69 protein-coding genes and 2 tRNA genes are annotated in these 83,113 nt (G+C 69.6%); 26 read left to right on the top strand and 45 right to left on the bottom strand.

Translation table 11 applies throughout. The features are described from left to right. Positions 1 to 54: 54 nt before the first annotated feature. Together ABD172_RS04775 and ABD172_RS04770 are read right to left on the bottom strand one after the other, a co-directional pair. Positions 55 to 789, bottom strand: coding sequence for an alpha/beta hydrolase (locus ABD172_RS04775; protein ID WP_344307424.1), 735 nt, complete (start codon positions 787 to 789; stop codon positions 55 to 57). A 48-nt stretch (positions 790 to 837) separates the two neighbouring features. After that, complete coding sequence (locus tag ABD172_RS04770) at positions 838 to 1,140, bottom strand: hypothetical protein (RefSeq protein WP_344307422.1); 303 nt, start codon at positions 1,138 to 1,140, stop codon at positions 838 to 840. A 30-nt stretch (positions 1,141 to 1,170) separates the two neighbouring features. Here ABD172_RS04770 and nucS point away from each other — a divergent pair, with 30 nt between their 5' ends. The 4 genes from nucS (at position 1,171) to ABD172_RS04750 (ending at position 3,994) form a co-directional block, all read left to right on the top strand. Further along, complete coding sequence (nucS, locus tag ABD172_RS04765; RefSeq protein WP_344307420.1) at positions 1,171 to 1,866, top strand: endonuclease NucS; 696 nt, start codon at positions 1,171 to 1,173, stop codon at positions 1,864 to 1,866. Between the two features lie 65 nt (positions 1,867 to 1,931). Further along, positions 1,932 to 2,429, top strand: coding sequence for a carboxymuconolactone decarboxylase family protein (locus ABD172_RS04760; protein WP_344307418.1), 498 nt, complete (start codon positions 1,932 to 1,934; stop codon positions 2,427 to 2,429). Further along, complete coding sequence (locus ABD172_RS04755) at positions 2,426 to 3,457, top strand: pirin family protein (RefSeq protein WP_344307416.1); 1,032 nt, start codon at positions 2,426 to 2,428, stop codon at positions 3,455 to 3,457. Before ABD172_RS04760 ends, ABD172_RS04755 begins: the two co-directional genes overlap by 4 nt. Before the next feature lie 126 nt (positions 3,458 to 3,583). Further along, a complete protein-coding gene (locus ABD172_RS04750) occupies positions 3,584 to 3,994 on the top strand; it encodes a GNAT family N-acetyltransferase (protein WP_344307415.1) in 411 nt (136 codons plus the stop codon). An 87-nt stretch (positions 3,995 to 4,081) separates the two neighbouring features. Here ABD172_RS04750 and murA read toward each other — a convergent pair whose 3' ends face one another. The 24 genes from murA to ABD172_RS04630 all read right to left on the bottom strand — a co-directional run bounded on the left by murA (position 4,082) and on the right by ABD172_RS04630 (position 29,643). Next, a complete protein-coding gene (murA, locus tag ABD172_RS04745; RefSeq protein WP_344307414.1) occupies positions 4,082 to 5,386 on the bottom strand; it encodes a UDP-N-acetylglucosamine 1-carboxyvinyltransferase in 1,305 nt (434 codons plus the stop codon). Continuing rightward, positions 5,386 to 5,775 (bottom strand): DUF2550 domain-containing protein, encoded by a 390-nt coding sequence (locus ABD172_RS04740; RefSeq protein ID WP_344307561.1) that lies wholly within the window; start codon positions 5,773 to 5,775, stop codon positions 5,386 to 5,388. Before ABD172_RS04740 ends, murA begins: the two co-directional genes overlap by 1 nt. Before the next feature lie 100 nt (positions 5,776 to 5,875). Continuing rightward, complete coding sequence (locus ABD172_RS04735; protein WP_344307412.1) at positions 5,876 to 6,133, bottom strand: F0F1 ATP synthase subunit epsilon; 258 nt, start codon at positions 6,131 to 6,133, stop codon at positions 5,876 to 5,878. Between the two features lie 5 nt (positions 6,134 to 6,138). Next, a complete protein-coding gene (atpD, locus tag ABD172_RS04730) occupies positions 6,139 to 7,593 on the bottom strand; it encodes a F0F1 ATP synthase subunit beta (protein WP_344307411.1) in 1,455 nt (484 codons plus the stop codon). Between the two features lie 35 nt (positions 7,594 to 7,628). Beyond that, on the bottom strand, positions 7,629 to 8,573 hold the full coding sequence (locus ABD172_RS04725; RefSeq protein WP_344307410.1) for a F0F1 ATP synthase subunit gamma: 945 nt from the start codon (positions 8,571 to 8,573) through the stop codon (positions 7,629 to 7,631). Positions 8,574 to 8,613: 40 nt separating this feature from the next. Beyond that, positions 8,614 to 10,245 (bottom strand): F0F1 ATP synthase subunit alpha, encoded by a 1,632-nt coding sequence (gene atpA, locus ABD172_RS04720; protein WP_344307409.1) that lies wholly within the window; start codon positions 10,243 to 10,245, stop codon positions 8,614 to 8,616. Positions 10,246 to 10,339: 94 nt separating this feature from the next. Beyond that, complete coding sequence (locus ABD172_RS04715) at positions 10,340 to 11,146, bottom strand: F0F1 ATP synthase subunit delta (protein WP_344307408.1); 807 nt, start codon at positions 11,144 to 11,146, stop codon at positions 10,340 to 10,342. Beyond that, positions 11,146 to 11,700: a F0F1 ATP synthase subunit B gene (locus ABD172_RS04710; protein ID WP_344307407.1), complete on the bottom strand. Its 555-nt coding sequence runs from the start codon at positions 11,698 to 11,700 to the stop codon at positions 11,146 to 11,148. Before ABD172_RS04710 ends, ABD172_RS04715 begins: the two co-directional genes overlap by 1 nt. A gap of 18 nt (positions 11,701 to 11,718) precedes the next feature. After that, positions 11,719 to 11,949 (bottom strand): ATP synthase F0 subunit C, encoded by a 231-nt coding sequence (atpE, locus tag ABD172_RS04705; RefSeq protein WP_344307406.1) that lies wholly within the window; start codon positions 11,947 to 11,949, stop codon positions 11,719 to 11,721. Positions 11,950 to 12,054: 105 nt separating this feature from the next. Further along, positions 12,055 to 12,846 carry a F0F1 ATP synthase subunit A gene (gene atpB, locus ABD172_RS04700; RefSeq protein WP_344307405.1) on the bottom strand — a complete coding sequence of 264 codons (792 nt, stop codon included), beginning with the start codon at positions 12,844 to 12,846 and terminating at the stop codon, positions 12,055 to 12,057. A 351-nt stretch (positions 12,847 to 13,197) separates the two neighbouring features. After that, the gene (locus tag ABD172_RS04695; RefSeq protein WP_344307404.1) at positions 13,198 to 13,617 is read right to left on the bottom strand and encodes a Cg1360 family ATP-synthase-associated protein; all 420 of its coding nucleotides are present in this window, start codon (positions 13,615 to 13,617) and stop codon (positions 13,198 to 13,200) included. Beyond that, positions 13,614 to 14,801: an MraY family glycosyltransferase gene (locus ABD172_RS04690; RefSeq protein WP_344307402.1), complete on the bottom strand. Its 1,188-nt coding sequence runs from the start codon at positions 14,799 to 14,801 to the stop codon at positions 13,614 to 13,616. The genes ABD172_RS04695 and ABD172_RS04690 overlap by 4 nt, the downstream gene beginning before the upstream one ends. Continuing rightward, on the bottom strand, positions 14,802 to 15,554 hold the full coding sequence (locus ABD172_RS04685; RefSeq protein WP_344307400.1) for an L-threonylcarbamoyladenylate synthase: 753 nt from the start codon (positions 15,552 to 15,554) through the stop codon (positions 14,802 to 14,804). Positions 15,555 to 15,591: 37 nt separating this feature from the next. Next, positions 15,592 to 16,560 (bottom strand): peptide chain release factor N(5)-glutamine methyltransferase, encoded by a 969-nt coding sequence (gene prmC / locus ABD172_RS04680; RefSeq protein WP_344307398.1) that lies wholly within the window; start codon positions 16,558 to 16,560, stop codon positions 15,592 to 15,594. Further along, entirely contained in the window at positions 16,557 to 17,648 is a 1,092-nt protein-coding gene (gene prfA, locus ABD172_RS04675; RefSeq protein WP_344307396.1) for a peptide chain release factor 1, read from the bottom strand. Before prfA ends, prmC begins: the two co-directional genes overlap by 4 nt. Continuing rightward, positions 17,648 to 19,582: a transcription termination factor Rho gene (rho, locus tag ABD172_RS04670; protein WP_425546655.1), complete on the bottom strand. Its 1,935-nt coding sequence runs from the start codon at positions 19,580 to 19,582 to the stop codon at positions 17,648 to 17,650. Before rho ends, prfA begins: the two co-directional genes overlap by 1 nt. Before the next feature lie 416 nt (positions 19,583 to 19,998). Further along, a complete protein-coding gene (gene thrB, locus ABD172_RS04665; protein WP_344307392.1) occupies positions 19,999 to 20,973 on the bottom strand; it encodes a homoserine kinase in 975 nt (324 codons plus the stop codon). Then, positions 20,970 to 22,055, bottom strand: a complete 1,086-nt coding sequence (gene thrC / locus ABD172_RS04660) for a threonine synthase (RefSeq protein ID WP_344307390.1) — start codon at positions 22,053 to 22,055, stop codon at positions 20,970 to 20,972. Before thrC ends, thrB begins: the two co-directional genes overlap by 4 nt. A gap of 63 nt (positions 22,056 to 22,118) precedes the next feature. Next, positions 22,119 to 23,441 carry a homoserine dehydrogenase gene (locus ABD172_RS04655; protein ID WP_344307388.1) on the bottom strand — a complete coding sequence of 441 codons (1,323 nt, stop codon included), beginning with the start codon at positions 23,439 to 23,441 and terminating at the stop codon, positions 22,119 to 22,121. Between the two features lie 42 nt (positions 23,442 to 23,483). Further along, on the bottom strand, positions 23,484 to 24,929 hold the full coding sequence (gene lysA / locus ABD172_RS04650) for a diaminopimelate decarboxylase (RefSeq protein WP_344307386.1): 1,446 nt from the start codon (positions 24,927 to 24,929) through the stop codon (positions 23,484 to 23,486). After that, positions 24,929 to 26,533 carry an arginine--tRNA ligase gene (gene argS / locus ABD172_RS04645; protein ID WP_425546654.1) on the bottom strand — a complete coding sequence of 535 codons (1,605 nt, stop codon included), beginning with the start codon at positions 26,531 to 26,533 and terminating at the stop codon, positions 24,929 to 24,931. The genes lysA and argS overlap by 1 nt, the downstream gene beginning before the upstream one ends. A 249-nt stretch (positions 26,534 to 26,782) precedes the next feature. Further along, positions 26,783 to 28,027 (bottom strand): MFS transporter, encoded by a 1,245-nt coding sequence (locus tag ABD172_RS04640; RefSeq protein WP_344307384.1) that lies wholly within the window; start codon positions 28,025 to 28,027, stop codon positions 26,783 to 26,785. Positions 28,028 to 28,111: 84 nt separating this feature from the next. Further along, complete coding sequence (locus ABD172_RS04635) at positions 28,112 to 28,741, bottom strand: alpha-ketoglutarate-dependent dioxygenase AlkB family protein (protein WP_344307382.1); 630 nt, start codon at positions 28,739 to 28,741, stop codon at positions 28,112 to 28,114. A 137-nt stretch (positions 28,742 to 28,878) separates the two neighbouring features. Beyond that, a complete protein-coding gene (locus ABD172_RS04630) occupies positions 28,879 to 29,643 on the bottom strand; it encodes a DUF4352 domain-containing protein (RefSeq protein ID WP_344307380.1) in 765 nt (254 codons plus the stop codon). Between the two features lie 226 nt (positions 29,644 to 29,869). Between ABD172_RS04630 and ABD172_RS04625 the strand changes: the two genes are divergently transcribed. Beyond that, positions 29,870 to 31,204 (top strand): sensor histidine kinase, encoded by a 1,335-nt coding sequence (locus ABD172_RS04625; protein WP_344307379.1) that lies wholly within the window; start codon positions 29,870 to 29,872, stop codon positions 31,202 to 31,204. A 60-nt stretch (positions 31,205 to 31,264) separates the two neighbouring features. Beyond that, a complete protein-coding gene (locus tag ABD172_RS04620; protein ID WP_344307377.1) occupies positions 31,265 to 32,044 on the top strand; it encodes a response regulator transcription factor in 780 nt (259 codons plus the stop codon). 609 nt (positions 32,045 to 32,653) lie between these two features. Here the strand turns inward: ABD172_RS04620 and ABD172_RS04615 are convergent. The 5 genes from ABD172_RS04615 to ABD172_RS04595 form a co-directional block, all read right to left on the bottom strand. Next, positions 32,654 to 32,726: transfer RNA gene (locus ABD172_RS04615), tRNA-Arg, on the bottom strand. A gap of 76 nt (positions 32,727 to 32,802) precedes the next feature. After that, positions 32,803 to 33,795, bottom strand: a complete 993-nt coding sequence (locus tag ABD172_RS04610) for a M15 family metallopeptidase (protein WP_344307375.1) — start codon at positions 33,793 to 33,795, stop codon at positions 32,803 to 32,805. A 373-nt stretch (positions 33,796 to 34,168) separates the two neighbouring features. Next, a complete protein-coding gene (locus ABD172_RS04605) occupies positions 34,169 to 35,218 on the bottom strand; it encodes a hemolysin family protein (RefSeq protein WP_344307373.1) in 1,050 nt (349 codons plus the stop codon). Further along, on the bottom strand, positions 35,215 to 36,597 hold the full coding sequence (locus ABD172_RS04600; protein WP_344307372.1) for a hemolysin family protein: 1,383 nt from the start codon (positions 36,595 to 36,597) through the stop codon (positions 35,215 to 35,217). The genes ABD172_RS04605 and ABD172_RS04600 overlap by 4 nt, the downstream gene beginning before the upstream one ends. Before the next feature lie 180 nt (positions 36,598 to 36,777). Beyond that, positions 36,778 to 38,235 carry a GuaB1 family IMP dehydrogenase-related protein gene (locus tag ABD172_RS04595; protein WP_344307370.1) on the bottom strand — a complete coding sequence of 486 codons (1,458 nt, stop codon included), beginning with the start codon at positions 38,233 to 38,235 and terminating at the stop codon, positions 36,778 to 36,780. A gap of 238 nt (positions 38,236 to 38,473) precedes the next feature. On the opposite strand from ABD172_RS04595, the gene ABD172_RS04590 reads away from it, so the two are divergent. From ABD172_RS04590 to ABD172_RS15305, 3 genes are all read left to right on the top strand, one after another. Then, entirely contained in the window at positions 38,474 to 42,112 is a 3,639-nt protein-coding gene (locus ABD172_RS04590) for a multifunctional oxoglutarate decarboxylase/oxoglutarate dehydrogenase thiamine pyrophosphate-binding subunit/dihydrolipoyllysine-residue succinyltransferase subunit (protein ID WP_425546653.1), read from the top strand. Then, entirely contained in the window at positions 42,109 to 42,735 is a 627-nt protein-coding gene (locus ABD172_RS04585; protein ID WP_344307366.1) for a GDSL-type esterase/lipase family protein, read from the top strand. The genes ABD172_RS04590 and ABD172_RS04585 overlap by 4 nt, the downstream gene beginning before the upstream one ends. A 170-nt stretch (positions 42,736 to 42,905) precedes the next feature. Next, positions 42,906 to 42,980 carry a 50S ribosomal protein bL37 gene (locus ABD172_RS15305; protein WP_104061284.1) on the top strand — a complete coding sequence of 25 codons (75 nt, stop codon included), beginning with the start codon at positions 42,906 to 42,908 and terminating at the stop codon, positions 42,978 to 42,980. 132 nt (positions 42,981 to 43,112) lie between these two features. On the opposite strand, the gene rsrA is transcribed toward ABD172_RS15305, so the two are convergent. Next, complete coding sequence (gene rsrA, locus ABD172_RS04580; protein ID WP_344307364.1) at positions 43,113 to 43,418, bottom strand: mycothiol system anti-sigma-R factor; 306 nt, start codon at positions 43,416 to 43,418, stop codon at positions 43,113 to 43,115. Continuing rightward, on the bottom strand, positions 43,415 to 44,194 hold the full coding sequence (locus tag ABD172_RS04575) for a sigma-70 family RNA polymerase sigma factor (RefSeq protein ID WP_344307362.1): 780 nt from the start codon (positions 44,192 to 44,194) through the stop codon (positions 43,415 to 43,417). Before ABD172_RS04575 ends, rsrA begins: the two co-directional genes overlap by 4 nt. 282 nt (positions 44,195 to 44,476) lie before the next feature. Here ABD172_RS04575 and ABD172_RS04570 point away from each other — a divergent pair, with 282 nt between their 5' ends. From ABD172_RS04570 to ABD172_RS04550, 5 genes are all read left to right on the top strand, one after another. After that, positions 44,477 to 44,980, top strand: coding sequence for a DoxX family protein (locus tag ABD172_RS04570; RefSeq protein WP_344307360.1), 504 nt, complete (start codon positions 44,477 to 44,479; stop codon positions 44,978 to 44,980). Then, entirely contained in the window at positions 44,980 to 46,332 is a 1,353-nt protein-coding gene (gene aroA, locus ABD172_RS04565) for a 3-phosphoshikimate 1-carboxyvinyltransferase (protein ID WP_344307359.1), read from the top strand. The genes ABD172_RS04570 and aroA overlap by 1 nt, the downstream gene beginning before the upstream one ends. Then, complete coding sequence (rsgA, locus tag ABD172_RS04560) at positions 46,329 to 47,381, top strand: ribosome small subunit-dependent GTPase A (RefSeq protein WP_344307357.1); 1,053 nt, start codon at positions 46,329 to 46,331, stop codon at positions 47,379 to 47,381. Before aroA ends, rsgA begins: the two co-directional genes overlap by 4 nt. A gap of 123 nt (positions 47,382 to 47,504) precedes the next feature. Beyond that, complete coding sequence (locus ABD172_RS04555; RefSeq protein WP_344307355.1) at positions 47,505 to 48,416, top strand: inositol monophosphatase family protein; 912 nt, start codon at positions 47,505 to 47,507, stop codon at positions 48,414 to 48,416. Continuing rightward, on the top strand, positions 48,417 to 49,772 hold the full coding sequence (locus ABD172_RS04550) for an aminotransferase class I/II-fold pyridoxal phosphate-dependent enzyme (protein WP_344307353.1): 1,356 nt from the start codon (positions 48,417 to 48,419) through the stop codon (positions 49,770 to 49,772). Positions 49,773 to 49,926: 154 nt separating this feature from the next. Here ABD172_RS04550 and ABD172_RS04545 read toward each other — a convergent pair whose 3' ends face one another. From ABD172_RS04545 to ABD172_RS04530, 4 genes are all read right to left on the bottom strand, one after another. Further along, positions 49,927 to 50,478, bottom strand: a complete 552-nt coding sequence (locus ABD172_RS04545) for a YceI family protein (RefSeq protein WP_344307351.1) — start codon at positions 50,476 to 50,478, stop codon at positions 49,927 to 49,929. Between the two features lie 1,582 nt (positions 50,479 to 52,060). Next, a tRNA-Met gene (locus ABD172_RS04540) sits at positions 52,061 to 52,134 on the bottom strand. A 286-nt stretch (positions 52,135 to 52,420) separates the two neighbouring features. After that, positions 52,421 to 55,417: a UPF0182 family membrane protein gene (locus tag ABD172_RS04535; RefSeq protein ID WP_425546651.1), complete on the bottom strand. Its 2,997-nt coding sequence runs from the start codon at positions 55,415 to 55,417 to the stop codon at positions 52,421 to 52,423. 64 nt (positions 55,418 to 55,481) lie between these two features. Then, positions 55,482 to 56,627, bottom strand: coding sequence for a YlbL family protein (locus ABD172_RS04530; RefSeq protein WP_344307349.1), 1,146 nt, complete (start codon positions 56,625 to 56,627; stop codon positions 55,482 to 55,484). A gap of 187 nt (positions 56,628 to 56,814) precedes the next feature. Between ABD172_RS04530 and ABD172_RS04525 the strand changes: the two genes are divergently transcribed. Further along, complete coding sequence (locus ABD172_RS04525; RefSeq protein ID WP_344307347.1) at positions 56,815 to 58,293, top strand: zinc-dependent metalloprotease; 1,479 nt, start codon at positions 56,815 to 56,817, stop codon at positions 58,291 to 58,293. Next, on the top strand, positions 58,290 to 58,730 hold the full coding sequence (locus ABD172_RS04520; RefSeq protein ID WP_344307345.1) for an NUDIX domain-containing protein: 441 nt from the start codon (positions 58,290 to 58,292) through the stop codon (positions 58,728 to 58,730). Before ABD172_RS04525 ends, ABD172_RS04520 begins: the two co-directional genes overlap by 4 nt. Here the strand turns inward: ABD172_RS04520 and ABD172_RS04515 are convergent. Further along, complete coding sequence (locus ABD172_RS04515) at positions 58,654 to 59,226, bottom strand: M48 metallopeptidase family protein (protein WP_344307343.1); 573 nt, start codon at positions 59,224 to 59,226, stop codon at positions 58,654 to 58,656. The genes ABD172_RS04520 and ABD172_RS04515 overlap by 77 nt on opposite strands. A 586-nt stretch (positions 59,227 to 59,812) precedes the next feature. On the opposite strand from ABD172_RS04515, the gene ABD172_RS04510 reads away from it, so the two are divergent. After that, positions 59,813 to 60,712 carry a hypothetical protein gene (locus ABD172_RS04510; protein ID WP_344307341.1) on the top strand — a complete coding sequence of 300 codons (900 nt, stop codon included), beginning with the start codon at positions 59,813 to 59,815 and terminating at the stop codon, positions 60,710 to 60,712. Positions 60,713 to 60,746: 34 nt separating this feature from the next. Here the strand turns inward: ABD172_RS04510 and ABD172_RS04505 are convergent, their stop codons facing one another. Both ABD172_RS04505 and nudC read right to left on the bottom strand, forming a co-directional pair. Continuing rightward, positions 60,747 to 62,903 (bottom strand): ATP-dependent DNA helicase UvrD2, encoded by a 2,157-nt coding sequence (locus tag ABD172_RS04505; RefSeq protein ID WP_344307340.1) that lies wholly within the window; start codon positions 62,901 to 62,903, stop codon positions 60,747 to 60,749. Next, positions 62,900 to 63,886, bottom strand: a complete 987-nt coding sequence (gene nudC, locus ABD172_RS04500) for an NAD(+) diphosphatase (RefSeq protein ID WP_344307338.1) — start codon at positions 63,884 to 63,886, stop codon at positions 62,900 to 62,902. The genes ABD172_RS04505 and nudC overlap by 4 nt, the downstream gene beginning before the upstream one ends. A gap of 90 nt (positions 63,887 to 63,976) precedes the next feature. Here nudC and ABD172_RS04495 point away from each other — a divergent pair, with 90 nt between their 5' ends. After that, positions 63,977 to 65,191 carry a phosphotransferase gene (locus ABD172_RS04495; protein WP_344307337.1) on the top strand — a complete coding sequence of 405 codons (1,215 nt, stop codon included), beginning with the start codon at positions 63,977 to 63,979 and terminating at the stop codon, positions 65,189 to 65,191. Between the two features lie 49 nt (positions 65,192 to 65,240). Here ABD172_RS04495 and ABD172_RS04490 read toward each other — a convergent pair whose 3' ends face one another. Next, positions 65,241 to 68,801, bottom strand: a complete 3,561-nt coding sequence (locus tag ABD172_RS04490) for an ATP-dependent helicase (RefSeq protein WP_344307335.1) — start codon at positions 68,799 to 68,801, stop codon at positions 65,241 to 65,243. Beyond that, positions 68,798 to 72,130: a PD-(D/E)XK nuclease family protein gene (locus tag ABD172_RS04485; protein WP_344307334.1), complete on the bottom strand. Its 3,333-nt coding sequence runs from the start codon at positions 72,128 to 72,130 to the stop codon at positions 68,798 to 68,800. Before ABD172_RS04485 ends, ABD172_RS04490 begins: the two co-directional genes overlap by 4 nt. A 172-nt stretch (positions 72,131 to 72,302) precedes the next feature. Between ABD172_RS04485 and ABD172_RS04480 the strand changes: the two genes are divergently transcribed. Then, positions 72,303 to 72,950, top strand: coding sequence for a TetR/AcrR family transcriptional regulator (locus ABD172_RS04480; RefSeq protein WP_344307332.1), 648 nt, complete (start codon positions 72,303 to 72,305; stop codon positions 72,948 to 72,950). A gap of 64 nt (positions 72,951 to 73,014) precedes the next feature. Next, the gene (locus tag ABD172_RS04475) at positions 73,015 to 73,242 is read left to right on the top strand and encodes a DUF3107 domain-containing protein (RefSeq protein WP_344307330.1); all 228 of its coding nucleotides are present in this window, start codon (positions 73,015 to 73,017) and stop codon (positions 73,240 to 73,242) included. Between the two features lie 112 nt (positions 73,243 to 73,354). Here the strand turns inward: ABD172_RS04475 and ABD172_RS04470 are convergent, their stop codons facing one another. Beyond that, positions 73,355 to 73,954, bottom strand: a complete 600-nt coding sequence (locus tag ABD172_RS04470) for a ferritin-like fold-containing protein (RefSeq protein WP_344307329.1) — start codon at positions 73,952 to 73,954, stop codon at positions 73,355 to 73,357. Positions 73,955 to 74,080: 126 nt separating this feature from the next. On the opposite strand from ABD172_RS04470, the gene ABD172_RS04465 reads away from it, so the two are divergent. After that, complete coding sequence (locus tag ABD172_RS04465) at positions 74,081 to 75,637, top strand: DEAD/DEAH box helicase (RefSeq protein WP_344307327.1); 1,557 nt, start codon at positions 74,081 to 74,083, stop codon at positions 75,635 to 75,637. Between the two features lie 101 nt (positions 75,638 to 75,738). Here the strand turns inward: ABD172_RS04465 and ABD172_RS04460 are convergent, their stop codons facing one another. After that, complete coding sequence (locus ABD172_RS04460) at positions 75,739 to 76,587, bottom strand: PHP domain-containing protein (protein ID WP_344307325.1); 849 nt, start codon at positions 76,585 to 76,587, stop codon at positions 75,739 to 75,741. 33 nt (positions 76,588 to 76,620) lie between these two features. Here ABD172_RS04460 and ABD172_RS04455 point away from each other — a divergent pair, with 33 nt between their 5' ends. After that, on the top strand, positions 76,621 to 78,177 hold the full coding sequence (locus ABD172_RS04455) for an aminopeptidase P family protein (RefSeq protein WP_344307324.1): 1,557 nt from the start codon (positions 76,621 to 76,623) through the stop codon (positions 78,175 to 78,177). Then, the gene (locus tag ABD172_RS04450; RefSeq protein ID WP_344307322.1) at positions 78,174 to 79,274 is read left to right on the top strand and encodes a P1 family peptidase; all 1,101 of its coding nucleotides are present in this window, start codon (positions 78,174 to 78,176) and stop codon (positions 79,272 to 79,274) included. Before ABD172_RS04455 ends, ABD172_RS04450 begins: the two co-directional genes overlap by 4 nt. A gap of 77 nt (positions 79,275 to 79,351) precedes the next feature. Here the strand turns inward: ABD172_RS04450 and ABD172_RS04445 are convergent, their stop codons facing one another. Beyond that, entirely contained in the window at positions 79,352 to 79,828 is a 477-nt protein-coding gene (locus ABD172_RS04445) for a YflT domain-containing protein (RefSeq protein ID WP_344307320.1), read from the bottom strand. 85 nt (positions 79,829 to 79,913) lie between these two features. On the opposite strand from ABD172_RS04445, the gene ABD172_RS04440 reads away from it, so the two are divergent. The 3 genes from ABD172_RS04440 to ABD172_RS04430 form a co-directional block, all read left to right on the top strand. Further along, positions 79,914 to 81,200: a magnesium transporter MgtE N-terminal domain-containing protein gene (locus tag ABD172_RS04440; protein ID WP_344307555.1), complete on the top strand. Its 1,287-nt coding sequence runs from the start codon at positions 79,914 to 79,916 to the stop codon at positions 81,198 to 81,200. After that, positions 81,190 to 81,987, top strand: a complete 798-nt coding sequence (locus ABD172_RS04435) for a DUF1003 domain-containing protein (protein WP_344307318.1) — start codon at positions 81,190 to 81,192, stop codon at positions 81,985 to 81,987. The genes ABD172_RS04440 and ABD172_RS04435 overlap by 11 nt, the downstream gene beginning before the upstream one ends. Positions 81,988 to 82,040: 53 nt before the next feature. Further along, positions 82,041 to 83,113: Mrp/NBP35 family ATP-binding protein (locus ABD172_RS04430; protein WP_344307317.1), on the top strand; the 1,073-nt coding region annotated here is incomplete at its 3' end.

Here is an 83,113-nt window from a genome sequence, read left to right as displayed (position 1 = left end):
CCCTGCGTTCCGGGGCGCTCGCGGGTGAAGACGGCCCGCTCCCGCGGGCGGGTCTCAGCCCTCGACGAGCGTCTCGTCCACCTCGGTCGGCAGTGGGGTCTCCACGTCCGGGGCCACACGTGCGACGATCCGGTCGAGGACGGTGCGGACGTACTTCTCACCGACCCACAGGTGCTTGGCCCCCTCGACGGGGACGAGCTCGGCCTGCGGGATGCGGGAGAACCGCTCACGCGCCTCGGCCGGGCGGAGGAAGTCGTCGAACTCCGGGACGAGGACGAGGAGGGGCTTGCCGAACGCGGCCCACGCCTCGAGATCCGCATCCGTCGCCCGATGCAGCGGCGGGGAGAGGAGGATCGCTCCCTCGATCGAGGGGTCGGTCCCGTACTTGAGGATGAGTTCGGTGCCGAAGGACCACCCGACGAGCCAGCGGTTCGGCAGCTCGTGGAACTCCGCGTACTCGATCGCCGCGTGGACGTCGCGCTCCTCGCCCACACCCTCCTCGAAGGAACCCTCGGAGGTCCCTCGCGGTGAACTCGTACCGCGGGTGTTGAACCGGAGGACTGCGAGGTCGGCGAGCGCCGGCAGTCGGTGCGCGGCCTTCTTGTACACATGGGAGTCCATGAACCCTCCGGCCGTCGGCAGGGGGTGGAAGGTGACGAGCGTGGCACGCGGGGCCACGCCCCCGGCCGGCCGTGCGAGTTCCCCGACGAGCGTGTGGTCGTCGGACGTGTGGAGTTCGATGTCCTCGCGGTCGGCGACGAGGACGGTGTTCGCGGTGATCTCGGGCATGGTGCCCAGCCTAGGGGAACCGCACCGCGGGGCCGGGTGCGAGGAACGTCACCGGCGGTGCCGGGACCGCCAGCAGGCCGCGTGCCAGTGCCGCCGTCCGTCGAGACCGACCCCGATCCCGAACTCCTCGTCGGACCGCCAGGCGACGACGTGGGCGGTCGACGCGGGCAGCACCTGATTGCAGCCGGGGCAGATGTACGACTTGCCCGAGGAGTTGCCCCGAACACTCTGCACGATCCAGCGGCCGTCGGGTTCGTCGTGAGTGCGCCGCAGACCGTTGAGCGAGAAGCTGAGTTCCCGCGTGTCACGGGCCCATTTGTTCGATCGGCGCGAGGACGAGGAGCGTGGCATGGCGCCGATTCTCTCACGTAAGGTGGGCGGGTGCGTCTGGTGATAGCGAAGTGCAGTGTCGATTATGCGGGCCGGCTGACGGCCCATCTCCCCCTGGCCACCCGGGTCCTCATGCTCAAGGCCGACGGGAGCGTCCTCGTCCACTCGGACGGCGGTTCGTACAAGCCGCTCAACTGGATGAGCCCGCCCTGCACGATGAAGGTCGCTTCTCCGGACGATGCGCAGCGCGCCGCCGGCGTCACCGAGGTCTGGACCGTCGAACAGACGAAGACCGATGATCGCCTCGTCATCTCCATCGCCGAGGTGCTCGCGGAGTCCTCCTACGACCTCGGGGTCGATCCCGGCCTCGTCAAGGACGGTGTCGAGTCGCACCTGCAGGAACTCCTCGCCGAACACATCGAGACCCTCGGTGACGGGTACTCGACCGTGCGGCGGGAGTACATGACCGCGATCGGCCCGGTGGACATCCTCGCCCGCGATTCCACCGGAACCGCCGTCGCCGTCGAGATCAAGCGGCGCGGTGACATCGACGGCGTCGAACAGCTCACCCGGTACCTCGAGCTCATGAACCGTGACCCGCTCCTCGCCCCCGTGACCGGGGTGTTCGCCGCCCAGGAGATCAAACCGCAGGCCCGCACGCTCGCGGAGGACCGTGGCATCCGGTGCGTCGTCCTCGACTACGACGCCCTGCGCGGCATGGACGATCCGGAGACCCGCCTGTTCTGAACGGCGTACCGAGCTGCTTCACGGTGGAGCGGTCCACCGGCGGATTCCGCCGCTAGGATCGCCGCATGACCGCCTCCCCCTCCCTCGGCGCCCTCCCCTTTCTCGACAAGGCCGAACCCGACGTGTGGAAGGCCCTCGCGGCGACCGCCGAGGCCGCTGCCTCAGCAGGAGAGGCCGCCGGACTCGAACGATCGACGATCGAACTCATGAACAGCCGGATCTCCCAGATCAACGGCTGCGCGTACTGCCTCGACCTCCATACCCGACGGGCACTCCGGGCCGGGGTCACCGAACAACAACTGCACCAGCTCGCGACCTGGCATGATTCCCCGGTGTTCGACGAGATCGACCGGGTCGCCCTCGAACTCGGCGAGGTCGTCACGCGGCTCCCCGAGAACCCCACCCGCCGCGACGCCCTCGATTCCGCCCGCGCACACCTCGGCGACGAGGCCTTCGTCGCCCTCGAATGGGCGGCGGTTCTCATGAACGCGTACAACCGCATCTCGATCCTCTCGGAACACCCCGTCCGGCTCCGCCCCGAACCCCGAAGGAGTGCACGATGACGAATGTCGAAGCCCGCCCCGAGGAACTCGTGTGCGAAACGACCGCCTGCGCCGAGGCGATCGACATCATCACCCCGCGTGACGTCCCGCTCGGCGGTCCCCGGGCGATGACCGTGCGCCGTACACTCCCCCAGCGCAAACGGTCCTTCATCGGCCCGTGGTGCTTCGTCGACCACTTCGGCCCCGACGACGTCGCAATCTCCGGAGGCATGCAGGTCGCCCGGCACCCGCACACGGGCCTCGCGACCGTCACCCTTCTCTTCGAGGGCACCATCGAACACATCGACTCGACGGGATTCTCGAACGTCGTGAAGCCCGGCGAGGTCAACCTCATGATCGCCGCCTCGGGCGTGAGCCATTCGGAGTACTCGAGCGCGACGACCGTTCTCCTCCACGGGGTGCAGCTCTGGTACGCCCTCCCGGACGCCCTCCGGAACGGGATGCCGCAGTCGCAGCACTTCGTCGCCGAACCCGTGGCCGTACCCGGGGGCACGGTCCTCACGTATCTCGGTGAGTTCGCCGGACGGGCCGCCGACATCGACACCCGGGTCCCGGCTCTCGCCGCCGAGGTCCGCATCCACACGGGTCAGGAGATCGTCCTCGACCTCGATCCGACCTATGAGCACGGTGTGCTGCTCGACTCCGGCGACCTCGAGGTCGAGGCGAACGGAGTGCGGATCCCCGTCGGACGCGATGAGCTCGCGTACCTCCCGGTCGGCCCCACACAACTCCGCCTCCGCGCCGGTTCCGACGGACCCGTCCGCGCCGTCGTCATCGGCGGCGCACCCTTCGGCGAACCGATCGTCATGTGGTGGAACTTCATCGGCCGCACGCACGAGGAGATCGTCGCGTACCGGGAGGCGTGGATGGCGGAGATCGGACGGGAGAGCGTCCCCGAACTCCCCGACCCCGGCGAGACCTACGCCGACGGCACCGCGTTCCCCCGGTTCGGCACGTTCCCCGCGGACACCCCGGCACCGTTGCCGGCCCCGGTCCTCCCGAACGTCCGGATCCGGCCCCGCGGCTGACGCCTCGGCGCCCCGCTCCCCCGCCGAGGAGCCCCTGCCGGCGGGAACCGCCCCACCCGACGAGACCGACACTGCGCACCGACCACATGCGGTCGGTGGAACCCCACCGGACCCAGGAGGCCCACCATGACCGACACCGCCGCCGGACAGTCACCGCGGAACGAGAACGCACAGGCCCCGACCTCGCTCGGGGACGGCCCGATCGACCCCGCGCGGATCACCGTCACCGACAACGCGGACGAGAGCCGTTTCGACATCACGGTCGGCGACACGCACGTCGGATTCTCGATGTACCTGCCGACGGAGAGCGCGCAGGGCGTCCCGCAGCGCATCCTCTACCACACCGTGGTCTTCGAGCAGTTCGGCGGCCACGGACTCGCGGCCCCTCTCACCGAGCAGGCGATCGCACAGAGCGTCGCGGCCGGCTATCGCGTCGTCGCGATGTGCCCCTACGTGAAGAAGTGGGTGACGAAGCACCACGAGTTCGACGACCGCCTCGACCCGGTCACGCCCGCCCACCTCGCTCTCTTCGGCTGAACGGGGGCCACGGCCCCGGACACGACAACACCCCCACCGCGTATCGCGAGCCGCGAACGTCGGTGGAGGTGTCGCCGAAGAGGTTGATCACACGGACATGAGTGAGAGCGGGTCGGGCCGTTCGACGCGGGCGACGTCGGCCCCGAGCGCGCGAAGCTTCTCCTCGAAGTACTCGTACCCCCGGTCGATGTGGTCGACACCCGAGATCTCCGTGGTCCCGTGGGCCCGCAGCGCCGCGATCGCGAGACCGGCGCCCGCGCGGATGTCCGAGGCCTCGACCTCGGCACCGGACAACGCCTCGACTCCCGTGATGAGGGCGTGGTTGCCGTCCACGGACACATGGGCACCGAGCCGCGAGAGTTCGTTGACGAACCGCCACCGCGCCTCGAAGAGATTCTCGGTGAGCAGACCGACCCCGTCCGCGACCGCGTCGAGCGCGATGACGAAGGGTTGCAGGTCGGTGGGGAATCCGGGGAACGGCAGAGTGGAGACCCGAACGCTCTCGGGGCGCCTGGGTCCGAAGACGCGGAAAGCTCCCCCGGGGTTCGCGGTCGAGACGTCCTCGACGTAGGCACCCGCGGCGCGCAGTTTGTCGATGACGTTCGGCAACAGTTCGGTGGACACACCCTGGACGACGACGTCGCCCCCGGTGATCACCGCGGCGAACGCCCAGGTGCCCCCGACGATGCGGTCACCGACGCAGCGGTGCTCGACGGGACGGAGCGATTCGACACCGTCGATGGTGAGGGTGGAGGTCCCGATCCCGGAGATCCGCGCACCCATCTCGACGAGCATCGTGCAGATGTCGACGATCTCGGGTTCCTTGGCGACGTTGTCGATGACGGTCCGGCCCCGCGCGAGTGTCGCCGCCATGACGAGGTTCTCGGTCGCACCGACGGACGGGAACTTGAGGTGGATATCGGTACCGGTGAGGCCGTCCGGCGCATCGAGGACGAAGTATCCGTGATCGATGTGCGCTCTGGCGCCGAGGGCTTCGAGCCCGGCCTGGTGGAGATCGAGACCCCGGGAACCGATCGCGTCACCACCGGGCAGTGCGACGTTCGCCGCGTGCATCCGGCCGGCGAGCGGGCCGAGGACGGAGATGGAGGCGCGCATGGCGCGGACGAGTTCGTAATCGGCCTTCACACCGACGACCTCGGGGACGTCGATCGCGACGATGCCGGCCTCGGTGTCGTACTCGATCCCACAGCCGAGGCGCCGGAGCAGTTCGCTCATGATCGAGACGTCGAGGATGGCGGGGACGTTCGTGATGACGGAGCGGCCCGGGGCCAACAACGTCGCCGCCATGAGTTTGAGAACACTGTTCTTGGCACCACGGACCTCGACCTCGCCCTCGAGGCGAACGGGTCCGCGGACGGAGAGAACCTGCATCAGGTGAATCGTCCCATCGTGAAGTTGGATCCGGGTGGGGCGGATTCGAGCCACGACGAGAGCGCCGAGAGCGCTTCCGAGTCGAGGGCCAACCGGATCTCGTCCGGCGAACCGCCGTACACACCGTACCGACACGTGATGACGTGCGCATCCGGGAGAACCGAGTACTGCTCGGCCTCGTCGGGCAGGTCACGCGCGGTGATCTCCAGATCCGAGCGGGGAAGGGAGAGGGAGGGCTTCCGTGTGAGGCTGAACACGGGGTACCACTCGAGATGGGTCACGGTGAAGACACCGACGCCCAAACGCCAGCGTGGGCGACGGGATTCGTCGCCCACGCGGACAGAACAGTCGAACGCGCCCGACAGCCTGGCCAGTCCCCTCCGTCGCACCGTGAACAGCACGACAAAGAGAACGGCCAGCCCTACCAACGAGAGCAGAAGGATCAGCAGGGTCGACGGGTTCACGTGGACTTCGGCTCAGCTCGATCGCTCAGAGAAGGGAGGCCTTGTCGGCGACCACGGTGACGCGATCGTTCTCCACGGAGAGGAACCCACCCTCGGCCGCAGCCGTGATGTGGTCACCCTCCGCCGTGACGATGCGCACCTGCCCCCCGGCCACGAGAGCCAGTACGGGCTCGTGGCCGGGGAGGATGCCGATCTCGCCCTCGGTCGTCTTCGCGACCACACGCTTGGCCTCACCGGACCAGACGGCCTGGTCGGTGGAAACCACGGTGACATTGAGGGACATGGAGATCAGTTCTCCTTCTGGAGCTCGGCGTAGTTGCGCAGCACATCGTCGATCGGGCCGACGTTGAAGAACGCCTGCTCCGGGATGTGGTCGAACTCGCCGTCGCAGATGCCCTTGAAGCCCTCGATGGTGTCCTTGATCGGCACCGTCGAACCCTCGACACCGGTGAACTGCACAGCGGTGTAGGTGTTCTGCGAGAGGAACTGCTCGAGGCGACGTGCGCGGTGCACCGTGAGCTTGTCCTCCTCGGAGAGCTCGTCGACACCGAGGATCGCGATGATGTCCTGGAGTTCCTTGTTCTTCTGCAGGATCGCCTTGACGCGGTTGGCCACCTCGTAGTGCTCGGCACCCACGTAGAGCGGGTCGAGGATGCGGGAGGTCGACGCGAGCGGGTCGATCGCCGGGTAGAGACCACGCGAAGCGATCTCACGGCTGAGCTCGGTCGTCGCGTCGAGGTGCGCGAAGGTGGTCGCCGGCGCCGGGTCGGTGTAGTCGTCGGCCGGCACGTAGATCGCCTGCATCGAGGTGATCGAGTGACCACGGGTCGAGGTGATGCGCTCCTGGAGCACACCCATCTCGTCCGCCAGCGTGGGCTGGTAACCCACGGCCGAGGGCATACGACCGAGGAGGGTCGAGACCTCGGAGCCCGCCTGCGTGAAGCGGAAGATGTTGTCGATGAAGAGGAGCACGTCCTGCTTCTGGACATCACGGAAGTACTCGGCCATGGTGAGGCCGGTCAGGGCGATGCGCAGACGCGTGCCCGGCGGCTCGTCCATCTGGCCGAACACGAGTGCGGTCTTGTCGAGCACGCCCGACTCGTCCATCTCCATGATGAGGTCGTTGCCCTCACGGGTACGCTCACCGACACCCGCGAACACGGACACACCACCGTGGTCCTGGGCGACACGGGTGATCATCTCCTGGATGAGGACGGTCTTGCCGACGCCCGCACCACCGAAGAGACCGATCTTTCCACCCTGCACGTACGGGGTGAGGAGGTCGATCGACTTGATGCCCGTCTCGAACATCTGGGTCTTCGACTCGAGCTTGTCGAAAGTCGGTGCCTCGCGGTGGATGGACCAACGATCGGTGATCTCGTAGGGCTCGTCGATCATCGAGTCGTTGAGCACGTCACCGGTGACGTTGAAGACCTTGCCCTTGGTGACGTCGCCGACCGGAACGGTGATCGGCGAGCCGGTGTCGGTGACCTCCTGGCCACGGACGAGACCGTCCGTCGGCTGCAGCGAGATCGCCCGGACGATGCCGTTGCCGAGCTGGAGCTCGACCTCGAGCGTGATCTTGCGCGTGCCCTCGGAGAGGGTCACGTGCGTGACGAGTGCGTTGTAAATGCTGGGCACGGAGTCGAGCGGGAACTCGACGTCCACGACGGGTCCGATGACGCGGGTGATCCGGCCAACGGTCCCCTGTGCCTGGGGGGTTTCCGTAACTGTGGCAGTCATGGTCTACTTTCTCTTCTGCTCTCGTGGATGGCCGGTCAGTCGCCGGCGCCGGATGCTGCAAGTGCATCGGCGCCGCCCACGATCTCGGTGATTTCCTGAGTGATCTCCGCCTGGCGAGCGGTGTTCGCCAGTCGCGTGTACTTCGTGACGAGTTCGTCCGCGTTGTCCACGGCGGTGCTCATCGCCTGCTGACGCGCGGCCTGCTCGGAAGCATTGGCGTTGAGCAGGGCGGCGAGGACACGCGAGGTGATGTACTTCGGGAGCAGCGCGTCGAGGACTTCCTCGGCACTCGGCTCGAATTCGTACAGCGGGAACACGTGATCGGCGTCCGGGCCCGCGGGCACCGGCGAGGTGAGCGCGTCCTGCCCGGCCTCCTCCGCCTCGACGACCTCGAGGGGGAGGAGACGGCGGTACTCCGGCTCACGGGAGATCGCCGACTTGTAACGCGTGTACACGAGGAAGATCTCGTCGACCCCGCCCTCGGCAACGTCCGCGTGGAACGCCTCGAGGATCGTGTCGGAGATCTCGCGTGCGTGATCGCCCGTGGGGCTCTCCGAGAAACCGGTCCAGGCCTGCGCGATCGCACGTTCGCGGAAGTTGTAGTACGTCTCCGCCTTCGAGCCGACGACGTACGTCGCAACGTCCTTGCCCTCGTCGTGCAGAAGGGTCGAGAGCTCCTCGGCCTTCTTGATGAGGTTGGATGCGTAGGCGCCTGCGAAACCACGGTCCGGACCGATGACCACGATCGCGGCCCGCTTGATCTCCGCGGGTTCCGTGGTCAGGGTGTGGTCGATGTTGGACTGCGTGGCGACCGCGGACACCGCCCGGGTGATGGCGTCGGCGTAGGGGCCGGCTGCCGTCACCCGTGCGATGGCCTTCTGGATCCGGGATGCCGCGATGAGCTCCATCGCCTTGAAGATCTTCCTCAAGGACTTCGTGGAGTTGATCTTCGCCTTGAAGACCCTCTGCTGGGCTCCCATCAGTTCTTCCTTTCGCTAGCGATCGTCGTGCCGGGGAAGCTCAGCGCTTGCCCTTGACGATCTGCTCCTGCTGGACGTCGGACCCGTCCGCCGCGTCGAACTCCTCGGTGCCGGCGTGGATGCCGCCACCGGAGGTCTGGAACTCGGCGGAGAAGGCCTCGACAGCAGAAGTGAGTTCCGCGATGGTCGCGTCCTCGAGCTTCTGGGAGGAACGGATGGCGTCGAAGACCGAGGTCTTGCGCTCGAGGTAACCGTGGAACTCGGACTCCCAGCGGAGGACGTCGGCAACCGGAACGGTGTCGAGGTATCCGTTGGAACCGGCCCACACGGAGACGGTCTGCTTCTCGAACGGCATCGGGTCGAACTGCCCCTGGCGGAGGAGTTCGGTGAGGCGCGCGCCGCGATCGAGCTGACGCTTGGTCGCCGCGTCGAGGTCGGACGCGAACATCGCGAAGGCCTCGAGCGAGCGGTACTGCGCCAGGTTGATCTTGAGCGTGCCGGAGACACCCTTGAGAGCCTTGGTCTGCGCGGCACCACCGACGCGGGACACGGAGATACCCACGTCGACGGCCGGGCGCTGACCGGAGTTGAAGAGATCGGACTGGAGGAAGATCTGACCGTCGGTGATCGAGATGACGTTCGTCGGGATGAACGCACCCACGTCGTTCGCCTTGGTCTCGATGATCGGCAGACCGGTCATCGAACCGCCACCGAGCTCGTCCGAGAGCTTGGCGCAGCGCTCGAGCAGGCGGGAGTGGAGGTAGAAGACGTCGCCCGGGTAGGCCTCACGGCCCGGCGGACGGCGGAGGAGCAGGGAGATCGCACGGTAGGCCTCGGCCTGCTTGGTGAGATCGTCGAACACGACGAGGACGTGCTTGCCCTCGTACATCCAGTGCTGACCGATGGCGGAACCCGCGTAGGGGGCGAGGTACTTGAAGCCCGCCGGGTCGGACGCCGGGGAGGCGACGATCGTCGTGTACTCCATGGCGCCGGCCTCTTCGAGGGAGCGCTTCACGGAGGCGATCGTCGAGCCCTTCTGACCACACGCGACGTAGATGCAGCGCACCTGCTTCGTCGGGTCGCCGGACTCCCAGTTCGCCTTCTGGTTGATGATCGTGTCGAGCGCGATCGCGGTCTTGCCGGTCTTGCGGTCGCCGATGATGAGCTGACGCTGGCCGCGACCGATCGGGATCATCGCGTCGATCGCCTTGAGGCCGGTCTGCAGCGGCTCGCGGACCTCCTTGCGGTCCATGACGCCGGCTGCCTGGAGCTCGAGCTCACGACGACCGACGGACTCGATCTCGCCGAGGCCGTCGATGGGCGCGCCGAGCGGGTCCACGACCCGGCCGAGGAATCCGTCGCCGACCGGGATCGAGAGGACCTCGCCGGTGCGGTAGACGTTCTGCTCCTCGGCGATGCCCTCGAAGTTGCCGAGGACGACGACGCCGATCTCGCGCTCGTCGAGGTTCTGGGCGAGGCCCAGGGTTCCGTCCTCGAACTTGAGGAGTTCGTTCGCCATCACTCCGGGCAGACCGGAGACGGTGGCGATGCCGTCACCGGCGGTGACGACCTTGCCCACCTCCGTCTTCGCTCCGGCCTCGGGGTGGTACGACTCGACGAACTTCCCCAGGGCGTCCCGGATCTCCTCCGGGCGAATTGTCAGTTCCGCCATCTGGTTTCCCTGCTTCCTTCAGTGTTTCTCGAGAGCGACCCGGGGGTGGGCGGACCGCTTCATGACGTGTGTATCGGCCGTTGTGGGCGAGCGATCAGCTCGCCAGGCGGCGGCGGACATCCGTGAGACGATCGGCGATCGCCGAGTTCATCACCTCGTCGCCGACCTGGACCCGCACGCCGCCGACCACGGTCGGATCGACGTGCACGTTGAGCACCAGCTCACGTCCGTAGCTCGCAGACAGCGCCGCGGCGAGACGGTCGTGCTGGGCCGGGGCCAGGGGCTTGGCCACGGTGACCTCCGCGACCGAACGACGCTGCCGCGCCGCGAGGACCTCGGAGTAGTTGTCCAGAGCCTCCGAGACGCGCAGCCCACGGGGGTGGGAAACGACCTGGGAGACGAGGGTCACGGTGTGCGAGGAGACCTTGCCGCCGAGCAGGTCCGCGACCAGGGCGCGCTTCGCCTCGGCCGGAGCCGGCGAGCCGAGGGCCCAGCCGAGCTCGTGGTCGGACTCGGTGAGACGGGAGAACCGGAAGAGCTCTTCCTCGACCTCCCCGAGGCGACCGGCCGCCTGCGCACTCGCGGCGACGGCGGTGACGCCGGCCACCTCGAGTGCGGTGACGAGATCCTGCGCCCGGGCCCAGCGGCTCGCAGCCGCCGAGAGAGCGATCTCGAGCACCCGGGCGTCCACCTTGCCGGAGAACAGATCCGAGACGAGGGCCTGCTTGCGCGACTGCTCGATCGCGGCGTCCGCGAGGACCTTGCGCAGCTGAGCGTTCTCGGCGAGGACCGAGACGATCGACAGCAGTCCCTCGGCCACCGCATCGGCGCCGCCGGCGTCGATGGCCGAGTTGACCTGCTGCAGGGTGTTGCTCAGCGAGTTCCTGCTCGACTGCAGCATCAGGACTCCTTCACCGTTGCCGGGGTCTGTGCCTCGAGATCAGCGATGAAACGATCGACGACGTTCGCCGCACGGGTGTCGTCGGAGAGGGACTCCCCGACGATCCGCGACGCGAGATCCGTGGCGAGGCCACCGACCTCACCGCGCAGCTGGAGCAGCGCGGCCTGGCGTTCGGCTTCGATCTGGGCCTTCGCAGTGGTGAGGATACGATCGGCCTCGTCCTGCGCCTGGACCTTCATCTCCGCGATGATCTGAGCGCCCTCCTCCTGGGCCTCCGCACGCAGACGAGCTGCCTCGGCACGACCATCGGCGAGCTGCTTCTGGTACTCGGCGAGAGCCTTGTCGGCCTCCGCCTGCACCTGCTCGGCCTTCTCGATTCCGCCCTCGATGGCCTGCGAACGTTCGTCCACGACCTTCTTGAACTTCGGCAGGATGACCACCCAGAAAGCGATCAGGATGATAGCGAAGCAGACCGCCGACCAGATGATGTCGTACGCCGCGGGCAGGAGCGGGTTGTGCGTCTCCCCTGCGGCGAGCAATGTAATCGGGGTCATAAAGGAGCTCTTTTCCTATCAGACGAAGATGAAGTGGGCGGCAATTCCGAGGAATGCCAGGAGCTCGACGAACGCAATACCGAGGAACATGGTGGTACGGAGCTGACCGGCGACCTCGGGCTGGCGTGCCATGCCCTCGACGGTCTTGCCCACGAGGATGCCGATACCGATGCCCGGGCCGATGGCCGAGAGGCCGTATCCGACGGTGGAGATGTTGCCGGAGACTTCGGCGAGAATGGTGGTGTCCATGGTTTCCTTCCGATGACGGTGGCGGCCGGTGGGCCGCCCGTTCCTATCCGTTGGGGCAGGTTGGTTGGTGCGTGGCGGGCGACCGGGGCCGCCCGCCTCCCGAACTCAGTGGTCGTGCGACACGCTGAGCTGGATGTACGAAGCGGTCAGCAGGGCGAAGACGTACGCCTGCAGCACTGCGACCAGGATCTCGAACAGAGTGAAGACGAAGCCGCCGATGAGGGTCAGCCCGCCGAAGAGGGTGAGGATTCCGCCGGCTTCGAAGAAGAAGAACTGCGTGGCTGCGAAGCACAGCACGAGCAGCAGGTGCCCGACGATCATGTTGAAGGTCAGTCGCAGCGTGAGGCTGAACGGACGCGCGATGAACGTCGAGATGAACTCGATGGGCGTCACGATGATGTACATCGCGGCGGGCACTCCGGCCGGGAAGAGCTGGCTCTTGAGGTACTGACCGCCACCCTGCGCCTTGATGCCGGCGTAGATCATGACGAACCAGACCACGAGCGCCATCACGAGCGGCATGCCGATGTTCGCGTTCGACGAGATGTTGAGGAACGGAATGATGCCGGTGATGTTGAGCGCGAAGACGCCGAAGAAGATCGACGCGATGAGCGGGAGGAAGCGGTCGCCGTCCTTCTCACCCAGCATGTCGTGCGCGATGCCCTTGCGGACGAAGTCCAGTGCCATCTCGGCGAGGGACTGCCCCTTGCCCGGCACGAGCTTCGGATTGCGGAGCAGGATCGCGAAGAGCGCGACGAGCACGATCGTCACGGCGATACGGATCAGCATGATCCGGTTGAGTTCGAAGGGAGTACCTGCGAACAGCACGGCCGTGGGATAGAACTCTTCGAGTCCCGGGGCGTGGAAACCGCCTTCGGATTCCGCTGCAAGGAGCATTGTCGGGGACAAGGCAGCTGACGTGAACAGGGCTCACTCCTGACGGCTCGACGGGGTGCGACCGGCCGGGGCCGGTGCACCACCGTTGACGAATACATTTTCATCCCGGACCGGACGGTGGGTGGGGGCTCCGTTGCGGGCACCGATCACCGATCGATCAGGGGAAACTCAGGTTCTCACAGCACGGAAGGAGCGAAACCGTCCCTCGACACACGGCGGCCCGGGCCCGATCCCTCGGGTCCGTAAGGCCTGTATGCACACATGCGCGTGTTCCCGGGTGTCACTCTACCAAGCGTAGAGAACCTGACAAAACCACCAGCTGACTTTCAGGTGGTTTCAAGGGAAACTGCGCTACTTCCCCGGTTCGACCAACGGCAGTCGTGCTTTCTGGACGGTGAGGACGTCGACGACGAGCGAGGCGAACGCCGCGACCGCAAGGGTGAGGAAGAGCACGACCGGATCGAAGAAGTCCCGTCCGCGGAGCGCGGCCGTCACCGCGATGAGGCCGGCGACCTTGACGAGGAAGCCGCCGAGCACGGTACCCGCGAGCACGGTCGGCGTGGAGTCGGCGGTGAAGAACATGAGCACCGCGGTGATCGCGAAGAACACGAAGGCCATCGCCGCTCCGATGAGTGCGCCCCAGACGCCCGGCATTCCGGACACGAACGCGCCGATCCCGCCGGCGACGACCGCGATCACGAGGGTGATCACGAGTCCTCGCAGCACGGTCTGTCGCATGATCGTCCGGACGGTGTCCTGTTTCGGGGTCATTCGGCCTCCTGGGGCGCTGTCCGCGGGGTCGCGGGGGTCGGAGCGCCGGTCGCGGCGCCGGTCGGGTCCTCCACCGGACGATCGGCACGGGTACCGACCACCTTCCGGGCGAAGGGGAAGAACGTGAGCGTGAGAGTCGCGAGGAGCGCGACGACGATGACGGGGACCGCGACCCGCGGCTCGAGGACGAGGAACGACACCGAGCCGAAGGCGAAGATCGCGGTCCACAGGTACATGATGAGGACCGCCCGCTTCTGCGAATGACCGAGCCGCAGCATGCGGTGGTGGAGGTGCTTCGCGTCCGCACTGAACGGGGACTTGCCCGCGAGGAGACGCCGGATCACCGCGAGGAAGAGGTCGATGAGCGGGAGCGCCATCACCGCGATCGGGAGGATCACCGGCATGTACGTCGCGAGGACCCGTTCGCTCCCGAGCAGCGCGGGGTCGACCTGGCCGGTGACCCGGATGGTCGACGCCGCGAGCAGCAGCCCGATGAGCATCGAACCGGAGTCACCCATGAAGATCCGTGCCGGGTTGAAGTTGTGCGGCAGGAAACCGAGGCACGCCCCGACGAGCACCGCGATGATGAGCGAGGCGAGGTTCGCATAGCTGTCCGGCGAGGTGTCCCGGGCGAGGAGATAGCTGTAGGCGAAGAACGCCACTCCCCCGATCGTCACGACCCCGGCCGCGAGCCCGTCGAGCCCGTCGACGAAGTTCACCGCGTTGATGGTGACGAGCACGACGAACACCGTGAGGACGATCGACATCCGGGGTGACCCGATGATGACGGTCTCGAACGGGATCGACAGGAGCGCGACGCCGTTGAGTGCCATGAAACCGGCGGCGAGGGCCTGTCCGGCGAGTTTCGGCAGCCAGTGGAGATCCCAGATGTCGTCGACGACCCCGAGCAGGCACAGCACGGTCGCGGCACCGGCGACCCCGATGATCGGGGCGGGGTCGAGGAAGAGCTCGGCGAGGAACGGGGTCTGGGAGGCGAAGAGAAGACCGACGATGACGCCGGCGAACATCGCGACCCCGCCGAGGCGCGGTGTGGGCACCGAGTGGACGTCGCGTTCGCGCAGCGGGGAGAAGATGAGGCCGCGTTCGGCGATCCGGCGCACCATCGGGGTGACGAGGTACGCGACGATCGCCGTGATGACGACGATGAAGAGATAGGCGCGCACTCAGTCGGCCTTGTCGCGCGCTTCCGCGGCCGTCCCGTCGGGGTCCGCCGGCGCAGCCTCCGAGGTGGCCGGTTCCGCGGCCGTCGACGAACCGGCTGCTGCGGGCGCCCCGAAATCCAACAGGTCCGGCACGATCTCCGCGAGCTCGGCGTGGGAGATCGGACCCCGGCGGACGATGCGCGGCGGGACCGCACTCATGTCGACGATGGTGGAGGAGCCGACCCCGGGGACCTGCCCGGCATCGAGGTAGATCTCGACGGAATCACCCAGCATCGCCTCGGCCTCGGCCGCGGTGGTGGCAGCGGGGACACCGTGCGTGTTCGCACTCGAGACGGCGAGCGGGCCGGTCTTCGCGAGCAGCTCGAGCACGTGCTTCTCGCCGGGCATGCGCAACGCCACGGTCCCGTGGGTCTCCCCCAGGTCCCAGTCGAGCGACGGCTGCGCCGGCAGGATGACGGTGAGCGGCCCCGGCCAGAACTTCGCGAGGAGGGAGAAGACCGTCTGGTCACGGACCTCGGCGAGCGCCGGAACGACCTCGGGGCGGGCGACGAGGACCGGAGGCGGGAAGTCCCGACCACGTCCCTTGGCCGCGAGGAGGGCGTTCACACCCTTCTGCGAGAACGCGTCCGCCGCGATGCCGTACACCGTGTCCGTCGGGACGACGAGCAGTCCGTCCTCCCGGATCACCCGGGTGCACTCGGCGAGAACCAGGTCCCGGACCTCGTCGTTGCGGACGTCGAATGTGCGCGGCATCGATCTCCTCTTCCTCGGCTGGGGTTACCGCCGGATCTCACCCGCGGTCGGGAGCGGGCGGGGTGTCCGGGGACGTGTCCTCCGGAGTGGCGGCGGTCGTGAATCGGTCCCTGCCAGTGTAGTCCCGGTGCGTGCGCGCGTCCGCGTAGCCGAGGGCCGCGAGGGTGCTCCGCAGCGCGTCACCCTGGGTCTCGTCGTGCTCCATGACGAACAGGCCGCCGGGCACGAGGAGACTCCGGACGGTCCGGGCGAGGGCCCGCGGGAAGTCGGTTCCGTCGTCCCCTCCCCCGTACAGCGCGAGAGCCGGATCGTACCCGGTGACCTCGGGGATCTGCGGTTGGAGGCTGCGGGGGACGTACGGCGGGTTGCTCACGACGACGTCGTAGGGCTGCCCGTCCCACCACGTCCCCGGGTCGAGGGCGTCGCCGTCGAGCACGGTGAGGCGGGAACCGCGCCGGGTGACCTCCGCGGCGTACCCGGCCGCGTTCCGGCGGGTGTACACGAGTGCCTCGGGCGAGAGCTCGACGGCGGTGACGTCCGCCCGCCACTCGGTGGCGAGGGCGATCGCGAGAGCGCCGGAACCGGAGCACAGGTCGAGGGCCCGAGGCGCCTCGGCGGCGTCCGTACCGGGCGCGGGCACCCGGCCCGGCCGGGCCCGCAGCACGGCATCGACGAGGAGCTCGGTCTCCGGGCGAGGGACGAAGACCCCCGGTCCGACGGCGAGCTCGAGGTACCGGAAGTACGCCGTGCCCGTGATGTGCTGGAGCGGCTCGCGCCGTGCACGTCGCCTCACGGCCGCCTCGAACGCCTCCACGACCTCGGGCGGGACCTCGGCGTCGTCGAGGCGCCGCCGGGCGGTCCGGCGCGCGTCCCCGTCGGCCCACAGGTGGGCGAGGAGCAGCACCGCGTCGTTCTCCGGGGAATCGACCCCGGCCGTGGTGAGGATCCCGGTGGCCCGGGCGAGCACGGCCCGGGTTCCGGTGCCGCGGCCCGTGTCCCGGCTCATGCGAGCTCGTCGAGGCGGGTGGCGCGATCGGCCGCCCGGCAGGACTCGACGACGGGATCGAGGTCGCCCGCGAGCACCTGGTCGAGGTTGTACGCCTTGTAGCCCGTCCGGTGGTCGGTGATCCGGTTCTCCGGGAAGTTGTACGTGCGGATGCGTTCCGACCGGTCGACCGTGCGGACCTGGGAACGGCGGGACTCGCTCGCGGCCGCGGCCTCCTCCTCGGCACGTTTCGCCAGGATCCGTGCACGGAGCATCCGCAGGGCGGCCTCCTTGTTCTGCAGCTGCGACTTCTCGTTCTGGCAGCTCGCGACGATCCCGGTGGGAAGGTGGGTGATGCGGACCGCGGAGTCCGTCGTATTCACGGACTGCCCGCCCGGACCGGAGGACCGGAAGACGTCGATCCGGAGGTCGGAGTCCGAGATCTCGATCTCCTCCGGTTCGTCGACCTCGGGAAATGCGAGCACTCCCGCCGCCGAGGTGTGGATCCGCCCCTGCGACTCCGTCACCGGTACGCGCTGTACCCGGTGGACGCCGCCCTCGAACCGGGTCCACCCGTAGACACCGCCCTCGCGGGACTTCACCGCGAGAGTGACGGCCTTGTACCCGCCGAGGTCGGAGTGCGTGGCATCGAGGACCTGGGTCGACCAGCCGCGGGACTGTGCCCACCGCTCGTACATGCGGAGGAGATCCCCGGCGAAGAGCGCGGATTCCTCTCCGCCCTCCCCCGCCTTGATCTCGAGGATCGCGTCACGGGCGTCGTCGGGATCACGCGGGACGAGGAGTTCGCGCAACTGCGCGACGAGGGTCTCCCGGCGCTCCTCCAGGGACGTGACCTCCTCGGCGAAGGAGGGATCGCTCTCGGCGATCTCGCGGGCGTCGGCGAGATCGGCGTCCACCGTCTGCAGATCCCGCCAGCACTCCGCGACCCGGTCGAGTTCGGCGTACCGGCGGGTGAGGCGCCGCGCGGACCCGGCGTCCGCATGGACGTCAGGGTCCGCGAGCTGCTCCTGGGTCCTCGCGTGCTCGTCGAGCAACGCGAGGACCGTGTGGCGCAGGGGTGCGAGATCCGCCGGAAAACCGGCGGTCATCAGTTCTCGTCCGCAGCCGACTTCGGCAGCGGGGTGTTCTTCTGCACCTTGAAGAGGAACTCGGCGTTCGAGCCGGTCTCCTTGAGCTGCGTGAGGAGGAGCTCGATCGCCTGCTGGTGCTCGAGGCCCGAGAGCAGACGACGGAGCTTCCACATGACCTTCGTCTCCTCCGGATTCATGAGCATCTCCTCACGGCGGGTGCCGGACGCATTCACGTCGACCGCCGGGAAGATCCGCTTGTCCGAGAGGTAGCGGGACAGGCGCAGCTCCATGTTGCCGGTGCCCTTGAACTCCTCGAAGATCACCTCGTCCATCTTCGAACCGGTCTCGACGAGCGCGGTCGCGAGGATCGTGAGCGAACCGCCGCCCTCGATGTTGCGGGCCGCACCGAAGAACTTCTTCGGCGGGTACAGCGCGTTCGCGTCGACACCACCGGAGAGGATGCGACCGGAGGCCGGCTGTGCGAGGTTGTAGGCACGCGACAGACGGGTGATGGAGTCGAGGAGCACGACGACGTCCTGGCCCATCTCGACGAGGCGCTTGGCCCGCTCGATCGCGAGCTCGGCGACCGTCGTGTGGTCCTCGGCCGGGCGGTCGAAGGTCGATGCGATGACCTCGCCCTTGACCGTGCGCTGCATGTCGGTCACTTCCTCGGGACGCTCGTCCACGAGGACGACCATGAGGTGGACCTCGGGGTTGTTGAGCGCGATCGAGTTCGCGATCTGCTGGACGACGGTCGTCTTGCCGGCCTTCGGCGGAGCGACGATGAGGCCGCGCTGGCCCTTGCCGATCGGCGAGACGAGGTCGATGAGACGGGTCGACACGAGCTTCGGGTCCGACTCGAGGCGCAGGCGCTCCTGCGGGTACAGCGGCGTGAGCTTCGAGAACTCGACCCGGCGCTTCGCGTCCTCGACCGTGAGGCCGTTGACCGAATCGAGGCGCACGAGCGCGTCGAACTTCTCGCGCTTGCGGTTCGACTGCTGCTGGTCGCCGTCACGGGGTGCACGGATGGCACCGACGATCGCATCGCCCTTGCGCAGTCCGTTGCGCTTGACCATGCCCGCGGAGACGTACACGTCGTTCTGACCCGGCAGGTAACCCGAGGTACGGAGGAACGCGTAGTTGTCGTGGACGTCGAGGATGCCGCCGACGGGGATGAGGACGTCGTCCGGTCGGAGCTCCGGCTCGTCGTCACGGCCCCGGCGCTTGCGGTCGCGATCGCGTCCGCGACCCCGGCCGCGACGCTCCTCGCGGTCCTGGTTGCCTCCGCGGTCGTTCCGGTCGTTCCGGTTGTCCCCACCGCGGTTGTCACCGGACTGGCGGTCGGACCGCTCGTCCTTGCGATCCTCGCGGCGGTTCTCGTTCCGATCGCCGTCCCGGCGGTCGCCTCGGCCCTCGCCGTTCCGGTTCTCGCCGTTCCGGTTCTCACCGTTCCGATCGCGACGGTCGCGGCGGCTGCGACGCTCGCGGCGTTCCGATCGCTCGCCGGAATCACCGTTCCGATCGCCCTCGCCGGACTCGGACCGCGACTCGGTCCGCGCGGACTCGGTGCGACCGGATTCGGTGCGGGGCGCCTCGGCGGCGGAGGGAGCGGCGGCCTGCGGGGAGTCACCCTTCGGAGCCTCCTGCACCGGCACCTCGGCCCGAGTCGGCTCGGGGGCGGCGGCCGGTGCGGTCTCCGACTTCGGGGCCTCGGCGGCGCGGCTGCTGCGGCGACGGCTCGGACGTTCCGCCTTCGGAGCGTCCGCCGCGGCGGCCTCGGCGGGTGCTGCGGCCTCGGTCTTCGGGGCCTCGGCGGTCTTCTTGGTCGTGCGCTTCGGCGCGGGGGCCGAAGCAGTGGTGGCGGGCGCACCCGACTGGGCCGCCTTGATCGCGTCGATGAGTTCGCCCTTGCGGAGGCGACGGTATCCCTTGATACCCAGACCTGCCGCCATTTCCTGGAGCTGGGGTAGCCGCAGTGCGGTGAGGCTCCCCGAACGCGCGACAGTGTCGGTCTGGTTGGTTTCGGTCACGAAGGTTTCCTTCTCCCTCGTCGGCTGCGGGGGCAGACGTTCGCCCGTGAGCACGCAGCGATGGACAGCACAGAATGAGTGCATTCATGTGGAACACCGTGGCGGGAACCGGATGCGTGATGCAGTGCGGCGCCCGTCGGAGCCCGGGATCAGGGGCGAACCGTCAGGAGATCGGACCGTACGGTCGGACCACGTGGGGGTCGTCCTGTTCCGTGGAGCGCGGTGCGTGGGATCGTTCCCCGGTCTGTGAACCAGATCCTCTGAGCGGGAACGGTCTCAGACTACCCCTTCCCCGCCGTCCTCCGCCAATCACGGCGCACGGGGAGTGCCCGTGGCACTCAGCCGATGACCGCCCCGCGGGTCTCGACGTTCGTCACGGTCGTCGTCACACCCGCGGCGGCGACGGTGGTCCCGAGGATGCGCGACGTGTCACCCGGCACGGCGGCGCCCAGCACCGCGGTGACACGGGCGACGAGGTCCTCCCCCGTCCCGAGGACGGCGACGGTCGGACCGGCACCGGAGACAACGGCGGCGAGGCCGGCCGCACGGAGCGCATCCACCCGGGCCAGGGCCTCGGGCATCCCGGGACGCCGGAACTCCTGGTGGAGACGGTCGACGGTCGCGTCGAGCAGGAGGTCGGGAGCGTTCGAGATCGCGTGCACGAACAGACCGGCGACTGCGGAATTCGCGGCCGCCTCGGCGTGCGCGACCCGTGCCGGGAGCAGCCCCCGGGCCACCCCCGTGTCGAGGCGTTCGGGCGGGATCACGAGAACGACCCGGACGGATTCGTCGACCGGCACCGAGGCGCTCCGGACTCCCCCGGCTCCGTCGGGATAGCAGAGGGTCACGCCACCGAAGAGGGCCGGAGCGGCGTTGTCCGGGTGACCCTCGTAACCGACGGCACGGGCGAGGGACCGCGCGGGGTCCTCCTGCTCGAGGCCGGAGAGCTTCGCGAGGGAGTCGGCGATCGCGATCCCCGCGACGACCGCCGCTGCGGAGGATCCCATGCCGCGTGAGTGCGGAATGACGTTGTGGCACGCGAGAGAGAGCCGATCGGCGAGCTCGGCGAGGCCCCGGCCCGCGAGGATCTCGCTCGTCACCCGGTGGACCAGGTGATCGCGCGAGCTCGGCAGGAGGTCCTCGCCCTCACCGAAGACGCTCACGCAGTGCGCCGGGTCGACCGGTTCCGGGTGGAGCGTCGCACGCACGGTGTCGTGCACGTCGAGCGCCATTCCGAAGCTGTCGTACCCCGCACCGAGGTTGGCCGAGGTGGCCGGTACCGCGACCTCGATGTCGGCCCGGAGCAGCATCATGCGTCCTCGAGGCCCAGCGCCCGGGCGGCCGAGACCGCGTCGACCGGAACCTTCGTCGTCTCCACCGCGGATCCGTCCGTGGTGTGGAGCGCCCACTGCGGGTCCTTGAGCCCGTGACCGGTGACGGTGCACACGATCCGGGCCCCGGCGGGGACCTCACCGGCGCGGGACTTCTTGAGCAGACCCGCGATCGAGGCGGCCGAACCGGGCTCGACGAAGATGCCCTCGGTCGAGGAGAGGAGACGGTGCGCCTCGAGGATCTCCTCGTCGGTGACGGAATCGATGAGTCCTCCGGACTCGTCACGCGCGGCCACGGCCTGGTCCCAGGACGCCGGATTGCCGATGCGGATCGCGGTCGCGATGGTCTCCGGCTCGTCGACGGGGTGCCCGAGAACGATCGGGGCGGCGCCGGCGGCCTGGAAGCCCCACATCGCGGGGGTCGATCCCGCGAGTCCGGCGTCCCGGTACTCGGTGTAGCCCTTCCAGTACGCGGTGATGTTGCCGGCGTTGCCGACCGGGAGGACGTGGACATCCGGTGCGCCGCCGAGCGCGTCGACGACCTCGAAGGAAGCGGTCTTCTGTCCCTCGATCCGGTCCGGGTTCACCGAGTTCACGAGGTGGATCGGGTACGACTCGGAGAGCTTGCGGCACAGGGTGAGGCAGTCGTCGAAGTTGCCGTCGACCTCGAGCAGCACCGCATTGTGGGCGACTGCCTGGCTCATCTTGCCCATCGCGATCTTGCCCGCGGGCACGAGTACGGCGCTCGTGAGTCCGGCCTTCGCGGCGTACGCCGCGGCGGACGCCGAGGTGTTGCCGGTCGACGCGCAGATGACGGCCTTCGCGCCGTACTGCACGGCCTTCGAGATCGCCATCGTCATCCCGCGGTCCTTGAAGGACCCGGTGGGGTTCATCCCCTCGTACTTCACGTGGACCTCGGCCCCCACGAGCTCCGACAGGTGCGCGGCGTGGATGAGCGGGGTCCCGCCCTCCCCGAGGGTGACGGCCCGGGTCTCCGGAGCGATGTCGAGGAACTCACGGTACTCCTCGATGACTCCCTGCCACTGGTGGCGGTGCTGCGTCATGTGTGTCGAATCTCCTTCGGGAGGTGGTCCGCTCCGCCGGTGCTTCGGCGGGCGACGGGTGGGTCAGTGGCCCTCGATGCGGAGGACGGAGACGAGAGCGCCGACGACGTCGAGCTCCGCAAGGCGGTCGGCGGTACGGCGCAGGGCGGCGTCGGTGCCCGAGTGGGTCGCGACGACGAGCTTCGCGCGGGGTTCCGGGCTCGACTCGGTGGCGGGCGCCTCGGCGGGGATCACCGTCTGCTGGACGAGCTCGATCGAGATGCCCTCCTCGGTGAACACCTCGGTCACCTTCGAGAGCACACCCGGGCGGTCGAAGACGTCGAGAGTGATCTGGTACCGGGTCGTGATCGCGGAGACCGGCAGCACGGGCAGCGCCGAGGCGACGTTCCGCTCGTACTGGCCGCGGCCGCCGAGCACGCGCCGGCGGGCCACGGAGACGATGTCGCCGAGCACGGCCGAGGCGGTCGGGGCGCCACCGGCACCCTGGCCGTAGAACATGAGTTCGCCGGCGGCCTCGGCCTCGACGAACACCGCGTTGAAGGCTCCGCCGACCCCGGCGAGGACGTGGTCGCGCGGGATGAGTGCGGGGTACACACGCGCGGAGACGCCGGCGCCCTCGGGGCTGTCCTCGAGCTTCTCGCAGATCGCGAGGAGCTTGATCGTGAAGCCCTGGGCGCGAGCCGTCGCGATCATGTCGGACGTGACCGCGGTGATCCCCTCGACGTGGACGTCGTCGATCGTCACGGGGGTGTGGAAGGCGAGCGAGGAGAGGATCGCGGCCTTCGCCGCGGCGTCGTGGCCGCCGACGTCCGCGGTCGGATCGGCCTCCGCGTACCCGAGTTCCTGGGCAGTACGGAGCGAGCGATCGAAGTCCCACCCCTCGCGGTCCATCTGGTCGAGGATGTAGTTCGTCGTTCCGTTGACAATACCCATGACGCGCGTGATGCGGTCCCCGGCGAGGGAGTCACCGAGCGGACGGATGATCGGGATCGCACCGGCGACGGCGGCCTCGTGCTCGAGGCGGACGCCGGCGGCATCCGCCGCGTGCATGAGTTCGCCGTAGTGCGCGGCGAGGAGCGCCTTGTTCGCGGTGACGACCGAGGCCCCCTGCCCGAGCGCCGCGAGAATGCTCGAGCGGGCCGGTTCCATCCCGCCCATGAGCTCCACGACGATGTCGGCACCGGCGATCGCGGCCTCGTGGTCCGTCGTGAGAACGTCCGTGGGCACTCCCGGGCGGTCCTTCGCGGTGTCCCGGACGACGACGGCCGAGAGTTCGAGCGGGGCGCCGATCCGGGCGGCGAGATCATCACCGTGTCCGGTGATCCGGCGGGCGACCTCCGAACCGACGACTCCGCAACCGAGCAGGGCGACTTTGAGGGGTTTCATGGGTTCAGGATTCCAATCGTCGGGGGAACGTGCGAAGTGGTCTCAGTGTGCGTCGGTGTCCGCTGCGGTGGTCCCGGCGAAGGCCGGGTCGGTCGCGAAGAGATCCGTGTAGGTCTCCGGACGGACGGCCCAGCCCACCCGCTCGGCCTCGACCGCGAGGACGCCCGGACGCGGCAGGTGGTTGTAGTTCGAGGCGAGCGGTCGGCAGTACGCACCGGTGTCCGGGACCGCCACGAGATCACCCGGGGTGACGTCCGTCGGCAGGTACTCGTCGCGCACGACGATGTCACCGCTCTCACAGTGCTTCCCGACGACCCGGACGACGACGGGCGGCGCCTCGGACCCCCGGTTCGCGAGGGTGCACGAGTAGTCGGCATCGTAGAGGGCGGTTCGGACGTTGTCGCTCATTCCGCCGTCCACCGACACATAAGTCCGGATGCCTGCCCCGGTGTCGACCGGTTTCACGGTGCCGACGCGGTAGACCGTGAACATCGCCGGGCCCACGATCGCCCGGCCGGGCTCGAAGGAGACGACCGGCAGCGAGGACCCGGCGTCCGCGCACGCCTTCGCGACGACGTCGGCGAGTTGGTCGGCCATGTCGGCGAAGGCGATCGGGGTGTCCTGCGAGGTGTACCGGATGCCGAAACCGCCGCCGAGGTCGATCTCCGGGAGCGTGATCCCGTGCGCCCGTTCGATCTCGGCACGGAGACCGACGACACGACCGGCGGCCGCCTCGAACCCGGCCTTGTCGAAGATCTGCGAACCGATGTGCGAGTGCAGCCCGAGGAACTCGAGCTCGGGCGCGGCGACGATCCGGTCCGCGGCCTCACGGGCGGCTCCCGACTGGAGCGACAGACCGAACTTCTGGTCCTCGTGCGCCGTCGCGATGAAGTCGTGGGTGTGTGCCTCGACGCCGACGGTCACGCGGAGCATGACGCGGGCGGTGGTGCCACGGGCAGCGGCGGCCGCGGCGACGCGCGGGATCTCGTCGAGCGAGTCGACGACGATCCGCCCGATCCCCCAGTCGAGGGCGAAGGCGATCTCCTCGTCGGACTTGTTGTTCCCGTGGAGTCCGACGACCGCGGGATCGAGCCCCGCACGCTGCGCGACCATGAGTTCGCCGAGCGAGCAGGTGTCGAGTCCCATCCCCTCGTCCGCGACCCAGCGGGCGACCGCGGTGCACAGGAACGCCTTGCCCGCGTAGTACGCCCGGGCGGTGGTACCGACGCGGTCGAAGGCCCGTGAGAACTCGGTGACGAACTCCCGTGCGCGCGAGCGCAGATCGTCGACGTCGAGGACGAACGCGGGTGAACCGAACTCGTCTACGAGGTCCGTGATGCGGTGACCGGCGACGGTGAGGACCCCGTCATCGGCCTTCGCCACGTTCCGCGCCCAGAGGGACTGCATGAGCGCATTCACGTCCTCCGGGTGGGGCAGCCACACGGGTGCGGGAACGGCGTGCAGGACGCCTGCCGGATGCGCGGGCATTACATGCGCTCCGGGGCGCTCACGCCGAGGAGCCCGAGGCCGTTGCGCAGCACCTGCGCGGTCGCGAGGTCGAGGACGAGGCGCGAGGAGTGCACCGGGGTGATCTCCTCGTCCGCCCGCGGGGTGACGCGGCACGAGTCGTACCACTTGTGGAAGAGGCCCGCGAGCTTCTCGAGGTACCGGGCGATCCGGTGCGGTTCGCGCAGTTCGGCCGCCTGCGCGACGACACGGGGGTAGTCCGCGAGGGCGGCGAGGAGGGTCGACTCGGTCTCGTGGTCGAGCAGCGCGGGATCGAAGGCGTCCGCCGTGATGCCGGCGGCTGCCGCGTTGCGCTGCACGCTGCACGAGCGGGCGTGTGCGTACTGCACGTAGTACACCGGGTTGTCGTTCGAGGCGGAGCGGAGCACCTCGGGGTCGATGGTGAGCGGCGAGTCCGCGGGCGTGCGGGCGAGCGAGTAGCGAAGGGCGTCCGCACCGAGCCAGTCGATGAGGTCCCGCAGCTCGATGATGTTGCCGGCCCGCTTCGAGAGCTTCGCCCCGTTGACGTTGATGAGCTGCCCGATGAGCACCTCGATGTTGAACTCCGGATCGTCACCGGCGGCGGCCGCGATCGCCTTGAGGCGACCGATGTAGCCGTGGTGGTCGGCGCCGAGGAGGTAGATCTTCTCGGTGAACCCGCGGTCCTTCTTGTCGAGGTAGTACGCGGCGTCCGCGGCGAAGTACGTGGGGGCGCCGTCCTGGCGGATGAGGACCCGGTCCTTGTCGTCGCCGAAAGTGGTGGTGCGCAGCCAGATCGCCCCACCCTCGTCGAAGACGTGGCCCTGTTCGCGCAGGCGGTCCACCGCACGTTCGAGTGCGCCGGAGTCGTGGAGGGTCTTCTCGGAGAACCACATGTCGAAGTGGACGCCGAAGTCCGCGAGGGTCCCGCGGATGTCGGCCATCTGGATCTCGTACGCGCGGGCCCTGACGTCCTCCCGGATCGCGTCCTCGTCCGCCTCGGCGAGCTCGGGGCTCTGCTCGAGGAGGGTCCGGGCGATGTCCGCGATGTACTCGCCCGGGTACCCGCCCTCGGGCACGTCCCGTCCGTGCATGCGGGCGAGGACGGAGTTCGCGAAGGTGTCCATCTGCGAACCGGCGTCGTTGATGTAGTACTCGCTCGTCACGTCCGCACCCGAGGCGGCGAGGACGCGCGCGATCGCGTCACCGAGCGCGGCCCAGCGGGTGTGGCCGAGGTGGAGTGGGCCGGTGGGGTTCGCGGAGACGAACTCCATGTTGATCGTGTGACCGGCGAGGGACTCGCCGGTGCCGTAGGACTCCCCCGCCGCCACGATGTCCGCGGCGAGACGCCCGGCCGCGCCGGCCGCCAGGCGGATGTTGAGGAACCCGGGACCCGCCACCTCGACCGCGTCGATCCCGGCGTCCGCGCCGAGGCGCTCGGCGATACGGGTCGCGAGGTCCCGCGGGTTCATGCCGGCCTTCTTCGCCGTCTGGAGGGCGACGTTCGACGCCCAGTCACCGTGATCGCGGTTCTTCGGTCGCTCGACGACGAGGTTCTCGGGGATCTCGATGCCGAGCCCGTCGGAGTCGTTGAGTGCGGTGATCACACCGGCGATCGTTGCCTTGAGTTCTTCAGGAGTCACCCGCCCAGGGTATTACCAGGAACCCCGTGGACACGACTCGGGTGCGTCACCGTCTCACATGCACGAACGGGAGTGTGCGCCATCTCACACGTCATACCCGGTGAGCGGTACCGCCGGCGCGGGATGCCATCCGGCCTCGGGTGTCGCATACCCGACGGTCGGCGGCCGGGCGGACCGACGGGCCCGGCATGGGGGCCGCTGGGCGCGGTCGACTCAGATGAATCCGGGACGACAGGCGGTCCGGGCGACGACCGCCTGGACGAGTACGGCCCCGAGGGCGAGGAGGAAGGCAGGGGCTCCCCCGCCCAGGTCGATGAGGAAACCGAAGAGGAACGGGCCGGTCGCCGCGAGCAGGTACCCGGCGCCCTGGACGAATCCCGAGAGCGCTGCGGTGTCCTCGGGACGGGCCGAGCGCAGATTCACAAGGGCGAGCGCGAGGGGAAAGGTACTCACACCGAGCCCGAGGAGCACGGTCCACAGCAGCGGCGCCGCGACCGGGGCGAACCACATGCCGAGGTACCCGGCGACCGTGAACCCGCAGAACACCCAGACGAGGGCGACCGGGGTGCGGATGCGTGCGGCCCACACCGGGAGACCGAGTCCGAGGACGAAGGGGATGACGCAGAGGATGCCGAGCATGATCCCCGCGGTCGACTCGGAGAGTCCGGCACGGACGAACAGCAACGGGTGCCATGTGAAGAGGATGAAGTTGTGGAAGGAACTCAGGCCCGTGAGGACCATGAGGCTCCATGCCCGGGGGGATCGGAGGATCCGGCCGAAGGCGCCGGAGGGTGCGCCGGAAGGATCCGCGGAGGCCGAGGGGGTGCCGGGGGCGCGCGGCGCCTCGGGCCCGGTCCGGGAACCACCGGCCCGGAGCCGGACGAGGACCCACACGAGCAGTGCGAGACCGCTCGTCACCGCCCACACCGCGAGGGAACCGCGCCAGCCACCGGGCAGGACGAGGGCCAGGGGGACCGCGACGAGCGGCGGGAAGAACGTGCCGAACTGGAGGACCGCGACGTGCACCGTGGACAGGAGAGCGACCCGGTGCGGGAAGAACTCCTTGACGATCGGCGGAATGACGACGTTACCGATCCCCATTCCGACGAGAGCGAGGGCCGAGAGGAGCAGGAACGGCGTCGCCTCCGGGAGGCGGAGTCGCACGAGCGAGCCGGCGAACACGAGTCCCGTGCCGACAGCGAGGACGGAGACGGAGCCGAAACGGCGCACGAGGCGCGGGGTGACGATCCCGACGACACCGTAGGCGAGCGGCGGCAGCATCCCGATGATCGAGAGGAAGACCGCACCGATGCGGACATCTGCCGCCATCATGTCGAGCAACGGGGAGAGTCCGGTGACCCCCGGACGGAGGTTGAACCCGGCGGCAACGACCCCGATGAGCACGAGGACGAGGACACTGCGCGGATACGTCGGGCGGTCGGAGAGCGGTGAGGTCACCGTTCGGACTGTAATGGAGGGGTGTTTCCGGAGGACCCCGGAAACGGCCGGTTGTGCGGGATCCCACACCGACCCGACACTGCCTCAGCCCTTCTCCCGGATCGTGATGTTGAGGCGCCCGCGCGGCAGGTCGATATCGGTCGGGCCGGTACCCGGGAACGTACGGACGACCCCGTGGTAGGCGAGCCGAGAGGGGCCACCGAACACGAAGAGATCTCCGCTCTCGAGCGTGAGATCGGTGTACGGCTGCCCGCGGTGTTCGGTGTTCCCGAAGCGGAAGCGGCAGGAGTCCCCGAGCGAGATCGAGACGACGGGCGCCCGGGACTCCTCGTCGCGGTCCTGGTGCATTCCCATCCGCGCCGCGTCGTCGTAGAAGTTCACGAGGGCGATCTCGGCGTCGAAGTCCGGGGTGTAGCCGACCTCCGCGAGGGCCCGGGTCGCGAGAGCGCGGAGTTCCGGCGGGACCGGAGGGACCGGGACCCCGCGGAGCTCGCGGACGTAGGTGTAGGCGTCCCACTCCCAGCCGAGACACACCGACTTCACGCTCATCACTCCCCCGCCGGGAAGGACCTGGTGGCGCATCGGGATGGGACCGGTCGCCCAGCGCCGGCAGGCCCGGACGAGGTCCCTCTGCGCGTCACGCGGCAGCCAGTCCGGCACGTGTACGGCGCCGGGGGCGACCTCGGTCCGGGTGCGCGAGAACAGTCCGTCCATCGGGGTCCTCCTCGGGAAGATCGGCTTCCACGCTCTCCGGTTGCGCCACCGTCGAGCGCCGGCACGTACCGGCGCGAGAATACACCGTGAGCCCGCCGACCGAGAACGGCCGACGAGCACACGTCCGGAGAGCCGGATCAGGAGAGCGCGAAACGGGCCGATTCCGCGAACAGACCACCGGAGAACTCGAGATGGGAGAGCTCGATGCCCTCGGGGACGTCGAAGGCGACGACACCCTCGAGCGTGTTGCCCGGGTTCACCTCGTCGAGGAGCGAAGCCCCTTCGTCCCCGAGGTAGAGGGACGCGGAGGAGTCGGCCTCGTACGTGCGGCCCTCGGTGTCGACCAGCTGGGCGTCGTTCGTCATGAACAACGAGGCACTGTCTCCGGTGTTCGTCACCGCGAGGTCGACGAGCACGTACTGCCCCTGGGCGTCCTCGGAGAGGAAGTCGTCACCGATCGTCGCGACACCCGTCTCCACCCCGTTTACCGTCACGTCCCAGTCCCCGGTCGCGCCGGTGTCACCGAGCGCTACCGGTCCTGCCTCCGCCGGTTCCTCCGCCGGTTCCTCTGCCACGGGCTCGACTCCGCCGTCCCCGGCAGTGCCCGCGTCCGAGGAGGCGTCCGAGCCGGCCACGCTCGATGCCGAGGCGTCCGCCGCGGAGTCCGCATCGTCGCCGAGCGCTCCGGCGCAGGACCCGAGCACGATGACGACGCCCACCGCGAGGACCCAGAACCACCCCCGGCGGAACAGCGACTTCTTCTTCGGTGGCGCGGCCGGGGGGTATCCGCCGGGGGCAGGATGACCGTGGGCCTGTGGGCCCGGAGCCTGCTGGTATCCGTACGGAGCCGGCGGCGGGGTCGATCCGTCGGGCTGGACCGGGGAGCCGGGGTGCTGCTGCATGGGATTTTTCCTTCTTCGGGGATGGTCCCCGCACCCGCTATCGCGGGGCGGGCCCGACCGGCGTCGGGAACGTCTTCACTCTCCCGCCGGGTTCCGCCACGCGGTGTCACCCGGTAGGACGCGTATGTGCAGTCCGATCGGTCCGATCGCCCCGACCGATCGGTCGACCGCCGTCCGTCCGATCGGTCGTCCGGGTACGTCCGTGCCCCGACGTAATGTGCCACTCGTGACCACTCACTCCTCGCCGACGACGGCTCCGTCGTCCCATTCGGCACCACAGACCGCGGGCATGCCGCCGAGGCGCTCCCTCGTCGTCCGACGCACTGTTTTCCTCGTGCGGACGGTCCTCACCGTCGTCTGGGACGTGGCGCTCTGGTTCTACGGGGTCTTCTTCTCGGTGCTGTGGGTCCAGAACATTCCCGGAGCCTCGACGATCGAGCCCGGAACTCCGAGCCAGGACACCGCCGGCGTGGTGATGTGGGTGATCGTCGCGGCGCTGTGGACGACGGTCTACGCCCGGCGCCGCCGACCGTTGATCACCCTGTCCGCCGGGGGTGTCATCGCGGTGCTCGGCGCGGACCCGGTCCTGCTCCTGCTCGGGCTCCACCAGGCATGCCTGAGATGGAGCCGTCCCCACGTGATCACCACGGTCGCCGTGAGCGGCGTGCTCGTCGTGCAGAACGCAGTGCGGGTCGTCGTGCAACCCATCGAGGACACTGCCGCAGGTTTTGTCTACGGCGCGCGTGCGGGATCCGGGGTCGAGCCCGTACTCGATGTCACGGTGGCCCTCGCTCCGCTCGTCCTGTGGGCCACGGCGATCGGCACGGCCTTCGCCCTCCGCGCGCGGCGCGAACGCAGCCGCGCGGTGGACGAGTTGCGGGCCGCGGAGGACCGCACCGTCGGCCTCCGCCGCGAGCTCGTCGGTCAGGAGGAGCGGGCGCGCCTCGCCGCCGAGGTGCACGACGCGCTCTCGAACCGACTGTCGGTCATCTCCATCCAGAGCGGTGTGCTCGAGACGACCGCACGTGATTCCTCACCCGAACTCGCCGAGGCGGCGCGGGTCGTCCGTGCACAGGCCCGTGCCTCGCTCGACGACCTCCGTGGACTCCTCGGCCAGTTGCGCAGCGCGGGCGGAAAGGACGCACCGCACGCACGCGCATCCACTCCGAGCTCGTCGATCCGGGGCATCGGACCTCTCGTGAGCGCGATCCGTCAGACAGGTACGACGGTCCAGTCCCTCGTGTTCGTGGACGACTCCGCCCGCATGGGTGCGTCACTCGGGAACTCGGTGCACCGAATCGTCCAGGAGTCGCTCACCAACGCGGTGAAGCACGCTCCCGGGGCGCCGATCGATCTTTATGTCGACGGTGGCCCGGACACCGGGATCCGGATCCGGGTCTCGAATCCGCTGTCGCAGGCAGGCGCCCGGGAGGAAGCGGATTACGGCTCCGGGACCGGCCTCGCGGGTATTGCAGAGCGGGCCTCGATCCTCGGCGGGAGTGTGTGGACCGGGGCCCACGAGGGACGTTTTCTCGTCGACGTGTCGCTCCCGTGGAGGTGAGCTCCGCCCTCGGGCAGCTCCGTCCGGTTCGTGTCCGTGCCTGCGTCTAGTGTGCGAGGCATGTCGATTCCTCTCTCCTCCCCCGCGCCGTCCCTCACTCTCGCACCCGCCGGTGCGCACGCCTGTACCGCCGTGTCCACCCACGATGAGGATCCCGCGACCGGAGCCACCGTCGAGGTCCCGCTCCGCGTGCTCGTCGTCGACGACGAACGGTTCGTCCGTTCGGGCATCTCCGCGATCCTCACTGCGGATCCGGGCATCGATGTCATCGGAACCGCGGAGAACGGGGCGGAGGCCGTCGAGATCGTCCGTACCCGATTCCCCGATGTCGTCCTCATGGACATCCGGATGCCGGTCATGGACGGGATCGATGCGATCGCCCACATGGCGGCGTTGCCACGTCGCCCGCAGATCGTCGCGCTCACGAGCATGGACGACGGGCAGTACGTCCGCAGGGCGATCGCAAGCGGGGCCACCGGATTCCTCCTCAAGGATGCCGAACCGGAGGACTTCGTGCGCGCGGTCCGCGCAGCTGCCCTCGGGGAGTCCTTCCTCTCCCCCGCTGCCGCGTCCCACCTCGTCCGCACCTGGGGTCGTGATGCACAACCCCTCCAGGTCGAGAGCGCCGCGCGGGCTTTCGCCGCGCTCGCGCCCCGTGAGCGGGAAGTCGCCGAGCTCGTCCACGCCGGCCTCGCCACCACCGAGATCGCCTCACGTCTGTACATCTCGGTGTCCTCGGTGAAGGAGCACCTGCGCCGGGTGTCGAGAAAGTTCGGCCTCACCTCGACCGCGCAGGTCGGCATCGCGGTCATGGTGGAACGCGTCCGACTGCATCGCTGACCGGGACGTCTTCGCACCCGCGGGTCGAAGACCGAAATGCATGTACAGGATCACCGGCCACTCCCCATCGAACCGCCGGAACTCCCGTGGGGACATCGAAGTGCGCACCCGGCCCGGAGTGCACCACGCAGCCCCGTCGACAGCGCGAACAAGATCGCCTGCGGTTCCGGCCGTACTCGTGGTGCCGGTCGTACTCGTGGTGCCGATCGCGCGAAGCCGCTTCGCTCACCTCAGGTCGCAATCGGGTGCGGTTGCCGCTGTCGAGGTCGCGATTGCTGGTGAAGTTTCCGCGAGAAGGCACAGACAATCGCGAGCTCAACGGGCTCGCCACGGGGAATCGCGATCTCGAGGCACGGCCCGCCCATGCGGGGACGAGGAATGCGAAGACCCACCGAGCCGCGCCGCCTCCGACGGCATTCCACCATCAGGTGCGCGATCCGGCACGATCCAGCGGCCTGAAATCGTGCCGAAGTGCGCAGCTGATTCCGGAATCGTGCGAAAGTGCGCAGCTGATTCCCACCGCCCGCGCAGGCGTGCGTCGTTCCGGGAACGACGAAGGCCTCCCCCAGCGTTTCCGCTGATGAGAGGCCTTGAGCCGTGTTCCTTCGGTGCCCGCGACAGGATTCGAACCTACGACCTTCTGCTCCGGAGGCAGACGCTCTATCCACTGAGCTACGCGGGCTGGACAACTCGAATATCGTACCAGACTTTCCGACACCCTCGTGCACGCGGCACGTGCGCGAGGGTGTGGGGCCGGCTCAGGCGCCCCTGATCTGCTTGCGCGCCGGGACGTACTCCCAGTGCCAGGGCTCGTACTTCGAGGACTTGGCCCAGTCCGGATTCTCCCAGCCGTACTCGGCACCGTGAGCGACGAGCCAGTCGTACTGGGTTCCGGTTGCGGTCGCGGCGCCACCACCCATGTCGAGGGCGATTCCCCAACCGTGGAGGGACGTGCCGGGACGTGCCGCGAGACCGGGCTTGCGCGAGGCCACGGAGATCTGCGACTCCATCGTGCGATAGGAGTCCGTGATCTCCATCTCCTTGCCGGTGTCCGCCTTGTACGCGGCATTCATCTCCGCGAAGGACAGTGCGGCATCGGCACGGAGCTTGTGACCACCGATCCCGATGTCGCACAGCCAGTTCTCCGGCAGTTCTCCGTTGGTGATGCCCGACATCGAACCGGGCGCCTCGCCGGAGCAGCCCGGAAGGACGGTGCGTGTGACGGACCGGGACGCCGCCTCCGCCTCACGGTCCTCCGCGGACGGAACGCCACCGATGAAGGAGGCTCCCCCGGCGGGCTCCGCCGCGGCGGTGATCTCCTCGGCACCGTCGAGCACCTCGGGAGCGATCGCCGTCGTCGAGTCGAGACCGAGGTCGGCACCGGCCGCCGTCACCTGGGCCTGGGCCTCGGTGCCGTGACCGGACAGGAGGACACCGAGGAGTGCGGAGCCGGCCGCTGCCACGGAAGCGGCACCGGACACGGTCGCGAGGCGACGGCGCTTGAGCTCGCGCACCGCGCTGCCGTCCGAACCACGGAAGGCGAGCGGCGCATTCGCCGCGCGGCGACGCAGTGCCCGCGAGGTCGGGCGCGCCGTCACGGTGGCGAGCGGCGCAGCGATGTCCTCGGCGGCGGGAGCGGTGGGAACTGCGGGGGTCTCACGGTCCTGGCGGTCGATGATCTGCGCTTCCGCGTCCTGCTTCCGCAGATCGCGCCGGCGCGGATATGCCGGTCGGGTCGTGCCCTGGTCCACTCGAATACTCCTGGTCTGCAACGTTCGTCGTCCCGGACGCGGACCCGTCGCGCGGATCCGTATCGCTATGTCACGACACCATAACGGAAAAATCACGGCAGTACACAATCCTGGCACACGGCCCGCGTAAACCGGAGGTAAAACGATGCCGGACGTGACTCCGATCACGAAATTGGGTCACGACCATGACGGTTTCTTCACAAAAATGATGCGACCGCCGACGAGCCCGAGACATTCACACAGAACGCCCCGGACCCGTCGCCGGTCGCATATTCATTCACTGTTCAGTATTTCCCGGATCGACGGCCTCCGCAACCGGTGAGTAACCACCGGTGGCCGGAGCCGGACCGTCCTCTGCGGCCGACCCGCCCGATCACACCGCCCGGGTCCGTTGCATCGCGTCGTGGACCTCTCCGACGAGCTCCTCGAGAACGTCCTCGAGGAAGAGGATGCCGACGGTCCGATTCGCGGAATCGAGCACCCGGCCGACATGGTTGCCGGCCCGTTGCATCTCCTGGAGCGAGTCCTCGATCTCGTCGTCCGCCCGCAGCGTCACGAGGGACCGGAAGCGTTTCGCGGGGATCGGAGCCTCGTGATCGTCCACCGTGTCGGAGTAGAGCACGTCCTTGATGTGGAGGTAGCTCTCGGGCTCGCCGTCCGCATCGACGTACACGTACCGGGAGAACCCGGTGCGCCCCACGAGCTGCTCGATGTCGACCGGACGCACCCCCTCGCCGATCGTCACGACGGCGTCGCGCGGCACCATGACCTCACCGATCGACTTGTCCGAGAACTCGAGTGCGCCCTTGAGCAGACCGGTGTCATCGGTGAGCAGCCCCTCGCGTTTGGACTCCGCGACGATCGATTGCACCTCCTCCACGGTATAAGCGGCATTCACCTCGTCCTTCGGTTCGATCCGCATGAGCCGGAGGATGACGTTCGCGAGCCCGTTGAGCGGTCGGATGACGAACCCGAACATGCGGGCGAGGAACACGAGCGGCGGGGCGAGGAGCACCGCCGCCTGCCGGGACACCGCGATCGCGATGTTCTTCGGGATCATCTCGCCGACGACGACGTGGAGGTACGTGACGACGCCGAGCGCGATGACGAAGGCGATCGGGCCCGAGAGCCCCGCGGGGATCCCGAGCACGTGCAGCGGACCCTCGAGCAGGTGGTGGATCGCGGGCTCCGCGACGTTACCGATGAGCAGGGAGCACACCGTGATGCCGAGCTGGCAGATCGCGAGCATGAGGGAGACGTGCTCCATCGCCCACAGCGCGGTGCGCGCGGCCTTGTTGCCCTTCTCCGCGAGGGGTTCGATCTGGGAACGCTTGGCGTTGACGATCGCGAACTCGGAGGCGACGAAGAACGCATTGAAGAGGAGGAGGAACACGAGCCAGACGAGGCCCAACCAATCGCTCACGACTCCCTCCTTCCCGTCGACGCGGACGACGCCGGACCGGACCCGGCCGAGGCGCCCTGCCGACCCGGCACCACGGCCGGTCGTTGCCCGGCCGTCGGCACGAGCCGCAGACGTTCGATCCGCCTCCCGTGCATCCGCTCGACGACGAGCCTGCCGCCGTCGAGGTCGACCGCATCGCCGACCTGCGGGATACGACCGAGGCGCATGAGGACGAAACCGGCGACGGTCTCGTAATCGGCGTCCTCCGGGATGTCGATGTCGACGACCTGGGCGACCTCGTCCGGACGCATGCGCCCCGGGACCGCCCACGACCCGTCACGGGTGCGCCGCACGGAGACCCGGAGCCGGTCGTGTTCGTCGACGACCTCACCGACGAGCTCCTCGACGACGTCCTCGAGGGTCACGACGCCCGCGGTACCGCCGTACTCGTCGACGACGACCGCCATCTGCATGCCCCGTGCACGCAGCGCCATGAGGAGCGGGTCGAGGGCCATCGTCTCCGGGATCTCGGTGACCTCGGTCATGAGGCCCGCCGCGAACGCCTCGGTCCGATGGGCCAACGGCACCGCGAGCGCCTGCTTCACGTGGACGACGCCGGTGATGTCGTCACGGGACTCGCCGACGACCGGGAACCGGGAGAAGCCGGTTCGGCGCGAGGTCTCGATGATCTCCGCCGCGGTCGCGTCCCGTTTGACGGCGACGATGCGGGTCCGGGGAGTCATGACGTCGACGGCCGTGCGTTCGGAGAAGCTCAGGGTCCGGGTGAGGAGGTCCGCGACGTCCTGTTCCATCGTCCCCTCCTCCGCCGAATGCCGCACGAGCGCGGTGAGTTCCTCCGGCGACCGCCCGGCGGACCCCTCTTCCTGGGGTTCGATCCCCATGGCGCGCAGAGCCTTGTTCGCCGTGCCGTTGAGCACGGCGATGAGCGGACGGAAGACGACGGAGAATCCGTACTGGAGGGGGACTGCGATCTTCGCGGCGAGCATCGGCGCGGAGATCGCGAGGTTCTTCGGCACGAGTTCGCCGATCACCATGGAGAGCACGGTCGAGATCACGAGCGCGAGGACGAGCGCCACCGCCGTCGACCCACCCGCTCCCAGACCGAGCTCGGCGAGCAGGGGCGAGAGCAGCGCGCCGAGCGACGGTTCCATGAGGTAACCGGTGAGGAGCGTCGTGATCGTGATACCCACCTGCGCGGCCGACAGCTGCGTCGAGAGGTGGGTGACACCCTTGAGGATCGTGCCGGAGCTGCGTTCACCGCGCGCAACGGCTTCCTGGACGGTGTGTTTGTCGAGAGTGAGGAGTGCGAACTCGGCGGCGACGAAGACGCCGGTGCCGAGGATGAGTGCGAGTGCGAGGAGGAGGAGCAACCACTCCATCAGAGCGACTCCCCCGTTCGTCGGACGGGGGAAGCGGAGCACGGGAGGACGGGTCCGGGAACGGACCTTCGGGGGCGGCCGGCGTTTCGCCGGCCGGGACTGTCACTGGTCATGCCGGAATCCTACCGAACCTGCGGATCGTGGCGCCCCGGTCGTTCCACGAGGCGCCACGGGGGGCGGTCACCAGCTGCGCGCGACCGGCATTCCCTCCTGGAACCCCGCCGGGGTCTGGACGCCGACCTGCGCGTTGACGTGGAACTCCCGGAGGTTCCGGGCGCCCGCATAGGTGCACGAGGACCGGACCCCCGAGGTGATGGAGTCGAGGAGGTCCTCGACTCCCGGTCGGTCCGGGTCGAGGAACATCCGGCCCGAGCTGATGCCCTCCTCGAACAGCCCCTTGCGTGCGCGCTCGAACGCGGAGTCGGTGCGGGTGCGCGCGGCGACCGCCCGGGCCGAGGCCATGCCGAAGCTCTCCTTGTACTGCCGCCCGTCGGAGTCGACCATGAGGTCCCCGGGGCTCTCGTAGGTCCCGGCGAACCACGAGCCGATCATCACCTGCGACGCGCCGGCGGCGAGGGCGAGAGCGACGTCGCGCGGATGGCGCACTCCCCCGTCGGCCCACACGTGGGTCCCGAGTTCGCGTGCCGCCTCGACGCACTCCATGACGGCGGAGAACTGGGGACGACCGACACCCGTCATCATGCGGGTCGTGCACATCGCGCCGGGCCCGACTCCGACCTTGACGATGTCGGCGCCGGCCTCCACGAGGTCGTGGACACCCGCGGCGGTGACGACATTGCCTGCGACCACCGGGACCTGCAGGCCGAGGGCCTTCACCCCGCGGAGGGTCTCGAGCATCTTCTCCTGGTGGCCGTGCGCGGTGTCGACGACGAGCACGTCCGCCCCGGCCGCGACGAGCTCGGCCGCCCGGTCCACCGCAGCCCCGTTCACCCCGATCGCCGCGGCGATCCGCAACCGACCGGAGTCGTCGAGAGCCGGAGAATAGATCGAGGACCGGAGCACCGAGGCATCGGTGAGGGCCCCGGCGAGCACGCCGGAGTCGTCGACGACCGGGACGAAACGCCGGCGCGTCGCGGCGAGACGTTCGTACACCTCGGCGAGTCCGGGCCGATCGGGACGGTCGAGGGCCGAGGCCGTGACGAGGTGTTCGACCGGTTCCATCACATCCCGTACCGAGCTGAACCGGTCGACCCCCTCGAGGTCCGCGCGGGACACGGTGCCGACGACACGCCCGTCCCCGTCGACGACGACCGCATGACCGTGCGCGCGTTTGGGCAGGAGGTGGAGCGCCTCGAGGACGGTGTCGTCGGGGGTGACCTTCACGGGTGTCTCGTAGACGGGGTGGCGGTCCTTCACCCACGCGATCGTCTCCCGGGCGACGGCCATCGGGATGTCCTGGGGCAGTACCGCCAGGCCGCCCCGTCGGGCCATGGTCTCGGCCATCCTCCGGCCGGAGACCGCGGTCATGTTCGCCGCGACGATCGGGATCGTCGTGCCCGTCCCGTCGGCGCTCGCGAGGTCGACGTCGAACCGGGAGGTCACCGCGGACCGGCCGGGAACGAGGAACACATCGGAATAGGTGAGGTCCTGCGGCGGGATCTCGGTGACGAACTGCATGTCGGACTCCTTGCGTCTGGCGGCCTGCGGGCGTGGTTCCGCGCGCACAACACTCTGGCACACCCTTTTCATCCCCGGCAGGCACGCCGACGGTGAACCACCCGGCTGCGAAGTATTAGGCTGGCCCCTGACGTCTGTGGCTCCGATCATTGGAAAGAGGGCGAATTCCCCCGTGTCCGTGAATACACCCAACCCTGCCGCCGAGGACCTCGGGTCGAACGAGTGGCTGGTTGAGGAAATGTACGAGCAGTACAAGGCCGACAAGAACTCCGTGGATCCGGCCTGGGTGCCGTACTTCCGGAAGCTCGAGGTCGGCGACTCCGCTGCTGCTCCCTCCGCGCAGGCTGCACCCGCAGCGGCGCCGAAGGCCGCTCCCGCGCAGCCGGCCGCACAGGCCCAGAAGGGCGTGAAGCCCTCGGTCAACGAGTCCGAGACCCCGAAGGCTGAGTCGAAGTCCGCTGCGTCGAAGAAGGTCGGCAACACCGCCGCACCGGCTCCCGCGGACACCGCCGAGGCGGAGGACACCATCGTGAAGCTGCGCGGTCCCGCGAAGCTCCTCGCCACCAACATGGACGAGTCCCTCACCGTCCCCACCGCGACCTCGGTCCGTGCGCTTCCCGCGAAGGCGCTCATCGACAACCGCATCGTCATCAACTCGCACCTCAAGCGCACCCGTGGTGGCAAGGTCTCGTTCACGCACCTCATCGGCTTCGCCGTGATCCGGGCGCTCAAGAACTTCCCGAGCCAGAACGTCTACTACGACATCCGTGACGGCAAGCCCGTCATGGTCCAGCCGGGCCACGTGAACTTCGGCCTCGCGATCGACGTCCCCAAGCCGGACGGCTCCCGTGCGCTCCTCGTCCCGAACGTGAAGAAGGCGGAGACCCTCTCCTTCAAGCAGTTCGTCGACGCGTACGACGACCTGGTCGCCCGTGGCCGCGACGGCAAGCTCACCGCCGCCGACTTCGCGGGCACGACCGTGTCCCTCACGAACCCCGGCGGCATCGGCACCGTGCACTCGGTCCCGCGCCTCACGAAGGGCCAGGGCGCCATCATCGGCGTCGGCGCGCTCGACTACCCGGCAGAGTTCCAGGGTGCCAGCCAGGAGACCATCAACCGCCTCGCGGTCTCGAAGGTTCTCACCCTCACCTCCACCTACGACCACCGGGTCATCCAGGGCGCGGGCTCCGGCGAGTTCCTCAAGCTCGTCCACGAGTACCTCCTCGGCAAGGACGGTTTCTACGACGAGGTCTTCGAATCGCTGCGCCTGCCGTACGAACCGGTCCGCTGGGTCCCCGACGTCGACGCCAACGACCAGGACGACGTCAATAAGACCGCGCGCGTCATCGAGCTCATCGAGGCCTACCGCAATCGCGGACACCTCATGGCGAACATCGACCCGCTCGTCTACCGTCAGCGCACCCACGCCGACCTCGACATCAACCAGCACGGACTCACCCTCTGGGACCTCGAACGGGAGTTCCCCACCGGTGGGTTCGGCGGCCGCCCGACGAACACGCTCCGGAACATCCTCGGTCTGCTGCGCGACTCGTACTGCCGCACCACCGGCATCGAGTACATGCACATCGCGGACCCCGCACAGCGCCGCTGGTTCCAGCAGAAGCTCGAGGTCCCGCACGCGGACCTCACCCGTGAGGAGCAGGGCCACATCCTCGGTCGCCTCAACGCCGCCGAGGCGTTCGAGACCTTCCTGCAGACGAAGTACGTCGGCCAGAAGCGCTTCTCGCTCGAGGGCGGCGAGTCCGCGATCGTGCTCCTCGACACCGTGCTCGGTCGCGCTGCCGACGCCGGAATGGACGAGGTGACGATCGGCATGGCCCACCGCGGCCGCCTCAATGTCCTCACGAACATCGCCGGCAAGTCCTACGCACAGGTGTTCCGCGAGTTCGACGGTGTCATCGCCCCCGACTCCTTCCAGGGATCGGGCGACGTGAAGTACCACCTCGGCACCGAGGGCTCGTTCACCTCGGCATCGGGCAACACGACGAAGGTCTACGTCGCGGCGAACCCGAGCCACCTCGAGACCGTCAACCCGGTCCTCGAGGGCATCACCCGGGCCAAGCAGGACGTCATCGACGCCGGCGAGAACGGCTTCTCGGTCCTGCCGGTGCTCGTGCACGGTGATGCGGCGTTCGCCGGTCAGGGTGTCGTCGCGGAAACGCTCAATCTCTCGGAGCTGCGCGGTTACCGCACCGGCGGCACCGTCCACGTCGTCATCAACAACCAGGTCGGGTTCACCACTCCCCCGGCCTCGGCACGGTCCTCGTACTACAGCACCGATGTCGCGAAGACGATCAGCGCCCCGATCCTCCACGTGAACGGCGACGACCCGGAGGCCGTCTACCGGGCCGCCGAGCTCGCCTTCGAGTACCGCCAGGAGTTCAACCGCGACATCGTCATCGACCTCGTGTGCTACCGCCGCCGCGGCCACAACGAGGGCGACGACCCGTCGATGACGCAGCCGGTCATGTACTCGCTCATCGACGAGAAGAACTCGGTGCGCAAGCTGTACACCGAGTCCCTCGTGGGCCGGAAGTGCATCAGCGAGGCCGAGGCCCAGGACGCCCTCAAGGACTTCCAGTCGAAGCTCGAGGCCGCATTCGCGGAGACGAAGGAGGCCGAGAACTCCGCGGCCACCGGCGACTCCGGGTTCGCCCGCCCCGACCAGCGCCCCGTCGGCCTGCCCGAGGTCACCGATGCGCCCACCGCGGTCTCCGCCGAGGTCATCTCCCGCATCGGCGACGCCCACGTGGAGATCCCCGAGGACTTCACGGTGCACAAGAAGCTGCGGAGCCTCCTCGAGAAGCGCCAGGAGATGTCCCGCTCCGGCGGCATCGACTGGGGCTTCGCGGAGCTCCTCGCCTTCGGTTCGCTCCTCATGGAGGGCATCCCGGTCCGCCTCGCCGGCCAGGACTCGCGCCGCGGTACCTTCACCCAGCGCCACTCGGTCCTCGTCGACCACGAGAACGGCAACGAGTGGACCCCGCTCGCGAACCTCACGGACGACCAGGCGAAGTTCTGGGTCTACGACTCGCTGCTCTCGGAGTACGCGGCACTCGGCTTCGAGTACGGCTACTCCGTCGAGCGCAAGGACGCCCTCGTCCTCTGGGAGGCCCAGTTCGGTGACTTCGCCCAGGGTGCCCAGTCCGTCATCGACGAGTTCATCGCGGCCTCGGAGATGAAGTGGGCCCAGCGCTCCGGCGTCGTCATGCTCCTCCCGCACGGTTTCGAGGGACAGGGCCCGGACCACTCCTCGGCCCGCATCGAACGGTTCCTCCAGCTGTGCGCGGAGAACAACATGACGGTCGCGTACCCCTCGGACGGCGCTTCGCACTTCCACCTCCTCCGTCGGCACGCGCACACCGAGCACAAGCGCCCGCTCGTCGTCTTCACCCCGAAGTCGATGCTGCGTCTCAAGACGGCGGCGACCTCGGTCGAGCAGTTCACGAACGGTTCCTTCGAGACCGTCATCGCCGATCCGTCGGTCGACGCCGCACAGGTCGACCGGATCGTGCTCGTCTCCGGCAAGCTCTACTGGGATCTCAAGGCCGCCCGCGACAAGTCGGGCGACACGAGGACCGCACTCGTGCGCGTCGAGCAGCTCTACCCGCTCGACGAGGCCCGCATCGCCGAGGTCCTCGGGGCCTACGGCGCGGACGTCGAGGTCGTGTGGGCCCAGGAGGAGCCGGAGAACCAGGGCGCCTGGCCGTTCATGGCGCTGGGCCTCGTGCCGCTGCTCGGGGACCGTGAGGTGCGGGTCGTCTCCCGCGCCGCGTCCGCCTCGCCGGCCACCGGCCTCAAGAAGGTGCACGACGCCGAGCAGTCGGATCTCGTCGCGCGGGTCTTCGCCCGGTGAGTGCCCGCGCGCGCACCGCGATCGTCGTGGCCGGAGGCGACCTCGTCTCCGGCCACGGCGACGGCCGCGGCCTCGGTTGGGTCGGTCGGGTCGCCCTGCGCACCACCGCCGTCCTGCCGTCCGCCCGCTTCCACGCCCTCGGCGTGCCCGGTGAGGACTCCGCCGCCCTGCACGATCGATGCATGACCGAGGCCGAACGCCGGTTCTCGGTCGACGGGGTCAACCGCCTCGTGCTCGCACCGTCGGCCTCCGACGTCGTGTCCGGCCTGTCCATCGCGCGCTCGCGACTCAACCTCGCGAACATCCTCGACGACGCCCTGTCCAAGGAGGTCGGCACCTTCGTCGTCGGACCTCCCCCGGCCCGCGGCACCGAGGTCAACGAACGGATCCACGAGCTGTCGAACAGTTTCTCCGACGTCGCGGTGCGCCGCGGCATCACGTACGTCGACACCTTCACCCCTCTCGTCGACCATCCGGTCTGGCAGCGCGAACTCGCGCTCACCGAGGACGGACTCCCCGGCCAGGAGGGTTACGGGCTGCTCGCGTGGCTCGTGCTCAACCGGGGGTGGTTCGACTGGCTCGGTGTGGCCGACCCTCTCGACTCCGGGACCACCGGAGCCTGATCCGTCGCCGAGGCGCCGGTCACCGTCCCGGTGGGCGGCGCCTCGCCGTTCGTGCGGCGTGCCGCCCTCCGTCCGGTGGAGGAACCCGAGGCGCCCCGGCGGCCGCGGCCGTTTTGCCCGGCCTGCCCGATGTGGAAGAATTGTCTGGTCCGAAGACAGAAGGAGATGCGATGAGCAAGCGCGCACGCAAGCGTCGCGACCGCAAGCGCGGTGGCGCGAACCACGGCAAGCGTCCCAACGCATGAGTCGTTCTCACCCCTGAGTGAGCCCCGGCGGACAGCCCGCCGGGAACAGCGAGGGCCGGTACCCATCGGATGTCACGACATCCTGTGAGTACCGGCCCTCGGTGCTTCGTGTCCTGCGATGCGCCCTGAGGTTCAGAAGGGCTTCGGCCCCTGGCCGAACGTTCCCCGGCCGAGGCGCGCGGCGACCTTCTCCCGCAGTCCCTGCGGCGCGGTCTCGCCCGCACAGGACCGGTGGACGAGCCGCTTGACGAGGATCTCCATCCGGACCTCCTCCTCACAGTCCGTGCACTCGACGATGTGCTGCTCGAGGACGGTGACCTCGCCACCGGAGAGCTCCCCGTCGACGTAGTGCTGGATCCGCATGATGCTCGTCCGGCGCGGGTCCTTCCGGAGGTACTCCTCGAACGACCGTCCCTCGCCCGTCGTGTAGTTCGTCATCGGGTTCCCTCCGTGTTCTCCGACCCCGTGCCCTGCGCCCGGCCCCGGGATGCCTTCCCCTGTACCACGTCCTGTGCCGCGTCCTGCCTCCGGCGCTGCGTGTCCTGCGTGCCGAAACCGCGTTCGGCCGCGTAGTCCGTGAGCATGTCGCGCAACTGCCGGCGGGCGCGGTGGAGACGGGACATCACGGTACCGATCGGGGTGTCCATGATCTCCGCGATCTCCTTGTACGGCAGCCCCTCGACGTCCGCGTAGTAGACGACCATCCGGAAGTCCGCGGGCAGCCGTGAGAGCGCGTCCTTCACGTCGCTGTCCGGCAGGTGGTCGAGCGCCTCGAGTTCGGCCGAACGACCCTCCGAGGAGGTGTGGCTCGCGGCGCGCGCGATCTGCCAGTCCTCGATGTCCTCGCCGCTGGACTCGAGCGGCTGCCGCTGCTTCTTCCGGTACGAGTTGATGAAGGTGTTCGTGAGGATGCGGTACAGCCACGCCTTGAGGTTCGTGCCCGGGGTGTACTGGTGGAAGGCCGCATAGGCCTTGGCATAGGCCTCCTGCACGAGATCCTCGGCGTCGGCCGGGTTGCGCGTCATCCGCAGCGCCGCGCCGTACAGCTGGTTCACGTACTCGAGGGCCTCCGCCTCGAACCGCTGGGAACGTTCCGTCGGGGTCTCCGTGGCGAGGTCGACCGGAGGACCGGCCGGGGCGTTCTCCTCCGTGTCCGGAGGTGCCGTGTCCGGACGCGACCGGTCCGGCTGTGTGGGGGACGATGATCCATTCATTGCCCGGAAGTCTACGCGGTCGGGGGCGCCCGGGTGCGCGGTCGGGTGACCGGTCCGAAGCACGGTCCGGGGCACGGTGGGAGGCGGGGCGAGGGGACGATCGAGAACAGGCGTCATGCCCCTTCCAACATCGCACCGCCCGATCTCATTCCGGTCCGTGGCGACGCGGGCGCGGGCGACTATGCTGGCGGGGAACACCCACGGGTCCTCTCGGGGCCCACTCGTCTCACGTCCGTGCACGGTCCTCCGTGTACCGCCGTCCTCACGGAAGGGAACGCGTCGATGTCACTGGTCCGCCTGCTCGCCCGCCCCATGCTCGCCTCCGCCTACATCGGGAACGGGGTGACCCGGATCCGCAAGCCGGAGGTCGCAGCCGCCTCCCTCTCGCCCCTCGTCGCCCTCGCGAGGAAGAAGGTGGACCTGCCCCTCGATGCGACCACCGTCGCGCGTGCCACGGGCGTCGCGCAGGTCACCGCCGGTGCCCTCCTCGCGATCGGCCGGTTCCCCCGGTTCTCCGCCTCCGTCCTCGTCGGCACGTACCTCATCGATGTCGTCGGTGAGCAGTTGTCGAAGGAGACGTCCTCCGGGCTCTCCCTCGCGACGAAGACCTCGCTCCTCGGCGGCGCGCTCCTCGCCTCCGTCGACACCGACGGTCGCCCCGGCCTCGCATGGCGCCTCGAGCAGGCCTCCAAGGAGTTCCGTCGCGAGCTCGACCGGGTCCAGGCCAAGGCCACCGGTGCTCTCGAGAGCGGCGTGAAGTCCGTCGAGGGACTCGCCTCGAAGTAATGCCCGATCCCGCCGCACCCACCCCTGCTCCCTGGTCCGCCCCGGTGTCCCGGGAGCCCCTCCGGTCGACGGTCCTCGTCCCCGGGTCGAAGTCGCTCACGAACCGGTACCTCGTCCTCGCCGCCCTCGCGAGCGAACCCTCGGTCGTCCGCAATCCCCTCGTGTCCCGGGACACGACCCTCATGGTGAATGCCCTCCGAGCGCTCGGCGCGTGGATCGACGACTCGGACCCCGAACGGTTCCTCGTGACTCCGCTGGGCACCGCCGAGGGAGACGACGCCGGGGCCACCGACACCCGGGAGGATGCCTCCGTTCCCGCGGCGCCTCTCACCGTCGACTGCGGGCTCGCCGGGACCGTCATGCGGTTCGTCCCGCCGGTCGCCGCGGTGACGGGCCGGACGGTGCGGTTCGACGGCGACCCGGAGGCGTACGTCCGTCCGATGACGACGGTGCTCGACGCACTCCGGGCGCTCGGCGTCGAGATCGCCCCGGACGCGACGTCCTTGCCCTTCGACCTCCGGGCTCCCGGCGGGGTGCGCGGTGGACACCTCGAGATCGACGCCTCGGCCTCGAGCCAGTTCGTCTCCGGACTGCTGCTCGCGGCCGGTGCCTTCGACCTCGGGCTCGACCTCACCCATACGGGGGCGGCGCTGCCCTCACGACCGCACATCGACATGACGCTCGAGGTCCTCGCGGACGCCGGCGTCCACGTCTCCGAGCCCGATCCCGGGCACTGGATCGTCGATCCCGGTCGCCCCCGTGGACTCGACGTCGTCGTCGAACCCGATCTCTCGAACGCCGCCACCTTCGTCGCCGGTGCACTCGTGACCGGCGGTACCGTGCACATCCCGCACTGGCCACTGCACACGACCCAGGCGGGTGACGCGTTCCGGGACATCGCCGAGGCGTTCGGTGCACGCGCCGTTCTCGACCAGACCGGGCTCACGGTCACCGGACCGGACCACCTGCGTGCGGTCGACCTCGACCTCGGCGCGGTCGGGGAACTCACGCCCGTCGTCGCCGCGGTCGCCGCCTGCACCGAGGGGTCCTCGTACCTCCGCGGGATCGGCCACCTCCGCGGTCACGAGACCGACCGGCTCGACGCGCTCACCCGCGAGCTCCGCGGGCTCGGTGCCACCGTCGACGAGTTCGAGGACTCCCTCGCGATCCACTCCCCCGCGACCACGGGGAACGCCTGGGAGACGTACCACGACCACCGCATGGTGATGGCAGGTGCCGTCCTCGGGCTCCGTGTCCCCGGCGTCGAGATCCTCGATCCGGGCACCGTCGCGAAGACCATGCCGACCTTCCGCTCCCTGTGGACCGAGGACTTCCTGGGCGGCACCGCGTGAGTTCCCGGTACGCGCATTTCACCGAGGACGACTACCGACCGCGGGCGAACAAGAAGGGCTCCCGTCCACGCACGAAGGACCGTCCGTCCTTCGAGGACTCCCGGGAGGGCATGGTCGTCCAGGTCGACCGTGGCCGGTACCGCGTCGTCATGGGCGAGGAACTCGGGTCGGCCGTCGCCGGCGACCTCCCCATCGTCACGTGCGTCCGGGCCTCGGCCCTGCGTCGCCGTGCGATCGTCCCGGGCGACCGGGTGCTGGTCGTCGGGGACACCTCGGGCGCCGAGGGCACACTCGCCCGGATCGTCGGGATCGTGCCGCGGGCGACGGTCCTGCGTCGGAGTGCCGACGACACGGATCCGACCGAACGCGTCATCGTCGCGAACGCCGATCAGCTCGTCGTCGTCACCGCGACCGCGGACCCCGAACCGTCCTGGGGGCTCATCGATCGGGCCCTCACCGCCGCCTTCGACGCCGGAGTCACTCCACTGCTCGCGGTGACGAAGCTCGACATCGCGGGGATCGACGCGATCACCGAACGTTTCGAGGGCACCGGGGTGGAGATCGTCCCCTGCGGTTTCGACGCGACCGGGGCCCCGCGGGTCGCCCCACTCGAGGCACGTCTCACCGGCGCCATGAGTGTCCTGCTCGGGCACTCCGGGGTCGGGAAGTCGACGCTCATGAACGCCCTCGTGCCGCACGCCGATCGGGCGACCGGCGCGGTCAACGACGTCACGGGCCGGGGACGGCACACGTCCTCCTCCGCGATCTGCCTGCCGCTGCCGGACGGGGGCTGGGTCATCGACACGCCCGGCGTGCGCAGTTTCGGTCTCGCCCACGTCGCGGTGGAGAACGTGGTCTCCGCGTTCGAGGACCTCGTGCCCGCGACCGCCGACTGTCCCAAGGGCTGCACGCACCTTGCCGACTCCCCCGGCTGCGCGCTCGACGCCTGGGTGGTCGCCGGCCGCGCAGGGGATGCCGGGCCCGCCCGCCTCGCCTCCCTCCGCCGGCTCCTCGGGAACCTCGCGGCGGCGGACCCGCACGCACAGTAGGCAGTCGCGCGCCGGCCGGCGAGCAACGGCCCGCGTCATGGTGCCGGGTTCCTCCCGACACCGTGACGGTCGGATGACGGAACCGCGCCGCCGCCATCCGCCGCGCGACTAGGCTGGGGAGCCATGACCACTTCCTCTCCGTCACCCGCCCCCGGCACGCCGTCCTCCGGCGGGCCGACCCGCGGGGCGGCCCCCACCGAGGACGTCCGACTCGCGGTGCTCGACGACCTCGCCCTCGCCCTCGCCCTCGCCGATCGCGCGGACGCCCTCACCCTCCCCGCGTTCGCCGCCCACGATTTCGCGGTCGAGTCCAAACCCGACCTCACCCCCGTCACCGACATCGACCGCGCCGTCGAGGAGATGCTCTCGGGACTGCTCGCGTCCGCCCGCCCCGACGACGGCTTCCTCGGCGAGGAGTTCGGCACCCGCGGGACGCAGACCGGCCGTCGGTGGATCGTCGACCCCATCGACGGGACGAAGAACTTCGTCCGCGGCGTGCCCGTGTACGCGACCCTCATCGCGCTCTACGACGGCGAGGAGCCGCTCGTCGGCGTCGTGAGCGCCCCGGCGCTCGGGCGCCGGTGGTACGCCGCCACGGGCCGGGGCGCCTGGCGGGTCGTGACCGCGGGGCGCCTCGGCGGGGCCACTGCGGAACAGGAGGGCCGGGCGGCGGACCCGGTGCCGGAACGGCTCCGCACCTCCGCCGTCCGGGCCCTCGGTGATGCCTCCCTGTCGTTCTCCTCGCTCAGCGGCTGGCGTGAACGCGGCACCCGCGAACGCTTCCTCGAGCTCACCGACGCGGTCTGGCGCACCCGCGCGTACGGCGATTTCTGGTCGTACATGCTCGTGGCCGAGGGCACCGTGGACGTGGCGTGCGAACCCGAACTCGCGCTCTACGACATGGCCGCGCTCGTCCCGATCGTCCGCGAGGCCGGTGGCACCTTCACCGACCTCGACGGGGTCCCCGGCCCCTTCGGCGCCCATGCCGTCGCCACGAATTCCCACCTGCACCCCACCGTTCTGGAGTACATGTAGATGATCCCCTCCGCTCCCCTCGATCCCCGCTCCCCCGGTACCGCCGGAACCACCCCCTCGGCGGGCGGGCACCCGGACGTCCTCCGTGCACCGTTGTGGCACGCCATGGCGGACGCCGCGGGCCTCGTCGCCGCCGACGGCACCGTCGGGGAGACGATCTTCGGTCAGATGACCGCCCTCGCCGCGACGCACGGCGCCGTGAACCTCGGGCAGGGCGCACCCGGCACGGACACCCCGGGATTCCTCGTCGAGGCGGCCGCCGAGGCGATGCGCTCCGGGATGAATCAGTACCCTCCCGCGCAGGGGCTCCCCGCGCTGCGCGAAGCCGTCGTCACCCAGCGGGCGAAGGAGCACGGGCATCACGTGACGCCCGAGCAGGTGCTCGTCACGGTCGGCGCCACGGAGGCCCTCACGGCCGCGGTCCTGGCCCTCCTGCCCCGCGGGGGCACCGCGCTGTTGTTCGAACCGTTCTACGACGGCTATGCCGCCGCCGTCGCGGCGGCCGGCGCGGAGATCGTCACGGTTCCCGTCCTGCCGACGCCCGAGGGCTTCGCTCCCGACTGGGACGTGTTCGACGCCCGGATCGCGGCAGGGGTGGATCTCATGATCGTGAACTCCCCGCACAACCCGACCGGCATGGTGCTCGGGCGCGAGGATCTCCTGCGGATCCACGCCGGCGCCGTCTCCACGGACGCCTGGATCGTCACGGACGAGGTGTACGAGTACCTCGTGTTCGACGGCCGGGAGCATCTCTCGCTCGCGGCGCTCGTCGACGATCCGGGCCGGATCGTCACGGTGTCGTCCGCAGGGAAGACGTTCAACACCACCGGGTGGAAGGTCGGGTGGTGCATCGCCGCTCCCGAGGTCCGGGAGGCGATCCAGGCGGTCAAGCAGTTCCTCACCTTCGTCGGCAGCGGCCCGTTCCAACCGGCTATCGCCCGGGCGCTCACCGCACACACCGACTTCGGCGCACAGAACCGGGATTCCCTCGCAGCGCGTCGTGATGTCCTGCTCGACGCACTCGCGGAAGTGCCCGGAGCGCGGATCCATCGGCCCGGTGCAGGGTACTTCGCCCTCGTCGATTTCGCCGAGGTGCCCGGGCCGGCTGTGGAGCACGGTGGGCCGGGCCGGGACGGAGCGGGACCGGACGCCTTCGCGCTCAATGCGCACCTCACCGCGGAGTACGGCTTCACCGGCATCCCCGTGTCCGGACTGTGCCGGACGGGATCCCCCGCGGCCGCGCACTACGCCTCGACGATCCGGTACTCGTTCTGCAAGGCCCCCGAGGACGTCGAACGCGCGGCGGCGGCGATCCGCAGGTTCGGTCGGTCCCTCGCCGGAGACGCAACCGACTGAGCCTGCCCGAGGCGTGCGGCCACGGCGACAGCTCTCCGCACACGCGGACGGCCCCGGATCCTCCTGTACGGGAGGATCCGGGGCCGTCCGCCGTGGGTCGTCCGCTCCGCGCTCCGTGGCGACCGCGGTAGGTGGAGCCGACCCGGCCGGACGATCAGTCGGCCTTGATGGCCTCGATCTCGATGTGGAGCTTGACCTTGTCGGACACGAGGAGCTCGCCACCGCCGAGGACGGCGTGGAAGGTCATGCCGAAGTCCTTGCGGTTGATCGTGGTCTCGGCGGAGAAGCCGGCCATGAGGCTGCCGTCGGGGCCGGTGGCGACACCGTTGAACTCGGCGTCGAAGGCGACCTCCTTGGAGACACCGCGCATCGTGAGGGTGCCGCGGAGCGTGAACTCGTCGTCGTCCCAGTTCTCGAAGGCGATGGACTCGAAGACGACCTCCGGGTGCTCCTCGGCGAGGAAGAAATCACCCGACTGGAGGTGGCCGTCGCGCTGCTCGTTACCGGTCGTGATCGACGAGGCGACCGCCTTGGCGACGACCTTCGTGTCCTCGAGCGACTCGCCGACCTCGAGGGCGCCCGAGATCTCGGTGAACTTGCCCTTGACCTTGGAGACGCCTGCGTGGCGCGCGACGAAGCCGAACTCCGAGTGGAGGGCGTCGATGTTCCAGGTGCCGGCGGTGAGTGCGGTGGGAAGTGCAGTCATGGTTCTCTCCTCGTGTCGTGACCCGGAGGGCCGCGTACCGGCCGGGTGACCCGGCCGCGTTGATTGTTCAGGTTTTAACTACATGAGAGACGTTAGTTGAACGTTTGAGTGAGGCGCAAGCGGGTGAGACGGGTTCACAGCTCTCTCACAGAAAATGGCGGATGGGAGCACATGCACTCCCCTTCCCACTTTTGCGCCCGCCGCGGGGCCGGTCAAGGAATCGCACGTGACGAGCCGAAGAACTCGGCACGTGCGCACAGGACGGCCTGCCCGTGCATCCCGAGGCCGTTTCGATGTGGCCTTGTCGCCACAAATGTCCCGGTCGTCTCCGAGGGACATCTCAGTCGTCCCACCTTCCCCAGTCGGCGCGAGGGACCGGTATTGATCCCGGAGACCGTCCTCGGGCATGCCGATTCCCGGTGCCTGTGCCGAAGAACGGTCTCCCTGCCGAGTATCGGTCCCCCACTGACGCCGACTGCGGCAACCGCCCCCGGGAACGGGTCATCGAGTGCGCGATCGCCTACGATGATCCGCTTTCAGTGCGCGATCGGCTGCGGTCGACGACCTTCAAGTCGCAATTGGTTGCTGGGTTTCGGCGAGATCGCACATTCGATCGCGATCCGAACGCCACACCAGCAGAGAATCGCGATCTCGGCGAGGACCGGAACCGGCAGGGGGACAGAGAACCGGAACCGGTAGAGGGATCACGGAGGAGGGGTCGTCGCTCGAAACCGGTGACACACCCGGGCTGAACAACCCAGATCGAGGTTCGGATCGAGGCACGTGAAGGCCCGGCAACGACGTAGGGGAAACGGGGGTGAATGCTCAAAATGTGTGTACGGGATTGGCCTCTTGCCCAGTGGCTCGCAGGGCAAAACTCGCCTGAACATGCCCTGTCAGCATGTTCGATACCAGATCCTCGACATCAGCCCCGCCAAGAGGGACGTGCCGCCGCGCCGGAAGCAGCCCCTCGCACCGCCGGAACCCCCGTGGTTCCGACGAGGTACACACCGAGCCCGACCGAGCACCACGGCAGCGGCGTCGACTGCTCGACGCTGCTTCGACCACCTCAGGTCGCAATCGGGCGCGGTTGCCGCTGGTCGCATCGCGATCGATGGTGGGGATACCGCGAGATCGAGCAGTCAATCGCGATCCGAACCGTACAGTCGCAGCCGACCGCGATCTCGCTGCGCGGCCCGGCTCATGCAGGGACGAGGACCCCGAAGACAGGCCGGACCGGGCTGCCCCGCGCACCATCCCGCAGTTACGTGTGCGATCCGGCACGACCCAGCCGCCTGAAACCGTGCCAGAGTGCGCAGCTGACGGGGGAATCGTGCGAAAGTGCGCAGCTGATTCCCTCCACCGACGCCCACAGGGGGAACGATGCGGAATCCGGTCGGGAAGACGGGTCACGGGAGCCGACGAGGCTGGGGCGGACGACGACGGTGACACACCCCGGACTGTCCACACATTTCGGCCTTTAGCCCTCACCGGGACGACGCGGGTTCCTGCTGTAGCCCGGGATCGCTCCAGGAATGGCGAAGGGTCCCGGTCGATTTCTCGATCGGGACCCTTCATTTCGTGGCGGGGGCAGGATTTGAACCTACGACCTCCGGGTTATGAGCCCGGCGAGCTACCGAACTGCTCCACCCCGCGTCAACGGATACAACACTACATGACCACCAGGTGACCGTCCAATGACGAGGACGTGATCTGTGCGACATCCCCGCAGGTCACGAGCCTGCGGCCGCACGACCCCACCGGCCCGGGCCCCACGCACCGCACACGGGTCTCGCCGCGCGAGCGGGGCACCGAATCCCGTCGTCGGCTCCGACCCGCCGGAAACGCGCGAGGCGCCGCACAGGTGATCCTGTGCGGCGCCTCGGCGAACCGCCCGCCGACGGCACCGGGTCGGAAGACCGACGGTGCCGGGTGCGGACGATCAGCCCTGCGGGGCCGGCTCCTCGGTCGCGGGGGCGGCGTCCGTGGGCGCGGTGGTCGCACCTTCGGCCTCCATCGCTTCCTCGAGCGCGGCACGGAGCCGGTTCTGGGCCTCGCCGTAGGCGGCGAAGTCCCCGTCACGGAGGGCCTGGTCGGAGTCCTCCATCGCGGTCCGGGCCTCCTCGAGGGCACCGGCCACGGTCGGGTCGACCGCTGCTGTCCCGTCGTCGGTACCGGCACTGCCGGAGGCACCTTCCTCGGTGGCGCCCGCAGCACCCGCGTCACCCGCACTCGCGCCGGAGTCACCACCGAACACCTGGTTCAGTGCCTCGTCGAGCGTCGGCGCGAAGCCGATCTGCTCGCCGAAGGCGACGAGCACGCGCTGCAGGACCGGATAGGAGGTCTCGCCCGCGGAGCGGACGTACACGGGCTGCACGTAGAGCAGACCACCGGCGACCGGCAGGGTGAGGAGGTTGCCGTTCTCCACCTGGGACTCGCCCTGGCGCAGCAGGTTGAGGCTCTGTTGGATGTCCGGTTCGGTGTTGAAGTTGTTCTGCGCCTGACCGGGGCCGGGGAACGTCGTGTTGCGCGGCAGCTGCAGCAGTCGCAGCTTGCCGTAGTCGTCGTGCGGCACGCCGTCCTCGGTGCCGGCGTCCGCGTTCGCCGCGAGGAAACCGGTGAGGTTGTTGCGCGTCTGCCCGTTCGACGGCCGCGGGATGAACGACGAGGTGAGCGAGAACGCCGAGGTGTCCTGACCGGGCATCCGCAGCGTGAGGTAGTACGGCGGCTGCATGAACGACTGCTCGCCCGAGGTCGTCGGGTCCGCCGGGGTCGTCCAGAAGTCCTGGCCCGTGTAGAACGCATTCGCGTCGCTCACGTGGTACCGGGTGAGGAGCGTGCGCTGCACCTTGAAGAGGTCCTCGGGGTACCGCACGTGGCTCATGAGCTCACCGCTCATCTCGGACACCGGGGTGAAGAGGTCCGGGAAGATCTTCATCCAGGTCTGCAGAACGGGGTCCTCCTCGTCCCAGGCGAAGAGATCGACCTGGCCGTCGAAGGCGTCGACCGTGACCTTCACCGAATTCCGGATGTAGTTGACCTCCTCCGGCGGCAGCGCCTCGACGGAACCGGTGAGTTCGGTGTTCGAGTCCTGCGTCGCGTCCTGGAGAACACTCGGAGTCGAGTACGGGTAGTCCGAGGACGTCGTGTAGGCGTCGACGATCCACTTGATCCGCCCGTCGATGACCGCCGGGTACGGATCGCCGTCGACCTCGAGGAAGGGCGCGACCTTCTGGATGCGTTCGCGCGGATCCCGGTCGTAGAGGATCTGGGACTCCTCGTTCACCTGCTCGGACAGGACGATCTGCTCGTCCTGGAACTTGATCGCGTAGAGGAGACGGTGGAAGGGGTCACCGACCGAGGGTCCGCCGTCACCGGAATAGGTGTTGTACACCTGGCCGGAACCGTCCTCGCCGTCGGCCGGGTAGTCGATCTCGACGGGGTCGCTGCCCTCGGGCGCTCCCACGATCGAGTACCGCGGGGAGTTCTCACCGAAGTAGATACGCGGCTCGTAGCCGTCTCCGGCCGGTCCGCTCAGCGCGCCCGAGGGCGGGATGTTGTGCTCGAGGAACGCCGGCTGCCCGTCGTTGCCCTGACGGTTGCCGTACGCCGCGACGACACCGAAACCGTGCGTGTAGACGATCGCCTGATTGACCCAGGACGAGGTCGCCTGCGAGTCCGGATTGAGCTCGCGCAGGGCGATGACGGTGTCCTGCATCTGGCCGTCGATCTCGTAACGGTCGACGTCGAGCTGTTCCGGGAAGGAGTAGAAGGACCGCTGCTGCTGGAGCTGGCGGAAGGTGTCCGAGACGAGGTTCGGGTCGAGGAGGCGGATCGAGGCCGCGGTCTGGGCGTCCTCCCGGAGCGCACCGGACTCGCCCTCCGTCGTCGGGGTGTACGGGATGACCTCGACGTCGTCGATCCCGTACGCCTGCCGGGTCGCCTCGATGTTCCGACCGATGTACTCGGCCTCGAGACTCTGCTCGGACGGCTGCACCTGGAACTGCTGGATCGCGATCGGCATGCCGACGATCGAGATCGCACCGAGGACCGCGAGCATCGCCACCGACACGAGGGAGAGCTTCCACGTGTTCGCCACCGCATTCGCAGCGACGACGAGAGCGACGATCACCGCGGCGACGGACACGATGAGCAGTGCCGGAAGAGTCACGTGGTCGGCGGTGTACGTGACACCCGTGACGATTCCGGTGTCGTTCGTGAGGTTCGTGTACCGCATGACGAAGATCCGCCCGGCCTGCACGAGGACGAGCACGGCGGCTGCGAGCGCGAGCTGGATGCGTGCGGCCTTCGTGAGTTCGATCCCGCGTTCCTCACCGGGACGGACGCCCCCGTAGAGGTAGTGCGCGACGAGCGACGCGAGGAACGTGAGCAGCGTGACCATGCTCACGAAGTCCAGTCCGATCGAGAGCATCGGCAGGGTGAAGACGTAGAAACCGATGTCGAGCCCGAACTGCGGGTCCGTGGTCCCGAACTCGGTCGCGTTGACGAACTGCAGGGCCTCCTGCCACGCCGCCGAGAGAGCCACCGCGCCGAGGAAACCGAGAACGGCGGGCACTGCGAAGGTGAGGACCCGGCGGATCGGTTCGAACGCCTCGCGGTAACGCTCGAGATTCTCCTGCCGCGGAGTCACCGGGGCGTACACCGGCCGGGCCCGGTGGGCGAAGAAGAGGCACGCCCACACCGGGACCGCCATGACGAGGAAACCGATGGCGAAGAGGATCCCCTTCGTGGCCCACTCGGTGGTGAATACCGACAGGACGCCGAGGTGGTCGAACCAGAGCACGTCGGTGTAGATCTGGGAGAACACGACGAACAGCCCGACGAGGACGACCACACTCACGATCGTGAGCATGAGCGGGGACGGGCGTCCCGACTTCTTGGGCCCGGCCGGGCCGGGAGGTGCGGAGGCGAAGGTCACTGGAGTCCTTTCGAGAGGGCTTCGTGGTGGAACCGGGGTGAGCTCGCGCTGCGAGCCCGGAAAGTCATCGTGTGGTGCCGGAATCCGCGGCGGCGGTCTCGCACGAGGGCAGGTCGTCCGTGTGGCCCTCCCCGATCGCCTCGACCGAGGCGCGGGCGGACGCGAGATCATCGACCCTCACGACGGTGAGGTCGTCGATGCCGGACGCAGCGTCGAGCACCTCCGCACAGTTGGCCGCCGGGGAGAGGAAGTACTGCGCCGCCGCCCGTTCCTCCGAGGGATGCGCGGCCGCCGCGACCTTCTGCCGGGCACCTCCGATCGGGGAGATCGTGCCGTCGGCGGAAATCGCACCGGTACCGGCGATCGGCACCCCACCGGTCAGGTCACCGGGGGTGAGCTCGTCGATGATCGCGAGGGCGAAGATCGTGCCGGCCGAGGGGCCACCGATCTCGTCGGCGACGTGGAACTCGACCTCGACGGGGAACAGGAAGTCGTAACCGAGGGTGACGCCCATGCGGTACTCCCCATCGACGAGGGTCGGCGCGATCTCGACGTCCTGCCGGACGCCGTCCCGTTCGATCCCGAGCACGAGGGGCTCCCCCTCCGCGGCCGCGGCGCTCACGCGCTGGGCCCCGGATTCGGGTTCACCGCCGATCGGCGCCCCGTCGAGGGTCCGGAGCACATCGCCCGGCCGCAGCGCCTCGGCGGCCGCGCCGTCCGGTTCGACCTCATTCACGACCACGACGTCCTCGACGTCCATACCGAGCTCGGTGAGCGCGGCAGCGGTCGCCATGTCCTGCGAACTCGTCATCTGGGCGGCGTTCACGTGGGAGATCTCGTCGCGCGTCGTGTCGAGGGGGTAGTACATCTCCTGCGGGATCACGGTGTCCGTCCGGTCGACGAGCGCACCGAGGATCTGGGACGCGTAGAGGGAGCGGTCGGGTCCGCCGGCGACCGCGACGGTGAGGAGATCGAGCTGACCTCTCGTCGGGTAGGTCGGGGCGCCCTCGATGGTGATGAGGTCCTCGCCCTCCGCATAGGTGTTCACCACGGGCCCGGGCATCTGGACCATGTACGGGACCGGCAGCAGCGCCGCTCCGATCACGCACGCATAGGTGAGGACCCCCGAGAGCACCGCGGTGTTGACCGGGCGCTTCCGCCGTTTCGCCGGTCGCGTGGGAGCGGTCCCGGTTCCGGGCGAATCCGTCACGTGTGCGTCCTTCCGTTCGTCGCGGACAGTCTAATGCACTCCCCCGGATCCGCCCCCTGCGCCGAGGGGCGCCGAACACGGGTTTCGCCTCCCGCGAAACCCACCCGGAGACACCGGCCGCGCGGAGGGAGTTCCCGGTTTCGATCGCTACCCTGAACGGACACGTTCCCGCCACCCGGAGGTTCACATGACCGACAAGAACGACAAAGACCCCGAGGACAACCCCTTCGGCGACATCTTCGGAATGTTCTTCGGCCCGAACGGCCAGTTCGGCGGTGCATTCGGACCGCAGGGCGGCGCGGGTGCGTCCGGTACCCCGGGCGGCCAGGGAGGCGGGCTGCCCTTCGACCCGTCGATGCTCGGCGGGCTCCTGTCCCAGCTCCAGGGCATGATGGCCGGCGGCGGAGCCGAGGCGACCGCGAAGCAGAGCGCGACCCGCACCATCCCGACCCCGGACCCCGCAGTGAATGACGACGTCCGCCGCGCGACCACGGACGCCTTCCGCCTCGCGGAGCTGTGGCTCGAGGCGGTCACCGACGTGTCGCCCGGCAACGGCGAACCCGTCGCGCTCAGCCGCCGCGACTGGGTCGAACGCTCACTGCCCGGATGGCAGGAGCTCGTCGATCCCGTCCGGGCGAACATGAACGGCGCGATGAACGAGAACATGGCAGCGCAGATGCCCGAGGAGCTCCGCCCCATGCTCCAGGGGGCGAGCCAGATGTTCGCCGCGATGGGCGACTCGATGTTCGGCATGCAGCTCGGCGAGGCACTCGGTGCACTCTCCGGCTCGGTGCTCGGCGGCACCGACACCGGACTTCCCCTCCTCGGGACGACCCCCGCACTCGTCGAGGCGAACGTCACCGGTGCCGCCGCCGAGATGGGGGTGGAGACGACCGAACTGCGGATCTACCTCGCGGTCCGCGAACTCGCGCATCTGTGGTTGTACGCCCGGTCGCCCTGGCTCGCCGGACATGTGACGACCGCGCTCGCGAAGTACGCGGCGGGGGTCGAGATCGACATGTCGCGGATCCAGGACCTCACGGCGAACCTCGACCCGAGCAATCTCGAGAAACTCTCGGAGGACATCCGCTCCGGCCTCCTGGCCCCGCAGCCCACCGAGGCACAGGAACAGGCGAAGGAGACCCTCACGAACGTCCTCTCGGTCGTCGAGGGCTGGGTCGACGTCGTCACCCACGCCGCGTGCTCGGGGCTCACCCACCGGGACGAGATCCGGGAGGCGCTGCGCAACCGACTCGTCGTCGAATCCGAGGCGGACCGCACCTTCGCCGGTCTGCTCGGCATCCAGCTGCGCCCCACCCGGCTGCGCGACGCGGCGGCACTCTTCACGTACCTCGAGCGGTCCGAGGGGGCGGAGGCCCGCGACGCGGTCTTCACGCACCCCGATCTCCTGCCGACGACCGCCGACCTCGACGATCCCCTCGGCTACCGCGAACGCCGCACACAGGACTGGTCCACGGACACCGATCTCGACGAGGCGCTCTCCCGCATCCTCGCCGAGGGGCTGTCCGACGGCACGTCGTCCACCGAAGGCTCCGACACCACCGCTGAGGGCTCCGACACCACGGCTGAGGGCTCCGACACCACCGCCGACGACTCCTCCGAGGACGGCGACGACCCCGGACGACCGGACGACCGGGACCGGTGAGCGCCCGACCGTCGGTCCACCCGACGGTGAGCGTCTTCGTCTTCGACGCCTCGGCCACCGCGGTGCTGCTCCACCGGCACCGCCGCTCCGGGGCGTGGGGACAGTTCGGTGGGCATCCCGAGCCCGGTGACGCCACCGTCCGGGCAGCGGCACTGCGCGAACTCGCGGAGGAGGCCGGTCTCCACGATCCGCAGGCCCTCACGGAGGCTCCGCTCGCGGTGACGGAACTGCCGGGGTTCGGTGACTGCGTCACACACGTCGATCATGCCTTCGGCTACACCGCCGACGTCGCGCGCACCCCGGAGTCACCCGAGGGGTCCGAGGTGCGGTGGTTCCCGCTCGCAGCGCTCCCGGCAGGGATCATGCCGGATCTGCCGGAACGTCTTCCCCTGCTCGCGCGTGCTGCGCGAACCGCTCCCCTGCCGCGAAACCGCTGAGGAAGTCGTCCGAGCGCTCGGTGCGCGGACAGCGGGCGACGAGCCTCCGGAACTCGGGTCCGTGATCGGGCACCCGGAGATGTGCGAGTTCGTGGACGAGGACCGCCTCGAGCACCCAGGACGGCACGTGCTGCAGTCGGTGCGAGAGCCGGATCTGCCCCGTCGATGTCGTCGTCGAACCCCAGCGGGTGTTCTGGTTCGTCACCCAGCGGACCGAGGACGGCCGGATGCCGTCGTCGAAATAGGTGTCCGAGAGCCGGGCCGCCAGTCGCTCGAGGTCTCCGTCCCCCCTCGGGGCGCGGTCCGCGCGGCGGCGGAGGCGGGCGATGATCCTCCCGATGTCCGCCGCGTGTGTGTGGACGTCGTACCGCGCCGGGACCGAGAGCACGTAACCGGACGGAGTGAGCGACACCGAGATCGTCTTCCGCCGGCGGGCGGAACGCTTCACCGTGATGCGCCCGTCGGCGAGCGCGGACCGGACGTCGCTTGCATTCATGGCGTTCACTGTAGACCGCGTCCGGCGCACCGACCGACACGGCCGGCGACGACGGCACGGGGCGGTGAGTGGTCCACCGGAACGGAACGTGCGAAGAAATTCATCTGCCGATTCCGCCCACACCCGGGTGGACGGGCCGCCCGTGCCCGTCGGTCCCGTGATTCCGCGGATCCTGCGCGGTCCGGGGCCGGGATCCCGCACACCCTCCTCCACAGTCCCGCGCCTCTCTTCCACAGGTCTCGGCACCTCGGTCAACAGTCTGTCCACAGGTCGGCGGCAGGTGCATCCCGCTGTGTGTTGACGGCCCCGGACCGCCCGCATAGCTTGGACGATCAAGCCCCCGGAAAACGGCAGGATCATCGGCAAGGGGAAGGCTTGTGATCCTCGTACGCGGCTGGGGTGCTTCGCCGGGCGGAGTACGTGCGCCGCGGGCGGACCCCGGTCCGTCCCGGTCCGTGCTCCGCCCGCGTCACACGCGGATGCATCGCGTTGTCCACAGCCCCCGCCGAAGTCTTCCTCCCGCGCCCCGTACCCATTAGCGTGACCGCACCGGCACCGGGTGAGCGCCGGGGAAGGGGTGCGTTCCGTGTATCAGGTCAACCAATCGGTCCCCGTGGTGTGGCGCAGTGAGCGCTGTGTGCAGTTCGGGGTCGACGACCCCGCACTCGTCGACGGGTTGACCGCGGAGGACGCCGAGCTCGTGGGCCTCGTGCGGATGGGGATCGGGACCGACGAGTTCTTCGACCGGGCCGCCTATCTCGGCGTGCCCCGCGCACGTGCGGGCTCGCTGCTCGCGATCCTCGACGAAGCGGCGGCGCTCGTCCCCCTCCATCACGACGAGGGGCCGGAGGTCACGACCTCGCACACCGACGCGTACGCCTCCGCGCTCGGCCTCTCCCCCACCCGCGTCGCCCGCACGCTCGGGGCCACCGACGTCGCCGTCACCGGACCCCTGCGCCATGCGCTGTCCCCCGTGCTCACCGCGGTCGGTTTCGCGGTGCGGTCCGTCGAACGGGCGGAGGACGCGTTCGAGCTGCGTGCACCGCTCGTCGTGCTCACCTCGGTCTGGGTCGAGGACGCCGTGTCCGCCGGTGGCCTGCTCGAGCACACCGTGCCGCATCTGCACGTCGTTCTCGGGCAGCACCGTGCGACCGTCACGCATGTCGTCGACCCGGGTGTCACCCCGTGTACGAAATGCCGGTTCCTCCACCGCACCGACGCGGACGATGAATGGATGTCGACGTGGCGTGCCCTCTGGCGGCAGCAACCCGCGCTCAGCCGCACCGACCCGTTGCTCGGGCACCTCGCGATGGCGCACGTCGCCGGGCTCCTGCGCACCCATGCGGTCCACGCGCCGTCCGTGCCCGTGGACCTCGAGATCACGCTCCCGCACGGGTCCGTCACCGAACGGGCCGCGACCTTCCACCCCGAATGCGATTGTCGGATCCCCATCGGCACGCACGGGATCACGGAGCGCAGCGCCTGAGCCGCCGGCCCGGGCGTGTTCCGCCGGTCCGTTCTCAGTCCCGCGGTCGGTTCACGACCGCGAGGATCTCCGCACCGTAGAGGTCGAGCTTGTGCGCGCCGATCCCGGGGACCCGGGCGAGCTCCTCGGTGGTCCTCGGCCGGAGTTCGGCGATCGCATTGAGTGTGGCGTTCGTGAGCACGATGAAGGCGGGCGCCTGGCTCCGGGCCGACACCTCCTTGCGCCAGGCCATGAGCGCGAGCAGCAGGTCGCGGTCGATGTCCGCCGGGCATGCACTGCAGCGCCCGAGAGCGATCTCGACCGCGTCCACGAGCACGGTGCCGCAGGTCCGGCACCGGGGCCGCGGCCTGCGCACCCGGTCGTTGTCCGCGTGTGCCCGACGGACGCGGGTGAGTTCGCCCGCCGCCCCACCACGAGCGGGGCCGCCGGGCAGTGCACCACGGCCGGTGGCGTGGTCCTGCCCACGCCCGCCGGACCGGGTGCGCGGCGGATTCCGGACCTCGGCGATGAACCGGGAGGGTCGCCGCTGGGACTGCCGTCCGGCCTGCCGGGCGAGCGACCAGCTGAGGGACAGTGACGTCCGGGCACGGGTGATCGCGACGTAGAACAGCCGTCGTTCCTCCGCGACCTCGGCCGCCGTCTTCGCGTAACTGATGGGGAGGAGCCCCTCGGACAGTCCGATGACGTGGACGCTCTCCCACTCGAGGCCCTTCGCCGCGTGGACCGAGGCGAGGGTCACCCCGTTGATCTGCGGAGCGAACTGGTGCTCCGTGCGATCGGCCAGTTCGTCGAGGAACGCCTCGAGCGGGACCGGCATCGTCGAGGCCGCCTGCATCGATTCCGCGAGGTCGACGAGGGCGCCCAGCGACTCCCACCTTTCACGGACCGCACCGGTTCCTGCCGGGGCCTCCGGTGACCATCCGACATTGAGAAGGATCTCCCCCACGGTCTCGTGGAGCGGGCCGACCTCCCGACGGGAGGCCTGCGCACGCAGGAGGGCGACGGCCTCCTTCACCTCGCGGCGGGCGAAGAACCGTTCGCCGCCCCGGAGTACGTAACTCACACCCCGTGCCGAGAGTGCTTCCTCGATCGCCCGGCTCTGTCCGTTCGTCCGGAACAGCACCGCCACGTCCGCCGGTTTGCGTCCCGCGGTGATCTCCGCGGCGATCCGGGTCGCGACCGCCTCGGCCTCGGCGGTGTCGTCGGGGTACTCCGTGTACGTCGGTTCCGCCCCGTCCCTTCCGGTCGACCGGAGGACGAGCGGATTCGGCCCCGTCCGGGACAGCAGATTGTTCGCCGACTGGACGATCTGTTCCGTCGAGCGGTAGTTGCGCACGAGCGAGACGGTCCGGGTGCCGGGGAACCGGGTCGCGAGGCGGAGGAGGAACGAGTCCGAGGCGCCCGCGAAGCTGTAGATCGTCTGGGCGGGGTCACCCACGACGCAGATCGAATCGCGTTTCCCCAACCATTGCAGCAGCAGGTCGTACTGCAGCGGGGACACGTCCTGGAACTCGTCGACGACGAAGTGGCGGTACTGCTGGTGCACCTGGGCCGCGATGTCCTCCCGCGTCCGCAACGTCCCGGCGAGCACGAGGAGGACGTCCTCGAAGTCGAGGAGGTGGCGCCGGGTCTTCGCTTCCGAATAGGCCCGCATGATCCGACCCATGCCGTCGGCATCGATCCCCTCGGGCAGGTCGCGGGTGTGCGCGGATTCGAGGTACCCCTCGATCCCGAGGAGCGACACCGCCGAGTACTCGATCTCCGCGGCGACGTCACGGACGGTCTCCCGGTCGGGTTCGAAACCGGACTCGACCATGGCGCGGGTGACGACCCCGGCCTTGTGACCGAGCAGCTCCGGGAACGGGCCCTCCCCGATCTGCGGCCAGAAGTACCGCAGCTGACGGAGCGCCGCCGAATGGAACGTGCGGGCCTGGACCCCGGGCACACCCAGTGTCCGCAGTCGCGCACGCATCTCCCCTGCCGCCTTCGCGGTGAAGGTGAGCGCGAGGACGTCGTGCACCCCGAACTCCCCGGTCGCGATGCCGTAGGCGATGCGGTGCGTCATCGCGCGGGTCTTGCCGGTACCGGCGCCGGCGAGGACCACCATCGGGCCCCGGAGGTGTTCGGCGACGTCGCGTTGTTCCGGATCGAGCGCCTCGAGGAGAGCGAGGGCCGTGGCGGAACGGGTCATCGATCAGCGCCCAACCAGGCCTCGAGGATCTGACCGGCGATCGACACGGTGCCCGGCACCCAGATCGTGCCGGCGGCGAGTTCGCTGCGCAGTTCCTCCCGGGTGAACCACCGGGCGTGCGAGATCTCCTCGACGTCGACGTCGGTGTCACGGGATTCGGCCTCGGCGACGAAGCCGAGCATGAGGGAGCAGGGGAACGGCCAGGGTTGCGAACCGAGGTACTTCGGGGAGTGACAGACGACGCCGACCTCCTCGTGGACCTCGCGGATCACGGCGCGTTCGAGGGTCTCCCCCGGTTCGACAAAACCGGCGAGGAGGGAGAAACGGTGGTCCGGCCACAGCGCGTTGTTCCCCAGGAGGATGCGCTCGGTCCCGTCCGGATCCGTGTGGACGACGGCCATGATGACGGCGGGATCCGTGCGGGGGAAGTGCTCACTGCCGGTGGTCGGTTCCCGACGGACCCACCCACCGGCGACCACCTCGGTCGGCAGACCGTTCCGTGGGGAATGCGTGTGGGCACGGTGCCAGTTGCCGAGGGCGACGAGTTCGCACGCGAGGCCCACGTCGAGATCGTCGAGGGACAGTCCCACATCGCGGAGGTTCAACCACGTGGGCACGGACACGTCGATGCCCGTCGCCGGATCCTCGAGCTGGGGTTCGGCGTCCGTGTCGAGATCACCGGCGATCCGGCGGTCGACCTCCGCACGTGCCTCGTCGTCGAGGTCGATACCGATGAAGTCCGTGTCCTGGGCGTCCTTTCCGAGGTAGATGCGGGTACCCGTGAGTCCGGCGCTGTCGTCCACCGCGAACCGGACGAGGTGCCCGCGTGCGACGAGCAGCGAACCGCGGTGGGCCAGGAGCACCCGGGTGCACGGCCGCGCCAGCACGACCTCGAGGGAGGCGTCGGGGCCGCGGTCCGTGTGATTGCGCTGCGAGGCGCTGCGGGCCAGGCTCGCCGGCTGCAGGAGCGGAAGATCGATCATGCGTTCCACACTAGCGTCAGGGTCTGACACACCCCGGCCGGTCCGCACGTGTTCCGCGGCTTCCGGGCCGCGGGGCGATAGATTTCTCACGTGCACATCTCAGGACCCACTGGACCCACAGGACTCAGGATCGTCGCCGCCGTCTCCGGGATCGTCGGCGGCTTCGAACCGACCGCGTGGACACCCCTCCCGGACGAACGGGGGCACCGCGTTCTCGTCACCGACGGTGATCGGGAATTCGTCGCGTCCCTCCACACCGGCCCCGAGGCGCTCCGGGCCGGCGCCGAACGTCTCTCCAGCGCAGTCCTCCGGATGCTCCTGCCGGACTCCGATGTGACGATCCCGGAGATCGTCGTCGAGGAGACTCTTCCGGCCGCCCTCCTCGGACTCGGGGAGTCGGAGCGGCCGCTCCTCCACGTGGCACACCCGCTGCCGGGCACCCCGTCCTCGACCGCGGACTTCCTCGGGTCCGAGGCGCTCGTCGTCTCCCTCGCGCGGTTCCTCGCGGCCCTCCACGACGCCGATCCCGGCCCGGTCGCCGACGCAGGACTCGTCGTCCGGGACTCCGCCGCCGTACGCGACCGCCTGCTCGCGGAGCTCGACCGCGGGGCGGACACCGGTCGGGTCCCCTCCGCGCTCCTGCAGCGTTGGGAGACCGCGCTCGAGACCGTCTCCTCGTGGCACTTCCTCGCATGCCCGGTGCACGGTGCGGTGTCCGTCGACGCGTTCCGCGTCGCGAAGGACCGCATCGTGTCCGTGTCCGACCTCGACCGGCTCGGCGTCGGTGATCCCGCGACCGACCTCGCCGCGGTCTCCGACATGCTCGGGCCCGACGTCTTCGAGGTCTTCATGAGGGCGTACACCGAGGCCCGCACGCAGGTCGATCCGGGGCTCGTGGACCGTCTCGAGTTCCTCGCGGAATTCGCGGTCCTCGACTGGTTCCTCCAGGCCCGTGACTCCGGGAACTCCGCGGACATCGCCTCCGCCGAGGCGCTCCTCGCCTCGCTCGCGGACCTCGCCGTGGACCCGGAACCGGAGCCGAGGACACCCGCGCCGCCGCGCGGCACCGCGGCGACCGCAGCGGACGGCACGACCGCGGGTGCGGTGCCGCCCGCCCCCACCGCACCGTCCGGCGCGAGCACCGGCGCCCGAACGCAGAGTGCCTCCGCGACGCAGGACGCTTCCGAGGGGCCGACGACCACCGCCGGAACCGGCCTCGACTCGGATCGCAAGGCCTTCCGCCCCTCCGCACCGGTCGACGAGCAGGCCGCGTCCGAGGTCCCCACGACGCAGATCGAGCGCTGACCCTCCGCACTCCCCGGGCATCCGACGCCGCAGGTCCGCCGTCCCTTCCTCACCCGAGCCGCGCGCGGATCTCCTCCTCCGAGTGGAGGCGGGGCGGCCTCACGACCTCGTCCGAGCCGAGGAAGTAGAACGCTCCCGTGATCTCACCGGCGTCCGCGTACTCCGGCATGCGGGAGAGCGCCAGGGCGTAGACGGACAACTGCACCGTCATTGTCGCGAGGATCTCCTCCGGCGGCGTCCGACCGGTCTTCCAGTCCACGACCTCGAGCCCGTTCGCGGTCGCGAAGACCGCGTCGATCTTGCCCGGGACGTGGAGGGCGCGGGCCTCCCCCTGGGAGCTGCCCTCGCCGACCGGCAGCACGAGCTCGAAGGACTTCTCGATCGCGACGGGTTGCCGATCTGCGAACGGTGAGGCGAGGAACCGCTCCTGCAGAGTCCGCAGATGAGCGGTGGCACCGGGGCTCAGCCGGCTCCCCGGTTCGTCCTCGAGCAGATCACCGAGCGCGGCCTCCCCGAAGTGGTTCTCGACCCAGGCATGGAACTCGGTGCCGAGTGCGGCGGCCTCGTTCGGCCCGGTCGGCATGGGCCGGCGCAACCGCGCGAGGAATGCGGCCGGGTCCTCCCACAGATCGACGAGGCCCGTCGTCGAGATCCGGCCGGGCAGTTCCTCCGGGCGGACGCCGGCGTCCTCGAGGAGATCGAGGGAACGCTGCGCGAGTACCTGGATCACCGGTTCCGGGGATGCGGTGACGAGTGATTCGAGGGTCGGCGGTGACGTCTCCCGACGGTCCCGCAGGATCGCGAGGCGTGCGGCGCGGGTCCGGAGCACCTCGGGGTCCTCCGGAACCGGCCACGGGGAGGACGTGCCGGCCACGTCGCGCAACGGGTTGCCCGTCTCCGGGGTCTCCGGCATCTCCGGTTCCGTGCGACCGAGTGCGTCCCGGGCCTCGACGAAGAACGGGGAGAGTTCCTTCGGGTCCTTCTGCGCCGCGGTCCTCCACGCGCGGGCGCCGAGCCACAGGAACGACCGGGCGCGGGTCATCGCGACGTACATGAGCCGTCGTTCGCTCTCCCGGTGATGGACCTCGAGCGGGACACGACGGCCCTTCACCCACTCCTCGAGTTCCTTGTGATCGGTGAAATCGTGGTTGCGCAGGTCGAAGGGCACGAGGGCGGCCCGGTCCCGGCGCAACGGGTACGGCAGCGCTCCGCCGGTGAGCCACCCCTGGGTCTCGCGGAGTGCGGTGGGGAACCCGCCGTCGAAAGCACCGGGGATCGCGACCGCGTCGAACTCGAGTCCCTTCGAGGCATGCACCGTCATGACGGTGACGACGTCCTCACTCGTCACGGTCTCCTGCCCCGACAGGGCGTCCCGTTCCTCCATGACGGTGAGCCAGGTGAGGAACTCCTCGGGGCCGGCGCCGGGCCGCCTCGCGGTGAAACCGGACACGAGCGAGAGGAACTCGTCGAGTGCCTTCCGGTGGACCTTCTCCCCCGTCGGGTCGAGGGCGGAGATCTCCGCGTCGATGTCGAGTTCACGGACGATGTCGCGCACGAGTGCCGGCACCGTCGTGAGGTTGCGCCGCAGACGTCGCAGCGCTCGGCCGAGGCGGAGCACCCGGACCGTGGCGTCCCGTCCGAGCCCGCTCGCGCGCCACTGGGCCACGAGCTGCTCCGTACCGGGCTCGGCGCGCCCGGTGAGTGCCGCCGCGACCGGGAGGAGTGCGTCGAGGGCCTCGACCAGTCCGAGGCGTTCCCCCTCCGGAAGATCGAGCACCCGGGTACGCTCCCGGGCGAACCGGGAGAGCGCCGCGACGTCGGCGGCCCCGAGGCGCAGTGACCGTCCCGAGAGCAGTCGCATGAGGTGGTCGCCGGCGGTCGGGTCGGTGACGACGACGAGTGCCGCCCGCAGGTCCGCGACGAAGGGATCGTCGAGGAGTCCGGTCGATCCGACGACGTGCACCTCGAAGCCCCCGGCCTCGAGAGCGGTGCGGACGGCGCCGAACTCCCCGCGCGTGCGACTGAGCACTGCGAGGCTCCGGGCTCCTTCCCGCGCGGCCCGGGTGAGCCACTCCACCATGTGCGCGTATTCATCGGTGACGAATCCCTCGACCGGTGCGCCGAGAGCGGTCCGGAGGACGACCTCGCCGTCGGGGGTGGGCACGCCGGGGATGCGCCGTTCGGTGAGTTCGGTCGACGGATCGTGGTCGGACAGTCCTGCGGCGACCGCGTTGGCGGCCGTGAGGATCGACCGGTCGTTGCGCCAACTCGTCCGCAGACCGAGTTCCCGTGCGGCCGAACCGTCGGGCCGGGGGAACTGCAGGGGGAACTTCGTGATGTTGTCCGCGCTCGCTCCGCGCCATCCGTAGATCGCCTGCCGGGGGTCCCCGACGGCCATGACCGGAAGACCGAGGAAGACCTCGGCACCCTCATCGGCTCCGACGGGGTTCTCGCGGGCGAAGAGCAGCGCGAGCAGCATGGTCTGGGAGGACGAGGTGTCCTGGTACTCGTCGAGGAGCACGACGTCCCACCGGGAGCGTTCGAGGGCGAGTGCATCCGGGTCGGTCCGGAGGGCTGCGTATGCGAAGGCGACCTGATCGGAGAAGTCGAGGGCACCCCGGACACGTTTGCGTTCGAGATACCTGCCGGCGAGCACCGCGATCCGGCGTTTCGTCATGAGTCGTGCGAACACCTCGATCCCGAAGTGTTCGGCGATGTGATCGGCGAGCCTGCACAGGGCCTCCGGGTCCGTGACGCCCCGGACGTCGGGGTCGATCCCGGCTTCCTCGACGAGGTGGTCGAGCACGGCCGTGAGTTCGGCCTTCCGGGCCCGGAGGTCGTCACCCGTGAGGGTCTCCCCGGAAGGGCCCTTGGGGCGCATGCGCACCATCTTCTTCGCGAGGGCGGCCGGCAGCGGTCCGCGGAGGAGATCGAGGAGAGCGTCGTCGATGTGACGGACGACGGCGGGAACGTCCGTGAGGTGGTCGTTGATCTCGCCGGCGAGCGCGAGGAGGCTCTCGACGATCGTCGAGCGGGCGACGTCCGGCGGGATCTCCGCGGTCGTCGCGGCGCTCACGACCTCCGCGGCGAGCGCGCGGGAGGCGGCCTCGTCGAGGACCTCGGAATCGGGTTCGATACCGATCGCCAGGCCGTGTTCGGAGACCAGGGCTGCGGCGTAGGCGTTGTACGTCGACACCTCGGGTACGTCGAGACCCGTGAGTGCCGCACCTGCCTCTCCCGTGTCCTCCTCCCCCACAGCCGCCGTGGCAACGGAGGCTGCCGCGGGTCCGGATGCGGCCCGGAAGCGTGCGAGGAGGCGCCTGATCCGTTCGTTGAGCTCACCGACCGCCTTACGGGTGAAGGTGAGCCCGAGGATGCGGTCGGCGGTCACGAGCCGGTTGGCGACGAGCCACACGACACGCAGGGCGAGGACCGTGGTCTTCCCGGACCCCGCACCGGCGATGACGACGAGAGGTTCGAGGGGCGCCTCGATGATCTCGAGTTGTTCGATCGTCGGAGGGGGGACGTCGAGGATCCGTGCGAGTTCCCGTCCGCAGTAGCGGAACTCACCACGGCACACGTGGTCGGGGGCGTCGATCGGGTGGCTCATCCCTCTGCTCCTTCCGTGGGTGCGAGAGCGAAGGCGGGGCAGGAGGTCTTCACGGGACAGAACGCACACGCCTGCGGGCTCGGGGTCGCGCTGAACACGCTGCTGCGCATCCCGCGCGCGGTGCTGCTCACGAGCTCGAGCGCCCACCGGGGGTTCTCCGCGACCCCGAGGGCGGGCTGTTCGCGCAGGACGTTCCGCCGCAGGAAGACGAGTTCGCCACCGGCCGCGGGACCGGCGGGAACACGGGTGTCGTCGGCGAGGATCGCCCCACCGGCCTCGAGCGCCACCTGATAGGTGCCGAGCTGTGCGTGCTGTTTCGCCTCGTCCTTCGTCACGGGGTTCTTCCCCGTCTTGTAGTCGACGACCCGCAGCCCGGCGGAGGTGCGTTCGAGGCGATCCATCTTTCCGGTGATCCGCCACGGCCCGGCGACCGCGGGATCGTCCACGCGGGTACTCACGGTGGCCTCGGCACCGAGGAGCTCCGCACCGTCCTCGGTACGACTCCGGATGTAGGCGTCGAGGGCACCGATCATGCGCGTGCCGGCCGCGTACTCCCGTTCCTTCTCCCAGTCGGAGGCGAACTCGATCGCCTCGAAGCCGCGGTCGAACTCCTCCTTCATCGCCGCATAACCGCCGTTCGGGTGGTGCTCCGCGATCGCGTGCACGAGCGTGCCGACCGCCTGCGCCTGCGAGGCGGTCGAGCGTCCGCCGTGGGTGGTGAGGAACCACTTGAGCGAGCACTCGGTGAAGGTCTCCACCGCGGAGGGGTTCACGGGGACGACGTCCTCCGGCCCGTGCACCGGTTCCGTGCTCGAGACCTCCCACCATCGGCTCCACGTGATCGGGTCGGCCTCCGCCACACCGGCCCGTTCGAGAGCCACGAGCAGGTCCGCCCAGTGAACGGGGTCCTCGGCGGCGCCGAATTCGCTCCGGGCCCGTCCTGCGATCTCCCGCAGGGAGATCGGGTACCGGGGCCCTCCGCGCACGCGACGCCGGGACACCGGTCCCTCCGGTTCGCCGTCATGGGCTCCGGTACCGGCTGCCGACGGGTGGTCGGCGTCCTCGGCGGAGCCGTCCGTCACGGTGGCATCGCCGTCCCCCGCCGACGTGGGGCTCGCGTACCGCGGTCCCAGCTCACGTGCCGCGCCCTGCACGGTGTGGAAGAAGATGCTCGGGGAGTTCTCCCCGTCGTCGAGGGCGACGACGACCGCGTGCTCGCGGGCGCGGGTGAGGGCCGACAGGAACAGCATCGCCTCGTCCTCGATCACCGCGCGCCGTCTGGCCTGGTGCACCCGCGGGTCCCCGAGCGCGGGGGTCCGGCCCTCGAGGGCGTCGACGAGATCCTCGAGGGCGAAGATCGTGCCGCGCACCCGGGGGTTCGGCCACCGGCCCTCGTCGACGTCGGCGATGACGACATGCCGGAACTCACGGTGGGCGAGCGCGGCGGGCGATTCCACGACGACGACGTCACGGGCTCCGGTGCGCGCGAGGGAGTCCTGGGCGACGTCCTGGTCGAGCACGAGTGCGGCGAAAGACTCGGCGTTGTTCGTCCCGCGGGAGGCGAACTTCTCCGCGAGGCTCATGAGTCGCAGGACCGCGTCGATCCGGTCGTTGAGCGGGTCGACGGGGTTTCCCGTCGCACGGCGCTCCCAGTGGTCGGCGACCGCCGCGGTCTCCCAGAGGTGCCACAGCGCGCTGTGGGGGTCGTGCAACCGGACCTCGGCCGCGGCGTCGAGGAGCGCCTTGACTCGGCGGAGTTCCGGCGGGAGCGCGTCCTCCTCCCAGGTCCGGAGTGCGTGGACGGGACGTGAGGGCCCGGGCACCTCGGCGAGCGACGGGTCCACGGCGAGGAGCGCGCGTTCGAGACTGCGCATCGCGAGGGGGTCGAGGCCGACGTACACGCCGGTGAGGAGGGTCGCGACGAGGGACCGGTGGTGCTCCTCGTCCTCCGGCCGGACGATGAGGGCACGCAGCAACGGTGCGGTCGCCGGGTCCACGGCGAGCGGGAGCACCGTGGCGTCGACGGGGACCCCGAGGCTGCCGAGTTCCTGGCGCAGCCCGTTCGCGGTTCCGGAGGACCGAGTGACGACCGCGCAGTCCGCCCAGTCGAGGCCGAGATCGTGGTGCCAGTGTCGCAGCAACCGCGCGATCGCCCGTGCGCGTTCCGCTCCCGAGGGCGCGGTGAGGCACTCGACGGTCGTCGACCGCGCGGTCATCGGGACCTCCGCCGCGAGGTGGTCGCGCCATTTGAGGCGGGAGACCCGGCGTGCGAAGTCCTGGGAGACGGCGGCTCCCGTCCCCTGCACCCGGGAGTCGTCACCGACCGCCGGCAGGACCTCGATCCGATGTCCGGTGGGCCCGGCGAACGGTGGGTCCGGGGTCCATGCGGCGCGCAGGACCGCGCCGGTGGCTCCGCGGAAGGCCTGGGTGCCGGTGTCCGGGGACCCGAGGACACCGATGACGGTCCCGAGGTCCCGCAGTGCGACGAGGAGGGGGACCGCGGCGTCGGGCACGTCCTGCGCGGCGTCGACGAGGAGCACGCGGGGCACGAGGTCCCCCGAGAAACTCCAGCGGGTGCCGGCCCGCACCGAGGAGTCCACGCGCTGGGCGCGGACGATCCCCGCGGCCCGGGCGAGGACCGAGGCGGTGTCCACCCCGCCGAAGCCGGGCACGTCGAGAAGGTCCTGGTAGTCCTGGAGGATCTCCGCGGCGACGATCCATTCGCCCCGGTATCGCCGGCCGAGCTCCCGCACGCGTGCCGGGGTCGCGTCCCGTTCGAGGAGCCGATCGAGCACGTCCCGCAGCTGACTGCGGAACTCGGCGGTCGCGCGGACCTCCGGGGACAGGCGCTCGGTCCACGTCGGCGGGGTGATCCCCCGTTCCGCGGCGTGGTCGTACCCGTCGAGCAGTTCCGCCAGCAGCGCGTCCTGATCCGCACCGGAGACGAAGCGGGTGCTCTCCCCGAACTCGGCGGCGCGGAACGCGGACACGAGTCCGAACGCGAAGGAGTGGAGGCTCCGGGCGGCCGGGGACCTGCGGACACCCGCGCGGTCGCCGGCGGACACGGAGTCGCGCAGTTCGTTCGCGTGGTCGCGGTCCGGGGCGAGCACGAGGACCTCGTCCGCCGGCACGAGCCCCGCGAGGGCCGCGTGGACGCGCCGCACGAGGTCCGTCTTGCCGGTGCCCGGGCCGCCGACGACGGCACAGGACGTACCCGTGGCGAGCGCCCGCGCCAGTTCCGGAGCGAGGTCGTCGCCGGGCCCCGGCTCCCGCCGACGGCCGGACTCACGGGGCGGGGTACCGGGGTCCACCGAGCACTGCACATCCATGTCCCTCATCCAAGCACGAGGCACGGACACAGTCCCGATGCCCCGGTGGCGACGCACGTCACGTGCACGTCACGGGATCCCCCGGGGACGCAAGCGACTTGTGACCTGTAGATGACAGATCTGCGACACAAAACAGCGGTTCCGCGCTTTTACGCGTTGGTAGGTTCGGATCATGACAACGACCGGCACCCCTTCCCGTATGCCTCGGGCGCAGAGACGCGCCCAACTCATCCGTGTAGCCACGGACGTGTTCGCGCAGAGCGGGTACCACATGGCGTCGATGGACGAGGTCGCGTCCGCCGCCGGGGTCTCGAAGCCCGTCCTTTACCAGCACTTCGCCTCGAAGAAGGACCTCTACATCGCGGTGGTCGACACTGCCGCGTGCATGCTCGACGAGGTTTTGCGGCCCGCACTCGATCTGCCCGATCACCGACAGCGCACCGAGGTCGCCGTCGCAGAGCTCCTCCGTTTCGTCTCCGAGCATCCCGCCGAGTACCTCACGCTGCACTTCCGGGACAACTACGAGGACGAGGTCCGTGACCGGGTCACGCAGTCGCGGAACCTCTTCGCCGAGCGGATCGCGCACGTGTTCTCGGACGCCGTCGGTCTCCCGTCCACGTGGGCCGGCAGCCTCGGTGCGGTCGTCGTCGGAATGGTCGACAGCGCGGGTCTCTACCTGCAGGAGAACCCGCAGCTCGACCTCGAGGAGTACACGGCGTTCGTCACCACGGTGCTGTGGAACGGACTCAGCGCGATTTACGCCGGGGGCGGAACCGGGACGGCCACGGACGGTGTCGGGCCGCCGACCGCCGTAGAGTGAGTCCCGTACCGGGCACGCCGCAGTGCGCGCCCGGAGGCGACACCAGTGGAGAGGAAGGACTCACATGGAAATCAAGATCGGCGTGCGCCAGGCTCCTCGGGAGATCGTCATCGACGCGGCGGAGACCGCGGACAGTGTGGCGGAGAAGGTCACCGCAGCACTGAGCGGGGCCTCCGGCGTCCTCGCGTTCAAGGACGAGAAGGGCCGTCAGGTGCTCGTCCCCGCGGACGCCCTCGCCTATGTCGAGACCGGCACGGAGACCCACCGTCCGGTCGGCTTCGGACTCTCCTGAGCCGTCCCGACTCCGGGCCCTTCCGGATCCGCGCCCGAGGCGCCCCGCACCACGCAGGGCCCGTCACCTCACGAGGTGGCGGGCTCTGCGGCGTGGCAGGGAGGGCGGATGCTCAGGCGACGAGTCCGAGCCCGCTCATCCGCCGGGAGTGGTTCGACAGACACTTCTCGGTCACCGCGACGACGGTGGCCTCGGGCGCCCCGATCTCGGAGAGGAGGATCGAGCGGCCCCGGGTCATCGCCTCGGCGACGAGGCGGCGGCCCCACAGGGCCAGACGGGAGGACAGAGCGCCCCCGTTCTCCGCGATCGCCCGCTCGAGACGGGACCGGAGGAATTCCGCCTGACGTGTATCATCGAGGGCAGCAGTGGCAACCCGTTCGCTCGTGTCGTCGAGATTCGTGAGGGACGCCCGATAGAAGTCCTTCATGATTCCGTCGAGCACATAGCCCTTCATGAGGCTCTCGTACCAATCACCCGGTTGGGTACGTTCACCGAAGACCGCGAACGTCGCACCGACACCGCGCATGCGCTCCACGGAGTCCACGCCGAGTTCGGTGATCCGGCCCGCGAGCGCCCGATAGTGGTCGAGCGAGTGGCCGGCGGCGAGAGCGAGGTCCACCTTGTCCGCGACGCTCGGCGCAATGCGTGCGTCCGCCGCGAACTGTTCGAAGGACGTGAGTTCACCGAACGCCAACATGGCAAGGGTTGCCACCTGGGTATTCGGGTCCTGTTCGGATGGATCCGGAGAAGCCGGTCGAGCTGCACACATGTGCTCCAGCCTACCGGCAGCCCGGTCGTAGCGTGCTCCCCGCGGGAGCACCGTGAGGAGAACGAGAACATGACAGATATTGCACAGGTTGCCGCGGCACAGGTGAGCCCCGACGTCACCGTCGAGGACCTCGCGGAACAGACCTTCGCCGACTTCGGGGTGTCCGAGGAGATCACCTCGGCACTCGCCGCGAAGGGCATCGAACACCCCTTCCCCATCCAGGCGCTCACCCTGCCCGTCGCGCTCACGGGCGCGGACATCATCGGTCAGGCGAAGACCGGTACCGGCAAGACCCTCGGCTTCGGCATCCCGCTGCTCCAGCGCGTCACCGGCCCGGAGGAGGACGGGTTCACCGGGGAGGCCGCCGGCCGGTCCCCGCAGGCCCTCGTCGTCGTCCCGACGCGTGAGCTCGCGAAGCAGGTGGCGGACGACTTCCTCGTCGCCTCCGCGAACCGGAACATCTCGATCGTCACGATCTACGGCGGCAAGGACTTCGATCCGCAGATCGCGTCCCTCAAGGCCGGTGCCGATGTCGTCGTCGGCACCCCGGGGCGTCTGCTCGACCTCTACGGGCGCCGTGTCCTCAAGCTCGACGCGGTCCGCACCGTCGTCCTCGACGAGGCCGACGAGATGCTCGACCTCGGCTTCCTCCCGGACGTCGAGCGGATCATCGCGGCGGTCCCGCCGGTCCGGCAGACCATGCTCTTCTCGGCGACGATGCCCGGCGCCGTCATCACGATGGCACGTCGGTACATGTCGAAGCCGACGCACATCCGCACGCAGGACCCGGACGACCAGGGCACGACCGCGAAGAACGTCAAGCAGTTCGTGTACCGCGCCCACTCGATGGACAAGTCGGAACTCGTGGCCCGAGCACTCCAGGCCGAGGGACGCGGCAAGACGATCATCTTCGCGCGGACGAAGCGCACTGCGGACCGCCTCGCGGAGGAGCTCGTCGACCGCGGTTTCGAGGCCCGCCCGCTCCACGGCGATCTCAATCAGCAGGCCCGTGAGCGCGCGCTCAAGCAGTTCCGCGAGGGCGGTGGCGTCGACATCCTCGTCGCGACCGACGTCGCGGCGCGCGGCATCGACATCGACGACGTCACCCACGTCTTCAACTACCAGTGCCCGGACGACGAGAAGACGTACATCCACCGCATCGGACGGACCGGTCGTGCCGGCCGTACGGGTGTGGCGATCACCCTCGTCGACTGGGACGACATGCCGAAGTGGCGCCTCGTGAACAAGGCGCTCGACCTCGACTTCGACGAGCCCGCGGAGACGTACTCGAGCTCGCCCCACCTCTTCACCGACCTCGGCATCCCCGAGGGCACGAAGGGTCGCCTGCGCCGTCGGAAGCCCGCCGCCGGTGAGGACTCCTCGGGAGATCGCCGCGAGCGTGGCGAGCGGAAGCCGGCCCGGGGCGGCTCCCGCCGAGCCGGATCCGACCGCCGGTCCGCGTCGTCCCGGTCCGCCGGCGACGCCCCGAAGGGCGAGGCAACGAAGTCCGGTGACCGGGACACCGAGGCCCCGCGCCGCTCGCGCACCCGCCGCCGCACGCGTTCGGGCAAGCCGAGCGGTCACACCGCACGTGCCGAGCGGGGTGACGCTCCCGCCGCGGAGTGACGCCCTCCCTCGATGACAGAGGCGGATGACAGAGGCGCCGGTCGGATTCCCGACCGGTGCCTCGGCGTTCCCGGAGCCCTCAGCGTGTGGTGACACTGCCCTCAACCCGGCAGGTAGGGGCTCCCGGTGGCCCGCTCGAGAAGTGACCAGAACATGTCGGACGCGGTCGTGTGCTCTCCGAGCCGGTTGACCTTCCCCGCCCCGTGGTAATCGCTGGATCCCGTGACGATCAGTCCGTGGGAGGCGGCGAGCGCCCGGAGGCGTTCGCGGGCCTCGGGCGGGTTGTCGCGGTGGTCGACCTCGATCCCGTCGAGGCCGGCGTCGATCATCTCCCGCATGCCCGCGGCGGGGAGCACCCGGCCACGGGCCGAGGCTGCGGGGTGTGCGAACACGGTGACCCCGCCGGCCTCGTGGACGAGGTGGATCGCCTCGAGCGGGGACAGCACCTGCACGGGCACGTAGTAGCGTTCGCGGCTCGAGAGGATGCCCGCGAAGGCGACGTCGCGGCTCGGGACGATACCCGCGTGGACGAGGGCGTCGGCGATGTGCGGGCGACCGATCGTCGTGTGTTCGCCGGCCTGTGCGAGGACGTCGTCGAGGGTGATCGCGAAGTCCTCCGCGAGTCGTTCGACCATCGTGCGCATCCGCGTCGTGCGCACCTGTCGGGTCGTGCGGACGACCTCCATGAGTGCGGAGTCCGCCGCGGAGTCGAAGAGGTATCCGAGGAGGTGCACACCGATCCCGTCGAGGCGGCAGGAGATCTCCATCCCCCGCACGAGCCCGATCCCGGCAGCACGTGCGGCCTCCGCGGCCTCGTCCCAGCCGGAGATCGTGTCGTGGTCGGTGAGCCCGAGGACGTCGATCCCCCGCATCGCCGCCTCGTCGACGAGCTCCGCAGGGGTCTGGGTGCCGTCGGAGAACCGCGAGTGGGTGTGGAGATCGATGATCATGGTCCGATCGTATTCCCTCACTATGCTGGTCCCATGACGGATTCCTCCACGCCTGCAGCCAGCCAGACCGCACCCGAGGGCACGACCTCCCCCGACGACCAGGACCTCTCGCAGCGGGTCAACACCCGTTCCCGCCGTCCCCAGTCGAAGGCCTTCCGTGAATTCGTCGCCTCCGGGTGGGACCACCGCCCGGCCGCGGACGTCACGCCGCTCGAGTCTGCGGCATGGACACCCGCCCGTCGCGCGGCCCTCTCGGCACAGTTCCCCGGGGAGCGCCTCGTCGTCCCCGCCGGCACGTACAAGCAGCGGTCGAACGATACCGACTACCGGTTCCGCGCACATTCGGCCTTCGTCCACCTCACGGGTCTCGACCAGGACCAGGAGCCCGACTCCGTCCTCGTCCTCGAACCCGTCCCGGACTCCACCGAGCACGAAGCGACGTTCTACTTCCGTCCCCGCGCCGGTTCGGACACCGAGGAGTTCTTCTCCGACTCGACCTACGGCGAGTACTGGGTGGGCCCCCGCGCCGAGCTCGAGACGATGGAGACCCTCATCGGCGTGCGGTGCGAGAACATCGCGGTCGCCGCCGATGCGATCACGAAGGACCTCGGCAGCACCTCCGTGCGACTGCTGCGCGGCGTGGACCTGGCCCTCGAAGCACAGGTGGACACCGCTCGGACGCAGGTGCAGGCGGACCTCGACGCCTCCCACGCCGGGGACGACGAGATGGCCCAGTTCCTCTCCGAACTCCGCCTCGTCAAGGACGACCACGAGATCGCCCAGATGCGCCGGGCGGTGGAGATCACCCGCGCCGGGTTCGACAACGTCGTGGCCGCGCTGCCGAAGGCCCTCACCCACCACCGGGGCGAGCGGGTCGTCGAGACCGCGTTCGAACTCGCCGCCCGCACCGAGGGGTACGGCCTCGGGTACGACACGATCGCAGCCTCGGGCAATCACGCCTGCACCCTCCACTGGATCAAGAACGACGGGGTCGTGCGCGAGGGCGATCTCATCCTCGTCGACGCCGGTGCGGAGGCCGATTCCCTCTACACCGCGGACATCACCCGCACCCTCCCGGTCTCCGGGACCTTCACGGAGATCCAGGCGAAGATCTACGACGCGGTTCTCGAGGCCTCGGACGCCGCGTTCGCGAAGGCCGCCTCCCACGTCGACGGTCCCGTGCGGTTCGGCGAGATCCACGACGCCGCGATGGAGGTCATCGCCCGGCATCTCGAGGAATGGGGGCTCCTGCCCGTCTCCGCCGCCCAGTCCCTCTCCCCCGAGGGCCAGCAGCACCGCCGATGGATGGTCCACGGCACGAGCCACCACCTCGGTCTCGACGTCCACGACTGTGCCCAGGCGCGCGCGGAGATGTACCTCGACGGCCTCGTCGAACCGGGCATGGTCTTCACGATCGAGCCCGGCCTGTACTTCAAGGACGAGGACCTCCTCCTGCCCGAGGAGTTCCGCGGCATCGGTGTGCGGATCGAGGACGACGTCCTCGTGACGGACACCGGCGTCGAGAACCTCTCCGCCGACTTCCCGCGCACCCGCGCGGAGGTCGAGGCGTGGGTGCAGCAGGGCCGATGAGTCACCTCCCGCTCGGCTCCCTCTCCCGCGGCCGAGGCGCCCTCGCGGTGCCCGGCATGCGCCTCGGTCACGCCGGGCGGACCTCCGATGGCGCCCTCACCGGCACCACCGTCCTCGTCCCTCCCCCGGGTTCCGTCGCCGCGGTCGACGTCCGCGGCGGCGGACCGGCCGGTCACGAGACCGATGTCATCCGCCCCGGCACACATCCCTACGGTGCGGATGCTCTCGTCCTCACCGGGGGCAGCGCTTTCGGGCTCGTCACGGCACACGGAGTGCAGCGCGGGCTCATGGAGGACGGTGCAGGGTTCCCGGCCCCGGGCCTGCCCGGCGTCACCGTCCCGATCGTCCCGGCCTCCGCGGTGTTCGACCTCGGCCGCGGCGGTGTTCCCTTCGCTCCCCCGCAGGAGGAGGACGGCTACCGCGCGTACCGCGACGCCCGGGAGGACCAGCCCGGACTGCGCGGCTCCGTCGGTGCCGGGCTCGGGGCGTGGACCGGTCGCGGGGTGCTCCGCGGCGGTCTCGGGCAGGCGGTGCTCCGCACGCCGAACGGATACACCGTGACGGCGACCGTCGTCGTGAACGCCATGGGTTCGGCCGTCGATCGGTTCGGGAACTTCCTTGCCGCCGGCGTCCTCGCCGGGTACGGCTGGGAGCTCCCCCGGATCCCGGCGGTCACCGAGCGCTGGGCGAACCTCGACGCACGCGCGGACGGGACGGCCGCGGACGTCCCCGCTTCGCCGCGGAACACGACGATCGCCTGTGTGACGACGGACGCTGCGCTCGATACGGCACAGGCGGAACGGCTCGCCGGTTCCGCGCATGCGGGCCTGGCCCGCGCGCTCCACCCCTCCCACACCCTGTACGACGGGGACACGGTCTACGCACTCGCGACGGCCTCGGCGCCGGTGGCCCGGGAGGCCCTCCCGACCGTGCTCGTCGAGCTCAACATCGCGGCAGCGGACGTGCTCAGCGCCGCGATCGTCGACGCCGTGATGAGTGCGGACGCCTCGCCGGTACCGGCACCCGTCCCGCTGAGCCCGCCGGCGGTGCGGGACCTCGCCCCGGACATCGCCGAGGCGTGGGACCGGGGGGCCTGACCCCTCGCCCTGCCAGGGCTGGGTGTCCCCTGCTCAGGGCTGCGTGTCCCCCTGCTCAGGGCTGCGTGTCCCCCTGCTCAGGGCTGCGTACGCGGCTGCGCGAGCAGACGCTTCGCCTCCGCCGTGTGGGTGAGCGGGCAGACGACCTCGTAGGACGTCGCGAGGAGCGCCGGGGTCGTCACCACCGCGCCCTGTTTGCGTCCGAGCGCCTTGAGAGCGAGGGCCGCGATCATGCCGATGCCGATGCACACGACGACGATCGGGGCGAACGTGAGCGTCTGGAGCGCCTCCTGACCGCCGACCATCGCCACGACGAGACCCGCGACGAGCCCGAGCCAGGCACCGCTCACCGCTCCGCGCCACGCGGCAGCACCCCACGACCGCGATCCCTCGACGGATTCGACCATGTGGATCCCCGAACCGACGATCGAGAGCACCCGCACGTCGAACCCCTGCCGCGCGAGATGCCGGACGGTGTCCTTGGCGTCGTCGTGCGAGGGATGGGAAGCGATGATCTCCCCGTGCGGGAGCTGCGTGAGCGGGGACCTGGGCATACCTCCAGTATGCCCTGCCGGACCGCGCCACGGACGGGTGTTGCCCCGCTGATCAGCGCGTCCGTCGACTAGTCTGGGCTCCGTGGTGAGTACGGGAGATCGTGTGTTCGTCGCGCGCCTCGCCGGTTCCCCGGTCTTCGACCCGCTCGGGGACCAGGTCGGCAAGGTCCGCGACGCCGTCGTCGTGTTCCGGGCGACCCTCCGGCAACAGCCGAAGGTGGTCGGTCTCGTCGTCGAGGTCCCCGGCCGCCGGCGCGTCTTCGTCCCGATGGGCCGGGTGACGAGCATCGACGCCGGAGCGATCATCACCACCGGCCTCGTGAACATGCGGCGGTTCGAACAGCGGACGACGGAGACGCTCGCCCTCGGTGAACTCCTCGGCCGCAAGCTGCGGATCCGCACCGACGGCACCCCCGTGCGCATCGAGGACATCGGCATCGAGCGTCAGCGCAACCGCGAATGGGAGGTCACCCGCCTCTTCGTCCGCAAGGTGCCGGAGAAGCCGAGTGCCTTCGACCGGTTCCGCCGACGCGGCGAGACCCTCCAGGTCGGATGGAACGAGGTCGATCACCCCGAGGACTTCGCGGTCGACCAGGAGGCCACCCAGCTCATCGCGGCTTATCAGGACACGAAAGCCGCGGACCTCGCCGATGTCATGCGCGACCTCACCTCGAAGCGTCGCCTCGAGGTCGCCCGCGAGCTCGACAACGAACGCCTCGCGGACGTGCTCCAGGAACTCCCGGAGACGACGTCGATCGAGATCGTCTCCGCCCTCGACATGGACCGCGCCGCCGAGGTCCTCGAGGCGATGGAACCCGACGACGCCGCCGACCTCCTCGGCGATCTCTCCGACGAGGAGGCCGAGGCGCTCCTCGCGGCCATGGAACCGGAGGAGGCGAAGGACGTGAGGACCCTCCTGTCCTACGACGAGGACACCGCCGGCGGTCTCATGACGACCGAACCGGTCGTCCTCGCCCCGGAGACGACTGTTGCGGAGGCCCTCGCACACGTGCGCAGGGAGGAGCTCGCTCCCGCCCTCGCCGCCGCGGTGTTCGTGTGCCGACAGCCGCTCGAACCGCCCACGGGCAAGTACCTCGGCCTCGTCCACATCCAGGCGCTCCTACGTGAACCGCCGAGCGCCCCGGTGGGCTCGATCATCGACGACGAGGTGGAGGCGCTCTCCCCGCACGCCCCGTTGAGCGAACTCACGAAGGTCCTCGCGGCGTACAACCTCGTGTCCGTCCCCATCACGGACGAGAACGACCACCTCATCGGTGTCGTCACCGTCGACGACGTCCTCGACGAACTGCTGCCCGACGACTGGCGGATGGGCGGCGACGACCTCGAGTCGGAGGTGAACCGTGGCCGATGACCGTCGTCCCCGCGCCGAGGTGCGCCGGGCCGAACCCCGGAGGACCGAGTCGCGCGCCGCCGAGGCCCGTCGGCCCGAGCCCCGTCGCCCCGACGGCGCACCCAGGACGAAGAAGGACGTCTCCCTCGACACCCCGCGCGCCCGCGGCCGGGGCTCGTTCCGCCTCATGTCGCGCGAGACCTTCGGTGCCGGGGCTGAGGCGTTCGCCCGGTTCATGGGCACCCCGCAGTTCCTCGTCGGCATGACGATCTTCTGCGGCGTGTGGCTCGCGTGGAACTCACTCGCCCCCGTCCCGCTCCAGTTCGACCCCAAGGCGCTCAACTACACACTCCTCACGCTCATCCTCTCGCTCCAGGCCTCCTACGCCGCACCCCTGCTGCTGCTCGCCGAGAACCGCAGCGCCGACCGTGACCGGGTCGAGTTCGAGACGGACCGGCAGCGTGCCGAACGGAATCTCGCGGACACCGAGTACCTCACCCGCGAGGTCGCGAGCCTGCGCATCGCGATGCGCGACATGGCGACGCGTGACTTCATCCGCTCGGAACTGCGCGACCTCGTCGGCGATCTCGAGGACCACAAGGACGATCTCGAGAGGCGGGCGGCCGACCTCGACGCACGGGCCGCGGACCTCGAGGAGCGCGAACGCCGGCTCCAGGAGCTCCTCGACCGGATCGACTCCGGTGCCGGCTCCGCGCGTGATGCCGGGGACGGCGTCGTCGACGATTCCGGGAACGGTTCCGGGGATGGTGCGGGGAGCGCCCGAACCGATTCGGATCCTCCGGCGTGATGGCCGACAATGGACGGAGCACTTCGACACCCGAGAGGACGCACGGTAACTCCATGGCACTGCCCACACAGGACGAGATCCGATCCGCGCTCGAGAAGGTGATGGATCCGGAGATCAAACGGAGCATCATCGAACTCGACATGGTCGACGACGTGCAGATCGCCGCGGACGGGCGCGTGACCGTCACGGTCCTGCTCACCGTCGCGGGCTGCCCGCTCAAGGACACCATCACCCGGGACACGACGAACGCGCTCACCGCCCTCGACGGCGTCACCGCGGTCGACGTCCGCCTCGGCACGATGACCCCCGAACAGCGCCAGGCGATGCGCGAGAAGCTCCAGGGCGCCGGCGCGACCCGGGAGATCCCGTTCAACCAGCCGAGCTCGCTCACCCGCATCTATGCGATCGCCTCCGGCAAGGGAGGCGTCGGCAAGTCCTCGGTGACCGCCAACCTCGCGGTGCAGATGGCCCGCAGCGGCCTGCGTGTGGGCGTCATCGACGCGGATATCTACGGCTTCTCGATCCCGAGTATGCTCGGGGTCTCCGGCAACCCGACCCGTGTCGACGACATGATCATCCCGCAGGTCGCGCACGACGTGAAGGTCATGAGTATCGGGATGTTCGTGCCCGCGAACCAGCCCGTCGTGTGGCGTGGTCCCATGCTCCACCGTGCCCTCCAACAGTTCCTCACCGACGTCTTCTGGGGTGACCTCGACGTCCTCCTCCTCGACCTGCCGCCCGGCACCGGTGACATCGCGATCTCCGTCGCGCAGCTGCTCCCGGGTTCCGAGCTCGTCGTCGTCACGACCCCGCAGCAGGCGGCCGCGCAGGTCGCCGAACGCGCCGGTGCGATCGCGGTGCAGACGCGGCAGCGCGTCGTCGGAGTCGTCGAGAACATGTCGTGGCTCGAACTGCCGGACGGTTCCCGCATGGACGTGTTCGGTACCGGAGGCGGCGCCGTCGTCTCCGCGAACCTCGAGCGGACGCTCGGCGCGCAGGTGCCGCTGCTCGGCACCATCCCGCTCGACCCGGCCGTCCGCGCCGGATCGGATGCCGGTACCCCTGCGGTCATCGCGGACCCGGACTCCCCCGCCGCGGCCTCGTTCCGGTCGATCGCGGACTCGCT

Origin of the sequence: Brevibacterium samyangense (assembly GCF_039529845.1) — a bacterium.
GTDB lineage: Bacteria > Actinomycetota > Actinomycetes > Actinomycetales > Brevibacteriaceae > Brevibacterium > Brevibacterium samyangense.
The sequence above is the reverse complement of the archived record's forward strand: the minus strand, read 5'-3'. Positions and strand labels throughout refer to the sequence as shown.

Coding starts and splice junctions, on each gene's coding strand:
- rho (WP_425546655.1), bottom strand. CDS start 19,582: ATGGCGGCAGGTCTGGGTATCAAGGGATACCGTCGCCTCCGCAAGGGC.
- nudC (WP_344307338.1), bottom strand. CDS start 63,886: ATGATCGATCTTCCGCTCCTGCAGCCGGCGAGCCTGGCCCGCAGCGCC.
- ABD172_RS04570 (WP_344307360.1), top strand. CDS start 44,477: ATGTCACTGGTCCGCCTGCTCGCCCGCCCCATGCTCGCCTCCGCCTAC.
- ABD172_RS04480 (WP_344307332.1), top strand. CDS start 72,303: ATGACAACGACCGGCACCCCTTCCCGTATGCCTCGGGCGCAGAGACGC.
- aroA (WP_344307359.1), top strand. CDS start 44,980: ATGCCCGATCCCGCCGCACCCACCCCTGCTCCCTGGTCCGCCCCGGTG.
- ABD172_RS04630 (WP_344307380.1), bottom strand. CDS start 29,643: ATGCAGCAGCACCCCGGCTCCCCGGTCCAGCCCGACGGATCGACCCCG.
- ABD172_RS04445 (WP_344307320.1), bottom strand. CDS start 79,828: ATGCCCAGGTCCCCGCTCACGCAGCTCCCGCACGGGGAGATCATCGCT.
- ABD172_RS04710 (WP_344307407.1), bottom strand. CDS start 11,700: ATGACCCCGATTACATTGCTCGCCGCAGGGGAGACGCACAACCCGCTC.
- ABD172_RS04750 (WP_344307415.1), top strand. CDS start 3,584: ATGACCGACACCGCCGCCGGACAGTCACCGCGGAACGAGAACGCACAG.
- atpD (WP_344307411.1), bottom strand. CDS start 7,593: ATGACTGCCACAGTTACGGAAACCCCCCAGGCACAGGGGACCGTTGGC.
- ABD172_RS04770 (WP_344307422.1), bottom strand. CDS start 1,140: ATGCCACGCTCCTCGTCCTCGCGCCGATCGAACAAATGGGCCCGTGAC.
- atpE (WP_344307406.1), bottom strand. CDS start 11,949: ATGGACACCACCATTCTCGCCGAAGTCTCCGGCAACATCTCCACCGTC.
- ABD172_RS04490 (WP_344307335.1), bottom strand. CDS start 68,801: ATGAGCCACCCGATCGACGCCCCCGACCACGTGTGCCGTGGTGAGTTC.
- murA (WP_344307414.1), bottom strand. CDS start 5,386: ATGCAGGTTCTCTCCGTCCGCGGACCCGTTCGCCTCGAGGGCGAGGTC.
- lysA (WP_344307386.1), bottom strand. CDS start 24,929: ATGCCCGCGCATCCGGCAGGCGTCCTGCACGCCGTTCCCGCACCCGTG.
- ABD172_RS04555 (WP_344307355.1), top strand. CDS start 47,505: ATGACCACTTCCTCTCCGTCACCCGCCCCCGGCACGCCGTCCTCCGGC.
- ABD172_RS04725 (WP_344307410.1), bottom strand. CDS start 8,573: ATGGGAGCCCAGCAGAGGGTCTTCAAGGCGAAGATCAACTCCACGAAG.
- ABD172_RS04515 (WP_344307343.1), bottom strand. CDS start 59,226: ATGAATGCAAGCGACGTCCGGTCCGCGCTCGCCGACGGGCGCATCACG.
- ABD172_RS04465 (WP_344307327.1), top strand. CDS start 74,081: ATGACAGATATTGCACAGGTTGCCGCGGCACAGGTGAGCCCCGACGTC.
- ABD172_RS04715 (WP_344307408.1), bottom strand. CDS start 11,146: ATGCTGCAGTCGAGCAGGAACTCGCTGAGCAACACCCTGCAGCAGGTC.
- ABD172_RS04485 (WP_344307334.1), bottom strand. CDS start 72,130: ATGGATGTGCAGTGCTCGGTGGACCCCGGTACCCCGCCCCGTGAGTCC.
- ABD172_RS04735 (WP_344307412.1), bottom strand. CDS start 6,133: ATGTCCCTCAATGTCACCGTGGTTTCCACCGACCAGGCCGTCTGGTCC.
- ABD172_RS04755 (WP_344307416.1), top strand. CDS start 2,426: ATGACGAATGTCGAAGCCCGCCCCGAGGAACTCGTGTGCGAAACGACC.
- ABD172_RS04775 (WP_344307424.1), bottom strand. CDS start 789: ATGCCCGAGATCACCGCGAACACCGTCCTCGTCGCCGACCGCGAGGAC.
- ABD172_RS04760 (WP_344307418.1), top strand. CDS start 1,932: ATGACCGCCTCCCCCTCCCTCGGCGCCCTCCCCTTTCTCGACAAGGCC.
- thrC (WP_344307390.1), bottom strand. CDS start 22,055: ATGACGCAGCACCGCCACCAGTGGCAGGGAGTCATCGAGGAGTACCGT.
- ABD172_RS04505 (WP_344307340.1), bottom strand. CDS start 62,903: ATGACCCGTTCCGCCACGGCCCTCGCTCTCCTCGAGGCGCTCGATCCG.
- ABD172_RS04635 (WP_344307382.1), bottom strand. CDS start 28,741: ATGGACGGACTGTTCTCGCGCACCCGGACCGAGGTCGCCCCCGGCGCC.
- ABD172_RS04450 (WP_344307322.1), top strand. CDS start 78,174: ATGAGTCACCTCCCGCTCGGCTCCCTCTCCCGCGGCCGAGGCGCCCTC.
- rsrA (WP_344307364.1), bottom strand. CDS start 43,418: ATGACGAACTACACGACGGGCGAGGGACGGTCGTTCGAGGAGTACCTC.
- ABD172_RS04600 (WP_344307372.1), bottom strand. CDS start 36,597: ATGGAGTGGTTGCTCCTCCTCCTCGCACTCGCACTCATCCTCGGCACC.
- ABD172_RS04545 (WP_344307351.1), bottom strand. CDS start 50,478: ATGACTGCACTTCCCACCGCACTCACCGCCGGCACCTGGAACATCGAC.
- ABD172_RS04595 (WP_344307370.1), bottom strand. CDS start 38,235: ATGCAGTTCGTCACCGAGATCCCGCCGCAGGACCTCACCTATTCCGAT.
- ABD172_RS04460 (WP_344307325.1), bottom strand. CDS start 76,587: ATGATCATCGATCTCCACACCCACTCGCGGTTCTCCGACGGCACCCAG.
- ABD172_RS04475 (WP_344307330.1), top strand. CDS start 73,015: ATGGAAATCAAGATCGGCGTGCGCCAGGCTCCTCGGGAGATCGTCATC.
- prmC (WP_344307398.1), bottom strand. CDS start 16,560: ATGAGCCGGGACACGGGCCGCGGCACCGGAACCCGGGCCGTGCTCGCC.
- ABD172_RS04575 (WP_344307362.1), bottom strand. CDS start 44,194: ATGAATGGATCATCGTCCCCCACACAGCCGGACCGGTCGCGTCCGGAC.
- prfA (WP_344307396.1), bottom strand. CDS start 17,648: ATGACCGCCGGTTTTCCGGCGGATCTCGCACCCCTGCGCCACACGGTC.
- ABD172_RS04590 (WP_425546653.1), top strand. CDS start 38,474: ATGTACGAGCAGTACAAGGCCGACAAGAACTCCGTGGATCCGGCCTGG.
- ABD172_RS04525 (WP_344307347.1), top strand. CDS start 56,815: ATGACCGACAAGAACGACAAAGACCCCGAGGACAACCCCTTCGGCGAC.
- atpA (WP_344307409.1), bottom strand. CDS start 10,245: ATGGCGGAACTGACAATTCGCCCGGAGGAGATCCGGGACGCCCTGGGG.
- ABD172_RS04685 (WP_344307400.1), bottom strand. CDS start 15,554: ATGCCGCGCACATTCGACGTCCGCAACGACGAGGTCCGGGACCTGGTT.
- thrB (WP_344307392.1), bottom strand. CDS start 20,973: ATGATGCTGCTCCGGGCCGACATCGAGGTCGCGGTACCGGCCACCTCG.
- ABD172_RS04620 (WP_344307377.1), top strand. CDS start 31,265: ATGTCGATTCCTCTCTCCTCCCCCGCGCCGTCCCTCACTCTCGCACCC.
- atpB (WP_344307405.1), bottom strand. CDS start 12,846: ATGCTCCTTGCAGCGGAATCCGAAGGCGGTTTCCACGCCCCGGGACTC.
- ABD172_RS04655 (WP_344307388.1), bottom strand. CDS start 23,441: ATGAAACCCCTCAAAGTCGCCCTGCTCGGTTGCGGAGTCGTCGGTTCG.
- ABD172_RS04455 (WP_344307324.1), top strand. CDS start 76,621: ATGACGGATTCCTCCACGCCTGCAGCCAGCCAGACCGCACCCGAGGGC.
- ABD172_RS04695 (WP_344307404.1), bottom strand. CDS start 13,617: ATGACCCCGAAACAGGACACCGTCCGGACGATCATGCGACAGACCGTG.
- ABD172_RS04550 (WP_344307353.1), top strand. CDS start 48,417: ATGATCCCCTCCGCTCCCCTCGATCCCCGCTCCCCCGGTACCGCCGGA.